This is a genomic window from Membranihabitans maritimus, from assembly GCF_021729145.1.
Taxonomy (GTDB): Bacteria; Bacteroidota; Bacteroidia; order Chitinophagales; family Saprospiraceae; genus Membranihabitans; species Membranihabitans maritimus.
On record NZ_JAJSLW010000005.1, the window covers coordinates 5,946 to 121,288 of the forward strand.

Genomic DNA, 115,343 nt, shown 5'->3' on the forward strand with positions numbered 1-115,343 from the left:
GTTGTGACTACTCATCAAATACAGGACTGTTACAACGATGACAATTCAAGAGATGATTGACAAGCGGTTGTGACTACCCATCAAATACAGGGCAGTTACAACATACGTAAATTGTTAAACCCGGAAGCACATGTTGTGATTACCCATCAAATACAGGGCTGTTACAACAAAGAAAGTTGGCTACACGTATCGGAACCAGTTGCGACTACCCTTCAAATACAGGGCTGTTACAACCGGCTAGAGAAGCCGTTGCTCATTACATTAGTTGCGACTACCCTTCAAATACAGGGCTGTTACAACGCACCGGGAATTTGATATTCCCCAGAATATGTTGCGACTACCCTTCAAATACAGGGCTGTTACAACAAAGAAAGTTGGCTACACGTATCGGAACCAGTTGCGACTACCCTTCAAATACAGGGCTGTTACAACGAATAAAACACTTAAATGATATACTATGATGTTGCGACTACCCTTCAAATACAGGGCTGTTACAACCCCATGAGCCGGAGCCTTTGAGATTCGAAGTTGCGACTACCCTTCAAATACAGGGCTGTTACAACGTGATGAGTGTATTGGACCGGAGGGAATTGGTTGCGACTACCCTTCAAATACAGGGCTGTTACAACGGAGAACGGTATGTTTATAGAGATCGTAGAGTTGCGACTACCCTTCAAATACAGGGCTGTTACAACCAGCGCATTCGGGTGTATAATTCCCGCACCGTTGCGACTACCCTTCAAATACAGGGCTGTTACAACTATCCCCCAATTAATTCCTTGATATATAAAGGAATACTACAAGAGTTAGCATGTAAAAAACCAACCATGATATACCGGATCCTAATTTCAAAGAGCTTTTTTTTGATTCTATTAATTCCATAAATTGCCAAATTACATTTTATTCTGCAGACATTAAATTTTTGAATTCGGAAATAAGGGCCTCCACTACGCGGCTGAGATATCGGCAATACGTTTCTCCCCTTGATTTTTTCAGAAGAATTCTTTTCTGCATAAATTGAAAATATCGGGGATGGGGCAATTGGTTGTGGGCAAATTTATTCCGAAGGAGCACCAGGAGGTATGCTTTATAAACCTGCTCAGTTTTATGACTTAATTCCTCCAAAGGAACTTTTTCAAAATTGCTGTCTCCCAAAGAATGAAACCATTCGATATCACCTTCATCGACTAAATCGTATTTTTCCAAAATGCCATGAACGAGGTATAACTTGAAATTGGGATTTTGCTTTTCCCCTTGTAAAAACTCAGGAGGCTCCTGCTCCCCGTCAAATTCCCAGTCTTTCAGGATATCCGATTCCAGGGATTGGATGCTTTTTAGTACTTCTTCCCGGCGAATGACTTCGTAGGAATCCGGTCCGATTTCAAGTTCCTCTTCCATCTCTCGCTTGGTCCATTTCTGTTCGGTATCATACTGGAAGAGAATGTCCACTTTTTCGTCAGTCAGGAATCTTTTGAATTTTCCGATGTCTTTGAGTTTGACAGCGGGCTCCAGCAGGTTTTTATAGCGGTAAAGTACCGTACGTCCCCATAGGTACTTGTCATTGATGATGTTTTCCGAATCATCCCCGAAAACCCTCTCACTCTGCTCCCTGGCCCTTCGATCTTTTTCCATCCGTTCTTCCTGGGACAGATAAAAGTCCGATAAGAATAATTCAATATCCTGCCCAAAGGTTTTTTTATACAAATCCCTGGTGATCAGATTCAGGAATAGATCTTGAGTTTTGATCTTTTTAATGCCCAGATCTGTTTTCATTCGGAACCAGTCGAGTTGCTGTTTGGGTGATAGTTCCTGACGATTTTCTATCATTCCCGGATGTTCCTCGCGGACTTCTTTATACTTTGCTTTGTACTCGCGTGGTAAATCGTAGAATTGTTGGTACTTATGGTCGTCCCGGTATGCATATTGAAACCAATCGGCAAATAAGCCAGGATCATCTTTCATTTTCTTTCCGGGAATGAATGTAGGCTTATCGTCAAAAATCCCCCGGGGAAAGACCAGCGGCTGAGCGAGTAATTTTATTTTTTGGGATTCCGTATCGTCTCTGAAATAAAGACGCTGATGGAATAGATTCCATATTTGCTCTTGTTCGAAGAATCTTTTTAATGATTCTTTAGCCTCTTGATTTTGCTTGATTCCCTGGAGCAGGGATTTATAATATTTTTTCCTTCCCAGGTGATACAGCCTGTAAAAGGCTGCAAAATTTTTCTTCTGGAATGATTTTCGGATAAAATCGTTCCAGGGATACTCATCCTCTTTCCAATTCCAAAATGCTCCTAATAGATTCTTTGCCTCATCAGGCCGGTGTCTGTAGAAAGCCAGGGACTCCTGAAGTTGACTGTGGTGATGTCCTCTCCATTGTTCCCGTACTTCCTTTGGCATAAACCGTTTCAGGTCATCGGCCAGCCAGGTGGCTTCGCGTCCCATTTCCCATCCCGTATAGGTATATTTGCGTGTGGAACGCTTTGATTCTGCTTCCCTGCGATTTTCTTCCAGTTGTTTCAGTTTTTTCGTGCTGACTTTGATTTCAGATCGTATTGCATTCTTTAATTTTTTTACGCGTAATTTTTTGCCTGAACCGCTTTTTAGCAAATTCCTAGACAGCCGGGAAGGTGATTCTCCCCCGGAATCTGGGTTATAGTTTTCAATACGTTCAAAGTGTTCTTTGAGCTTACGGATTAATTTTTCCTCTATTTCTTCGGGTGTTTTCTTTCGGACCAGGAGTTCATGTATCAGGGCCGGCAGTTCATTCAAGGAAAGTAAAGCAGTGGGAGCGAGGTTGTATACACTATTAAGTTTATTATCATCGATTTCTTCGTGAATTAATTGTACCATCTCTTCCTTGGTGGATTTTCCGGCATTTCGAGATTTATTATCGATTTCACGTCGGTATTTTAGTATGTTCCCATATAGTTGACTGGAGCCGGTCACTGTACTTTTTTTAAGATTAATGAAAACAGGGATATTATTTCCGACAGTATTGTAAGATGGATGGGGAAATTCTTCCCAACCCGTATCGGAAGGAGAGGGGCCATTTTCGGTCCAGTATTTTGCTTTTAGTTTGCTCACGGTGGATAGTTTTCCAAATACATTGACTTTTTCTTTGACCCGGCGGTCTGTCTGGTATGTTGTCCCTTCTATGGATTTGGTTCGCCGGTCATGGATATAATTTCCGATATGGACCTGGAATGTGAGGGTGGGAAAATCGACGAATTCATCGAGATACCGCAATACGAAATAGTGGAACTTATCTTCATAGCGCTTCCGTATGACCGGATGGACCACCAGGGCTCCTTTTTCCGATGCAGATTGGGCCCCTTCTGAGAGATATTCATTAATGTCTTCTACGAAGGTAGCCTGATTTTTTTTCGACAATACTTCATATACCTCGTCAGGTACTTTACTGAGTTCGTCTGCGATTTGAATCAACAGGGTGGTACGGTCGTACCCCGTCTGCAGCCGTGTTTTGATCCCCGTATATCCGAGATGCCCGAATATCCAGTGGGTAGCCATATATTTCAGCCCGTTATTTTCCCGGGTGATAGGTTTATCCGGATCCCGGATGATCCGGGCTTTATAGCCTTTGACCCGGCTGCGCATACCTTCACTTTCCCTCCGGCTGAGGAATAGTCCTGTGAGGAATAATAATCCGCTTTCAGAAATCGTGACTGGCAACTCATATTTATCGGTAGGGATATGATAGGACTTATACCTTGCAGATACTTTTTCACTCTTCCCTTCCTTGTAGATGAGGTGGTGGAAGGCATCATTTAGTATGCCATTCCGGATACTTTCATCATCCAGGGACACTTTCTTTCCCTGGGCTTTCTTTGTTTTTAGTTCATCTTTTTTATGTTGAGACAAAATTTCCAGGTCTTCCTCCAGGTTCTTTTTCAGCAACTCCCTGGTCGAATCATTTTTCATTTTTTGTTTCCGGACATGTTTGGTCACTTTAACAAATAGTTCATCCAATAAATTATATAACTCCGGATTATCCAACGAGATGGGTTTATGGTAATGGTGGGTATAATAATTGCGTAAGGTATTACCTACTCTGAGCAATATTTTGATGTTTTCTACTAGGTATTCCCGCCTTTTGTCTTCTTTGTCGGTCCCGTGGTATGCGGCAAACCGTTCATCATTCGGTGATAGGTCAAGGTATCGGACAACCGGTAAATATTGTCCGAGAAAATCAATCCTTCGTTGATAGTCCGGGACGGATAGGTTTTGACTAAGTATTGTATCGAGCAGTCCGGATAATCCGGATCTTGGAACATTATAATGAAACCGCTCAGCCAAAACCTCTGTGACTGAATCTATATTTTGCTGAGCCAGGTTGAGGTATCCGCCGAAGTAGTGTTTGTCTTCGGTACGGAAATGGCTATACGATATACGTTGAGCGACAATAGGGGTTGCTTCCATTTTGTATCTTTTTTAGGGTTGAAATTAGTTATTGTTATTACCCTAATTTACAAAATAAATTGCAGGAAGTCATAATTGGGACAATTGAATTAATATCACTTAAGAATTTATTTGGTAAGGAATAGATTTTAGAGACCCTCCTATTTTCCTTACTAGAAATGTTGTTTGTGTTCTTATGATTATAAGGCAGATCCGTAATATGTCCAATTCAGTATTAATTTTTCTTTTGTTTCATATTCTTGTATTTTTTTCATAAACGGCTCTCTGTGTTCTGCTCCGCAAATAAATATTGCTCTGTTATAAGGGTATTGTTTACTGAAATTGTAAATATTTCTCAGCATTTCATATTCACGATTATTATTAAGCTTATTTTCTGATTTATACTCAAGAGATAATTTTATATCATTTATTTCTAACAAAACGGTCTCTTCCTCTTCCCGTATTTTATCTAAAAGTTTCATGCAGGCGCTACTATTGAGAAAATCGTAGCCATATTGTTTGATCATTGATATTTGTTCATTCCATAGTTTGGAGTATTTAATACTCCTTTTTTCAATTTCATTTGCCCCATTAAAAAGGTCACTTTTATTTATTGGGTAATTGTCGACGGGGAAATGCTTTATAGGGTAATTTCTTAAATATCTCTTGACTGCTATTGCTTCTATTGTGCTAGGAATATAACCATTAGCATATACATAAGAAAAAGTATCAGGGGATAGTTCTTCAAATATTATTTCTGGTTGTATTTTCTCGATGATCTTGTATAATTCATCGGGATTGCATTTTCCAAGATTTTTATGAAATGATGAAACTAAAGTGATATTGTAAAGCATTTTTTAACGTATACATTTTCTATCCTAAATCTGTAAGCTTATTAGCTAGGATTAAGTTAATTAAATTGTTTAAAATTAGCACCTCACCCAAGAATTAATTCCGATTGTAGACTTCCCTAAGAAGTATGCAGATATAAAGCAGAAGTCCTGTTTTTTATTACTGTGATTTCCATGGTTTCCGAGAATTCAAGCGACATACCTGCCACCTTGCCTGGGAGACGGAAGTTTGGTTTGGTGAATGATTTGGCTCATGATTATAATAAATTAGTATTTAGATACTTTTTGGGGTATCCCATAATGAATTAATATAGTTTAGAAAATGTACCCCACTCTTTGCAAGAAGGGCAAACCATTGGTGATACATCATTATAATCGAATACTTGATGACCACATTTATGACAATGGTGACACTTCAGTTTTTTTTGTTGAGGTCTGTTAGGTCTCTTTGTAGAATTTGACTTTCCACTTAATAATTGGAATATGATTGCTATAACAATTATAGTAAATATGATTTCCATATATTTATATTTTGGTTTTCATTTTTTTGTAGAATTCAGTGCGGGATTTCAAGACACTTTCCTTTTGGCAATACGTTTATTTTGTATAATTTCTATCATTTTAACACTTTAGCTAGCATTAGCTATAGCAGATGTTGTGCCTTCGTACTTTTTATATTTTGTCAAACCATTCTGGATTGATACTTATGTCTTCAATTAATTCGGTTTTTACTCCAAGATTAAATTCTTTCAATTTGTTACAAAGTTGTTCACCATCTATTAAGTCAATTGGTGGTGCACCATCTCTCGAAGCCTCTTTAATAGCTTCTCTCGTAAAGTTGCTCGTTGTAATGAAAAGTCCTTTATCAGCTCGCCCTTGCATTGCACCTCTAAAATCTCTCACGTCTCCGGAAGAAACAGATCCTTTATACCTCTTGCATTGAAAGAAAACGTGAAAACTTAAAAATCCATTTATTCTTACGATTCCTTTTCCGTCAATTCCACCGTCACCTGATTTCCCTGTTACTTCAACTTGTATAAATCCACTTTCTCTTAAAATTCTTTGACATAATCGTTCAAATGCAGAAGGGTCAATTTTTAAGAGAACCGAAATTAAATTTTCTTTCCAATCAATTTGGTCTTCAATTTCATCTTCAACCTCTTCGTTTTGAAGTTTGGGATTTTTTGGTTTGTCCGTTTTGGGTTTTCGAGTTTTCTCTCGCACATATCGAACAATTTCGTCTGAATTGAGTTTCGAAGTATCAATTTCATTGTCAACTAACGCCCAAATTCCACGAGAAGAGTTTTCCAAAAGTCCATATTTTTTAAGATAAGTTCTCGCCCAAGCTAAACGATATTCAACTTTTGTTTGCACTCCATTTTCATCGTGTGGTATTTCCAGAATTTCTTCGTCGTAACCTGTAACTTCATAAACTTTTTCATTGATTTCGTCTATTGAACCTGAACCACCAAGTCGTTTTAATGCTTCCAAAGTTGGAATTAACATTTTGTCGTATGTTGGAACTTTATCGTGAATTTTCTTTCTTCCCATTCAGCTTATAGTTTTGTTCAGTATGAGGCACCAACTTATTTATACATTCACTAAAAGTACACATATACCCCGAATGGTAGGAATATGTATACCTTTTGGTATTTTTTATTCTGTACTCACGTCATCAAAATCAAAGAAAGTCCCCCAAACTGATGATATCAGCCTAGTAATTATCTCATACATCTTAATAAATTTTTCTACAACATTGTATTTTAAAAAAGGGCGACGAGAGTAAATACATTGTCATCACTTCATTAGGGCTTACAAATACACTCTCTAATGTATAAAATTATATTCAAAAACTGACCTTCATTCAGAAATTTTTCATCAGATTTATCTAAATAGAGGTATTGAACATTCGTTATTAGTAGGATTATGCCAAATAGGATAGGGCGATTTTAAAGGTGAGGAATTGACCTGTTATAACCTTCTCCTTAATTCATAGTGACTACTCTATTTCTTTTTTTATATCTCCGGACTATCTGGTTTTTTCGGATAGGAGTGGACCAGGATTTGCTGAACTTTATAGATACTAGGGTGGGGCCAAGAAGCGAGACAGTATTGACAGGGTTTCAGCCACGTAACCTTACAGGATATGAACAATGGGGTCAACGGACCGGATTGTTATTAACATTTCTCCTTTTTTTAGGAGTAATCCTATTATCTTTCTGTATGATAGGGCATCTTTTTTCCGTACGCTTCCTTCAAGTGACCACTCTTTTGGCTTGACAGGCACAAATCAAACCAAAATCCGAATCACCTTTGAGTACCTTTCCCATTATTTGAATCGATCTATTCATTAAGTCGATGGAAATATATCCAAGTCAGATGATGGATCTAAATCTCTTTGATTTGAGACAGACTTATTGAAAAATGATTCCCTATTTTTTAATTTTGTCATAACAGAATTTAAATGATCGTCTACTAAATCAGTAGAAACTAAAAAATTTCTGACCGCTTCTTCACATATTTTATAAAATGAAAGTAATCTTAGCTCAAAGAATATTCCTTCACCTGATTGCCCTTTGACTTTGTCCATAAATGGCTCTTTATCCGAATTGACTAACCGTATATTGTTAGTCAAAACATTATTATGGAGTAAACTGTTTCTCAAGTCCCATAAACGATCAATTTTTTCACGAGAAAGGTTTTGATCAAAAAGAAAGGAATTAAAAATATAAAAATGTGTTTTATTTTTGTTAAGGCTAATGCGAACAAATTCTTGTTCTCCAGTAAATTGAATTTTAAGATCATCATTCTCCTCAAAGAAACTACCTAAAGCGTCTACTAAAGATAACATAAGAATACATGCAGGAAACCCCAGAACCCCATTTGTGTTTTCTGGATTTACTCTTTGCCAAAACAGGTTGTCTTCATTATTGTCTTTACTATAACATAAACAACTTCTTATTGTAAATAATATTTCTATAAAGCTTTCTTCAATCATTTCCAATGGGGTATCTGCTCTCAAGTGTATTTTCATTTCTCTTTAATATTTTAATCGCAACAGTTATTCATTCAGAAATATAGAGCTATAATACATCTTCTCTTAAGAGATAGCCATTTACTGAACCATTTTGAACTAAGAAATCAAGTATTTTAATTATTGGCCCTTTAACTTTTATTTCTTTTTTCACCTTGGATCTATTTAAATAGATATATTTTCTAACAAGTTTCTCAATATAGTAGATTGTATTTTTTTCCAAACTTTTACTTGTATTTTTCTCTACAAGATGAGCAATCCAAAACATACCATCATTTAGAAAGTCACTACCTATTTGATTTAATAATTTAGCTACAGAATCAAGAACTGATGGAAAGTGGCCTATATCTTTAACGATATCTCTGTAGAACTTCTTTTCTCTTTCTCTAAGACTTGGCCAACTACTAATATTTTTACTCCAATAGTTCCATGCTAATAAATAGTTATGAATAACATGGCTAGTAATATAATCATCATATTGTAAATTGTCTATTATCTTGGGATAAAAGCTTTTCCATACGTACCAAAATTGTTCGTATGTCTTCTCTTCGTTTTCAGCTCTAATAATTTCTCCAAAAAACCATGCAGCTTCCTCTGTAAACCTAAATTCTTCAACAAATGGTTTGACAAATTTCTTAACTTCATCCTTTTCTCTGGAAAGGATGAAGTTAGAATATTTTCTAAATATTCTAAGCCGCAGATTGTGTTCAATAGTGTCATCCTTGTAGAAAAGTCGCTTTGAAAATATTAAGATCAATTCTAATGAAAGATTTAACAACTCTTTGTCAGAAGTATCACTAGGAATTAATCTGAAAATAATTTCCAGATCTTCCAGTGGATAGTCTGAAATGACCCAATCTTGTTGATCAGGTGAAGAACTTAGATTATTAATTACAGCTTCATCATAATTTTTAAGAAAATCGGTAATAGTTTCAACCTGTACGTAATTGTATGATCTATTTTCTCTCAAAAATTTCTTTTTGTTTTCATTAAGTAATTGATTGAAATCCAATTTGAACTTGATGAATGTAAATATGATATTTTTTGTTTTATTTTCAGGGAGCTTATTTTGTATAGACTCAATGGAATAATCGCAAATTCGTTTATAATGCCCGATTGGATAATTATCAAATAAAATCAAGTATAACGGTAATACAAATTCAGTATCAAAAGTAGAGAACTGTTCCATTAACAATGGAATAGTATTGATTGCTGACTCCACGCCATCTGATATTTGGTATTGATACCCGTGTCTTAGTGGGGCGTTTGCATAATGGAGAATAACATCTTTACAGAAGATCTGCTCTTCTGCAGGAAGCTCAGAAAAGAAATCACCAATTAATATAGCGCAACTGAAGGCAGGTATCGAATAATTATTTATATAAAAATCAAAATCACAGTCTCCTTTTAACCCTTTCAATATTTCTTTAGTTTCTTTTAAAACCAAAGTGGGATTATCATCATATCTTTTATGATTTATATTTCTTTTTCTTCCTTCAAATTTTGATTTTGCCCAAAGTTCAAGAGATAGGTATTTTTTTCTTTCCTTAAATGCTTTTTGGACCTTTTCACTATGTTTTTTTAATTCAGGATCAACTTGTGGATTAAAATTAATGATGACTCCTTTCTCTCCTTTTTCAATTGTAGGATCCATTTTTCTACTGTCAATTCTAGATAGTAATAATAGGTTGTTTTTATTTTGGGTGGGTTGATTCAATTCTTGTTGATTCTTTTTGTGATAATCAATTATTTCCCAAATTTCCTTCTGTCTATCTTTAACTTCTTTTGCAGTAGTACTTTCATCTCTAAAATATTGATAGTAAACTATTAAACTTTCTAAAGAGTGCTTTCTATGCGGCTGTTTAAAAGTTTCTGCTCTCTCTATCTTAAAATGTTTGTCTCTCTGGAGATCAAACCCTAAGGAATTAATACTCATTGCTTCACCTTCCCCAAAAGTACTTCTATGACCATCAAAATGAATATATTGGATACTGCTAAACAATGTTTTAGCAATATCGAAAAACTTATTAGGATATGCTAGCACGACACTTGTTACAACTGCTGAAATAGAGCTGGATATTGATTTTTCAATCAAGTATAAGAGTTTATCTCTCATGGTTTCAGTATATTCATTTTCAGCTTCCTTTAAAAGGAATTTTTCCAAGGCCATATGAATAGATTGAAGGAGGTAGGGGGTTAAAGGTGATCCTATTCCTCTATACATATTCCATAAACTATGAGAGAGATATTGTTTGATAGATTTACCTGATGGAAAAATCACTTTTACTTCTTCAATACTATCATCGAAACCTGAATCCACATATGCCTGAATTGATCGATTAGTAAAATTAATGATGAAATCAATGGTTTTGGAGTATGAAGAATGGAGAAGATAATATATTGGTGTTTGAAGAGCACTTGGTGGAAAGTAATTTGGTCTTGATGATATATTATAATGAGGTTCCACGCCGCTGACAAATCTATGAGAGTCATGGGGTTGATTATACCAGAATAATTCAGCAATACGTAAAACATAATCAGGTAATTCTCTAACTATAGGTAAAATTTTGAGATCAGAACTAATCAAAGTTTCACATAGATTATAGAACTTATCTTTTCTATCAATATGTCCATTTTTTATAATCCCTTCAAATATTTGAGACAATTCAGTTTTAATCTCACCGGATGAATTTAAGATTATATCTATTAAAGTGTTGGGGTTAGAATTTCTTTGAAATATGTTATTTCCTAATCCTTCTAACTCTGTGAAAAATTTAAGAGCTATAAGTCCGACTTGTTTTGTCGTTTGTCCATTGTCATTATAAGAGCTCGACTCTAATAAAAGAGGTAGAATATAATTTAATGAAGCAGTGTTAAATTTATCTGCATTTTCAAAAATGAAATTAATAGTGCTCTGCCATCCAGGTCCCGTTGGTTTGGTGAAAATGTTATTTAAATTAAATTCTTCAGAATTGTCAAGGAAAGATGTTATGCTAGTATCAACTTCTTTGCACGAGATCCTAAGCTGAAAAATTATTTTACGTAGAATTTGATGATTATTTTCTAGGATAAATTCTTCGAAATTGCTGAAAAAATATTGAGAATAATTAGAAAGCAGAATGGACGTTAATATTTCATCTTTCCAGAAAAGAGCAATATTTTGACTCACTAAACCATCCTCAATAAATGGTTTTATCTCATCAAGGTTATCTGATAACATCTCAGATAACCAATTTCTAAATGCACGTCTAATGGATAAAGAACTACCAATTGCCGTTAAAAAATCAATATACTCGGGTGAGTTTTTAAATGCTCGTTTAATTAATATTTCTTGCCCCCATTCTTCGTAAATATCATGTGTAATAAAATATCCGCCTGATTTACTATCAAAGCCGATTATTTCATCACGCAGTAATAACGCCAGAATCTCATTAGAATAATCCATAGGAGAAATATAGAAGATTCCTTGCTCTGTCTTTCTTTTTACAATACTCAAAAAACAATTTTCTCTTAAAATATTTGTGTTGTTTCGAGTATAAGAAGAATTTTGAATCTTTCTCAACCAAATTCTTTCTTTGAATTGAGAATAGGAAGAAAGATCTCTATCAGTTGTATAGAGACGTAAATATTCGTCCAAATAAAACGGATTACGAATTAGCTTTTTAAGTTTGGTATTAGATGGTAGTTCGAAAGAGTATTGATTTGCAATTGATTCAAGTTCATTTAATGTTAAGATATTAATTTGAATTTCATCAAAATTTATTCTGAGAATACTAAGAAATTGATAGCGAAGATCGTTGAGAAAGCTGAGCCTTGTTGTGAAGATTATTGTCCATGAGTTTTTTAAAAGCTCTGAAAGAAATTCTTTGAAGGGCTCTTGATTATCTAAATCTGATATTTTTTCTGCCGAATCAATAAGCACAATTTTATTTGGTTCCTCAGCATGTGCTTTGATGAAATCATTTAATGAAAAGTTCCCATCACTACCAATTAAGGTATCTATACTTTGAACATTAAACTCTGTCGCCTTAAACCCATAAAACGGTATTTCCTCCTTTATTTGCCTATAGAGTTCTTTAATAATAGCAGTTTTCCCACATCCTCCTTGACCACTTACTATCAGGGCATTTACTTCATTGATTTGATTTTTAAGATTTTCTATCTCTTTAGTACGATCGATTTTTATTGAGTGTTTACCATAAATGATATCAGTATGGATCGAATACAATAAATTTTCAGTGTGTTCTTTTATTTCTATTAAAAAATCTATAATGTTTTTCCTTTGAGAAAAATAGAAATCAGCCAGATATTGATTTTCAGGTAGTGCAAGTTGTCTCGCGATATGGCTGGGCACTCTCCAGTCAATTTTTAGGTTAAGTCCACTTGCTTCTTCTTCAATTGCTATTTTATATTTAGGATCTTTTTTACCATGAATATTACTTTCTGAAAATGAATCGTTTAAATAGAATAGTATTTTAGTTAGATTACTATTTTCCCTTTTGGCCTTCTTGATAGAATCAATTATTTTGCCTTTATTGTCTGATAGTTTTGAGGAAAAAAATTTTGCTTGAAAGCCTACACAGTCCTGATCACACTTGATAGGTTCCGTTTCAATTCCTGTTTGGTTTTTAAATCTAAAGATTCCGATATTATTTCCATGTTCACTGCAAAATAATTGATAGGTAAGATTTTCAAAAGTATTCTGCTCTTTACCTGCAAATTTCGCTTTAAATATGTTCCAATTTATTTCCTGCACTTAGTTAATATTTCCTTTGATTTCATTGTTGATTTACAGCATTTACTCCAGCTCTTTCTGTTGGCGAATATCTTCCCATGTTTTAATATTATAAGATTATTTCATACTCCCTCCTCCCAAACTCATACCTCCCATCCTTATCCAGCTTCGGCACTCCGCTCTTTTTATTCGTATAAAAATTCAATACCCGGACCATATTCCGGGGATGAAAATCCAGACCGAAATGATCCCGGTAAATAAGGAAAACATCCAAAGCCGTGCGCCGATGAGTCGTCAACGGGATTTTCGCGGCAAGAAGCGCACTCCCTTGCTATTTAGTGAAGGAGCCGTCTTCTCGATTGTGCTTTCGTGCTTTTTACTTTTTTCTGTCGCGCAATTTCTGAGACACAATCCTTGCCAAGCTTTGATGCGCATTTCTGGCCTAGGTTACTTGGCAACGTGTGTGGTTTTCAGCTTTCAAATTTACCTTATGTCAAATTAATTTTACCCTTCGGCATATTTTGAAGTGTCGTATTCCATTGGTTTCAATCCAAATTAATTATGACCTCATAATCATCGGCATTATCTCTGATTTCTATTGCCTTTTCTATGTAGTGTTCACTTGAAATTTTAAAATCGCTCCATTTTACAGTCTTTATGTAAGAACATTCACCTTTATGAATTATCGTCCCATTACACTCTCGAGTCAACGACTCCTTACGATTGAACATATTTTTGTTAAGGATTCTGAAGAGGGCCCCAGTGTTGTGAGTTATGGAATTACAAGCAGGGTTTTCTGTATAGTACCAATCATAGGTACTATTTTCATCAGGTAAGACAATCCCTAAAACAGCATTCTTTTGACTTTTTCTATTCTGTACTGTAGTGGTTCGTAAAGAGTACGAAACTTCCCAAGGCACCCATTGCTTTTTTTCAGGTTGATTTGTGTCTCTCATTCCTTTAGAAAGGATCACCAAGGTAATACTGCTTCCCCGAATTTTTTCTTTGAGTTGTGTTCGGATAGTTTCATCCGCAAAATCCTCTAAGCTTTCCCCATCCTTCTCGCCCAGATTGATATGGCTGTCCTTTTTTAGGTGTTCTTGTAGTTCATCAACATAATCGCGTACTCTTGTCTGTCGCTTTACATATTGAAATCGACCACCAATGAATTGCAATTCGGTCTTGTTTAGATCAGGAACCAAGGTATCACCATACTTGTAGGAGATGAAAATATTTCTTGCCATAGCTATTGAAGTAAAAAATCTTTGAATAGTGACGAATAGGCATAATCTGTTTCAAATCGCTTCTCTTTGACATTTACGACCGAATAAACCAATTTTGCTGCGGCCCCTGTGCTTGCTATTGGTAATATTCTCGCCTTTGGATGAAATTCACGGAATAGTTCATATTCCCTTTCCACTCCCTCCATTCCACCTATGAAGATGGCAGCGTAGAAGTGATGTGAGCTAAACATAACCCTTCTCATTTCCAGGAGACTACTCTCTCTATCACCAGTACTCTCTACCAAATGGACGTTCTTAAACTCATTGTTATCTGGAGGAAATCTATGTTCAAAAAATTTAGACTGATAGATTGTAACTCTATCTTGGACTTGCAGACCTCGTCTTTGAATAACATAATTGATGATTGGAGTAATGGATGGATGACCACCCCAAATCAATCTATATTGTGGCAGCACAGTGCTTGCCAATGCAGTCACCGAATCTCTGATAGCTATTACATCTGCCGTCTCAAAATACTTTGGATCCCGCTCTGGCAAAGGAATGCTTGCCGAAAGGAAAATGTTCTTTAGTTCTGCTTTAGCCATAAGTCAAACTCTTGTTTTTTAATAGTCTTTATCTCCAAGTACTGATTGAGCCAGTCTAGGTGTTTTAACCACTTATCTCTAATCCTTAGGTCATCGTAGATAAGGTGGATCTGGTCAACTTCATAGTCTGCAATTTCCTTTTTAATTTCCTCTGATTGGTTACAATCCATGGATTGTGGGACACCCACGCTTGGAACAAACAACCTCCTTCGATTCGAGCCAAGATCTTCAGTGATTATTCTCTCCGGTTGAAGTTGCAGGCTTTTTCCAGCTTTATTTGCTGCTATTAGGAATTCGGTAATAAGACTGTCTTGCCTCGAAGCTAAGTTTCTCGCCCTCAAGGACTCAACACCACTTGAAATTCCCCGTACAATGTATTCTTGCAATCTCGAATGGTCCTTATCTTGAAAAATACCATCCTCAAAATCCGATGCTCTAAGTTGATAAGGTATACACACTTCATTAGTATCCTCCATTTTATGCCCTGGCCAAATCAGTTGTATCACCCCAATTTGCTTAGCATTTGCTTCTGCAATTTCTTCCTTACACCATTCACTATCCAGGAACCCAGGTGTATTCAGAATCACTATTACATCACTGTCAGACATCCGATGCCATAGCTCCTCTTGGAATGGTTCGCCTTGTTTAATTGAATGGGTATCCAGAAATACATCAAAATTACTTTTTTCTAACGCTTCATATAGTTGAATAGCCACAGAAGTGGATTCATTTCGCTTATAGCTTATAAAAACTTTTCGACTGCTTCGCAGTTTGCCATAGGACTCCAACGCGAGGTTCACTATCTTTTGTTTCTGGCTATCATCATACTTCAATCCATTCTGATTTTTCAGAGATTTTGGAATTTCCAACTTGAAGGAGTCATAAAACACGGGAAGTATAATTGCTCCCTCAGAAATCAGGCTATCAATTTCCGATAAATCTTTATGATGGCCTTGCTTGTTTCCAAAATATACAACAAAACCTGGTTGATTGCCGGAATATGCTTGTGAAAAGTCTGAGCGTGTTATCACCTCAAAAGAATCCGGAGGCATCTTCAGGTCCTCAACTGAAGAAAAAAAGAGCTTGGTAATTTCATCAGCAACTGATCCTGGGTCTCCGAGAATAATTAGTTGATATTTATACTTCTGCGACATCACATAGTTTTTGAGTTAGATTTACCAAAGGGTTTCTTCTATAGATTTCTTCCTTTCATTCTTAGTCACTATCGTCATTTTTTATTTGTCCTTATAATTGGTTTCCAAAAATACCACCATTCTTGTCGAGCGTTGGCAATGGCCAGATGCTTTCGGTTTCCTAGTGTTAACTTTATATCTAAGCAAACCAAATAAAGTTGCTTGTACGCTAGCTTTTTTTGCATGAAGCACAACTTGCTTATATATGCACCAAAAGTAAATTATATTTCCGTCTATTGTCGTATATATACACCTTTAGGTATTTTTATATTTTGAACATATATCATAAAAATCAAATAAAATCCCCAAGACTGAAGACATCAGTATGAGGAACATCTCATACCTATTTATAAATTTCCGTATCGTATTGGATTTTACAAAAAATAACGGGTGGCGAACGTAAATACATTTTCATTGCTTCATTTAGGGTTAACAAATACACCCCCTAATGTAAAAAATTAAATTCGAAAACTGACCATCGGTCAGGAAGTTTTCCACCAAAAATTATCAAATGATCAATTTTAAAACTATATAACAATAAATATTGCCAAATAAATTAAATATATTAGATTGCAATTCTGCTGAAAACTTTTGTATCAGTAGTCATTTATAATATAATTTCTCTGCCCTTTTCAGTAATCTGTATCCACTGTTTTTTAGTGGTTTTTCCTTGAACTATTATCAAATTATTGTTAATCAATGGGTTGATGTATTTGGAATGGTTTTGAGCAGTGGATTTGACACCTATTCTATTCATAATTTCAGCTGTTTGAAAGTTGTCTTTATCTGCTATAGAGAGTAATTCGAACATAAAGTACAAATCATCAAACCCTTTAGCATTGACAATGGATTGTAACTTAATATATGAAGGAATATTAGCTGGCTTTTGAATTGAGGGAGCCGTTATTTGAGCTTTCTTATATTGGTAGTGTGATTGATTGTACGGGTCTCTTCGCCGAAGTAATATATCTGCGTAATCTTTCGACGATAGCACGGTAGATAAAGAAGAGCTGCTATAACGGTATCCCAATATATTTTCAATCTTAATAACAATATCTTTTACCTTGACATAATCATTAAGCAATTCTGTTTCCAGGATCTGATTAATAACATATTTAATGGATGGTTGTTGTTCTAAAACAATATAGGCTGAGGAATCTAAAGATTTATGGTAATTAATTAGTAATTCTCTGGAATTAGATGAAAACTTTGTATTCGTACTTACTAACTCAGATAAAGTCATTCCGAAGAAGAACCCACATTTGATTAGATAATCTATTGCATACTTGTTTCGACCAGAGACTATATTAGCAACAGTATTTTTTGAAACCCCATTATTAATAGCATTTACAAATTGTTCTTTATTAATTCCAATTGAAAGGTACAAATACTCAATATGTTGGCCAATTTTGTCTTTTGTTTGCTGAACGGGATCCATCAAACAAATGAAAGCACAAAAACAATGTAAAAAAATACCTAATAGTTTGTTTTTTTAGATTGTATTGCTATATTTGCTTATGAAACAATTGCATAACGAAGCAATTATTTGTAAATAAATGGGATGATTTCCATATGCCTCGTTGACAGAAACTAGCACTTTCAGACCAAACACGAGGAGATCGGGAATGCCCACTTGTTATATATTTGTGTATTTTCACAAAGACTATAGAAGTGGGCTCTTATCGATTGTTGTGTTTGGGGTATGTGCTAGTACCTTGTTAGCGGCAAAAGTTAGGGCCCCTTCTATTGTTTTTCCTTTCTTTTGACTACACACGAGGCTCGACAATGAATAAAAGATGCGAGCGAAGCAACCAACCGATCAGATGAAGTACTACCGAGCCGGAAGCCGGGCGCCGGGTGATTCCAGTGCGACGGGGTGGGAGCGGGGTAGGTCTTCGTTTGGGCAGCTATCGTTGTATGAATTGATATATCGGTTGAAACCCCGCAAGCCTGTATAGCTACTCCCGGCCTTTTCCTACGATATGACCGGCTGCTAAGGACTGTTTTGCAGCCGGCGACTCTATTATTTTTTCGGATTTACTAAACAAACAAAGATGAGTAAATATTTATGGATCCTACTCCTGGCAGGAGTATGGGGAGAGGTGTATGCACAGGAGTATCTTACTGACCATTTTAGCGATACGGGCACGGCAGTGATATATGGGATGATCAATTCGTATGAAGCACCCCATCATGACAGCATCCGGTACCGGTGCTACACCGGGCCACTGTGGTATTATCCGGAGGGGAATGATTACCAGGAAGGCGTATGTGAAGTGCGGGCCGGGAACCTGATGGAAGGGGCGGGACCCGGTCACGAACGGGTATTCGATATTCGTCTATCCGGACTCAGGGGCCCGAGTTATGTAAAACTGAAATTGGGTGTGAAGGATCCGATACTAGACTATTACCTGATACGTCCCGGGGACACGATATGGATGAAGATAGACTATACACGGGGCCATACGCTTTTCGGAGGGGCGAATGGAGACCTGTTCCGCTGTCAGTATGAACTGCAACTGGCAATGTATAACAGCATGTATGCACGAAATTCCATTATGAAAGTGGAAGATTCGGCACAGTTCGTTCATAGCACGGAGAAGATTCTCAGGCTTTATGAAGACAGTCGGATACCGGGGCGGCGTAAGATGTTGCTGGAACCATATGGCCGGGAAGGAATAAAAGCTCTTCAAAACCGGATTGATAGAATCTGGAAGGAGGAATTCCCGCACCGGATGGATATTCTGGCGGATTATGCAGGAAAGATCGATCCGGCAACCTGGGATATCCTTCGGGCGGATATTCTGGGCGATCTATTACTGAGTGCTTATTCCAAATTCATCACAGAATATCGGTATGCGCGGATGAAAGAGGATAGTGAAACGATGGACGAATTGGACCGGTTGTTCGGAGAAAAATTGTCCGGATATGATGAACGGTTTCTACAGGATGAAGTGATTCTTCATTCACGGGAATACCGAAGGAGCCTGGAAAGCCGTGCCCAGTGCCTGGCTTTCAAAGAAGGAGGTAAGAGCATCGACTACTTGAGCAAGTTGCAAGTACCCCGTATCCGGGATGTGCTGACTGCGAAGTACCTAATTGAGAATTTTGCAGGGAGGGAGGGGATGTATGAGTGGACTAAGGAGGTTCTGCTCTCCATTGAAGATCCGTATTGCCGGATGCACCTGGAAGAATGGTTGCACCATTGGGTGGACCAGAAAGTAGAGCCTCTTTCCCTGCCTGATACCGAAGGTCGTACGGTAGATATCCGGGACCTGGAAGGGAAGGTAGTCCTCCTGGATTTCTGGTTCACGGGCTGCAAGCCCTGCGTGTGGTTCCACAAGACCAGTCTCTCGAAAGTGAAAGCTCATTTCGCGGATGAAGAAGATTTTGCCGTGCTCTCCGTATCGGTGGACCGGAGCCGGGATACCTGGCTGAAGAGCGTGGCCTCCGGCCAGTATACTTCGGATGCTGCGATCAATGTGCATATAAAGGGTCGGGACCATCCCTTCCTGAAGGCGTATGGGATCCTTGGGTACCCGACCGTCCTCCTGGTCGACCGGGAAGGACGGATGACGGGTTCGGCTGTGCCGCGGGATGCGGAGGAGATGATTGAAGTGATCAAGAGAAAATTGGATTGAGAGGTTGAGGAAGTTTCGATCTGTGAGCTACGCGTTGCGACGGGCTGTGTGCTTGGATAGAAACCTTGAAGGTCTAGCTTGTAGGGACTATAAGGAGTGATACAATTCAGAGAAAGCTTCGCGGGGTCAAATCAGAGACCCCGAAGGGTATACTTCAAGGTTGGAGTAAAGACCCCGGGGTAAAGAACTCATGCCATGCTTATGACCTGTGTTTGCTGAGTCGCGTTCGGACCGGTGATGGCAGGTCAAAGCGGAGTTCTCCGGTCAAAGGACCGGAGGGAGAGTCCCGGTGGCCGGAGGGCGACCGGACAATGATTGACAGGTTGGACAGCCCCAGGTGCGCGGCGGGTGAATATTTTTTAATTAATTAGATCAAGTTGAGAATGTTTGAAAAGGACCCGATACGTACGACTGGATTTCCGGAGCAGTGTTATTGGATTCCTTCTGTCAGTACATTGCAATTCGCCATAACACTTCCGGAGCCGGTAGGGGCTGCCCCTGTTTTTATCAGGAAAAGAAAGGATTATTTTGAAGGAGCCTGGATTGATAAAGAAAAACTTTTGGTTATGAGAGAGAAAAGACGCTTCGATGATGGAACTGGATTAGAAAGAAATTAAAGAGAAAATGAATGGAAAAATTACAGAACAATTTGAAATAAATGCTCGGCTGCGGGAGAGGTAAGTCAAAATACGGGGGTGACTAAGCGAAATCCGTCCATCGGACGGATCAGAGGTAGTAGATCTACCTCTGGTGAGGGAACCGAGGGCTCCGCCCCGAGGCTACACGAACTGAAACATGAAGAAAAGTCCTTTTTGCTTCCTTTTTTCCGCAAAAAAGGAAGGGAAAAAATACAAACCGAAATATGAAGATGCCAATGAAAAGTAAAGATAATCTGGAAATTAAAAGCAAGGTAAAACCATGACAGAACTGAATTTGGAGAAGCTACACGAAATGTAATGAAAAAAAAATACGGAACCCGGGCTCACCAATCCTCGCTATCACACAGGCTGATGCGCGGCTTAGCGATCCCTCAAAAACAACCTATGAAAACAACACAACGTATCACACTACTACTTATATTGATGAGTGCATCCTGGTTACAAGCCCAACAGGCCGTATACACCCTGCAGGGTACTGTATGGGACTCCTTGACGCAACACGTATTGGAGGGGGCTGCCGTGCAGGTGATGGGGGAAGAAAACATAGGTTCGGTAACGGATGGATCGGGTCGTTTCACCCTATCGCTCACCGAAGGAACCTATACATTGGAAGTTCGGTACCTGGGGTATAGACCAAAGCAACTACTTACGCACATACCAGGTGCCGACTCCATTCATGTGAACCTGGCCCCTTCGGGTATCTCACTCGGGGAAGTGGAGATCGTATCTACGGGCTACCAGGAGCTGCCGCGGGAGCGGGCGACGGGCTCCTTCGCTACGGTGGATGAAGAACTGGTGCAGCGAAGGGTGACGACGAACCTGGAAGCAAGACTGGAAGATGTGGTGCCGGGCCTGATCCGCAATCGGAATGCTTCTTCGCAAGATCCTTTTTCCATTCGCGGCCGGAACACGATTTATGCGAATGCCCGTCCGCTGATCGTAGTGGACGGCTTCCCCTATGAGGGAGACCTGGCATCGATTAATCCCAATGATGTGGAGAACATTACCGTGCTGCGGGATGCGGCTGCCGCCTCCATCTGGGGGGCACGGGCCGGGAATGGGGTGATTGTTATCACCACTAAACAGGGAGAATACAGTGAACCGGTGAAAATATCGTTCAATAGTAATATGCGGATGACGGAGTCACCGGACCAGTTCTATGTCCCGAGGATGAGTACAAGGGATTTTATAGAAGTGGAGCAGATGCTGTATGAAGATGGGTACTACAGAAGCTGGGAAAATTCCTTTGACAATAAACCGCTAACCCCCGTTGTGGAGTCCCTGGTTGCGCACCGGGACGGGATGATTAGCCAGGGGGAACTGGAATCCCGGTTGGCAGAGTGGAGGACCCGGGATGTGCGGGAAGACTATGAAGAATACTTATACCAACCGGCCATAAGTCAACAATATGCACTGTCCCTACGGGGAGGGGGTGAACAGCACCGGTATGCGGTATCGGCAGGGTATGATGCGAATCGTCAGGCCCTGGTAGGAAATCACACCCAACGTCTGACCCTCAACTGGGACCATCAGTGGCAAAGTAGGGACGGCCGGTGGAAAATGGGAATCCGGTCCAATTTTGTGCAACGGAATACGGAGCGGAAAAATGAGGGACCGGGCAGTATCAATTATTACCGAAACTACGGAGCCTATCCCTATGCGCAGTTGTCAGATGGGGCTGGGAATCCGGTGACGATGGTCCGGGACCACAGGGTACCGTTTATCGAAAAAGCGGAAGAAGTGGGATTGTTGGATTGGAGTTATTCTCCTTTGGAAGAGATCGGAAGGACTGTTACCAGGGACCAAAGTCCTGAATGGCGGATCGCTCCTACGGTATCCTATGAGATATTATCCGGGCTCACTGCGCAACTTCAGTATCAGTATTGGAAATCGGACGGTGTGCTTGAACAACTATATTCGAAAGAAAGCTATTTTGTCCGGGATATGGTCAACCGATTCACCCAGGTGGACGGGGATGGACGTTTGATACGACCGATTCCCTATGGGGCGATACTGGACCGGACATCGAATGCATCCCAAAGCCATTACGGTCGGGGACAATTGCAATACAATAATACGTCTTCGGGAAACCACCGGGTATCGGCCCTGGCCGGATATGAGATCCGGGACCTGGGGACGGAGGGCCGTATGAACCGGTATTATGGATATGATCCCGACCGTGCCCTTAGCCAGGCAGTAAACTTCCGGGAAGAATATCCCCAGTACGATAATGAATGGGTACCACAGAGTATCAACGATTTTAGCGGTCACGATTTATTGACCGACCGTTTTATTTCGTATTACGGGAATGCCTCCTATTTCTATAAGGGACGATATGGCTTGACGCTGAGCGGTCGCAAGGATTTGTCGAACCTGTTCGGAGTAGAGGCGAATCAACGGGGGGTACCCCTTTGGTCTGCGGGAATGAGCTGGAATGTGAGCGACGAATCGTTTTACCGTTGGTCCTTCCTCCCGTATCTGAAGTTACGGGCGACCTACGGCTACAATGGAAATATCGATAAGCGGCTGACAGCGGAAACCACAGCCACCATTATTGCAGGGAACACGAGTAATTTGAATTCAAATGAATCGTATGCCCGGATCATCAATCCTCCCAATCCGGAATTACGGTGGGAGAAGATCCAAAATATTAATATCGGTCTTGATTTTGCCACGAAGGGGAACCGTCTACAGGGCCGCTTTGAGTATTATCACAAGAACGGGAAAGACCTGATCGGGGACAGTCCGATACCGCCTTCCGGAGGCCTGACCGTATTCCGGAGTAATTATGCGGATACCAAAGGCAGGGGACTGGATATAGAAGTCGATAGTCGCAATACCGGTGGATCGATTCTATGGAAGACGCATTTCTTTGCCAGCTGGAACCGGACCCGGGTCACGGAATATCTGTTGGATGCAGCCCCGGGGGATTATGTGGCTGCCGTCCGGGATGGCGGCGTAGGGATACTACCGGTAAAAGGCAAGCCCCTCTTCCCGGTGTATAGCTACCGGTGGGGTGGACTGGATCCCCAGACAGGAAATCCGAGAGGATACTTAGATGGAGAATTGAGCACTCATTCTTCGGGGATTATTAATGGGACTACGATCAATGATTTGGTATACCATGGTTCCGGTCGCCCTATGGTATTCGGCGCGGTGCGGAATGAACTTCAGTGGAAGGGGTGGGGATTATCGGCCAATATCAGTTACCGTATGGGATACTATTACCGCAGGGCCTCTGTGTTATACAATTTGGTATTAACCGGAAGAATGAGCCATGGGGATTATGCTGACCGATGGCAGGTTCCGGGTGATGAAGCGCATGCGAATGTTCCTTCTTTACCTTCCGGTGTGAATTCGAACCGGGACAATCTCTACCGCTATTCCGAGATCCTGGTGGAGAAAGGCGACCACATCCGGTTGCAGGATGTGCGGTTGAGCTATGCGCTGGACCGGAGGAAGGTGCCGCGATTACCGATGCAACACGCCGAGTTCTATTGCTATGTGAACAATATCGGTATCCTGTGGAAGGCGAGCGATGATCCCCTGGACCCGGACTTCCGGAGCAGCCGGCCGAGGCGAAGTGTAGCGGTGGGGGTGCGGGTGGAGTTTTGAAAAGTACGGAAAGGATTACTAAGCCGTGGGTATGGATAGAGCATAAGCCGGGATTGGTAAGCCTGAAGTATTAATAAAAATCAAAATATATTCAAATAATCCCGGTCTGCCTGGCTACTATTAAAAGGTAATTCGATCTGGCAGATGGGCCTGCCTGGCTGCGATTGAAGTTAATAGGCCCGGCAGACAGGCTCCCCAAACCTGCCTCTGCTCCATGCATGTGCGCGGCTTGGCCACAAAGTGATCCCTTGGGGACGATCCCTTGAAATCATGACCATGAAAAACATGAAATACCGACTTACCGGAAGAAATGTAAAGAAAGAAGAAGGGAATAACCTGTCGGCGTCGGTAGACCTGACAGCGTTGATTCCCGAAAGAAATAATAAATATCGGGCTTACCAATCCCTGATCTTCGCAAGAGTACCTGCGCCGACGGGCTTCTGCCATAGTTTTACCAACTGAGGATGGATTCCCGTTGGGGCCGATTCCTCAAAAAAGGACAATAGTATATACAAAACGTAACGGAATATCATCACATAATTGAATTCTAAAATCACTCCGTCCTCCCCATTTTAAGGGGGAGCTAGAGGGGGTCAAAACCATAACCATGAAAAAATACATACTACACACACTCACCCTCATTCTTCTCTCCGCCTGTAACGGAGACATCGATTTCCTGGACGAACGGCCGGATAAATCCATCGTCGTGCCGGAATCGATCGAGGATTTACAAGCATTATTTGAGAATTCATCAACAATGAATAGGACTCCGGCCTATGGATTATTTTCCTCAGATGATATTTTTGTAACTGATGATGAATACGCCCGGTATTACAATGCAAAATTACGGAATGCTTATATTTGGGCGAAGGAGATTTATGAAGGGGAATCATTTTTAGATTGGAACAATACCTATGAGCAGATTTTCTACAGCGGAATAGTTTTGGATGAATTATCGGGAAAGGAAGATACCGGGGAAGTAGAAAGTCTACGCGGAAGCGCTTATTTTTATCGTGCCCATGCCAATTTTCAATTATTGCAATTGTTTGCTCCACCGTATGAACAAGGACAGAATGAAGGGAAACTAGGGATACCTCTTAAGCGTACAGTACGGGTCGATGAGCGTCCTTCCCGGGCACCCCTGGAAGAATGTTATGAATTCATTATTGAAGATTTGAAAAGATCCATTGAAAAGTTGCCGGAAACTTCCAAGTACAAAAGCCGGCCGTCGAAATATTCGGCTCATGCGTTACTGTCGAGAGTGTATTTGTATATGGAAGAATATTCCTCTGCACTGGAGTGGGGGCAAAAAGCGTTGGAAGGTCCTTTTGAGTTACTGGATTATCATGAATTGGACTCTGCAAGTAAATACCCATTCCCCAGGTATAATACAGAAGTATTGCTTCATACGGAATTTAATAGCTACACTTTTGTCAACAGTGATCGGACATTGATCGATACGAATTTACTTGCATTGTATGGTGATGGAGATTTGCGATATTCGTTATATTTTCGGGATGCTGGGTACGGACCGATATTCAGAGGGCAATACACGGGTAAAGCCCAGAAGTTTACAGGGTTGGCCCTGGATGAAGTAATGCTGAACGTGGCTGAATGCGAGATCCGAACCGGTAACATTGATAAAGGACTGCGAGTATTAAATGAACTATTGGTTAGCCGCTGGGTAGAAGGAGCATTTATACCTTATGAAGTAGATAAAGAAGATGTAGCCCTACGTATCGTATTGGAGGAACGACGTAAAAGCTTAGTATATCGTGGGATCAACTGGATGGACCTGCGGCGGCTGAACACCGATCCGCGCTTTGCCCGTACACTTTTCAGAACCGTCAATGACCAAACTTATGAACTATTACCCAATGACCCAAGGTATGTCTTTCCCATACCGAATAATGAAATACATAATAATGAATTGATACAGAACGAGCGATAAAAAAAACCGGTGCTATTTCTACAGCACCGGCCTGTTGCTAATTAAATAATTCATATAAAATATGGAATTATTATTTCCAGCGGAAGGTTCCTTCATCAAGAACTTCGGATGTCGTATCAGGTAATTCATATTTACAATTACCTTCATCTACGCACTCATAATCCTCCCCAATGGTGTAAGGAGCTAGAGGAATCCAATCTCCAGTATCCGGATCTTGTGCAAATCCATCATCCACCGTCCTCGGCGTAAACGCCAGTGCGAGTGTAACGGCCACAGCGGCGGCCAATGCGGGCAGGTGTTTGACTGTCCATTTCGAATTACTAATTTTCAAATGTTTCATGACATTTAAATTTACGTAGTCGCACCCGGTACGGTATATGGGCCCATACCGGTAACCGCTGTGGATGCGACCACAGGTTATAAAAAATAATTACGTACAAAAATCATCCGTCGACGGATGGCCGGTTTTCGGGAATCACGTGCTCTTTTCGGGTTTTGGGACGTCAGCGAAATCGGTTTTTTCTCTAAAAAAATGGGCGGCACCCCAGTGCTACATCAGCCTTTTATGTTATGGGGTGCCGCCCCTACTTACCGGGTCTTTCGACCCAGATACTACTATATGGCTGATGTATATCTTCGGACCGTACCCACAAGGTAAGGCCGATCAGTATTGTGATGGCGGCATTGACGGCTGTATGAGCTTCCCATCCCATGCGGGAAAAAATGCCTCCGCATGAGCAGGGTATGCGATCAAAAGCGCCTATCCATACCAGCCCCGTATATGTGGTAAATGCAGTCATCAGTACCAGTCCCAGTACCAGGCCCGCCATCCGGGTAATCCGGAAAAGAAGGAAAAACACTGTTATAAGCTCGGTAGCCGGTACCGCTATCGAAAGGTATTTCCCCCATTCATTGGGAAATGGTTGATTGAGAAAAGCATCCAGAGAGGATTCGTATCCCCAGGTCTTGGCCACCCCGGTATACCCGAATACGGCAATCAGGATACATACTGTACCTACGTCTATTCCTTTTTTCCAGTTCATATCTACTCTGGTTTTACCCTGGTCTCAAACCTGCTTTCGTACAAAAGTTGAAAAGCAAAGACCAATAAATTACTTGTAAAAAAAAATTTAATTCTTTTTACTAATTGAATTGATTAAAACACGCAGCCCACCCATCGAAGGTATCCGGGTTTGTAATTTAATCTAATTTTAGTAGCATCTGAATAGAAAAAATCAGGTAGTAATTATCTGATACGTCTAATGTACGTAATAATTATTATTTTAACAAATATTTTTTTATTTGAATACTTACTTTTCTGTATTTTCATGGAAATTACCAAATTAAACGGTAGGAATTAACCTATTTTGATTTTTGGTGAGTATTCGTGCCTTATCTACTAAATTCATCCTGCAAGTATGCAGGACCAGGTCATGATCTGTATGTTCATTTTCCCGTCCCGCGGATATGTGCATACGGGATTGGGGTTCAGTAATCCCGATAAAAACCGGGACCAGTTATCTTCCCGGGACACCGCATTGATTTATATAAAAATATCTGCGACCTCTACCATAACATCTTAGTGTTTTGCCCACCAGGCAATAAATACAGACATTGTATAGTATTCTGGAACGAAAAACATAGAAGATATTTTTCAGCTAACATTCGATACCCTTACAGGGGGATGAAATCCAAATGTAGGCTCACACATTCTCCTCCTGCCGGGAGCATTTGTAGCAAACGATTATGGAATTGAATAATCGCTTATTCCGGAAAGATATTCAACCCCTTCAGGGTTGTTTACAACTTTATGCGATAGCCCCGCATTTCATACGGGGCTATGCAGATTCAATCCCTTCAGGATTGGGGACGTTTTTTTACCCATAGGGCGTACCTACGGCACGCGGATTATTCTCGTTGACCCCTTTTTTACCCATAGGGCGTACCTCTGGCACGCGGATTATTCTCGTTTGACATTCTTCTACCCACAGGGCGTACCTACGGCACGCGGATTATTCTCGTTTTACATTCTTCTACCCACAGGGCGTACCTACGGCACGCGGATTGTTTTTGTGGAACATTCTTCTACCTATGGGGCGTACCTACGGCACGCATATCTATCCATGGCCACCTTTTCTGCCTGGCTGGATTTCCCATATATGGTTTTTTATGTGCACAGGATAGGGAGGGCGCACCTGAGAGAAATTAGACGATATGAAATCTGTCCCGTGAGGGACAATGCGTGGGTAAAATGGCTATCCCTTTTCTCCTTACGCATTTCCAAAGACCCCGGTGGGGTCTGAATATATTAGAATCGTAGATCAGCTCTATCCCTGACCCTGGAGGGGTCACAGTATGATCGAAAGGTCTAAGGCCCTTCCCCGCCTCTCGGCTCCGGGGCATGGTTCTTCCTCTGAAGATTACAACCTCTTTTTACGTTGCCTGCTCAATACAAATTATATATGCGTAAATCGGAATCATCTGCGGGAAATCATCCTTTGATTTTCATTCTTGAATACAACATATCTAATGCTGCGATAGGGTATTGAAAAGATCTACCTTTATATGTTTCCTCTGGCATATAGATTGTTTCGTTGACCTCTTTTTTATTCCGGAAAGATATTCAACCCCTTCAGGGTTGTTTACAACTTTATGCGATAGCCCCGCATTTCATACGGGGCTATGCAGATTCAATCCCTTCAGGATTGGGGACGTTTTTTTACCCACGCGGTGTACCTACGGCACACGATCATTCTCGTTTGACATTCATCTACCCATAGGGCGTACCTACGGCACGCGGATTATTCTCGTTTGACATTCTTCTACCCATAGGGCGTACCTACGGCACGCGGATTATTCTCGTTTGACATTCATCTACCCATAGGGCGTACCTACGGCACGCGGATTATTCTCGTTTGACATTCTTCTACCCATAGGGCGTACCTACGGCACGCGGATTATTCTCGTTTTACATTCTTCTACCCACAGGGCGTACCTACGTCATACGGATTATTCTCGTTTTACATTCTTCTACCCACAGGGCGTACCTGCGGCACGCTTATTTATCCTTGGCCACCTTTTCTGCCTGGCTGGATTTCACATATATGGTTTTTTATGTGCACAGGATAGGGAGTGCGCACCTGAGAGAAATTGGACCATATGAAATCTGTCCCGTGAGGGACAAGGCGTGGGTAAAACAAAGGTAACAATTGGGTGGCGTGCCGTAGGTACGCATCGTGAAAAAAACAATTGTAATTTCTACGAAAGGGTTTTGAAAACATACCGGTCATCATATTCTATTTCCCATTCATCAAGCAATTCGAGATATTCTTCTTGAAATGATTTCTTCCTATGATGTTCTTTTTGCAATTTAATGTAACGAATAACCTGAGGTAATTGAATTTTGGAATATGAAAAGGCACCGTATCCTTCTTGCCATGAGAATTTTCCTCTTGTCAAACCATCATTATTTATCCATGCGGAAGAACGTTGTTTTACGTACTTTATCAAATCGGAAATCGATTGATTGGGGCGCATTCCGAATAATATATGAACGTGGTCTGGCATGCCATTGATTTGAAGCATTTTGTGCCCATGTTTTTGTAGAATGGTAGTTATAACTTTATATAAATTCTCTTCCCACTTGTCTTTAATTAAACTTTGTCGATTTTGCACTGCAAAAACTGCTTGAATATGTATTTGGGTATATGTGTTTGCCATGAAATTGTGCATTGGTAAAAAAATAAAATACAAATTTTATATTGGATAGCCAAACCAGCTCCCACGCGGTGTACCTACGGCACACGATCATTCTCGTTGACCCCTTTTCTACCCACAAGGCGTACCTACGGCACGCGGATTATTCTCGTTTGACATTCTTCTACCCACAGGGCGTACCTACGGCACGCGGATTGTTTTTGTAGACCTTTATGCGATAGCCCCGCATTTCATACGGGGTGATGCAGATTCAATCCCTTCAGGATTGGGGACGTTTTTTTACCTAAAGAATTTATTTTATCTTTTGATCCCATTCACCATGGTGGTTAATGGAATACAATACAGGAATAGAACATGATGGAAAAATCATTTAAGCGGAATGTATCGCTCACCGGGCGGCTCAAGTTTACCGGACTTCGGCTGGGGAACCCCATGGAAACGGCCGCCGGGGTATGGGGGGTAAAGGAAGCATTGAAACACACCTTCAGGGAGATGGGGGTGGTAAGGTCCTCACGGGCCTTGTTCAGGATCAACCAGGAGGATGGATTCCGTTGTCCGAGCTGCGCCTGGCCGGTACCCGAAAACCCCTCGAAGATCGGGGAATATTGTGAAAACGGCGCCAAAGCATTGGCGGACGAAGCCACCCGGAAACGGATCGACGCCGATTTTTTTCAACAATACTCCGTGGAAGAACTCTCCCAGTATACCGATTACGAATTAAATGCCTTCGGAAGGATCACCGAACCTATGATCTTACGACCCGGGAAAGTCCACTACGAACCCATATCCTGGTCGGATGCCTTTGATACCATGGCCCGTGAATTGCATCAACTCGATAATCCCGATGAAGCCGTTTTCTATACGTCGGGACGTTCCAGTAATGAAGCGGCATTTTTATACGGTATGTTTGCCCGGGCCCTGGGGACCAATAATATGCCCGACTGCTCGAATATGTGTCACGAGTCTTCCGGGGTGGCCCTGCAGCATACCCTGGGTATCGGGAAAGGATCAACGACCCTGGAAGATCTTCACGGTGCGGAAGTGGTCATTATTGCCGGCCAGAATCCGGGTACCAACCATCCCAGGATGCTTTCGGCCCTGGAAAAATGCAAACGCAATGGAGGGAAGGTAATCAGTATCAACCCACTGGCGGAAACAGGCCTGGTGCGCTTTAAAAATCCCCAGAAAGTGGGGGATATGATCGGAAAGGGACATGCCATCGCGGATATCCATTTGCCGGTACGGATTAACGGGGATATAGCCCTGGCCAAACTGATCCTGAAAAAGATGGCTGCATTGGATACAGGAGATACCCCGGTGTTTGATCATGAATTTATTCGTCAGAAAGTGCAGGGCTTTGCCGCCTTGATGGAAGATCTGGATCGGTACGATGAATCATCATTGTTGGAAGCCTGTGGGGTCCGGGAAGCGCTCATTGATGAAACCGTAGCATTACTGGCCGGGAAGGATAAGATCGTTATTTGTTGGGCGATGGGCCTGACCCAGCACCGCAATGCCGTAGCTACTATCCAGGAATACGTCAATATTTTATTGGTAAAGGGAGCCGTGGGCAGGCCCCATGCCGGTACGTTCCCGGTACGGGGGCATAGCAACGTGCAGGGAGACCGGAGCGTAGGGATAATGCATTTTGTCAATGAAGGATTCAACCGACGGATTGAAGAACATATGGGGTTTAGGCCACCGTCCAGGCCGGGATTCGATGTAGTAGGTGCGATTCAGGCGATGCACCGGGGCGATGCCAAAGCTTTTATCTGCTTGGGGGGTAATTTTTTGATGGCAGCTTCGGATACGGAATATACCGCCCGGGCGATTAGCCGTTGTTCCCTTTCGGTCCAAATAAGCACGAAATTGAACCGGAGCCATCTGGTCACAGGACAAACGGCCCTGCTATTACCCACCTACGGCCGGTCTGAAAAAGATGAGAAAAACGGTAAGAACCGATTTCTTACCATGGAAAGCAGTACGGGTAAGGTCCGGCAAAGCCGCGGATTATTGAAACCGGCTTCCGGGGCTATCATGAGTGAGCCCGAGATCATCGCTTCTATGGCAGACGCTTATTTTTCCGGTGACCACCCGGTGAATTGGAAAGCGCTGGGACAGGACTATGACCGGATCCGTGCGTGTATAGATAAAACCGTCAAAGGATTCGAAAATACAGGGGTGCGTTCCAAAGGTTTTGGGTACTACCTGCCGAATAATGCCCGGGCAGGGGATTTCAGTATGCTTCCGGGGGGGAAGGCGTCATTGACAGTGAACCCCGTAGAAACCATATCCCTGGAAAAAGGGGAGCTTCTTCTGATGACAATCCGGTCCCATGACCAGTTTAATACGACCATTTATGGATTAGATGACCGGTATCGCGGCATCTACAATGAGCGAAGGGTATTGTTTATGAATCGGGCCGATATGGCCGAACGGGGGCTTCGGAACAGAGATGTGGTCAACCTGTACAGCCAGTACGGGGGCGTGAAACGGACGGCAGAGCGGTTTATAGTCGTAGAGTATGCCATTCCATCGGGGAATGCGGCGGCATATTTTCCCGAGACCAATGTATTGATTCCTATTGATCAGTTCGCCGATGGGAGCCGTACGCCGATTAGTAAGTCGATCCGGGTGCGGCTGGAAAAGGTAGAATAGGAGAATTTTTATAACTTGGCCACCGATATGAAATCGGTAACTGAAGCACTTAGCCTGGTAGAAGAATTTTCCCGGCCCTTGTCCATAGAAAACAGGGCTCTGCAGGAGGCGGCTTTCTATTATGTGGCAACAGACCTGGTAGCGCCAGTTGATTTGCCGCCTTTTCATCAGTCGGCAATGGATGGCTATGCATTGAACAGGTATGCAGGTAAGTCGTACGATATCGTAGGAGAGGTCAAGGCCGGTGACCGACCGGAAGTGCACCTGCATCCCGGTGAAGCGGCAAGGATATTTACCGGTGCCGCCCTTCCGCCTTCGGCTGATACCGTCGTAAGGCAGGAAGATGTAGCTGTTGACCGTGCGCGAATGGTGTTGGAAAAGAACCCGGAAAGAGGGACCAACATCCGCAGGCAAGGGGAACAGGTCAAGGCCGGTGAGGTAGCACTGGAGCAGGGAAGTTATCTGAATCCGGCGGCTATAGGGTTTCTTGCCTCCCTGGGGATAGACAGGGTAGAGGTATATCAAAAACCTTCGATTGCCATCGTAAGCACTGGAAATGAATTGATCAAAGGGGGACAGGCGTTGTCCCCCGGGAAATGTTATGAAAGTAATAGCGTCATGTTGAGGTCCGCACTGGACAGTTTGCACTTCCATCAGGTGGAGGTCTTCCACTGGAAGGATCATTATGAGGAGACGGTTGCGAACCTGGAGGAATTACTTTCGGGGTTTGACATGGTATTGATCAGCGGGGGAATATCAGTGGGGGATTATGACTATGTAGCCAGGGCCCTGGAAGCAGTCGGAGTTGATAATATAGTGGACCGCGTCCGTCAAAAGCCCGGAAAACCTTTTTATTTTGGTATTAAAGGGGAGACCCCCGTATTTGGATTGCCCGGCAACCCCGGAGCGGCGTTAACCTGTTTTTATATTTACATCAGAACCTATCTGGAGCGAATGATAGGGAATAGTGATTACCAGTTGCATACTTCAGAAGCGAGATCGATACGTGAATTTTCAAAAAGAAAAGGGAAAGTCCAGTTTTGCCGGGCTTATTATTCCGGCGATACGGTGGAAATATTGGAAGGTCAGGGTTCCTCCGGGTTGCAGTCTTTTGCGCGTTCCAATTCGTTCGTTTATCTTCCGGAGGATATAGAATGGGTAGCTGCAGGAGATCGATTAAAGATTATTGTATTGCCTGTCTTATAACCAATTCCCCTTTCTTATTTAATTCAGCAATTAACGGATGGTGTCAGGGATATGGTGGGCGCCCCATGAATGTGGCCGGAGCTTCAAATCCCTGTATATTCCCTTCCGGCTCCTGCAGAATCTAAACCTATTTGCCGGGCGCTGATTATTTTAACATTCCCGGGGGCATTTATTTTTATAATGTATATACTATTGCCATTTTTACTATCGTTTTAATTATGTTACTTGCAAAAAGTCGGCGGGTAAAGTTTTTGTTATTATATAAATAATGGATTGCCTTTATTAAAATAAACAACGAATAGGTGTGTGTTCGCACATTTAGTATGAAAATAGAATCAGTTTCCAAAAAAACAACTTGAAAGCAAGTGTTAGGGTATTAAAATTTTGAAATGTTAAAATTGTTAAAGAAGTGATGGTAATTAAACTGTTTAAGTAAAATAAAATACATTATTTCTATAATAAGATAGTAATATTTTGTTTTTTCAATATAAAAAATTATAATTGCACTGCTCTTTTAAAAATGCATAGAGTTTAAGTATGAGGTAAAACTAAATATCGATGTATTAAGAGCTAATTCCATTCTTTATTTATTTAGGGTTACAAATAAGAATTGGATGGCCCGGGGTTCCAAGCCCCGGGCTTTTTTATTTTCAGTCCTTCCTTTTATTTTTCAATTTCCACAAATAATTTTTTCATTTTGTCTTCAATTTATATCTTGCCTTTTTATTCTGAATTAGGAAAGAATGGAACCGGTTTGATATGGGGATTTTCCCGATTGGAAATTTGGAATTCTTTTTTTAAATACATTAAATGGAAACAAGCGCAAAGATCCCTGTGGTATCGAGGAAGATACTATTCCCTTTTATCATGATTACCTCCTTATTTTTTTTGTGGGGCATCGCCAATGATTTGACGAATCCTATGGTATCGGCCTTCAAAAAGGTCATGCCTGAATTGTCTAATTTCGAGGCGGCCCTGGTCCAGTTGGCTTTTTACGGGGGCTACGGGACTATGGCTATTCCGGCCGCATTGTTTATCAGGAAGTACAGTTACAAGTCCGGAATTATGCTCGGTCTCGTATTGTATGCGATAGGTGCATTGCTATTTTATCCGGCTGCCTCGTATCAGGAATACACTTTTTTTCTTTTGTCGCTTTATATTTTAACCTTTGGACTGGCTTTTCTGGAGACGACCTCCAACCCGTATATTTTGTCCATGGGACATAAGAAAACGGCCACACAAAGATTGAATTTATCCCAGGCATTCAATCCAATGGGGTCCCTGCTGGGCATGTTGGTAGCGCAGGTTTTTGTTATTGAAGCATTGCGTTCCGACGATTATTCGCTTGAGGCGTACAATGCTTTACCCGCTGCGGAAGCGGCCCAGATCCGCTTGAATGACCTGGAGGTGATCAGTGGCCCCTATATCGGGCTGGGGATCCTGGTCCTGGTCATACTCCTTATTATTTCATTTACCAAAATGCCTTCCAGTGGAAGTGATGAACCCATGTCCGTCAAAAGTTCTTTCCAAAAGCTAATGCAAAATAAAAGGTATTATGAAGGGGTTATTGCGCAGGCATTTTATGTCGGGGCCCAAATAATGTGTTGGACTTTTATATATCAGTATGTAGATCATATCAATGAAAGCCTCCCGGAATCACAACAATTAACGGCGACCTGGTATAATATGGCTGCGATGGTATCCTTCCTGACCGGACGCTGGATATGTACCTTCCTGATGAAGTTTATAAATGCAGCCAGGTTGATGCTGATTTTTGCCTTATTTGCCATCCTGTTTAGCGCCGGGGCCATCCTGTTACCCGGTGTTTTGGGTTTGTATTCCCTGGTGTGTATCTCGATCACCATGTCCCTGATGTTCCCTACGATTTACGGTATTGCACTCAAGGACATGGGCGACGAAGCAAAGTTGGGCTCGGCGGGATTGGTCATGGCTATTGTAGGCGGCGCGCTCATGCCTCCCATCCAGGCCAGTATATTGGATTGGGGGGGACCCGGATTTTCTGATGTTTCCGTATTGGGTTTTATCCCTGAAGTTAAATTTTCTTTTATCTTACCGTTAATTTGTTTTGTAGTGGTAGGAGCCTATAGCTTTCGTTCCATACGTAGCGAAGATTAGTATTTTCGGTACGTATCATTGAATGGTCTTCTTCAGGCTCGGGGTTGCCACTGTTTATAAAGGAAATAAGCACTATGCTGTTGAAAATTGCTATGGTATTTATCGGCGGGGGACTGGGCTCGGTTTTGCGCTTCGCCTGTTCGAGTGTTTTGTATCGATGGGCAGGGGGCTGGCCGCTTGGAACCTGGTTTGTAAACCTGGTAGGTTCCTTCCTTATTGGATTGTTTGCCGGTTATTTGATGAGTGGTGATTCGGGGAATTATTGGTACCGGCTATTGCTTATTACCGGGTTTTGTGGTGGATTTACTACGTTTTCTGCCTTTTCTTTTGAAAATATACAGTTGGTACAGGAAGGAATGTTTCTGAAGTTTTTTCTATATGCTGTGTCAAGTGTTTCCCTGGGACTGCTTTTTGTTTTTTTGGGATTGAAAATTTCCCAATAATACCATAATAGAAACCCTGATTTTCCTGCTTCCTTCCGAAATGATACCGGTGGAGATTATAAATATATTCCCTGCATTAAACCTTTTCTTCTTTTAATCGTCCAAGTATTTACAGACAGCAGGTAATGCTGTTGTATGTCCCTGATGATTGTTAAAAAACGTTAATAGATGCTATGTGATCTTATAAAACCAATCGTTGGTAGAATTATTTCTTTCTGAGAAAAACTAAAAAATACTTTTGTAATTGAGATTAATACGGATTTGAAAAAAACACATCTAATGAGAAAATACATAATCGCCATCCTGTCTGTTTTTGTTGTTAACCAATTTTTATGGGCACAATTTCCAGGGGGTGGGAGCCCGGGTTCATCGATAGTTGGAAAAATTACGGGTAAAGTCATTGATTCGGTAACGCAAAGTCCCATTGAATTTGCGACGATTGCCTTGCGTAAATCAGGATTTGAAAAAGATATCGATGGGACGATTTCCAATGCGGATGGATCTTTCGAGATCAGAAACCTGAAACCCGGTAAATACGATGTAAATATTTCGTTTATAGGGTATACTTCCAAAATCATTTCCGATATAGAACTTACCCTGAAAGAACCCGACTCAGAACTGGGTACAATAATTTTGATGAGTGACCAGGTATTGCTAGAGACGGTAAAGGTAGAGGGACAAAAAGCATTGGTAGAGAATAAAGTGGACCGGTTGGTCTACAATGCGGAAGAAGATGCTTCCGTCAGGGGAGGGGATGCTGCTGATGTCCTTCGTAAAGTACCTATGCTCAATGTCGATATGAACGGGAATGTATCACTCAGGGGATCGCAGAATTTGCGTATCCTGGTCAATGGGAAGCCTTCCGGGATTTTTTCCGGCTCCATAGCAGATGCCCTCAAGATGATCCCGGCGGATGAAATATCCAAAGTAGAAGTAATTACCACCCCGAGTGCCAAATACGATGGGGAAGGATCCGGGGGGATCATTAATATTATCACCAAGAAAAGTAAAGTTCAGGGCGTAAGTGGAAACGTTAACGCCTCGGTAGGAAACCGGCAAAACCGTGCTGCTTTTAATATTTCCGGCGTTAAGCAACGATTTGGTATCAATGGTGGTGGCGGACTCTTTTACAGTTGGCCGCAGGAAGGAACGAATAGTTTTATCCGGGAGGACCAGATCGGGGACCAGACCAGGATATTTGACCAGTCGGGTACGAATAATACTTCCCGAATCGGATTCCGTGGAAAATTTGGCGCATATTACGATTTTAATGCCTTTAATTCCATAAATTCCAATATCTCATTCCGGGGATTTAGTTTCAATAATGAAAGTGAGCTCAATTCATTATTTATGGATCCCGTCCAGAATTTGACGGAACAATACCAACGGTTCAATGATGGATACAATCTCCGTTCGGGTTTTGACTGGACAACGGACTATACACACAAATTTTCGACGGAAGGGCACGAATTGGTATTTGCTTACCAATTGAATGCCGATATCAGCAGGGACAATAAAACCATAGAACGTATAGGCAATGATCCGTTACTGGATTATACTGAAAAGAATAAAAATATAGGTGACAATTTCGAATCTACCTTTCAGGTGGATTACACTAATCCTATTACAGAAAATGTAAAACTGGAAACGGGATTGAAAGGTGTGATCCGAAATATAGATAGTGACTACGACTTTAAAGTATTGTCTGATGAGGGGCAGTTTCAAATCGATCCATCCCGGACCAATGATTTTATTTATGGCCAGGATGTATTTGCCGGATATGCCTCTATGAATTTTACAATTGCTGAGACCTGGTCCATGGTGGCCGGGGCACGATATGAACATACTACTATTGATGGGGTATTCGGAGATGGAACCGGTGCATTTGACCAGGAGTACGGCAATGTATTACCCAGTATTATCCTTTCCAAAAAGGTAGGAATGAATACATTCAAAGGGTCTTTTACCCAGCGGATCCAACGCCCGAGTTTGCATTATATCAACCCGTACAGGAATCAGGAAGAGCGAAAGATCATTACAGAGGGGAATCCTGAACTGGAGCCGGAACTTTCCAACCAATATGAACTAGGGTATTCTACTTTCCTGGGAGGTACGGTTATCAATTTTAGTACCTATTATCGAAGAACCAAAGATATCATATCCAGTTACCTGAACATTAATGACGAAGGTGTTTCTGTAAATACTTTTGAGAATGTAGGGAAAACCGATGTATACGGAGCTAACCTGTTTACCTCTTTCACGATCAAAAATAACCTGACACTCCGGGGGAATATCGATGTTAACCAATATAAGGTGATCGAAGCAGCAGAAGAATTTAATGTAGAAGATGCTACCAGTAATCTGATTTACCGGTTGTTTGTAAGTTCGTCTTATAACTTTGGCAAAGGCTGGAAGGCTGAACTTTTTGCATTTTATAACTCCCATCGATGGTCTATCCAGGGGAAATTACCTTCTTTTTCTATGATGAACTTTGGAATACAAAAAGAGATTTTTGGAGAAAGGGGAACAGTTGGATTGACCGTTATAGATCCGTTTAATGCGACCAAATCCTTTACCAGTGAATTGGAAGGGGCTAATTTTTCGCAACAGTCTGATTTCTCTATTCCTTTCCGATCTTTTGGCGTGAATTTTAGTTACCGCTTTGGTAAATTGGATTTTAAACAACAAAATCGCCAGAGTGTAATTAAAAATGATGATTTGAAAGGTGGCGATGGCGGCGGGCAGCAAGGCGGTGGTGGCCAGGGGCAGTTCTAGTGAAAAATGCTTAGTAGTTGGATAGTAGGTTAGTCTGTTAGTCGGGTAGTCTGGGTAGTCTGGTTAGTCGGGTAGTTGGATAGTAGGTTAGTCTGTTAGTCTGTTAGTCGGGTAGTCTGGTTAGTCGGATAGTAGGATAGTAGATTAGTTGGGTAGTCTGTTAGTTGGGTAGTCTGTTAGTTGGTTAGTCTGTTAGTAGGTTAGTCTGTTAGTTGGTTAGTCTGTTAGTTGGTTAGTCTGTTAGTAGGTTAGTCTGTTAGTTGGTTAGTCGGGGAGTAGGTTAGTCTGTTAGTTGGGTAGTCGGATAGTAGGATAGTCGGATAGTCGGGGAGTCGGGAATAGACACTGTACGGCATATTTATATTTGTGGGCTCATTTGTGATCAAAAACGACTAAAGCGGCTTCATCGGCTTGTCGGGTGAGAGGGGTAAAGATGGCCTTTTGGTCTCTGGCAAATTCTTTTTTATTCGTCCAAACAACTAATTAGAGGCAATGAATATTTGATGGATGACATCGATGTGGGATTGGGGGAACACGTTGTGAATGATATCATCGGTAAAACCATGGAGATTGTCGGTAGCCGTAATGAGGATATCATTTCGATGAATTTTTAGGATTCAGGGCACTGGAGAATAGGAATTTGGCAACTGTATACAAAAATGATAACTCCATACTTCAAATTCTTACACTTGGATCGATAAGAGGAATCTTCAGTATACCTTCCCTTTGCTTTATCCAGATAGCCTGCAATCGGAGTTATAGCCAGTCATCTTCGACCTACGGGTCAAAAATACAGACTGGAACGACTGAGCGCAAAATCCACAGAATTTTTCTATCAGATAAAATCACGCTGCGGTTCTCGTCATCCCGCAGCTAATGCCCCACAAGGGATCACTGGGTGACCGGACACTGACCCGACGATCTTTCCTTACATTGCCGGGAGAACGGGACTCTTCCAGGGAGTCCTTAGCGACCTGACAAGGATCTTTGTTTTATTAGTCCTGTAAGCCATAATTCATTCTAATGGATTCCCTGGGAAGGGCAACCCAGGAGGGTAGTTATATTTATGGTACTTGCCGGGGTAATACCATCGGGCAATTGATGAGTCTATCAATCTTCTATCCTTGAATTACCAATTTAACGTCAGTTCGACAGAGTAAATAAGAGCCCTGAAGGGGCGAAATATTACTAACCCTGGGGGCCAACCCAGGGTGGAAAACAAGTTGAATCGCCGATTCTGGCATTAATTTTTTGCTTTTTTCGCAAAAATAATGACAGAATCAATTATTCGTCAAGCTCACGTTGAATTATCCATTTAAATGGTATGGTATGGCAAAATCTTAGGCGACTTTGCATAAGAATAAATAAACGGTAACCCCAATCGAATGTATATACTGGAAGCGGGTTACCGTTTTCTTTTGTTAGACAATTACTCGGCTGTTACCTGTTCCACGGGAAGGTTGACCTCCACCTGGTTGACGAGTAAATCTGTAAAGTTTTGTCGTTTTCTGATCAAATAATCCTTACCGTCCCTGATCATTACTTCAGCGGGAAGCAATCTCGAGTTATAATTAGAAGCCATCATATAGCAATAGGCTCCTGCGTTTTTGAACACCAGAATATCTCCGGGCGTAAGCGTATTAATTTTCCGGTTGTACCCAAAAGTATCTGTTTCACAGATATAACCAACCACTGTATATAGTTTAGGAACCCCTTCAGGATTTGAAACATTAATAATCTCGTGATACGCGTTGTAGAACATGGGGCGGATCATGTGGTTGAAGCCTGAATTTATACCCGCAAATACAGTGCTGGTTGTTTGCTTGATAGTATTGGTCCGGGCCAGGAAATAACCGCTTTCACTTACCAGGTATTTACCCGGTTCGAAGGCCAGGGTAAGGTCTTTACCGGTTTCTTTACAGAAGGCGTTAAATTTTTTGGACATTTGTTTTCCAAATTGCACGATATCTGTTTCGATATCATCGCTTTTGTATTTTACTTTAAAGCCGGAACCAAAATCTATATATTCCAGGTCCGGGAAATTTCGAGCCTGGTTAAAAAGAATATCTGCGGCATAAAGGAAAACATCAACGTCCAAAATATCAGACCCGGTATGCATATGAATTCCTTCGACCTGGATTTCAAGGCTTTCTACTATACGCAGGACCAATGGCATTTGATGTATGGAAATACCGAATTTGGAATCAATATGGCCTACGGATATTTTGCGGTTGCCCCCGGCCATAACGTGGGGATTGATCCGGATACAAATTTTTAAATCAGGGTAGTGGTGCCCAAAATATTCCAATAATTCTATATTGTCAATATTGATTTTGACACCCAGTTTGATCGCTTCTTCTATTTCATCGGTTCCCACAGAATTGGGCGTGAAAACAATCTCTTCCGGTTCAAACCCGGCGTGCAAACTCAATTTTATTTCTTCCGGGGAGACGGCATCAATACCGGCACCCAGTTCTTTCATTAATTTTAATACATTGATATTGGTCAATGCTTTGCAGGCATAATTTATCTTCAATTTGGGAACATCAAATGCGTTGACCATTTTCTTGTACTGTTCTTCAATCTTATTGGCATCATATACAAATAATGGTGTCTCGTATTTTTTGGCTAACTCTATCACAGGAATGTCCTGTATGCAATACTGTCCGTTGATTAATTCCATGAATTGAAATTTAAAAATTAATGTTATTAGTTAGCAAAATTAGGAATTATAAATCTAATTCCCGGCTAAATAGTTGATATTTCCCTCCTTTGGGCCGGAAAGGGGTTCTTACCTTTTGTCAAATTACCGTATTTATCCAAATAATACCCCCATATAAAAAGAGAATACCGTCCAGAAACAGCAGATAGAAAAGTTCGGAGTGATTCTTTTTGCTTTGAATAATCAAAAATCCCAGGATCATATACACCAGTATTAAAGACTCAGCTATCGCTCCGGGAATCGCTAATTTATCCGAAGCCGATTTCAAACACGCCGCTGCACCGAACAAACAGAATAATCCCAGGTATTGGCTGTTGTTGATCCCTATAATCGTGGGGATGGTTTTTATGTCCATTTCACTATCTATTATTTCATCCCTGATATCAAAGGGAATAGCCATGGCAAATAAAAAAAGAATATGTTCTGCTACCAGGAACCAGTTTCCGGATTCTTCCCACCATCCCGGACTCGCACTCATCGGACCGACCAATGTAATACACGTCCAGGATAGGGCAATGGCAAAGATTTTAACCAATGGAAAGTCTTTTAACCTTTTATTATTGAAAAGGGGAATGACGTATACTATGGAAATGAGAATAGGCCCAATGAGTATCCATTGTGTGTTTGCATGCAAAGTAAAGAATGAAATAGAAGCTATTAATCCATTGATTATTAATAATATAAGTAGTGTTGATTTAACCTTATTGTAGGCAATGCCGGTCTTTTTTATAAAGGAGTTTCCTTCCCTTTGCAATTGAAAATTATAAAACCGATGTATGGTATATATACATACGGTTCCGGTAATAGTGAATAGTATATAGGTCACATCCGGAGTTGATTGAATCAACAGGAAACTACCGAGGGTAAATATACCGGCACATAATCCCAACCATAGGTGGGAGAATAATAAAAAATAGCCAACTTTATTAATTACCTTTTTCAAGGCATGCAACATAGATTCGTTTAAAAATAACGGAAATTATGGTTCGATTCAATTTTTCGCAGGGAATGGTATATCAAGTGAATCACATGCTCAATATCATCTTTATGCGCAGTTTCGACGGTTGTATGCATATACCGCAATGGAAGGGATATTAGAGCAGAAGGAACCCCCTCATTGCTGTAAGCAAAGGCATCGGTATCCGTTCCTGTGCTGCGGGAAGCTGCTTCCCGTTGAATCGGGATATTATTTTCTTCGGCCGTATCAATGATCAGGTCGAGTAATTTATAATGAACGGCCGGTCCATAGGTGAGAGAAGGACCTTTTCCGCATTGTACATCCCCGTATTTCTTGGAATCTATCATGGGGGTAGTGGTATCGTGAGTTACATCCGTGATGATGGCAGCATGAGGTTTGATCTTTTCCGCTATCATCTGGGCCCCCCTCAGTCCAATTTCTTCCTGTACGGCATTAACGATATACAGGGAGTAAGGCAATTGAATGTTATTTTTCTGTAATAACCGGGCTACCTGGGCGATGCAAAAACCACCCATCCTGTTATCAAGGGCCCTGCCTACGTAGTATTTTTCATTCATAAGCTCTAACGTATCAGGATACGTAATGATACATCCTACGTGAATACCCATAGAAAGTACTTCCTCTTTATCTTTGGCCCCTACATCGATAAAAAGCTTTTCAATTTCCGGTTTGGAGTTATTTTTCCCCTTGCGGGTGTGTATGGCCGGCCATCCGAATAACCCTCGTACGATGCCATTTTTAGTGTGGATATTTACGCGTTTCCCCGGTGCTATTTCATGGTCGGAACCACCATTTCTCACCACGTAGATAAATCCGTCTTTGGAAATATAATTGACGAACCAGGAGATTTCATCCGCGTGTGCTTCTATTACTATTCGCTGTTCCTGTCCCGGGTTGATAATGCCAAATGTGGTCCCGTAATTGTCCAAATCAATTTGATCGACATATTCACTGATATAGTCTCTCCATAGCTTCTGGCCCGATTCTTCCCGGCCGGTCGGAGAGGAATTGTTGATGTATTTTTCTAAAAAACTTGTTGACTTTTCATCCCAAATCATAGCGTGTTATTTTTCCAGTTTTCGGGGTCTTGATTCCATTCCTGTAAAGATTCCCATTCAGATTCATTAATATATTTCATTTCGCGGGCTTTCTCCAACATAGCTTTGTAGTTGCTCAAAGAAAGATATTTTATTCCGGATTTGTCAAAATTTTCTTGAGCAGATTTCAATTCATAGGAAAATATGGAGGCAATACCCGCTACGATCAAACCTTCGTCCTGGAGGTTTTGGGCGGCACTTATCGAGCTACCCCCTGTGGAAATAAGGTCTTCAATCACGATTACCGTCGATCCCGGCTTGTAATCTCCTTCGATTAAATTTTTCCGGCCGTGCCCCTTGGCTTTTGACCGGACGTAAATAAGGGGTTTTTCAATGATGTGTGCGACCAATGCAGCATAAGGTATCCCTGCTGTGGCTACCCCGGCAATAATATCAGCTTCTCCCCATTGTCCAATCATATCCACCAGGGATTTGGCAATGAAACTTCTTTCTTCGGGGTGGGATAATGTCATTCGATTATCGCAATAAATGGGCGATTGAATACCACTGGCCCAGGTAAAGGGATTATTAACATTGAGTTTTATCGCTTCCAATTCAAGCAAAATTTCCGCAATTTCCTTATGTTTAGCCTTCATATTATCGTATCTTAAAACTTATAAATGAAGTCAAATGTACAAAATCTATATTAATGAAAATCCAATATTACTATGTAGTTCTTCTCATTTGGATCGATTGGAAAGTAAAGATAAGTGGGAGATTTTTCCGTATATGGGAAATGCTAAGGTATTGTTGAATTATGTAGATCTTTTGGAAAAAGCGAATCAGAAGCGGAATATCGTTTTACATTCCTCTGATTATTTGGGACTTAAGGTAGACTTCAAACGCTTATTCAACAAAATCAGTGCTTCCGGGGGGATCGTGGAAGATAATAACGGGAAGATTTTATTTATTTACAGAAGGGGTTTTTGGGACCTGCCAAAAGGGAAACGTGAAAAAGGGGAAAAAAAAAGAACCTGTGCTTTGCGTGAAGTGGAAGAAGAAACGGGGTTGATGGGAATCGAAGTAGGAAAAAAAATCGGAAAAAGCAGACATACTTACAGGGATCCGGAAAGTGGAGAAAGGGTTTTAAAAATTACGCATTGGTACAGAATGAAAGCAGGGCCGGATAAAACGCTTCAATTACAGGCAGAAGAAGATATTGAGGATGCAAAATGGTTGTATGCCGATGAATTTATTGAGGAAAAATATCCTACTTTTGCAAGTATAGAATCTCTTTTAGGGACATATTTGGAAAAAGTATCTCAGTTAAAATAGGTGGAAATGAAAATTATAGATGGTCGGTCACTGGCTAAAGAAATCAAATCGGAAATAAAACACGAAGTCAAAAAATTTGTCAAAGAGGGTGGAAAAGTACCTCATTTAGCGGCAGTATTGATAGGAGACAACCCTGCCAGCCAGGCGTATGTACGAAATAAAATCCGAAGTTGTGAAAGGGTAGGTTTTGAATCCACTCTCATAAAAAAGTCAGAAAAGATCACACAGGAGGAATTGATGAATATTATACATGACCTCAATGAGAATGAAGATGTTGACGGGTTTATCGTACAATTGCCCCTTCCCGGCCATATCGATGAATCTAAAGTAACATTGGCGATTGACCCGAGAAAAGATGTTGACGGGTTTCACCCGGTGAATATAGGGAGAATGGCGATCGGCCTTCCCTGCTACATACCCGCTACACCTAATGGTATTTTGACAATATTGGAACGCTATAATATCAAAACAGAAGGAAAAAATGTGGTCGTAATTGGCCGGAGTAATATCGTAGGTACCCCGATGAGTATTCTTTTGTCCCGAAAATCAAAATTTGGCAATGCCACGGTTACATTGACGCATAGCCGTACAGCTGATCTCGTCAGTGAAGTACAACGGGCAGATATAATTGTTGCGGCTATTGGGATTCCTCAATTTATTACTTCCGATATGGTAAAAGAGGGCGCTGTAATCATTGATGTGGGAATGAACAGGATCGATGATCCCGATTCCAAGAAAGGATATAAACTGGTAGGTGATGTTGATTTTGATGATGTAGCTGCTAAGTCCAGTTATATTACTCCTGTTCCAGGAGGAGTAGGGCAAATGACAGTTACAAGTTTGTTGATGAATACCTTAAAAGCAGCCCGCAAAGAAGTATATGGATAGCTCGGTAAAAGTCCATTTTTCGGGGAGGTCAGGTGCGGAGCTCGAAGTATTGGTTGGTTTACTTTCCTCTTTTCCGGTGGATGGTTTGGAAGAAGTTGAGAATGGAATCATTGCTTATTTTCCAGAAAGGGTATGGGACCACATTATTGAAGCCCGTGTAGAGGAACTGGCGGCCTCCACCGGAAGTACTGTGGAAATTGGAGTCGTTCCGTTTGAAAATTGGAATCAAACCTGGGAAACGGATTATGCGGAAGTAGAGATCGATACAATTTGCCGGATTTATGCCCCATTTCACGAACCAGCCCGTAAGAAGTTTGAAAATGAAATTAAGATAATGCCCCAAATGGCATTTGGGACCGGGCATCATGAAACTACTGAAATGATGATTCGCATACTGCACGGTATTCGCGAAAAAATAGTTCGTCATTCGGTATTGGACTTTGGTTCGGGTTCCGGTGTATTAGCTATATACGCATACTTATTGGGGGCTTCACCTGTTGTCGCCAATGAAATTGACCGGTACGCCTTTGAAAATCTCAAAGACAATATCGAAATTAACCATGCGGGAACGATAGAGGTATTTTGTGGTGGTCAAGAAAGCCTTCCCAAAGGAATACAGTACGATGTGATTGCAGCCAATATTACGCGCAATGTGATTTTGGACCATTTGCCATATTTTGTCAGGAGCCTGGCAACCGGTGGTAGTATTGTAATTTCTGGAATATTATCGACCGATTTTGAATTTGTAAAAAGCGAATTCGAAAAAGTAGGCTTACGCCCCGGCACCTATCTTACCAAAGGGAAATGGCTAGCGGCTCATTTTATAAAAGAATTACCGTAAATTTTCCCTGAAAAAATCAATGGTTCTTTCCCAGGCCAGATGTGCTGCTTCTTTATCGTATCTCGGTGTTGTATTATTGTGGAATCCATGGTTGACACCCGGGTAAATGTGCGCGGTGTATTCTATATTGTTTTCTATTAAAACTTCTTCGTAATCTGGCCATCCTGCGTTAACCCGGTCATCCAGCTCCGCGTATTGCAACAGAAGGGGAGATTGTATTTTTGCAGCCTCTTCACCGGAGGGTTGTCCCCCGTAAAAAGGCACCGCTCCGGCAAGGTCGGGTAAGCGGACAGCCATCATATTGGCAATCCATCCTCCAAAACAGAAACCTACTACACCGATATATCCATTGCATTTTTCATGGGTTGCCAAATGGTCGAAAGCGGAAATAAAATCTTCCAACATTTTATCCCTGTCCCTTTGTCTTTGCATAGTCCGTCCTTCGTCGTCATTCCCCGGGTATCCCCCGAGTGGAGATAATGCATCCGGGGCGATCGTGATAAAACCTTCCAACGCAGCGATCCTGGCCGTATCTTCTATATATGGGTTTAACCCCCTGTTCTCATGGACCACGACGATACCCGGTAAACTTCCCTTAACTTTGCGGGGATAGGATAAAAGAGCCCTGATATCTCCACCTCCTTCTGGGGAAGGGTAGGTAATAAATTCCGAAACCAATCGCTTGTCATTAGCCTGTACCTGCCGGGTATCACTATAGTTGGGAAGTATAAACTGTAAGAGAGCCCCTACCGTGATGCCGCCCACAGCGTATGTTGACAAACTCTCGACAAATTGCCGCCGATCGATTTTATTGTGGGCATAATCGTCATACAGGTCAAATACTTCCTGGCTGATGTCTTCCTTTCTTAGTGGTTTCATAGGTATAGTTTTATGCATAGTAAAATACAAAAAAAAGATAGGGAAGGGAGAATTTTCATGAACTTGTTTCTTCTGTCGTAATTCATGACTATATAGCAAAGTGACGGGGCCTTTATTTGATTTCTTGAATGGCGGTACAAAGATTACCCTGAATCTAGATGACAGGAGCCGTTCTTCGCAATTATCCGTGCCTTCATCGCATATCTCCATCCAGCGTGTGTCTAAAGCTGGGATTTTCCGTTTACAGAATAAATGAATTAAAAAAAGTATTATGAAACGAAATGAATTCTTAAAAACACTAGGCGTGGGAACCATTATTTTTCCGGTTATTTCATCGTGCATGAAAGACAATAGTATACTATCCGAACCGGGAACGGATAATGGAAGTAACGGTGATTGTGAAATCACTAATGCTGAAACCGCAGGCCCCTTTCCGACGAAGGACCCCTCTTCGCTGGAGCGGCTGGACATCCGAGGAGATCGAACCGGTATCCTGTTGGATGTGGAAATGATTATCCTGAATAAAGGGAACGACTGTTTACCACTGGAAGGGGCGATTGTGGATATATGGCATTGTGACAAAGATGGGTACTATTCCGAATACGGAGGCACAAACATGCAACGGAACGATTATTCTGCCGTACACTTCCTCAGGGGACGACAGGTGTCGGATGAAAATGGTGTTGTAAAGTACAAGACTATCTTCCCGGGGTGGTATCAGGGACGCGCTACCCATATTCATGTTCATATTTACAATAGTAGTGGAAAATCCCTGTTAGTGACCCAGGTGGCATTCCCGGAAGGGGATAACAGTGCTGTAGCCCTGGTCAATGCTTCTTCTGAAAATGGATATACCAAAGGTCTTAACGGATATACTTATAATTCCAAGGACAATGTGTTCTCGGACGGGGTGGCAAACGAACTGGCGGTGTTATCGGGAAGTATCAATGAAGGTTACGGGCTCACACATTCTATTGTAGTAAACGGATAGTGCTATGGGAGTGAATCAAGAAGCGACCATTTTTCTATCCCAGTTGAAAAGGGTAGATCAATGTGATGGCCTGATAAAAATGCAGGGATTTGCAATAGATGCAGGTGGTACCTCTCTACAGGAATTTAATGATTGTGTGTTGGAACCGAATGCTTATTTTTGTAATCCATTCGATGGTGAATATGACCGGGCATTTATGCCATTGATTGGAGGGTTGGAAATGTCAGGTCCGGACGGAAAGACCCTGGAGATTAATCCCGGAAAAATTTTTGCCGGTAGTGTCCGGGCTCCCATTTCTAAAATTCATAATCCGCAGGGGGAGAGGGTAAATTTCCTGGAGTTTGTATTCACACCAGGAACCGGATGGATCCGGGATGGCTGTGAATTAGAATTTGAGATGGAAATCAACAAGTTGGTACCCCTGGCGATTACAGGGGAGAAATGTAAGGCCTGGTTGGGACAGTATAAAGGGCGTGAACAAGATTATTTGTTTGTAGATGGATGTCATAAGCGTATCTTGGTGTATGTAATTGACGGCGTTTTCGAAGTCCAGGACCGCTTATTGCACGCCCGGGACGGGCTGGAACTTTGTGGTTTTACTACGATCGAATTTGAGGCCCTGTCGGAAAATTCCATTATTTTATTTCAGGGCGTATAGTAAACCATTTAAATGTGAGAGGTAAAGTCTTATTTTGGCATATTATGGGAGTATTTGTTTTTTTATTGCTTCCCGTTTTTCTTTCTCCCAGACCACCTGGTACGGACTTCGATCTTTCCCGACCCGATATCCGGGATTTGATAGCCAATTTTTTTATGGTTGTGTTTTTTTATCTCAACTACTATGTATTTATTCCACGGGTATATTTTAGAAAGAATTTTTTTCTGTATGGACTCATTATCCTGTTCGCATTGGGGGTGATTTGTTTGCTTCCCTCTTTGATGACTGGATTTGTCCCCTGGCGATTTCAGAATCACGGGCCGGTTGAAGGGCCGGGTTTCCACGGACATCCTGAGCATGGCAATTTTTTAATGGTCATCAATCATCATATCTTTTTATTTACCTGTGTAGTGCTTTTTTCTGTTTTACTGAGACTTAGGGACCGAATCCTTATATTGGAAAAGTCCAAGCACGAAATGGAAATTGAATCTTTGCGGAGACAAATTAACCCGCATTTTTTATTTAATACCCTCAATGGGTTGTATTCAACGGCACTGAAGGAAGGTTCGAAATCGGCTGCAAAAGGAATATTTACATTATCCCACATGATGCGATATGTTTTTAAAAACACTGGCCAATACGAGGTTGATTTATCAGATGAAATTTCGTATATCAATGCTTATGTAGATTTGCAGAGAATGCGATTGGATCAGGGAGTCAAACTGAAGTATGAGGTGCGTGGAGATTATTCGGGTAAAAAAATAGCTCCGTTGATTTTAATTCCTATTATCGAGAATGCATTCAAACACGGTGTTAATCCCGACGAAGAATCATCGATCCGGATTTCAATTGAATGTACGGGTTCTTTCTTATATTTGAAAGTGACAAACAAAAAGGTCAAAGTAGAACTGGCAGAACACGAGTCAAGCGGGAAAGGCTTGCTTAATATAAAGACCAGATTGGATTTTCAGTATCCCCAAAAGCACCGGCTTGAATGGTATGATTCAGAGGACGAATATTCGATTGAGCTCAACCTGGATTTATCGCAATGAAACCTGATTTGATAGATACAAAGAATATGATTCGGGCGGTTGCCCTGGATGACGAACCATTACCCCTGGAAGTAATTGATCGGTTTTGCAAAGAATTTGATTTTTTGAGGTTGGAAGGGACTTTTACCCAGACCCGGGCTGCCCGGAGATACCTGGAGGACCATTCCATAGATTTACTTTTTCTCGATATTCAGATGCCTTCCATGTCGGGGATTCATTTTTACAAAAGTCTAAAATATGCCCCCATGGTAATTTTTACGACGGCCTATTCCGAATATGCTGTCGATGGCTTTGATCTGAATGCAGTAGATTACCTACTGAAGCCCTACGATTTCGAAAGGTTTTCCAAAGCCGTGGAAAAGGCCAGGGACTATGGCCGGATTGCTAGCCTTTCTTCCAGTTCGGAAAAGAGTGAAAAATTTTTAGTAGTCAGATCTGAGTATAGCCTGGTGAAAATCAACATTGAGAACATTGTGTTTGTAGAAGGGTTGGCTGATTATTTACGACTCCACCTCAAAGTGGGAAAATCTGTGGTTACCCGGATGACTTTGAAGGATATGGAAAGTGAGTTGCCGGATGATTTTATGCGTGTACACCGCTCCTTTATCGTTAGTGTAAAGGGAATAATCTCGGTTCGACATCATATGGTACGTATCGCTAATCGTGACATTCCTATTGGCAAAACATATAGAAAAATTTTCTATAAAAAATTCAAGGAGGTTTTAAAATTGGGTTGAGGGAAGGGGTATTCTCACCGCTACTGTCGAATTCAAGATACAAACCGTATATCATCCTTGAGGTATTGTATATGTTACCGGGATGGCCTTTATAGGGTGTGAGAGCCTGGAAACAGGGGAGTAATCCTTTGGGGCAATGGCCCGGGCGAAATCGCCGGTTAGTACGTGAATATTCGAGTGGAAAAGAGGGTTTTAAAGGAGTACAATCCTGAAGGGATTGAACATTCATAACCCCGTATGAAATGTGGGGTATGGAATGTGAGCCTTTCCAACCCTGAAAGGGGTTGAACTATCAAATACGTTCATTTGTATTCAAAGTTAAAGTAAATATCTTTCATCAAAGTTTATGCTATGCTCATTGAGTAACATGATCAATTCTTCCTTATAGGTGCATCGTCTGTGATGGTCTTTTTGGTTTTTAACGTATTGGATCAGATTTTCTTTTTCATTAATTGAATAGGTAAATGCTCCATATCCACTTTGCCAACCGGTGAAGTTGGGAAATAGCTGGTATTTTTTTATAAAATGACTACTACCCAATTTAATGGATTTTATCAGGGAAGAAAGAGCAATGCTTGGATGTAAATGCGTAATTATATGAATATGATCTTCTACACCATTAATGCGATATAAGTGACACTTTTTATTATTCAAGATGCCCCAAATATCCTTGAAAAGGATAGCTTGATTTTGTTCATTAAGGGCTGGTACTCTATTTTTGGTACTAAAGACTATGTGATAAAGAATTTGGGTGTTAGTACTCATAATAATATTTGATAAAATTTGTTTAAGCTCTCGATAATATAATAAATTAATTAATGATTTTAGAGGAAGGGTTTATCCCATTCTATATAGACTGAGATTCTTCCGGTACATGAGAATGTTCAACACCTCCCGTGTTGATAGTCATATCGCGATGCAACCGCCGGGTATTCTATACCCAGCGTTATTGGGGTTTAACTCCTTCGGAGTTGATTAAAGGCTATAACTGTATTTTCGGTACTGGCGATAAAATGCGATGAGGTTCTGTATGATTTTAGCATTGCTAAATATGGACGACGAGATAGCAATATAATACATATTGTTTTGTTAGGTTGGTTTCACAGCCTGAATAGGGGCTAAAAATATTTTGCATTATGATATTTCAATGGGAACGCCACTACTGTCGAATCAGAGATACAAACCGTATCCCATCCTTTGAGGTATTGTATATGTTACCGGGATGGCCTTTATAGGGTGTGAGAGCCTGGAAACAGGGGAGTATTCCTTTGGGATAATGGCCCGGGCGAAATCGCCGGGAATACCAAATGAATTATTTATCCACAATCTATTTTAGCAAACCGGCACCGTATAGGACCGTTGTAAACAGTCATTTCTTTCTCGGTCTTAAACCCTGCCTGTCGAAGGGATATTTCGTGAGGACAAATCAACCAGACGTTAAACCCCTTGTAAAATTGTTTGAGTGTGGAGTTTATTCTTTTATAAAAACGAAGATTATCTTTTAGTGGGAGTCTTTTATTATAGGGAGGATTTAGTAGCACCGTTCCCGAATCAACGGTTGGTTTATATTTGAAAAAGTCAAAATTATAAATCTGGCAGGATTTGAAACTTCCGGCCTTCATGGTATTGGCCTTTGTTCCGTTGACAGCTTCCCGGCTATTGTCAAAACCAATAATGGTGGGCGGTCTTCGGTCGATTCTCATTTTGGAACCCTTTAGGATCAACTCCCATCGGTCTTCATCAAAATCCGGTGACTTTTTGAAGCAGAAAAATTTACGATGAATTTGCGGAGGAATGTTTTGTGCAATACGCTGTGCCTCTACAAGAAATGTTCCGGAACCACACATTGGGTTGAGAAATGGGGTGGTGGGATCCCAGCCAGAAAGGAGGATCAGGCCGGCAGCCAAAACTTCACTCAATGGGGCAATTCCCCCATACTTTTTATAAGATCTTTTGTGCAGGGAAGGTCCACTTGTATTGAGAAATAGGGTTACTTCTTCATTTCTTATGAAAACGGTGAATTGGATGTCTGCATTTTTTCGATTGACATTAGGTCTATTACCTCTTTTATCTCGAATTCGGTCGACGATAGCATCCTTTACCAATAATGCTCCGTACATAGTATTGTCGAAATGATCCGAAATAATATCGTTTTCAATGGAGAAGGTGTGTTCATCCGGTATGTAATCCTCCCAGGCAATATCCATGGCCTTCTTGTACAGGTCTTTTGCTTCCGAAATTGTAAAATCGCTGATGGTTTTCAATACCTTGAGCGCAGTCCTGCACTCAAAATTAGCTCGATACATGATTTTAGGTGTCCCTGTAAAGGATACCGCCCTTTTTTCAATATTTATATTATGCGCATGAATATTTTTTAGCTCCTGCGCCAGAATCTTTTCAAGTCCTGTATAAGTTTTTACGACGTATTGGTCCATTTTATTTATTTATAAGGCGGCAAATGTAAGGATTTTGGCTATTACCGGACTAAATGATTAATATTAAAGCTGTAATAATACGTTTGTTTCTCTCCCGGATACCTACCTGCTATTACGATGTCATCTCCAGAATGGGTAAATTTTTCGTAAAAGGATACGGTGTTAAAAACTTCCCTGTCATTAATACGCATTATTATAAATCCTGGTTTGATGTTGAGTGATTCCGCCATACTTTCGCGAAATATACTTTCTATACGAATGCCGTTAATTTGATTTTGCATAATCTCATTTTCCTGAAGATCGCGTATTTCTATACCGAATTTCAGTAATAGAGGGTAATCGGGGTTATCGCTTTCCTGGATGAGATTTACCGTCAATGTGTCTAATGTTGCATTCCTAAGATATACCAGAGAGAGGGGGTGGCCGGGATCAATACTCCACAATATTTCTTTCAAATGATTGATGGATTGCAATTGCTGATCATTGAGTTCGAGGATATAATCTCCATTACGGAGCCCGCCCCAGTCGGCAGGGCTGTTGGGTTCCACATCTTCAATTCTGGCCCCGGATGCATACTTTTTGGACAGGGCAAATTCATCTATTTTAGAAAAGATGGCTTTTATCCCCAGGATCCCCCTGTTTACATAGCCATAATCCTTTAAATCCGTTAATATTTTATACGCCAGATTGGAAGGTATGGCAAATGCATACCCTTCAAAATTCCCGGAGCGGGTAAGTATGGCCGTATTGATGCCTATTAGCTGGCCGTGTTGGTTGATAAGAGCGCCGCCGCTATTTCCCGGATTTATAACAGCGTCGGTCTGGATAAATGATTCCATAAAATTAGGATTGTCACTGAGTCCCAATTGCCTGTGCTTCCCACTAATAATGCCTTCAGTTACGGTAGCATCCATTTTGAATGGATGTCCCAGGGCAAAAATTTTATCACCAATAGACAAATGGTCCGAATTCCCAAATTCAATATGGTGCAGACTATCCATCTCAATCTTCAGGAGCCCCAGGTCTGTTTTAGCGTCAAATCCTATTAATTTTGCAGATACCGATCTTTTGTTCCACATGATGACTTCAATATCATCGCTGTCCTCAATTACGTGGTAATTGGTCGCTATATACCCATCATCTGAAATGATTACGCCGGATCCATTTTGATTTACTTTATTAGAATAAAATTTACCAAACCATTTCTTTTTCCCGGATTTAATCTGGACCAGTGCCTTTAAATTATTATCAAAAATGTCTTTGTTGACGGGAACTTTATACGTGCTTACATTCCTTTTTACAAATTCCGACGCAGAACCACCAAGTTTATTTTGGTCAATAAGGGAAGTGGATGGGATTCTCTCCCGAATAATAATTGTTTCCGGTTTATCAAATATTTTGAATAACCCAATGGTAAAAAGGGAAGCTAATAGAGCGGTAAAAAAATATCGCAAGCTGGATTTCATTTATTTTTGTTCCTTCAGTTCATAATCTATGATAAAAATAAACATCTTTTTGGTGAGAATGGTTATAATCACAATATGAACTTTAAATCCAGAAAATTCAAAAGAATGCCCATACATTTTGACCCTCTTTTTTCCTGTAACCCCGAAAGGTTTCGAGAGAAGAAGGGATATGATTGATTGTACGCACAGGACCTATGATCAATCTCGCTAATACAGGACCGGCAATCGCAATATATTCGTTACCCATATTGGGGTGTGAATGGTGATGGACATATTTTATTTTACATGTTGTTAATTTGCGTTGTAAATATTTGTAATATGCATGTATGTTGGGTGAAAAATTCGGTAGTATTTTCGGGGTGAAAGTGTTTTTAAACGATTTTGTGGTTGGATATACCGAATAAAATATAACTTTGCGAAATCATACAAAATGATAGAATGGAAGAAAACAATAATAATGAAGGAAAGTCGATGTTCTCGAATATTTGGGGGAATAAATTTAGTTTATTTGGATTAATAATTATTGTTCTCTTTTTTCTGGCTATGATCAGTTTGCGATATTGTGATAGCAAACACGTAGTAGTGGAAGATGATAAACGGATTAATATTATTACACAATGAATTTTACCAAGTACCAGGGAACAGGCAACGACTTTGTAATTATTAATGGTAATAAAGAGGACTTTGACAGGTCTGATTATGCTGCTGTACGGGCTATTTGTGACCGGAAATTCGGAATAGGGGCCGATGGTTTTATTGTCGTTTCGGATAGTGAAGAAGCGGACTTTGAAATGTTATACTATAATGCAGATGGTAAACCCGGAAGTATGTGCGGTAATGGGGGGAGATGTGCCGTCACCTTTGCCTATAGTAATGGTTTTTTTACTTCCGGAGAATGTCGTTTTATGGCCTATGATGGTATGCATGAAGCCCGAATTATGCCTGAAACTTCAGTAGTGGAATTAAAAATGTCGAATGTGGAAACCTTTGAACTGGGTAATAGAATGACGATTATGGATACGGGTTCGCCGCACTATGTTACACTGGTAGAAGATATCGATGATATCGACATTGTAGAGGCGGGTAAGGTTATTCGTTATTCTCCGCGATTTACGGAAGAAGGGATTAATGTTAATTTTGTAGAAAATAAATCTGATTTTCTTGAAGTAGCTACGTACGAAAGGGGAGTGGAAGACGAAACTCTTTCTTGTGGAACGGGAGTGACGGCAAGTGCGCTCAGCTTTCATGTGTTGCAAAACGGTCGATCTGCTGCTTCCGGGGAATTGGAAGTAAAGGTCCACACAAAAGGTGGGGACTTAAAAGTGAAATTTGAATACGATGGTTCTGTGTTTAGCAATATTTGGTTGGTAGGAAAAGGAGAAAAAGTATTTGATGGGTGCATAGATTTGGAAAAGATCGAAAATAACAACCCTGCTTAATTATATATCTTCTTCGAAAAACTGAAGGTAGAGTCCGGAAAGTTCATTATATAAATGGTTTTCTTTTTGTGATTTCAATACCTCCAGGCCGGTAGTGATAATGTCTTTTGCAAGATCTGTTTTTTCATTAGTGATTAAAAATTGAGCATAGTGATAATAGGTGCCACTATATGAAGGGAAAGTGGAGATTAATTTTTTGTAGTTGAAAGAAGCTTTTTCCTTTTCTCCAATTTTCTCATATTCCTTTGCAAGGGCAAAATAAGGAAAGGCATCCCTACCGTCTTCAGCAATTAAATCTTCCAGATATTGTATTTTATTTTGACTCACAGTTAATCGTATTTAATTGATAATTAATTTGTTGTAAATAATAATATATAAATTACCTAATTTTAGTTCATGTTATTATCTTTAATGTTGGTAAAGATAATAATGAATAAATAATAAACTTAATAATATGAATATATTAGTTTGTATAGCTAGGGCCGTAGAGACTACAGCCAAAATTTCATTTACAGATAACGATACACGGTTTGATGATACAGGTGTACAGTACATCATGAATCCTTATGACGAGTGGTATTCTCTGGTCAGAGCGCTTGAACTGAAAGAAAAAGAAGGCGGGGAAGTTCACGTTGTTTGCGTGGGTGATTCAAGTTCTGAACAAGTGATTCGAAAGGCATTGGCTATTGGTGCTGATAAAGCATTCAGAATTGATCTTGAACCCAAGACGGCGGACGAAACGGCCTTTCAATTGGCCGAATTTGCTAAATCTGGGAATTATGATATTATTTTTACGGGCAAGGAAACGGTTGATTATAACAGTGGATTGGTTCCGCCAATGTTGAGCGCATTGTTGGATTGGCCGTTTGTCGGTATTGTTTCTGATCTTGAGTACGAAAATGGTGAAGCTACACTGTCCCGCGAGATTGAAGGGGGTGTGGAGATCGTAAAAGCCTCATTACCTTTGGTACTGAGTGCAACCAAAGACCTGGCAGAACAACGAATACCCAATATGCGCGGAATCATGATGGCAAAGCGCAAACCGCTTGAGGTAGTGGAGGCAAAAGAGACCGCTCCGAAGGTGAATTTTGTCGGGTTCTCAAAACCGGAGAAAGATACGGAAATTACGTATGTAGACCCCGAAAATATGGATGAACTGGTTCGTTTGTTAAGCGAAGAAGCCAAAGTGATTTAACCCATTTCATAGTTTTAAAAATATAACCATGTCAATATTAGTTTTTTGCGAAAATATAGAAGGTACATTTAAAAAGAATACACTTGAAGCCATTACCTATGGACGGAAATTAGCCGAACAGACCCAATCTCCACTCGCGGCAGTCGTCAATGGAAGCCCTGATGTGGAAGTGTTAAAAACCTACGGAATCGGGAAAGCCTATCTTCTAGAAGGAAGTAATACCGGTGATAGTGCATCCCTTGCCAAAGGCATAGCCGGGGTCTGTAGCAAAGTGGATGCTTCCACCGTTATTTTAACGTATAATTCAACGGGGAAAAGTATTGCAGGGCAATTGGGAATATTGTGCGGTGCCGGTGTCGTGAATTCAGTGAATGCCCTGCCCAGCTCTTTAGAGCCCTTCCAGGTATCCCAATCGGTTTTTGCCGGAAAAGCGGAGGCCGTTGTAGAAGTTCCCGGGGAAAAGAAAGTGTTGGGACTACAAAGTAATTCCATCAAAATAGAGGAAGCACCTGTGGATACTATTGATACTGAAATTGTCACATCAGATGGAGGTTCCAGGGTGGAGGTTATACGCCAGGATAAAATAAGCGGTGGTGTTCCCCTGCCTGAAGCTGAGTTGGTAGTTTCTGGCGGACGCGGATTCAAAGGTCCTGAAAATTGGAATATACTGGAAGATTTAGCCGGGGTTCTCGGTGCAGCCACAGCTTGTTCCCGCCCGGTTTCTGATTCTGATTGGAGACCGCACCACGAGCACGTAGGGCAGACGGGAATTACCATTAGGCCTAATTTGTATATCGCTATTGGAATTTCAGGGGCCATTCAGCATCTCGGGGGTGTAAATAATTCCAAAACGATTGTGGTCATTAATAAAGATCCGGAGGCTCCATTCTTCAAAGCGGCCGATTATGGGGTAGTTGGGGACTTATTTGATGTAGTACCAAGATTGACGGAAGCTGTCAAGAAATATAAAGGAGCGTAGAATAGGTACGAACAAAGAGACGAAGGCATAACCGGGTTGGGGGACTGGTACCCGAAAGGAATAAAGTGAAGGTAAATACTCCGGAACTTTTAAATTTCCGGTTGCCATATCCATATACATAAATCGGATAAATATCAAGGTATCAACTGGCGTTGATAATCTTATTCAACGGGAAGTGTCGTCCTTCCCTGTAATGGGACATGAAGGGGTAAAGGGATGATAGACCTGGTGTGTAATGGGAATTCTTCTGCGGTAGTGCTTGCTGATTAATACCGCATAGACAACAATTAACGTGAGTACCACAGAGAAAATAAGAGTACTGAAGCGCCTGTCTCTACATGAAATTATTCTGGAAGCGAAATATTAGTAATCCAGTGAGGAACCCCAGGGTGGTAAACAATTGAGATCGTCGATTCAGGCATTGATTTCGACACAGTGATGCCTGGGCCATTGCTTTTTTTCGCAAAAAAAAAAATGACAAAAACAATTATTCATCGAGTTCACGTTAGTTATGTCGCAGCAAAATACTTATATTTGAATTTAAAATAATACGTTATGGCAACTTTTGAAATCCAGGGAAAGTTATATAAGAAGTTTGAAACAGAAGCAAAGACACAATCTTTTAGTGCGCGGGAATTCATCCTCGAAGTAAATGATAATAATTATGTTCAATTATTGAAATTTCAATTGACTCAGGACCGATGTGGTCTGCTCGATACCTTTCAGGAAGGTAGCGATGTAAAAGTTCATTTTGATTTGCGTGGACGGGAATGGAATGGCAAGTTTTTCACCAATTTAAATGCGTGGAAACTTGAATTGCCGCAGCCTGTTAGTCCGGGAGGGGACGGTTTCCCTGAAGAGGAAGACTTTGTTTTTACGGATGAAAGAGAAGACAATAATTTTACCCAGGAAATGCCGGAGGACGATTTGCCGTTCTAGGAATATGAATTTGAGATTTATATTTCTATACCTTTTTATTGGTTTTTATTATGGCTTGCCAGGTCAGACCATAGTTGGATTATCAACTGTTGAGGACCGTCATTTTGGAAAATGGGAGATCATTACAAATGCTCCTGATTTAACAGGGGTGGTGGAAGGAACCTGGGTGGCTATGAATGATTGGTCAGAATGGCAATACGCCCTAGGGGACCATACGGGATGGATTAAACTCAGGAATAAAAATGATCCCAATCTATGGGAAGTGATTGGGAATGATGAAATCATTCATATACGGACGATATTCCCAAATGAATTTAACCGATGGGAAGTAAATAACGGAAGGAGGTCTGTAGATGTGGAAACGATCCGATCCGGGGATGTCGAACAATGGGAAGCAGGCAGGAGAAATAATACTCTCTTTTTTTATACGTATGTAGAAGGGGATAGGCGGGACTGGATTATAGAAAATAATATTCCCGACTTGTCAGTGGCTATGCAGCTGGCCATTACCTTTATACCCATTTTGCATGTTGTACCCAGGCAGTAAATCCCAAAACATGGAAAGTCTATAGGTCAGGGAATTCCCATCCTTTTCTTACCGGTTCCCGGATTAATTTATCTGCATTGTCCAGTCCTATTGCTTTCATAGCTTTTGCATCCCAATAAATTTTTTGTCCACCCAGCCTAAGGGAAAGAACTCCCAGCAAGGTAATTTCCGTCAAGCGGGCCCCATAGGCAAAATTGGCACTTGATTCACTACCGTCCTTTATCGCGTCGATCCAATCCCTGAAGTGACCATTGGACCTTGGGATGGTAGGAGCGGGGCGTTCGGATTCCCTCAGGGATTCGGGGTAGACGATTGGAAATCGATTCCCTCCATCATTGAGGATGAGGCCTTTTTCACCGACAAACATAGTTCCTCTTCGAGGAAGTTCTTCATTATCCGGTAATAATTCAGGCCTGGGTGGTTGTAATCCTCCGGAATACCACGTCAGATCAACTTCTTTTTGATCACCCATTTTATCAAATTTGTAGTATCCTATTTCACCATAAGGTGCTATTTCAGAATTGGAAAGGCCAGCGGGTTTGACTTCTACACTAACCGGGGCCTGTAAATTAAGTGCCCAGGTAGCTGCATCCAGGTCATGACAACCAAAATCCCCTAAAGCACCACATCCAAAAATCCAAAAATCCCGCCATGTTACTGGACTAAAATCAGAATGATAAGGTATCTTTTCGGTAGGACCCAGCCACAGATCCCAATCCATGCCATCTGGTAATGGCGTTGAACCTTTTGGTAACCCTTCTCTGCCCGGCAACCAACGGGTAGCCGGCACCCAGGCGTGAACTTCTTTTATCGGACCAATTATACCTGCCCGAATATACTCTACAGTACTTCTTATACCATCTCTACTGTGGCCGCTGTTGCCCATTTGCGTAGCCAATCCCCTCGCTGTGGCCAATTCCCGGACTTTACGGGCTTCCCAAATGTTGTGAGTAAGGGGTTTTTCGCAATACACATGTTTATCCATCTGCATTGCGAGAATAGAAATATAGGCATGTGTATGGTCCGGTGTGGAACATACTATAGCATCTATATCTTTTTCCGTTTCCAACATTACACGAAAGTCTTTATATGCTTTTACGGAATAGTTGGGAATAGAAGATTGATAATGCTTATTGATCATTTCCTCTACAGGACCACGACCGGCCTCGGATCTGTAGTAAAAGTCTTCGAGGTTCCAATATTCTGCCGGGTCAGCCAATGCTGCCATCGAAACATCTTCCAATTCCAACAATGCTGATGTATTTTGACGGCCTTTTCCACCGGCACCAATTATCCCCAAGACCACCTTGTCACTGGGTGCGACATAATCTTTACCACCCATTACATGCCTTGGTATTATCGTGAAACCCACTGAGGAATACGCCATATCTTTTATGAACCCTCTTCTGGATTTGTACGCCTTTGCCGATACACTTTTCATTTTTGACTATTTTAATAAGAACGCCCTGTAAACTACCCAGGACACTTAATCGATCCCAAAAGTCAGGCCAGAATTTGAGCTGCGTGGTCTTTAGTCTTTACCTTTTCTATAATTTTTTCAATCATTCCATTTTCATCGATCAAAAAAGTTTTTCGGTGAATTCCATCGTATTCCCGTCCCATGAATTTTTTCTTTCCCCAAATGCCATAATCGTTAATAATCTTTTTTTCAGTATCTGCTATAAGTGGAAAAGGCAAATCAAATTTGTCGGAGAATTTTTTGTGAGACTTTTCAGTGTCTGCGCTGACCCCGATAATTTCGTACCCTTCATTTTGTAGTTGGGAGTAATTATCCCTTAAATTACAAACCTCTTTTGTGCAGCCAGGGGTGTTGTCTTTGGGATAAAAAAACAAAGCCAATTTTTTCCCTTGAAAATCCTTAAGGGAAATATTGTTGCCATTTTGATCGATTCCTGAAAAGTCAGGTGCTTTTTCGCCTGTGTTTAATTTTGTCATCATTTATTATTACATTAATAGATATACGTTTGACGCCTGATCCAAAAGGTCGCGGATGAACAGGGCATACAGGGATACGTTCTACCTTTTTTCTGTACAAGATAACCGTTTTTATCATCCGTTAGTAATACCGGGCGGAGTATCAATTTTTTATATTTGTTTTCTACTTCGAAATACACCATTGTTATAGGTACAGCTTCCCGGTCAAACCAAAACGTCTCCGGGATAATAAGAAAATTGTTTCATTTTTGTTCAATAGTATATAGATAAAATTTATACATGTTTCAGCGGATTATTTTAATGATAGGTGTACATATTATTATGAATACCTTGATCGGTTAACCCCGGGTATATAACTGTAATTTTATTTCTGACACGATAGTGATAGATGGAAAGGCAGAGGCTTTATGGGGAAAGGCAGAATGGAGTGAAATGTTTGTGGATATTGAGGGGGTGGATCATGAAAAACCGTATTGGGGGACCCGGTTTAAGATGCTTTGGAGCAAGGCGCATTTATATATTTTTGCTCAGATGGAAGAGCCGCATGTATGGGCTAATTTGACCCGGAGGGATGCGATAGTATACAGGGATAATGATTTTGAGGTTTTTGTCAAGCCGGATGCTGCTGGTGATGAATATTTTGAATTCGAATTAAATGCAAGAAATACGGTATTGGATTTGTTAATGACCAAACCCTACCGTAATGGGGGAAAAGCATTGATCCAATGGGATGCAACGGAAGTAGAGAGTGCCGTAGATATTCAGGGAACAATAAATGAACCGGGTGATGTAGATAGTGGATGGTCTTTGGAAATGAAGATACCATATACAGACCTGGCCTTTTATGGGAAGCCTATTGTCCCGGTGGAAGGAAGGTTTTGGAGGATAAATTTTTCGCGGGTTCAATGGGAACATCAGGTTTTAAATGGGGCCTATTTTCGCAAAAGAAAAAATAATGGATCATTGGTTCCGGAAAATAATTGGGTTTGGTCCCCGCAAGGTATTGTTGATATGCATTACCCTGAACAATGGGGATATTTATTCTTTACAAAAGAAGCAAAGGATTATTCTATAGCAATAAAAGAATGGCAAAAATTTGAAGTTTGGGATTTGTATTACGAATTAATGAAATATTACAACAGGAAGAGAACCTATGAAGGGTTTAATGTAGCTGGTGCGATTGATGATAGTTGGACCTGGGAAGATTATATGGATAGTGACCTGTTTTATGTAAAACTTTATCCTTCGGAAGGAAATTATTATTTTGTACTGGATCACAAAGGGAATTTACAAACTAAATATTATGAATAAAAGGGATTTTATTAAAATAGCCGGTGGAGGGATGTTGTCTTCCGGGGTCTCTAATTGGTTCAAAAGGTCGACAGATGACAATAAAATAGGTGATAATAGTTTCTTTGAGAAAGGTTTTTATATTTGGACCCGTCCAAACGTAAAGGAGAATTCAAAAGAGATCCAGCAGCGATATAGAAAATATGCTGAAAAAGGCATTAGGGGAATTATGTTTGAAAGTGACAGTGAGGAACATTTTTCGATCGCTAAGGAGGCCGGAATGCAAGCACATAGGTGGATGTGGACGATGAACAGGGGTGAACGTTATCTGTTGGATAACCATCCGGATTGGTATGCGGTAAATCGCAAGGGAGTATCTTGTGCGGAGCACCCGCCTTATGTAAATTATTACAGATGGTTGTGTCCCAGTAAACCTGAAGTGAAAGACTATCTTTTGGAGCAGAGCCGGGAAATTTTGGAAAAGGAATATGTCGATGGTATTCACCTTGATTATGTACGATTTTGTGATGTCATTTTGGCGGTTAACCTTTGGGATACATATGACATTGTGCAGCAAAAGGAAACACCCGAATATGATTTTTGTTATTGTAGTGATTGTCGTGAACAGTATGCCAGGTTATACGGGAAAGATCCTCTTACAGACCTGAAATACCCCGGCCAGCAAGATTCCTGGAGGCAATTTCGGTATGACAGCATTACTGAAATAGTCACTGCCATCGCAGGTAAAGCAAAAGACCATAAAAAACCAATCTCTGCAGCTGTTTTCCCCACACCCGAAATTGCCCGGAGATTGGTCCGGCAGGATTGGTCAAACTGGCCATTGGATGCTGTTTTTCCTATGATTTACCACGGGTTTTATCAGGAACCTCCCCATTGGATTGGCAAAGCTGCCATGGATGGTTTACGGGTCTTGAGGGGCGATTTTCCCATGTATGCAGGGATATTTTTGCCTGATTTTCATAATAAGGAAGAGATTGAGACTGGCATTCTTTCAGCTAAGAACGCTGGTGTAAGAGGGGTGTCCATTTTTGGCAATATCGATGATACCATCCTCAATATCATTGATAAACACCGGGAGTTTTAAAGTTTACACCGTATTATTGATGGTGGTAGGTTTTAAGAAACCCGTTTGGTTATAAGTAAAATGCTGTACCCCGCCGAATGGCCTATGGTACAGCAAAGTTTTATTCTAGGAGCAGTTCTCAATCCTGATTAGTAGATAATTGATGAGTATATCCAATAGTGGACAGTATTGAGCTATGGCTATACGGGCTGCTATAGACTTGAATCTTCTGTGCGTACCGGACAAATAGTTTTGACCTTCGCTCTGGAGAGTCTTATTCACCCAGGTTGCCTTCCTAAGGTAACGTGAGTTCGACAGAGAAAAAAGAGCTCTGAAGAGCGTGTCCCGACATGAAATTGTCGGGAAGCGAAATATAATTAACCCTGGGTGCCAACCCAGGGTGGAAATTAAGGTAAGTACTTACAGAAAAGGTATTCCCTATTTATAGAACCTTATGTTTGATTCGGTATTATTCTGCATCCTGTAAAAGCTGAACTTCACACGCTATATTTATCTTTTCAGATACCAGAACGCCACCTGTTTCCAGGGTTTGGTTCCAGTTAAGTCCCCATTCCTTCCTGTTAATACTTCCTTTAATTTCGAATCCAGCTTTACTATTTCCCCAGGGGTCCTTTGCCAGCCCAAGAAATTCTGCTTCCAGTTCTATTGGATTGGATTTCCCCAAAATGGTAAGGTCTCCTTTTAAGCCATATTTGCCCTCATTATCCTTTTTCACTGTGTGGCCGGAGAAAGTGATTTCTTTGTAGTTTTCTACATCGAAAAAATCAGCGCTTTTGAGATGTTCATCCCTTTTTTGGTCCCCGGTATTGATGGAAGATGGGGCCATACTAAATGATACTTCTGCATTTTCGAAATTGGTTCCTGAAGATTCGACGCTTCCGCTGTATTCGCTAAATGAACCTTTTACATTGGTGATCATTAAATGTCTGGCTTTAAATGCAATTTCTGAGTGGGACGGATCTATTGTCCATGTAGTCTTTTTCTGTGTCTCAGTCATAATTTTAAAAGTTTTGTTGATTTATTAAATTTTATTAACTTGTTTAAACGAATAAAGTTTTAAATTTTTTTATTCCCGCATCTTATCTAATAGACAAGATAATTTTTCAGCCTCTTCTTCAGATACCCCGATTTCGTTAATTAATTGACTGATCAATGGATCTATACTTTTTAAAGTATCCAGGCCTTTTTGATTAATTCTGATTAATATTTCTCTTCTGTTTTCGCTGTTTTGTTTTTTTTCAACCATGTTTTTCTTTTCCAATCGATTGGATAACCGGGTTACATCCGGATTTTTGTCCAGCATTACTTCTTTAATTTTTCCCATATTCAGATAATCGGGGTAAGCACCCCTTAAAATTCTCAATACATTGAACTGTTGTGCCGTCAAATCTTTGCATTTAAATATTTTATTTTCCCGGTTGTGGTACCAGTGAAATGTATACAGCAAATTGGTCAGTGCTTTTTCTCGACTGGTTTTAAATTCAGGTTGCTTTATATCTTTTGCTATTCCCATTGTAATATCATAAATGATTGGATTTTATAATTGTTTAAACAAATTATTACAATATAATTATTTAAGGTTATAATCTACATTTATAATGTTTTTGAATTATAATTGTGTATTATAACTATTAAGTTTTATATTTAGAGGATGTATTCGGTAATTACAGGTGATATAGTAGATTCATCTCGGGACCTTGAAAAGGGAGCCGGGGATCCGTATGAAGTGATCCATCAAATATTGTATGATATATTTGATGAATTTCAGGGAAAAGGGTGGCTGGGGACCGGGGATTATGCCATTTATCGCGGGGATAGCTTTCAATGTATTTCCAGGGCGGAGGATGGTTTATTACTGGGTATATTAATAAAGGCGGCGTTGAAAGGGGGGAGAATAAAATCGGTAAGCAGTAGTGAGGAAAGTACTTCATGGGATTGTAGAATGGCCATAGGAATCGGTACTGTAAGTTATAAAGCCGATACTGTGGAAGAATCCAACGGGGAGGCTTTTATCAAATCGGGCAGGTTGCTGGATAAAATTGATAAAAGGTTTTTAGCATTTGCTACACCCTGGAAGTCAATACAGGCGGAGCTGGATTTAATGGCCAAATACCTGGATATTATATTACATAGGTTGTGGACCCCTGCCACTGCAACAACCGTACTTGAATATTTATTACATCACCCGACCCAAACAGAGTTGGCGTCAATTCTCAAGATATCACAACCAGCGGTTAACAGGCGGTTGCATGGGGCAGAAATTGAAGTGTTGGAAATGACGCTGGAAAGATATCGTTCAATCATAAAACTAAAATTACAGTAATCATGTCATCCATTCCCGTATTGGTTTTATTATTATTCGCACACTTTGCCGGTGATTTTGCTTTTCAGCCCTCAGGGTGGGTTGAGGACAAGATGGAAAAGGGATTGAAATCAAAATTTTTGTATTGGCATATTGTTGTCCACTTTTTTTTAAACATAGCGATATTGACAGTGGGAGGTATCACTAATTACGGGTTAATTGCCGCACTGGCCCTGGTGATTTCTATAGGGCATTTTAGTATTGATGTATTAAAAATTTATTACGAGAAGAATACGGTTGATAGTAATAGAATCAGTATGCAAAAGGGCATTACATTTTTGTGGGACCAGCTGTTGCATATTTTCCTGATTATATTGGTTTGGCGATTGGCATCAGAGGTTGCACCGCCGGGAGATAGCATATCCAGTACCCTCTGGATAAAAGGATTGGTCGTGTTACTGGGATTTTATATAATAATTGAACCGGCTTCCGTATTTATTGACCTGTCTACAAGGGATTGGCAGAAGGTATTTGACCCCGTTACCGGGAATGCTGGATTGCCAAATGCCGGAAAAACGATTGGACAACTTGAGAGGATATTGGCTTTGACTTTTTTGTTGATGGGGCAGTACACAGCAATTGGGTTTTTAATTGGGGCCAAGTCTGTATTCCGGTTTGGGGACTTGAGTAAGGGATTGGAGCACAAAAAAACGGAATATATACTTATCGGTACTTTATTGAGTTTTACTACCGTTGTGGCTATTGGTCTGGGAGTAAATGCGCTCTTAAGCTATTTATAAATGTGTTTTTCCATTATGCAATTTCTATCGCCTTTTTAAGGGGTTTTGTAGAAAACATTTTCAGGAAATACAGCAGTTTGTTTTTTTTATTAAAAATTAGAATTTATGAGAATTCTCACTTTACTGGCCTTTATTCTTTGTTCTGTCGGATTGTCATCCCAGGAATTTTGGACACTGGACAAAGCACTGAAGCATGCCGAGGAGAATAGCTTGAGCATAATCCAGGCACAGAACCTTATCCGGCAATCAAACATAGATCTTTCTGCCACGCGACAAAGGCGGTTGCCTTCACTGAATTTTTCCGGAAACCACAGTACCAGCCTGGGACGAACGATAGATCCGACCACCAATACATTTACCACCGAGAGCAATAACAACCAAAGTTTGAGTCTGAGTACGGGAATTCAATTATTCAATGGCGGGTTACTTCACAAACAAGTGGCTGATGCACAACTTTTTCAGGATATTTCAAGGCTTAGTGCAGATGCAACAGAGCAGGACGTAAAACTTCAGGTGGTGCAATTATTTTTTCAGGCATTATTTGCGCAGGAAAATGTAGAGATTGCCGTATCTAATTTGAAGTTACTGGATGAACAAATGATCCGTACAGAAAGAGAAGTAGAGGCGGGATCAAAACCTGAAAATGAACTGTTAGAAATTGAGGCCGAATACGCATCATCGGAGCAACGGTTGATAGAAGCCCAAAATCAACAAGATGTAGGGCTTCTGCGATTCAAACAGGTTTTACAATTGCCGGTAGATAAGGAAATAGAGCTGGGATATCCCGATTTGCTTGATACGGAAATCGAACCCTGGCAGGCATTAAATATGACCCAATTGCGATCAAAAGCTATCAGTGTATCGCCGGAAATTAATGCCGCTCAGCTCCGGATAGAAAGAGCACAGCTAGGGATTGGGATTGCACAGAGTCAATACTATCCGAGCATTTCATTGGGAGGTTCATTTAGTACAAATTTTTCATCCGTGCGTTCACAGGCAATACCTACGGGAGTATCCATTGATGAACAAAACGTTTACTTAAATGGAGATCAGGTGGTTGTAGGGTTTGAAAACCCTACCTACAGGTTTGAGCCCATACCGTATACCAATCAATTGCGCGATAATTGGGGGTTGGGTCTGGGACTTTCGTTATCGTTGCCTATATATTCGCAAGGCCAAATAAGTGCAAACGTGGAAAGGGCTAAGATCAATCATCGAGATGCAGAAATACAAAAAGAATTGCAAGAACAGGGATTTCGAGAAGAGTTTGAAATAACCATTACAGATGTTAAATCTTCTTATAGAAGTTTTGTTGCAGCGCAAAAAACTCTAGATGCATCAACAAAATTCTTTGAAAATGTTAATTTAAGTTTTAAGTTAGGGGCTTCAAATAGTTTTGATCTAATTAATGCTCAAAATAGAAAAGAACAGGCTGAAATAAACTTGATCATAGCTAAATATGATTATTTGGCAAGAAAAAAGAGCCTGGGAATCTATTTACAGGAATAATTTGCGGATGGATAATGCTTTAATTGTTTTTTTGAAGAACTTTGAAAAGGGGCAGGTAAAGACCCGTCTAGCCCGATCTTTGGGTGATGAAAAGGCGTTAGAAATATATAAGTATCTGGTAGATCATACCATTCGACAGGCAATCGAATTGAATTGTACCGTTTTTCTGTACTTCAGTGATTATATTGATACGGATTTCATAAAGGAATTACAGTCGCAATATGATTTATCTAAATTTGAATATAAGGTTCAAAAAGGCCAAAGCCTGGGAGATCGAATGTGGAATGCCTTTGTCGATACACTTTTCTTATATGAGTATGTAATGTTAATTGGTACCGATTGTCCCTATTTTGTGGCTTCGGAAATGGAGCGTGGTTTTCGATATTTATATGAAAAAGATGTCGTTCTGGGACCAACCAATGATGGGGGGTATTACGCCATTGCCATGAAAAAGGATTACAATTTTTTCAAAAATATAAAATGGTCTACGGAATCGGTATTACAAAATACAATTGCAAAAATTATACAAAAAGGGCTCGAAGTACGTATGTTGCATATTTATGATGATATTGATTACCTGGAGGACTGGAAGAATTTCAAAGATTTTAGTGCCTTTATAGATCAGCATATTGCCATTTGACTTTTACCTTTCGTAAGCGCATTTTTGAATCTATCACGTTGGGCGGCTGCTGACAAATTTCATCCCATACTTTGTTGTGCGTCAGTCATGTAGTCCCGGTTATGTTCAATCCCGTGGGGACGTCCAGAACAATATTTTCATTTCATTGGCCCCAAAGCTTATTTTTAAAAACGCTTTTACGAGATTTACCTTCAATTAACTTCCGCTTATATTTAGGTTTAGGAAAAACTTTGATCCATAAATCCTTGTAAACAAATGATAATTAAATCTATTCTCGATAATGATTTTTACAAATTCACCATGCAGAATGCCGTAATTAAGCATTTTCCTGATGCCTTTGCAGAATATTCATTTATTAACAGGGGAGACCACAAATTCCCCCCGGGTTTTGGTGAGCATTTGCAGCAAGAATTGTCAACCCTGGCCTCCCTTTCGCTAACTGATGAGGAGTATACCTTTTTGAGGGAAAATTGTCCGTACCTGGATGCTACTTACCTTGATTTTCTCCGTGGTTACCGATATGATCCTTCCGAAGTATGTATCAACCAGATGGATAGTTCGCTTAAGATAGAAATAAAAGGGCCCTGGTATAGAACCATATTGTGGGAAGTCGTGATCATGTCGTGTATTTGCGAATTATATTACCAATATTCGGATTCCAACAGACTCGGGGATGAAGAAGTGTATAAAATTGCAGAGAATAAAATCAGACACTATAGGGATTTACAGCTTTATATCGCAGAATTCGGAACCAGAAGGAGACATTCACTTGCTGTTCACGAATTGGTAGTTCAAGCCTTGAAAGACCATGGTGGTAAGTATTTCAATGGGACCAGTAACGTACATCTTGCACATAAATATCAATTAAAGCCTATCGGGACCCACGCCCATGAATGGTTTATGTATCACGGTGCCAGGTATGGTTTCAAAATGGCGAATACAATGGCATTGGAACACTGGGTAAATGTATATCGGGGTGACCTGGGAATTGCATTATCGGACACATATACATCCCTTGTGTTTTTTGAAAGTTTTGACAAGAAATTTTCAAAATTATTTGATGGTGTACGACATGATAGTGGTGACCCCATCCAGTTTGCGACTATGACGATTCAGCATTATCGTGATTTGAAAATAGATCCGCTGAGTAAAACCATCATTTTTTCCGATGGATTGAATCCGCAGAAAGTAGATCGAATAGCTCAATTTTGTACGGGTAAAATAGGGTTTAGTTTCGGTATAGGGACTAATTTTACGAACGATGTAGGACTGGAGCCCATGAATATTGTTATTAAAATGACTGCGGCCAAACCTCATAAAAGTGGTTGGATACCGACAATTAAATTATCTGATGAAACGGCAAAGCATTCGGGAGATCCGCAAATGATCCAACTGGCCAGGCAACTCATCGATCTACAATACTAAGGCGATTATAATCTGATTTTTAGATTTAATTAAGTTTTGTGTACCGTAGTAATAAGCGATAATTTAGTATATTCCAACTCGTAGATTCTAATTTAATTTTAATGTAGAGCATCGGGCTATATCAATGAATTTTATGTTAATTTGAATTAGTAAATTCCTGATACTGCGAGGGCTTATAATTAAAAATCGGGTTACAGGTAAATATTTCAGCTTTAATGAAATCTTTTTAGCGGGTCAGGTCGGTAAAAATTGACCATCTAATAAAAATGTGCAGTCCGGGACTTTATTTTTCTATTAAATAAACGTAGGATTATACTTAGTAATAACTTGTATAAAGCGTGAAAAAAAACTTCACAAATAATTTATAATATGGATATTAAGCAAATTTTCAAAAACAATCAAAATTGGGTTCAAGAAAAATTGAATCTTGATTCTTCTTATTTTAAGAACCTGTCGAAAGGGCAAAGTCCGGAAATTCTATACATAGGATGTTCTGATAGTCGAGTAACAGCAGAAGAACTTATGGGGGTTTCTCCAGGAGATGCCTTTGTTCATAGGAATATTGCCAATATGGTTCCAAATACAGATTTAAGTGCTATGTCAGTAATTGATTATGCTGTTGTGCATTTAAAAGTTAATCATATAGTAGTTTGTGGACATTATTATTGTGGTGGTGTAAAAGCTGCTATGCAATCGCAAGATTTAGGAATCCTTAATCCCTGGTTACGGAATATAAGAGATGTTTACAGGATACATAAAGAAGAACTCAACAGCATAGAAGATGAAGAATCAAAGTACAAACGACTTGTTGAACTCAATGTACAAGAGCAATGTATAAACACCATTAAAACAGCAGAGGTTCAACGTGCCTATCGGGATAGAGGTATTACAGTCCACGGTTGGGTATTTGATATTAATTCAGGCGGTCTTATCGATTTGAAAATTAATTACGATAAGATTATGGAAAATGTTATGGAAATTTATCACCTGGATTAAAACAGAATGCATTCCCAATCATTGTGTCTGGTGAAAAGATAATGGCACAGATTATTTTGGAAAGCAAACAATAAAGGGTAGGTATGTGCATATATTTCCGGTGCTATATCCAAAACGATTGAATTCGACCGGTATTTTTGACGAAATTCTCCGTAATTCCAGCATCAAGCCTCGGCTTACCTACAGCAGGTTTACGGTTGCTTCTTCGTCCGGATCAATTTCCTCTATTTAAATATTAACGGACAATCCAAAGCGTATCGGGTATATCGTAGATTTCCTTTAATTCTAAATTAATTAGATTATATTTATAAGGTCAACTTTTCTGTAGAAGTTGGCCTTTTTAATTGGATACCATGGAGATTATTTTGGTTATAGTCGCAATTGTTTTGCTCCTGGGTGGGATCGCCGGAAGTTTTTTGCCTGTTTTACCGGGACCTCCACTTGCCTGGGTAAGTTTGTTGATTTTGCACTTTACGGCGTATGGAAATTTTACCAGTCAGTTTTTGACCCTCTCTTTTTTAGTGATGGTAGGGATTGTACTACTGGATTTTTTTATTCCCATGATAGGGACGAAAAAGTTTGGTGGAAGTAAATCCGGTCAACGCGGGGCTCTGGCCGGAATGATTCTAGGTTTGTTTGGGGGGCCTTTGGGTATCATCATTGGGCCTTTTCTGGGTGCGCTGGTTGGTGAATTATTTTTTGACCCCCGGGATTCTTCCAGAGCTATGAAGGCTGCTTTTGGATCCTTTATTGGTTTTCTTATCGGCTCCGGCCTTAAGCTGGGATTATGCCTGGTTTTTGCCTGGTATTTTTTCTCCGAATTGATTGGGTAATGATATAATACCCTGTATGGGGTACGATGAATAATGGTAACCCGGAAGTAAAATGCCAATTATTGTTCAAGACCAGGGTAGTATTCCGTACCTACAAAATAGCGGTTTACTATAATCTATTTTCAATCTTCTATTTGTCCGAAAGGTGATAAATTTCCTGCTAGTATATGGCTTGTATTAGATTTATTGACTGGATGGATGATTTTGAACAGTGATTTATACCACCAGTCCGTTGTCCTGAAAGCCGGAATTAAAACCTATTTTTTGTGGTACGTTATCATCAAAATCTTCCCATTTAATCATATCGCTCAAAAAGGTATCCATATAGCGGATAAGGAAGGCATCTGTAAGCTCATCCGGCCGAATAATTTCAATAGTTTTGGAGGGTTTGGGCTTTGCTACTTCTTCGATATGTGGATAGGCGATCATAATTATCAACTTACCATTAAATAACTGTTGGAAAATTAACATGCCATTACTTTTGTAAAGGTTTTTCTTAAAATCCTCACCTACGCGCTCATAGATTCCACTGGGTTCTACTCCCAGGGTAAATACCAATGCTTCGAGATTCCCGAGTTGGTCCCTGGTTTCTATAGTAGCCGAAATTCCCGTTTCTTCAATTACCTGGTTTAGAAAATCTGTAATCCGGGGTTTAAGGTTGCCCTCCCATTCGTTTCTGTAGTCTTTGGTGTTTTTTACTACGGATTGATATTCTTTAACTCGTTGTGATAGGTTCCCCAGTTCTTTCATAAAATGATCGTATTATATTTTGATTACAGGATAAATTTTATTTAAATCGTATGGAAAGTCCACCGAGAACATTGATGCCCAATCCCTGATAATTTTGCCAGCGAATATAACGACTGTCTGCCAAATTATTAAATTGAATAAAAGCGCCAAAACTTTCTGTGAATAAATATTCCCCGTTTAAATTAACATCAAATACTGCATTCGGTACTTCAAATTCATTTTCAGGATGGGGCACGGCAGAAAGATAGCTAAATTCCAGGCCGAGATTGAGCCTCCCGTCCAATAACCCGTATTTTCCACCCAACTGTACTTTGGTAGAAGGGATGTACCAGGCTTTTTCAATTTCTTCCATATCGTAATTATCATACCGGATCAAAGAATAGATATTTAATTTGTCCAGTATCGGCATACTGACAGAAAGTTCTGCATAGATATTTTTTGCATTTTCAAAAATAGGTGCGTACAAAGGGTAAGGATCTTCATTAGTGATTTGGAAAATGGCTAAATTTTCGATAGACCGGAATCCACCCCGTAAATTGTAATTAATACCTGTCATGCTTCCTTTTACCCCGGCATAATAGTCATTGATATTGGACAGGGTAAGGCTGTCAAAAACATGGTCGACAAAGGGGTTCTCATGGATTAATGAGCGCATGCTGTTGATTTTATATTTTCCGGTAGCTCCGGCAAATATATTTAAGCGGCTATCCAATAGAGAATATTCAATTTCTACATCCGGTTTGACCCCTGCATCTTCCCCAGAAGAAAGTAGGAGAACACCGCCTTTAATTTTGAAATTCCCGGAGGAGAATTGAATATAGGGATTGAATTCAAAGTAATTTTGTTTGTGCTTTGTGCCGTCATCATAAATATCGTTGAAACTGTTGAGATTTAACGAAGCCAACCACTTGTCGCCAAACTTTTTATGGACGTTTCCGTAAAGATTAAAGGTATTGTCCGATTGTGCAAAATTGGATTTTAGAAATTTCCCTTCGACAGCAACGGAATAATCAATACCAAAATCATTTTCCTCAAAATTATTTATGTTAGCCCCAAGTGTAAAATCATTGTACTTTACTTTATCCACGTTTAGTGAACTATCAATTATCTCGCCCACCGGATTGTAATAGGTGTAATGATCAGTCGCAAAACCGGCATACGTATTAATTTTCAATCCCACATCGGTGTAGAAATTCAAATCTCCCTTGAAATCGATATTCATTGCCTCACGGCCCTCTACTTCATGATCCTGCAATCCCCTGACATCGCCGAATACGTTTGCTTGTACGCTTTGATTTATAAAAAAATTATACCCGCCCTGTACAAGATAATTTAACGGATATCCGGCACCGGCTTTTAAATAGCCACCATAAGTGTCGGGGCCATCACCGGCCCGATACCCCAATGGTTTGATCTCGGGTGCATCGTAGGTTAATTCTTCCGTATGGTCTTCTACGCTGTACCTGAATTCCTTTTCTGATTTAATTTCTTCTTCCGAGACCGGGTCTATGGGAATTCGTTTGGAATCTATTAATCTCGCTTCGAACTGTTTTACAACTTCCACTTCGCTGGTAGGGAGGTCAGATTGGGCCTGCGTGTTAAAGGCGAATAAAACCAAAGCGAAAATGGGAACGATATATTGATATTGTATTTGCATTGCAAAAGGTTTCTTGATATTAATTATTTTCATAATCCAATTGTAGTTCACCCGAGTTGGATGATTCGTCAATCCTACTGTTTTGTTTTTCCAATTGTGTGATTTGCTGCAATATGGCATCGGCTTCGGAAATAATCCCTGGGTCGGATGAGAAGTTTTCCTTAACGGCTTCCACGGCGGCACGGGCGTTAAATAGATCGTCCTGTTTAATCAGGATTTTGGAATTTAATAATAGGCTTTTAGCTACCCAGTAAGGATATGCGCCGTTTTCAGTGTAGGCTTCTTTGGATTTTACTGCTGCCTGTTCATAATTTTCCTGGTCGTATAATATTTTAGCAATAAGGTAACGGGATTCTGCCGTTTGTTCGTTGTCAGAATTTTGAATGACAAATCCGAAGTTTTGTAATCCTTCCATAGGTTGCCCGGCTTCGATAGCTGCTTTCCCGATTGTAAAGTAAGCCAGGCTTTTTTGATCAGAATTCGCTAGTGGATTGTCTTTTACTTTATTGGCAAATTGTAGTATGGCCTCTTGATTTCCAATTTCGAATGCAGAATTTAAGGCATTGACCTGAGCGGTGAATTTTTCGTCATTACCGGTTGCCAGTTCTTCGTACATTGCATAGTATTTCAAGGCTTTTTCAAAATTTTTCTGGTCATTATAAGCGATAATGGCGGCTTTTTTTACCGCATCCCGGTAATAAGAACTATTGCCTTTTGCAATTACTTTTTCATAATCATTAAGCGCTTCACCGAATTTTTTCAGCAATACATTTGATTCCCCCCGGTTGAATAACGCATCTAATACGTACAATCCTTTGGGATACCGGTTTAAATACTCTCCGTAGGCAAGTGCTGCCTTTTCATATTGCCCGTTTTCATAAAAACTGTTGGCCACACTGTATTGGAGGGAATCCTTTTGCTTTTGTCCTACTTTCATACCCGGTACTGTTTCCAAAACATCAAAATAAGCGTCGGTATTTCCCTGGTCGATTACATAAATTTCTTCTATCGCTGCCAGGGCATTCCTGGATTCCTCACTGGTAGGGTTGTTATTGAGAATTTCCTTGTAATAGCCGAGGGCCTGGTCGCTATTCCCCAGGTTGTATTCGATAAGACCGAGTTTGAAATAAGCTTTGTTGATTAAATTACTCCTTCCTTTGTATTTACTCACCAATTGTCTGAGGGGGATAATGGCCTGTTGCATTTCATTCAATTCGATGAAGGTATTAGCTTTTTCAAAGAGTGCAGCATCAGCATACGATGAACTGGGTTGTTCGGAAATCAATCGATCCAGGCTTTGCATTTTGCGGTTGGGCTGGTTTAATAGACCCTGGATTTGTGCATTTTGGTACAAGGCATAGTCATACCCCGACACCTTTCTATTGGCTGCCTCCAGGTAACGCTGAGAGGCTTTATTGTAATCCCGTAATTTGAAATAACAGTCCCCGATGCGTATATATGCATCGCCCATTATGCGGTCTGATAATTTGGATTGATCATTCGATACGTTTTGAGAGCCGGCTTTACTTAAGGAAATACTGCTTTCAAAGCTTCTTATTGCCTGGTCACAGTCATTGGTTTTTACGTGGTTATATCCCTGGATATAATGCGCATAAGATTCAGATACTTCAAAATCTATTTTCCCTGCCTGGGCATTAGCTGCCTTGGCTATGGCCAGGTATTTATTGATTTCTCCTTCACTCTGGGCATATTTCTCCTGTCGGCTGAGAATTTCCCCCTTCCAGAAAAATGATTTTGCCTGAAGGGCGGTAGAAGGGGTGTATTTCAAACTTTTTTCGAGATTGCCCAGGGCAGCACTTAAATCATTATTCTTGATATCGAGAGAAGCCTGGTTCAATGTAATTTTTTGATACGCCTCTTTCAGGGAAGGAGATAATTCATCCAGGCGCTCCATTATTTCTATGGATTTCTTGAAATTTTTGGTATTAATCAATACTTCCGCCATTAATTCCTGTGCTTCATTGTAAAATTGAGAGGTAGGTAAAAACTTGGAAAAGGCATTGATTGCGTCTACATCATATCCCAACTCTGCAGATAGTTTCCCGTAATTCAATAATGAATTCTCGCGCAGGGGCATGTTGTCTTTGTACTGCACTACATTGTAGAATGCATTTCGCGCAGAACCTTTATTCCCGACCTGCATATAGGATTCGGCCAGGTAATACATTGCCGTTTGTCCCAGACTGTTTTCTTCATTGCTCAATTCTTTGAAGTTGGGGATGGCTTTTTCATAATCCCCGTTTTTATACTGTACGTATGCCAGTTGGTAAAAATCTTCAGCACGCATACTACCGGAATTTGCTTCGTATTCTTCCAGGTAGGGTTGGGCTTTTTCATAATCTCCGAGCTCAAAATAACTTTGACCTATAAGTTGATTAATCTCTTTTTGATTCCGGACCCCGCGTTCCTGGGAATAGGGGAGGGCATAGGAAATTAATTCCTGATATTGACCATTTGCGAAGTAGATCTGGGTTAAATAATAGGGGATTAGCCTTCCATATGATTTATCGTTCTCGGCTACTTTCCAGGCACTAATTGCTTCCTGAAAGTCTTCCTGAAAATAAGCGCAGACTCCGTAGTAGTAATTCAAGTCGTAATAATATTCACTTTGTACGTTTTTCGCTTTATGGAATTCGGCTTGTGCTTTTTCAAAATCCTTTTTAACGAAGTAACTATATCCAAGTTTGAAAGCGGTCTCACTGTATTGTTCTACATCTAGTGTGCCTGAAGCAATCATAGAATAGTATTGTATGGCCTGGTCATATTTCCGGGATCTGAAATAGTAATCCGCGAGATTGAATAATGCTTCATTGGCCTGAGGATCCGGTTTATACTTTTCTATAAAATCTACCAGTAGTTCTTCTCCGTCGGGTTGGTCACTATACAGGGCGGATTGGGCTTTTAATAGCTCGGCGTGTATACGGATGTTTTGAAATTCTGATTCATATACCTTTTTGTTGGTGGCCAGAAATTCATCGATCATGGGAATTACCTGTGCAAACGCATTTTTGTTGTAAATTTCCAGCGCTTGCCGGTACTGTTTGAATTCGTCGAGATCCTTATAAGAATATTGCCCGAAAGATGGAAGCGAAATAAGTAACCCTGCCATCAGGGCCAGTCCCTTTAATACGTTTTGTATCATAATACGGTGGTCATTTTTCTTCAATTAAGAAAGCTAAAGTACTTGTTTTTATTGTATCATATCCACAAATAATGTAAAGGTACATTATTATGAAATGGATACAAATTTAAAAAGATACTTATATGTTAAAAATGTAATGGATGGGCTGTTGAGCCGGAAGCCGGGAGTCGGAAGTCCGAAGCTTGCCACGTATGACGTGGAAGGCAGCCTGAAGAAGCCTTTCCAAGGGAGTCCTTTGGACAAGCCACAAACTGTACGCTTCAAGTCAGAAGGAAGAAAAGAATAATGAATTTTACTCAAGATTAGAACCCGGCATTTTGGGACTCGAAGCTCCGATTAAAGGGGGTGAAAAGCCTAAAGTGAGCGCGAATTTGGCAGCTCTCCATGAAAGGGGAAATATGATGTCCTACTGTCTTTTCGTTGAGTTTAGGCGCTGTGTGTGATGATGGCATGGTGTAACTCTATGTTTACTTCTGTGATAGCCTATGATCTGAACTATTTTTGTCATCAATACTATCCTATGAGGGATAAAGTTGAATACCGGGTACTAATTTTAATTCTTTTTGGATTGAATGAAATATAAATATGTTTTGTTTCTATTAATGTGAATTTTGTCGAAATCAATTTGTCGAAATAATTACTTAATTTAATAAAATATTTGTAATGTATTTTGTTATGTTATGAAAATGTATTAAATTGGAATCACTGTTAATTTTTACACACTTAAAAAACCACAGATCATGAGTTTGAAAAAGTACTTTTCGCAAGCCACCTCAATCGCAGGCCACCTCAGTCGCAGGCCACCTCAATCGCAGGCCACCTCAGTCGCAGGCCACCTCAATCGCAGGCCACCTCAATCGCAGGCCACCTCAATCGAAGTAGTCTTATTTTAAAAATTTTGTTCAGGTATAAATTTCTTGTTTTGTTTTGTCTGATTTCAAATTTGGGTTATTCACAATTTGAAGTTTGGACCACCATAGAACCAAGATTAATTTATCAGGGTGAGCATTTTGATGGAAATAAAGGAGTTCAAGGATTAGAATTTAATATAGAGAATAAATCTGTTTCCCCAGGATCTGGAAGAACTGCATCTGCCTATTCGCAATGTAATAGCGGTATTGGAGAAATGGAGATTAAATATCATACAGCTTTGGGTGAAAATGAATTTGATCTTTATCTTGTAGCTAATGATAATGGTATACATGGATTATCAATTATAGATGCCATTTTGGTTGAACAACATGCTTTAGGCCAAGCTCAATTAGATAATTACAATTTTATAGCGGGAGATGCCGATGAGGATGGGGATGTAGATACAACCGATACAAATCTTTGGCAACAGGCAATTATGTCTTCGTCGGGCTATTGGCCTTCTGATGAATATTGGATGGCGATTCAAAATGCAGATAAACATAATTTCGAAAATGCATCTCAGAATAGTTCCCTGTATAGCTATGGGTATGATCCGATGGAGAATATATCGGTTCAGGGAGATCCCAGTAGTAGTGGAACGGTGGATAATTTGTTTTCTTTCCGGATAATAAAAAAAGGCGATTTGAATGCAAGTAATTGCTATTATTGCTGGAGTAGTTGTTCGCCTCCCAGCCTAAAGAAAGTAGAAGAAATTAACCTGGATCTGGCAGAGCAAAGGAAGCATAGAATACGTCTTGGTATTGACCGTTCGAATGGGATAGCCGGACTACAATGGTTCCTTGGCTATAATGAGGATGAATTGAATATCGTAGATGTCCGGTCGGATTTGCCAGGATTTTCTAAGAAAGATTACAGGATAGAGAATGGGGAATTGAGAGTTGTTCATTTGGCCCCGAAATTGGGTAAAGGCTTGGAATCCACTACGGATTCTTATATTGAGATTTTAGTAGAGTCTAGAAGCGATAAGTTCCTAAATCGGATTTCTACATTGCATACTAATTCCATTGAAATAGTGGACAGTGAAGTTAATAAAATTTCCAATGTTTCGTTGGAAGTGTCGGGTGTTGACCAGTCTGGCTATTCATTAACTCAACCATCTCATCAGTTTTATCCCAATCCTGTAAATAATCGATTGAATACAAATATAGTATCCGGTCAAAGACAGAATGTTGAAATCCAATTATTGGATGTACAGGGCAAAATTCTATATTCCGACACCTGGTTGATGGAAAAGGGGAAGAATACTAATATTATTGACTTTGCGAATTATGCTTCAGGTGTTTATTTCCTTCGGGGCCTGGGGGAGAAGGGATTATCCTTTCACCAGAAGATCATTAAGTAGTTAATATAGAATTGAATGGCCAGGATATTTTTGTGGATGATGGTATTTTCCCCATTGTGTGTGCATACACAGGATATTTATCTGGGAACCTTGAATGAGTTATATAGAATGGATATAGAGACTTGTGTGACTAATATATTGCCATACACACCGACTAATGCACAGCGAAGAGACTTGTTACATGATTTAGCCTTTCATCCCAATGGAAAATTATATGGAGCGACTACGCAAGATTTAATTGAAATCGATTTGGTTAGTAATAAGGTTATATTGTTACAATCCTGGAATGAATCTGACGCGAAATACGCAGGTATAGCGATTAATGAAAATGGAGATTTTTTGGTAAGTGAATTTGGCAATAGTATTCTCAAATATGATGTGAGAGGTAATGTCTTTTTTGAAGAGATAGAATTAAATGAAGGCATTTATCTCTTTTGGGATTTTTACACTAATGACGATATTATCAGCAGGGATGGAAATTTAGATAATAATAGACGATTTGTAACAACAGTCAATTTGTATAATAATGGTATAGATACGTTAATGGAGTTTAATGAGTCGATTGGTTATCAAGTTGGACCTATTTCAAAGTTTTATAATTTATGCGGCAATCCTTTTTATATTGGTCAAGCACTTGGGTTAAAAGATCCTCAAGCAATTCACCCTGGATTTATGTTGCGCATAAATTTTGAAAATGATTCATTTGAGGAGTTATGTACAAATAATGAAATGGAAACTATATTGGGGACAGCGAGCACAGACGACTTCCGCCAAAACGGCTACTTAGTCGACCTGGACGGGGACAATTCTTCCGGGCATATGACCGGGGGAAACTATGATACCCTTACCCGGTGCAATCCCGCCGGACGGATTGCTGATGATGATATATCCTACCGGCTGTGCGGAGAAGACATAGATTATATTTCTTTCCGTATCAAATATGCGGATGAGTTCGCTGTGCCCTTCGAGGAAATTACCGGTTCCGAATCCCTGGAGCGTACCGGTCCCCACCGGTGGGAGTGGCGTAATCCTTACGGTAATGATACCGAAAAGATATCCGAATTCCTGCGCAGTGTGCGGTACCGGGCGGATTGGCCTGAGGAAAACGGATACGAACGTACCATAGTGACTACCACCCATATCGGGGACGATTCCACTTCTTCGTGGAGTGTATTGCAACTTTCCGGGGAAGTGAGCCGGGCGGGCAGGGATACTACTGTTTCTTATTGCAGTACGAAAGGATTTATCAATTTACGGCAATATTTGTCTCCCATGGCCAATAAAACGGACGGGTATTTCGAACCGGAATTATCGGCAGGGGGACTTTTTGAACCCGGCAAAGACCCGGACGGGGAATACCTTTATATAGTAGATAAAGAAGGATGCCGTGACACGGCTGTGTTGACGGTTTCGCGCAAGAGTGAATACGACCTGGACTTGAGGAGGTATAAAGTGTGCAGAGGGAAAGGCGCATCCGGGCCGGTAAAACTACCTGGTAAAAACTATGATTCCATCCTGTGGTGGAACGGTGAGACGGGGTATTCTACGGTAATCCGACCGGATGATCACGGTGTTTTGTGGGTGGAAGCAGTAAAAGATGGGTGTACCTACCGGGATACGCTTTCGGTATATTCCGTATTGGGCGGAGGGGTAGCATTCGATGAAAAGTTTGCGGATACTGTGTTTATATGTAGTAGTGAAGAAACAGAAATACAGGTTCGTAGCCTGGATTCCATTTATGTGAACGGCCAAGTATATTATGGCGGTGAATATATACCTTTTTTGTCTCCCGGGGTTTATGAATTGACGGGCCATAAATTTGACTGCGTAGTATCCAAAGAAATCACGGTATTGCGTCTGGAAGAGGAATCAGACCTGTATTCAAATAGTTATCCCTGGTGCGAAGGTTCTTCACTGAAGCTGGAACTTCCGGACAAGGAAGGGGTGGAATTTAACTGGTTAGATGGGTATGCTGACTCCGTCCGAGAGATTGGTGCGTATGGTGAGTATCCATTTATGATACAAAAAGGGAATTGCCAGGCGGAAGCCAAATATACAGTGGTTCCTGATGACGACTGCGGTGGCGGCTGTCGCATAGTCATACCCAATGCTGTATCGCCGAACGGGGATGGAATGAATGATGATTTGGACCTTATTGTCAAAGAGTGTGGGGATTTTGGTTCCTTGACATTGTTTGATAAATGGGGTAGTGAAATGTACCATTCAAACGAGTCTCGAGTACCCGCTGCAGTATGGGACCGTCTGCCCGTTGGGGTTTATTTGGTGAGAGTATCCTATCAAGATAATGCGGGGAATGTGAAAGTAGAGGCAGGATCCGTGTTTTTGTTACGGTAACTTTTTGGTCGGAAAGCAGTAAAAATATTTAGTTAACCTGAGTTCTACGAATGATTATAGCTTCAGGGGGAACGGAAGGAGTATATACAAGGCTTGCCCCGAAACTCTGGGCTAGCGCCGTTTATTGGCTAACGTTGGTACACATCGTAAAAAGAAGATATGATATAGACTTGATCCACCCCCTTGCCCCCGCCAGCGGGGGATAATACCCCGACACCGAAATAAAATTTTTCTTTTGATCACTCAAGTCGCTTCTGATTTTATTATTGTTCCATATTTGTTCGAAAATTTCCCCCGCCAGCGGGGGTGCCCAACGGGCGGGGGTGGATTCTGCCTATTTAATAGAGCTCATATAGTTGATTTTAGATGTGTCCCAACGACAGCGTTTATCGGAGGTCTGCCCCGTTCTTCGGTGGCTTGTCCCGTTTATTGGTGGCAGCTTCCTGGAAAAGTAAAGTATAATAGTGAATTGTTTTAGTTAGATAGAGAAATACGGGTTAAACAGCCTCAAAATTGATTGAATGGATGGGAGGGTAAAGTCGGAAGACCGAAGCTTACCAAGTATTACGTGAGCCTGCCCCGTATGACGTGTGCTTGCCACGTATGACGTGGACGGCAGCCTGAAGAAGCCTTTCCAAGGGAGTCCTTTGGACAAGCTTCAAGCTGTATGGTTCAAGCCAGAAGAAAAGAATAATGAATTTTACTCAAGAATAGAACCCGGCATTTTGGGACTCAAAGCTCCGATTGAAAGGGTTAGAAGCCTAAAGTGAGCTCGAATTTGGCAGCTCTCCAAGAAAGGGGAAATATGATGTCTTCCTCAATTACCCGTCTGTTCCTGAACCCACTTAAAATAAGATGCATTGGTTTCTACTTCGGAGAATAGCAGACAAGGCACATCATAAGGATGTTGCCGGTCGATCTCTTTTTTAAACCTATCTTTGACCTGTAAAGAAGTTTTGCAATAAATGATATACTCCTCTTCATTATCTACCTTGCCTTTCCATTCAAAAAAGCTTGTTGCCGGCCAAGTAACGCCACAGGCTATAAGTTTGCTATTCAGTAATTTATTGATTAATTCATGGGCTTCCTTTTCCGAACCGATCGTAGTGTAACAGGTTAAAATTTGGCTATCAGACATATCTTTAATTTTTATATGTGTAGCCAATAAAGATAGGGAATATGGGGACCAAAGTAAAACTGCATTTTGACATTGATCTGCAGTTTCCATTGCTTATTACTGCTATCCAGACACTTTCCCAGGGATTTTCAAAAGTCAACAGGGATATAATATTAACCTGCGTTTGATAAATCCATAATAAAAATTCGTGAGCCCGGATCAAGAGGGCGTATTTTATGTGCTATAAACCTTCTATTTTTTCCCGATAAAGCCAGGGACGGTTGCCGCCGCATAACGGCGCAAGTCTTGTTAAATGCGCTTCCGGTCCCTAAGGACCCATACTGAATCGTAGCGCTCAGGTATAATCAATACGGGAGGAATTGAAAAGCAAATAAGGCGGAAAACCCCTTTGTGGAAATATCCACTGTTTAGGCTTTACATAGAAAGGATTTCTGCCATGCGTATCATTTCCTGTTTGGGTTCTTTTACTTCGGAAATAGCATCTTCAAAATCCGAATATACCACTTCGTCATTGATGAGTCCTACGGATTTGTTGTAAATTCCTTTTAAAAGTCCATCTACAGCCCCGGCTCCTAACCTGGAGGCTAGCACACGGTCATGGCAAGAAGGGGCACCACCTCTTTGCAAATGTCCTATAATGGACACTTTAGCTTCAATGTCTTTATATTTTTCTGAAACAGCTTTGGCAATTTCCGAAGCACCTCCATTTTTATTTCCCTCCGCTACCACAACGAGGCTAAATAACTTTCCTCTTTTATGTCCTTTTTTAATTTGATGCACCATTTCATCAATGGTTTTATCATTTTCGGGAATCAGGATCCCGGTAGCCCCACTTCCGATCCCGGCGTGAAGGGCAATATATCCCGAATGTCTGCCCATCACTTCAATAAAGAATACCCGGTTGTGGCTATCCGCCGTATCCCTGATCTTATCCACTGCATCTACTGCTGTATTAAGTGCCGTATCAAAACCTATAGTGAAATCCGTTCCAAAAATATCATTGTCAATAGTACCGGGAATTCCAATCATCGGGAAATCAAATTCTTCTGAGAAGATCTTGGCGCCCGTATAGGTGCCATTTCCCCCTATGACTACACAGGCGTCTATATCATGAGCCTGCAAACTCTCATAGCCTTTTTGTCTTCCTTCGGGAGTATAGAACTCTCTGCTTCGGGCTGTTTTGAGCATTGTTCCGCCTCTGTGTATAATATTTCCTACATCATTGGTTTCGATTCTTTTGATGTTACCATTGATCATTCCTTCGTATCCACGGTAAATGCCGTAAACGTGTTTGTTGTGGTATGCTGCAGTTCTCACTACTCCCCTGATGGCAGCATTCATTCCCGGAGCATCTCCTCCTGAGGTCAAAACTGCTATTCTATCAATATTTCTTGCTTCCATAATTACAAGTCCTTAGTGTGAAAAATTTCTAATTGATGAATCGGTTTGAGTACTATAGTCCCCATGGTAAGTCCTTTCTCTGATAATACCTCTTCCAGAATTTCTTTAAAATGAATAGAAATAGAGCCGACAAAATTAATTGGAAGCTCTTGAACTTTGGGGTATTTTGATAAATAATTCCTTATCAAATGTTGAAAGGCATCACGAATTTCTTCCCTTACAACCATTTCATCTTTGAACGTACCTGCAAATTTAGCAAAAGTTGCCAGATACCTGTTTGGTTTCGGGTGATTATACAATTTCTTAACAAAGGCAGAGCGGTTACCCAGTTCAGGTTCAAGTTCTTTTTTGATGTGTGGCGGAAGGGATTCACTGTAGAAAAGTTTAATAATTCTTGTTCCCAGATCCACTCCACTTCCTTCATCCCCGATCATATGCCCCAGTCCATTGTAATTGGCAGCAATGCATTGGCCGTCAAAATAACACGAATTAGAACCGGTGCCGAGGATACAAACGATCCCTTCCTTATTTCCCAATGTCGATCTTACCGCAGCCACGACATCATTGTTGACTTCTATAGCTGAATGCGGGAAATAGTGGGTATATATTTCTGACAAAATCTCTTCTTGTTCTTTACCGGATACTCCTGCGCCATAATGATAGATTTTCTTTATATCTTCCGGTTTCTCAATGGATGCAACCCCGTCTTTTATATGTTCGCGAAGTAAGTTGTACTCGATAGTAGAAGGATTTATTCCGTCACCTGAAAATCTATTCTCGACTCCTTCTTTCGATATGACACTCCAATCGCTTTTTGTAGAACCACATTCTAGAATTAATATCATTAAGATTACTTTAATGGATGAATTAATTCAATCTCCTAAAAAACGGACAATATTAAAAGAAAATTCGCAATTTTCAGATGATTTGAAAGGAATATTCCATGATCCGGTGTAATTAATTTGTCCGGGATAGTATTTATTTTCGTATTTGATGGTTTCTATATTCATTTCTACATCAAATGAATAGATAAGGGTTTTATAGGCAAGTTGGATCCTGCGTCCGAGGATTTGGAAATTATCTTTTTTAAAATAAGTCTTTAAGGATTTTACAGCGGTTGCTTTTTCAGGGCTATCCGGTTTGACTGTTACTTCAAAAATGTAAGCTGGGGAGGGAAAAGTTATGGTATCTGTTTTTAGGTAAAAGTTATAGTGCTTTTTCAAATCTGAATCAAATACAGAAAATTTATGTCCAATAAAGGGAATATCTATCTCCCGGCCCGGTTGGAAAACCAATTTTTTCAATTCATTAATATACGATTCCATTTTTGAATCCGGATCTGAATATTCCAATTTACTGATAGCGGTATCTACTTTTACTTTCCCATTGGTGAAAAATAAACGGTCGTACATCGCTGCGGTAAAATACCGGTAATCGCCATTGCCTTTATAAAATTTTTTATCAAATTGTTCCGAGATTATTTTATTGCTTCTGTAATTATGGTCAAAATATTGTACGCGCTCGGACCGCAAATATGTTTTCGGATTAAAATTTTTATCATAAAAATACAACTCAGACCGAAATTGATATGAACTGCTTCTCAGATTTCGAAACGCTTTGTAAAAAGTGGTATCATGTACCGTCTGGTCAATAAAGTATTTGATATCTAATTCTGCAGGTGGGGCCTGAATGGTAAGCGAATCAATTACCAGCACCGAATAGATATCATCAATCAGGGCGGAATCTGGCTGGCTGTATAAGTGATTACTGGAAAAGATAACCAATAACAACAACCCCCTTAGAGGATTCATAGGTCTTCTATATCTTTGAATCCTTCTATTTCCCGGCGATCTTTTTTGGTGGGGCGCCCAAGACCTTTTTCTCGAAATTCACCCTTTGATTTACCCACATACCATTTATTGAATTTATTGAGTTCCTCCTCCGGTGTATTATCGGTATAACACGTGATAGCAATTGGTGCCCCGACTCGCTTATCGATAATTTTATCTACAGTGAATTCATAGATAAACCCATTTTTTTTCACCGTCAGGTTATCGCCTACCGTAACGGTGGATGAAGGTTTGACTTTTTCTCCATTAATGGAAATATGACCTTTTTTAGTTGCATTGTTGGCCTGTGTTCTTGACTTAAATATCCTTACAGCCCACAGCCATTTATCAATTCTCGTCTCCTCCATGTATAATTACTTTAGTTCCATTGTAGATTCATCTAGCACGGGTCTTTTCATATTCAGCGATTTTAGTGTATCAACAATGGTAGAAGTTACCAAATAATTCCTGTACCAACTTTGGTCAGCAGGGATAATATGCCAGGGGATGGTACTATTATTGATAGCGTATTCGTAGGCTTCCATGTATTGATCCCATAGTTTGGCTTCTTCCCAGTCATTGGGGTTATGTTTCCAATTTTTTTCAGGTTCATCGATTCGTTCCTGAAGTTCTTTTTTCTGATCTTCCGCTGAAATGTGAAGGTAAAATTTTAATACAGTAGTGTGGTTGTCGTATTGCAAAAGTTCTTCAAAACTATTGATAGATGCCATTCTTCGGTGTACCCGTTCTTCATTTATCCAATTATGAACCCTTTGAATTAATATATCTTCGTAATGGGACCTGTTGAAAATATGGATCATTCGTTTTGCCGGTACTTTCTGATGCACTCTCCAGAGAAAGTCGTGACTCAATTCCTCCTCTGTCGGGGCTTTAAATGAAAAGCAACGGATTCCTGCCGGACTGCATTTTTCAAATGCGGCCTGGGTCGAACTATTTTTTCCGCTGGAATCCATTCCTTGCAGCACTACTAAAAGGGAATGTTTGTTTTCTGCAAAAAGGGTAGTTTGTAACTCCCCGAGTTCTTTGGCGAGTTCCTCTGTAGTGTCTTCTGTGTCGGATTTATCAATTGATTCAGGTGCTCTGGTCGAAATTTCATTTAGTCTTACCATTTAAATACTTTTATTTCTTCGAATTAAAAAAGCTCTTAGAACGTCATTGAAATCCCTGTTGATATCGGCTAATTGGAAGTCAATTCCAAATTGCATGCACTTTAGTTTCAAATGATTGAGGTATGAATCCATTCTTTCTCTATATACAGATTGCAGATCTTGAGGCCTTACTTTAAGTGTCTCACCGGTTTCATAGTCAATAAACTTCATTGGTTTGTTACTATATTTGAACTCCACTTCTTTCTGAAGGTCAATTACATTGAAAACAATAACTTCATTTTTATTATATTTCAGGTGCTGTAGCGCTGAAAAAACCGGGTCGAGATTATCCATTTGGTCAAAGAAGTCGCTGAAGATCACTACTAAAGATCTTTTTTTGATCCTTTCTGCTACTTCGTGCAGGGCCTCTGCAATGTTTGTGGTTTTACTATGGTCCGGTGGATTGTGATAGATATCATCAAGGTAAGACATTAGTAGTCTCATTTGCTTCAAACTACCGGAAGCTCTTCTGTGAAGGTGAATGGATTCATCAAAAAGGGTTAGCCCAAAGGCATCTCTTTGTTTTTTCAAAAGATACATAAAAGAAGCTGATGCCAGTGCGGACCACTGAATTTTTGACAATTGATTAATGCCTTTTCCCCGGTTACTCAATGTCATGGAAGAGGATGAATCGATCACGATCTGGCAGCGGAGGTTTGTTTCGTCGTCGTACCTTTTGTTGAATAATTTATCTGTTCGCGCAAATACTTTCCAGTCGATATTTTTAGTCGATTCCCCCGGATTATAGAGTTTATGTTCTGCAAACTCAGCAGAAAAACCGTGATATGGGCTCTGGTGCAAACCGATGATAAACCCTTCAACCACTTGCTTGGCAAGTAATTCAAAGTTTTCAACCTCGTGAAGGGAATACGTTTCATTGAGTGATGCCATAGATCCAAATATATAAAAAAGCCTCTACATACAATTATGATAGAGGCTTAATATCTTGTTAGCTAATTTATAAAAATTAGGACAAGTGTTCTTCAACTTTTCCTGCAAGCGTCTGCTTTGTAGTAGCGCCTACCAATTTATCCACGATTTCTCCATTTTTGACAAAAAGGATAGTGGGAATGCTTCGAATTCCATACTTTATTGATAAGTCAGGATTGTGGTCTACATTTACTTTTCCAATCAGGGCTTTGCCGTCGTAATCCTCTGCCAATTCCTCAATAAGAGGGCTTATCATTTTACAGGGACCGCACCATTCAGCCCAAAAATCTATAACAGTAAGGCCTTCTTTATCCAATACTTCTTCCTGGAAATTCGTGTCTGTTAATTCAAAAGCCATTTCGCATTAATGTTTTAATTTCTAATAAATAAGGCAAATATCGATGAATAAACGCAAAAAATGATACGATGGTTTTAAAAAAATAAATAAATAATAAATTTATCTTTTTATTGGTTAGAACTTATAATTATTCTGTGTTTTTGAATTAAACAAATAATGAAAATTACCTCAAAAAGGATCATCGCTTTTTTTAAAGATCATTCCGGATTTACTTTTGCTTTATTTGTCGGTTTTCTTACCATGTGTTTTGGAATATGGGTGAATGCAAGCCAGGACCATGCAGATTGGTTCTATAAAACTATTTTTGTCCCGCTAAATAAAAATTTGCAATCGGTAGGTAAATTTTCGGAAGTGCCCGTCTATCAGGTTTTACTGGCCATTACATTTGTCATTATTGTAGCCGGTATTATAGGTCTTCGATCCGACTCGTGGCGCCATATTTTATTGAATTCCCTTTTGGGCGTCACCACTTTTGTGATTTTCGTCGCTTGTTTATTTTATTGGATGTGGGGATTTAATTACGCCCAGGAATCCATTTCCAGGACTTATTTTAACAATGAGTTTGTCGAGGTCGATACCAATCAGTTTAAAGACAGGTGGAAAAGACAGACCCAACGATTAAATTATTTAAGGAGAAATGCGCCGCTTCCTGATACGACAAAGGACTGGACAGGAACATATTACCATCATTTGCTGGATAAGGTCAAATCTACCGTCCATGATTTTGGAAAAGATTCCAGTCTCAATCCGGCATGTAAGAATTTTGTACCACCAGGTACGCTACTGCGTTTAAATACAGCGGGGTTTTATTTTCCCTTTGGATCCGAATCTTATATTGACAAAGCCCTTTTTACCGGCCAAAAACCTTATGTAATAGCCCATGAATTGGCACATGGTTTCGGTGTGACCGATGAAGGGGATGCCAATTTTGTTGGATATCTTTCGTGTCTCAAAAGCGAAGATTGGTTCGTGAAGTATTCAGCAGAATTTACCCTTTGGTTGTATATGGCATCTGATGGGCGGAAACTCAATCGTACATTTCAAAATGAAATGTGGGAGTCACTTAGTACCGAAGTTAAATCTGATTTCGCTGCACGCAGAAAATTGGATGAAAGATATCCTGAATTTATGCCTAAAGTCCGAAATAAAATATACGGTTCCTATTTGTCATTTAACAAAGTAGAGGGCGGCCTCCAAAGTTACAACAGGCTGGTAAGAATGGTATTGACCTATGAAAAATCAAACTAAGGATCTCAATGCGTATATTTTTTATGTAAATACAATAAATATTATTACTTTTGATAATATGTTAATGCAAAACATCTAAATATGGACACCATTGTAGAACCGCAAATTCAAGATTCAGTGAAAAAAGAATATGTTGACCATTATGTCCTTCAGTTGAAAAACGCTGATATATATCAGAAGGATTATATGGTGTTGAATAAAGTTAATTTGCAAATTGTACCGGGTGAATTTATTTTTTTAATTGGTAAAACAGGATCCGGTAAGTCTTCCTTACTGAAGACTATTTACGGAGCTCTTCCACTCCATGCAGGGGAAGCCACGGTAAGTGGGTTTGATATGAAATCAATTAAACGGGGAAAACTCCCTTTTTTACGTAGAAAACTTGGAATGATTTTCCAGGATTTCTTATTACTTGATGATCGAACGGTATATGACAATTTAAAGTTTGTCTTGAAAGCCACCGGTTGGAAAGTTATTAATGAAATAGATCAAAAAATAGATAATGCACTTAAGGAAGTGGGCCTGAGATACCAGGCGCATAAATACCCTCATCAATTGTCTGGGGGCGAGAAGCAAAGGGTGGCTATTTCCAGGGCTTTATTGAATTCACCGGAATTGATTATAGCAGATGAGGCAACAGGTAATCTAGACCCTGATACCTCCCAGGAAATTCTGAATTTGATATTGAATCTTCAAAAAAATCACAATACAGCGGTTTTATTTGCGACCCATGACTATACATTAATTGAAAAGAAACCCGATGCACGGGTGCTTAAATGTGAAAAGGGGCAGATTATTGAGTTGTAAGCCTGAAAGATGGAAGCCGGGGAGTCGGAAAGTGAGATCCGGAGCCTATGTGCCGTAAACGGTAGAATTTGATTTAAATTTCGGCAGTAAATGAATTATTCGATTTCTATAGGATCCCTTTGATATATGCGGGCTAACTTAAGTTTCACAAGTCTCGGTTAATACGTATTACTTTCCAGGTCCGAACTTAGAGAATTTTATCTGTAATTGAAGCTAATAGAATTAGCAGTTTTTATTTCACTTTAACGTCCTGTTCAGGCAGTTTAATTGTTTTTCAAAGAAATTCACATGGTAAATAGGGTAATCTTCATACCCGGTCGACCATACAACCCTTACTTTATCGATAGGAACTTTTCCAAGGATTTTTTCCTGGCTGGCATCAATTGGGTAGATCCCCGTGAGAGAGTATCCTTCTCCTTTTTTATCCAATTTGGGATTAGATTCACTTGAATTATACAATGTGACTGTTTTCCCATCCATCATAAACAGCCTTAACAGGCTGCCTTGTTTCAATTTCCCAAATACAGTAGGGGCACTTTTACTAAGGATGTAGAAAGATAAAGTCAAATATTTATAGCCACCGTTAATGGATGTTAGCTTGCCATTTGCAACCAATAATTTTCTTTGCTGCAAATAGGGTTTTAGTTTACCCGGGGAGTAAGAAAAGAATTCTTCAAAGCCCAATTCCCGTTTATTTTTCCCCATTAATGGGTCGTAGGTATTGATCGTATATTCACAATTGTAATCAAAAGATATGGTGGATAAATCGGGTGTGATGTTTGAGTACGAATGGTAAGGATTTATGCCATTATTCTTTTCTCGTTTTAAGAATTCAAATAATTTGGGGAATATGGTATCACCTGGAGACAGGGGACCTGAAAACCTCATTGTTGACTGAAAACCCGGCGACTGTTGTTGATGTTCAATTGCCGGCAGGTTATCGGGTAAACAAAGCACAATCAATAAAAACAGCGTTAATATTTTATAAGAATTTGCCATAATTTCCATATAATGCAGCGTTACAAAAATACAATAAAAATAAGAGATGCTATGGAAGAATTAAAAAAGTATCTGGAATCACAAAAGGACAGATCGCTGGAAGAACTAATTCGTTTTTTGAAAATCCCTTCCATTTCTGCTGATTCTAATTACAAGGAAAGCGTAAGAGAAGCCTGTAATTGGCTGTCAGGAAGATTGGAAGAAATAGGGATACAAACGGTAAAAATATATGAAACGGATGGTCATCCTATTGTGTACGGTGAACTTATAATCGATAAAAGTTATCCCACAGTGTTGTTTTATGGACATTATGATGTACAACCACCGGATCCTATGGATTTGTGGGATTCTGAACCTTTTGCCCCGGTCGTGAAAAAAACTAAATTACACCCGGAAGGGGCTGTTTTTGCCAGGGGAGCTTGTGATGACAAAGGCCAATTATATATGCATGTAAAGGCAGTGGAGGCATTGATTGAAAATAATTCTCTGCAATGTAATGTGAAGTTTTTGTATGAAGGTGAAGAGGAAGTTGGTTCGGAAAATCTGGATCAATTCTGCATGGAATATAAGGATATGTTGTCCTCGGATGTTATTTTGATAAGCGATACTTCTATCTTGTCAAATGACACGCCTACCATAACAACCGGCCTTCGGGGACTGAGTTATGTTGAAGTGGAGGTTACCGGGCCCAATAAGGATTTACATAGCGGTGTTTACGGAGGGGCCGTTGCCAATCCTATAAATATTTTGTCATCAATGATAGCCTCGCTACAGGATGAAAATGGAAAAGTAACCATTCCTGGATTTTATGATGATGTAGAGATCGTTTCGGATAAGGAACGGGAGCTTATGAACGAAGCACCATTTGACCTTGAACAGTATAAGGCTGATCTTGGTATAAAAGAAGTGAAAGGTGAAAAGGGGTTTACTACTTTCGAAAGGACATCCATACGACCTACACTGGATGTCAATGGAATTTGGGGTGGGTATACCGGAGAAGGGGCGAAGACGGTCTTGCCATCAAAAGCATTTGCAAAAATTTCTATGCGGCTGGTCCCTTTTCAGGATCCCGATAAAATAACCGCTTTGTTCAAAAATCACTTTGAAAAAATAGCTCCCGAATATGTATCAGTTAAAGTAAAACCCCATCATGGAGGTCGACCTGCAGTGACCCCCATTGACTCTGAAGAATATGCGGCAGCTGAAGCTGCTATGGAAGCATCTTTTGGTAAAAAACCGATTCCAATGCGAAGTGGTGGGAGTATCCCAATTGTAGCCATGTTCAAAGAAGTACTGGAAACCGATAGCATCCTTATGGGCTTTGGCCTTGATTCGGATTCTATCCATTCCCCCAATGAGCATTATGGTTTATTTAATTTCTTTACCGGGATAGAAACCATCGCCGGGTTTTTGAATAATTTGAGTAAGCAATAATAGCCTATGAGAATAGATATCATTGCTACGATTCCGGAATTGTTAGATTCTCCTTTTCAACACAGTATTTTGAAAAGGGCTTCATCCAAGGGAGTTATTGATGTCAATGTGCACGATTTGCGTAAATACGGCTTGGGGAATTACAATCAAATAGATGATTATCAATATGGTGGTGGAGCCGGGATGGTTTTGCGGATTGAACCGATTTTTAATTGTATTGAAAAACTAAAAGGACAGAGAGCATATGATGAAGTGATATATATGACACCAGATGGTCATACTTTTAACCAAAAATGGGCTAATTCCTTTTCATTGAAAAAGAATCTCATTATTTTATGCGGGCACTACAAAGGAATTGATCAGCGCATAAGGGATCATTTGGTTACCACTGAAATATCTATTGGTGATTATGTCCTGAGTGGCGGAGAATTGGCAGCTGCTGTATTGGTTGATGCCATTTGCCGGTTGGTTCCCGGAACCATGAACGATGAATCAAGTGCCCTTGAAGATTCGTTCCAGGATGGCTTGCTAGCGCCACCGATCTACACCCGACCGGCTGAATTTAATGGTTGGAAGGTACCTGAAATTCTCTTATCCGGACATAATGCCAACATTGAAGAATGGCGTGAGGAAATGGCATACCAAAGGACAAAAGCTCTGAGACCTGATTTGTTGGAAGATGAATGAAATACAATGATTAGGAGTGGCCGGATACCCCTGTCGGGGAAAATGAACCAAAACGGGTGTTAATGGACAATTTTAATTAATTCTTCTTTGGACTTTCAAAATTGGTAGCATTGATCTTGTTCTATAGTATTGGTAATATTACAATGTTCCCATTTCCCACATAAATATACGTATTAAAGTACTTGAATAGGGACTGTATGATCGCAACATAGATAGAATAAATGGAAGTAGAAAATTATACTATTACCAGGTACAAATAATTATTTCCAATAATAAGTAGTTTATTTATAATGGATTATATTCAAAAGGAAGAACCCTTACATTGGATTAATCGGCATAATTTTTGTTAATACTATACATATTAGATGTAGAGATAATATGTTTTATTAAATTTGTTTGTTACTTTTGACCAACTTTGAATATTAAAATGTTCTTCATGAAACGAGGATTAGTTTTACTTCTTTTATTACTAGGATTTTTATCATATAGCCATTACGGTAATGCTCAAAATCCTTTGCAAAAAGACGCCATAAATTTCAAGGTATTATTCCTTGATTATGCGGGTCCTATTGAAGGGGATTACGGGGATTTTAAAAATTATACCAACGGCGTAGAAATTGGTTATTCTAGAAATTTGTACTCATTTTTAAATTTGAATGTACCGATGCGTTTTGCATTAGCCAATTTCAATAATCCTCAGCAAAATGATGTTACCGGTGATATCGGAGCGCTTTTACAGGCCCAGCTATGGGAACGGGGTAAATTATTTGTTCCGTATGTAACGGCTGGTGTGAATGGTGTATATGAATTCAAAGGGCAGCAATTTGGGCTTCAGGTACCTGCCGGTATAGGAATTGACGTCCAAATCGGAACCAGCGCCTATTTAAATGGTCAGGTGGAATATAGGTACGGTTTGGCTGAAGACCGGTCAAATATTCATGTTGGAATTGGTTTGAAATACTTGATTGGTAAAGAAGAAGAAGAGCAAAAGGTACTGTTGAAGCCGGTCGATTTTGATAAAGATGGTATACCCGACGATGAAGATGATTGTCCTCAAATCCCGGGTTTGCCTGAATACAATGGTTGTCCCGATACTGACGGAGATGGTATTCCGGATAATGAAGACCTTTGTCCGGATATTGCCGGTTCAGCTACCGGTAATGGTTGCCCGGATAGTGATAATGATGGAATTATTGATCCTGAAGATGAGTGTCCGAATTTGCCGGGCAGTGCAGAAAATAATGGTTGTCCGAATTTCGATAAAGACGATGATGGTATTCCTGATAATAGAGATGCCTGTCCTGATCAGGCGGGTCCTGCTGCTACAAATGGATGTCCTGACAGAGATGGAGACGGAATAGCGGATCGCGAAGATCGATGTCCGGATAGCCCTGGAACTATGGCCAATGAAGGGTGCCCGGATACTGATGGAGATGGTGTACACGATGGAATTGACAGATGTCCTGGAACTCCGGGGGATGTCAATAATGCCGGTTGTCCGTATGTAAAAGAAGAAGTGAAAGAGATTCTCGATTTTGCGAAAAGGGCCGTTCAATTTGAAGTGGGTAGTGCTACCCTTCAATCCCAATCCTATGTGGTACTGGACCAGATAGTGGAATTGATGAAGGACAATCCTACTTACGGATTACAGATTTCCGGTCATACGGATTCGACTGGAGATGCCAATAGTAATGTTGACCTTTCTGCCCAAAGGGCCAAGGCGTGTTATGATTACTTAGTGCGGAAAGGAATAGCAGAAGACCGGTTGGATTTTGTAGGATATGGAGAAGCAAGACCCATTGCTACGAACGATACTGCAAATGGACGATCATTGAACCGAAGGGTTGAATTTGAAGTGAAATTCAAATAGTTAGTTAGAATCTAATTGTAAGAAATATTTTAAAAAAGCTGTCTTCACATGAGGACGGCTTTTTTAAAATGATTCAGCAGGATTAAGGTTTTGGTTAATTTTCAATTTCAATTCGGGTAAAACATTTTCTTTAAACCAAGGATTTTTTGCCTGCCAGATATTATTTCTTGGAGAGGGGTGGGGCAGGACAAAATATTCCGGTAAGTATTGAGCATAATTTTTGACCGTTTCGGTAAGCGTTCTTTTTTTATGTTGACCCAGGTAATAATCCTGAGCGTATTTGCCAATTAGCAAAATTAGTCTTACTTCTTTCATTTGGGTTAGTATTTGCGAGTGCCATAGTGGAGCACATTCTTTTCGAGGAGGAAGATCTCCCGACTTTCCTTTGCCCGGATAACAAAACCCCATGGGTAGTAATGCTATTTTTTCTTCGTTGTAGAAGTCTTTTTTTTCAATTCCCATCCAACTTCTTAAATTTTCACCACTTTTATCGTCCCAGGGTATACCCGTCCGGTGAACGATGGATCCTGGGGCCTGGCCGATAATGATAATTTTACTTTTGGGGTTGGCTGTTAATACAGGATTGGGTTTATGATTAAAGTGTTGAGCACATTCTGTACACTCTGAAATTGTATCTAATAACCTTTTCACTATCATTTATGCTTTTCCCTGGACTTGACGAATAGGTATAGTTGGAATTAGACAGGGAAGTGAATATGAAATGATTATCCAGTCCAGTTGCTTGGGCCGGCGCTGCTATCATAGAAATTTATTCGCTGGAGCGGTTCTTGGCTTTAATGGTATAAAGGCAGCGAAAAGTTCCACTATACATTTCCTAATTCCTTTCCCAACTCTTTTATCATTACAAATATAGGTATTATTTACCTTTTCAAAACAACGACTATTTGGTACAAAGGGTGCCCATCTTAATCTATGGATTGTCTCAATCAGGTCAAACCTGACTATTTCATCCCGATGTGAATCTTGGATATAATCAGCAATTTCTACTGAAAATTTTTCTTCGTTATAACACCATTTGGCCTATTGGTGTTATTATTTTGTTTGTTGCGACAGGATCCCGAAAGAGCCTGTCCCGACCCCCGAGGGGTCGGATTCTATTAGCGATTCGTCAAAACGATTGTTTCGACCTCAGAGAGGTCGGATAAACTCCGATTCTTCTACAATCATCCCTTCCAATTCTTGGGTTGGATTGAACGTCAAATAGTAAAAACAGGTAATCCGACACCCTCTGGGGTCGTCTATCCTGTTTTGCGCGTCCTTCTAACATAATCAGACCCCAAAGGGGCCTTTTATCATAGCTTGGATGCGTTAAAACCAGGTGCATCCTGGTGAACAAAAACGATATAAAACGGGCGCTTATCAGTATTTACTTTTTTAGTAGAAATTGCTGGGATATAATTGAATGAAGTCAGATAAACCTGAATTCCGAGAATCTTTAGGATTAAAATTACTTGTGAATGGGGATATTGGACTAAAACAGGCGAATTCATTGTGGACAATTTAACGCTTTTTTTAGTAAGGAAATCCTTATTTCCAAGGGGAATTCCGTAATCCCAATTTTCAAGGTTGGATCGTGAAAGTGAATCTTCTTCGTTCCTTTACTTTTTCCCTATAAAGCAAAGGAAGCTACCTCTTGTATTTCCCTTCCTCTCCCTCTGAACCTGTAACTATTCGTGGAGCTTAGGTTCCCTAAATATTCAGATCTTTCCCCAAAATTCAAATTTAGGAAACTTTAGTGCTCCTGTGCTTTCCCGGCACCTTTCGGATACCGTATCAATCCTACCATTTCCTGAACATCCTGAGGGGGAGCTGGGGTAAGTCTGGATACGATTAATGTCACTACGAGGTTTACCACCATACCAAGTGTTCCGATTCCTTTCGGAGAAATTCCGAACCAATAGTTTTCAGGTGACCCTGACTTAAATACTGCAAAATATAAAATATAACTCGCTGTAAATATGATACCACAGATCATGCCTGCTATTGCGCCCTCTTTATTCACTCTTTTGGAAAATATACCCAATACAATGGCTGGGAAAAAAGATGCTGCTGCCAGCCCAAATGCAAAGGCTACTACTTCTGCAACAAATCCCGGAGGATTCATTCCGGCAATACCTCCTACAATCACAGCTACCATTATAGCAATTCTGGCCGCCCACAATTCATTTTTCTCTGATATTTCGGGCTTAAGCCATTTTTTTAATAAATCATGGGATACTGATGTGGAAATAACTAATAATAATCCGGCTGCGGTAGATAATGCAGCTGCTAAACCTCCGGCTACCACCAGTGCAATTACCCAGGCCGGTAATTGGGAGATCTCCGGGTTGGCCAGAACGATAATATCCTGGTCTATTGTCAATTCATTGCCCGACCAACCATTGCTCTCAGCCTTTGCGGACATATCGGGATTTTGGTCATTGTAATATTGGATTTTACCATCACCATTTTTGTCATCGAAAGATAACAGACCCGTATGTTCCCATTTTGAGAACCAACCCGGAACATTTTCATATTCTTTTCCCTGAAGTGAAGTGATAAGGTTGGTTTTGGCGAAAACGGATATAGCCGGAGCCGTAGTATATAAAAGGGCTATAAAAACCAGAGCATAACCCGCTGATACCCGGGCATCTTTTACCCTTGGAACGGTGAAAAATCTTACAATGACGTGGGGTAATCCCGCTGTTCCCAACATCAATGCAGCCGTAACAAAAAACATATCAACCCTGTTGACATCTGCGGAAGTATAGGCTTTGAAACCCAGATCTGTATGAATCTGATCGAGTCGTTCAAGCAGCCAGGTCCCGTCGGTTAATTTCCCGCCCAAGCCCAATTGCGGGATGGGATTGCCTGTAGCATATAAAGACAGAAAAATAGCGGGTACCAAATAGGCGAAGATTAAAACACAGTATTGGGCCACCTGGGTATATGTAATGCCTTTCATTCCTCCTAAGACGGTATAGAACAATACGATAACGATACCTATACCAATCCCAACTTCAAATTTTACCTCGAGAAAGCGGGCAAATGCAACACCTACACCTTTCATCTGACCGACAACATATGTAAAGGAAACAAAAAGGGCACAAACAACTGCGACGATCCGTGCCGTTTGACTATAGTATCGTTCCCCGATAAAATCAGGGACGGTAAATTTTCCGAATTTACGGAGATATGGTGCTAATAAAAGGGCCAATAAAACATAGCCGCCAGTCCATCCCATCAAATACTGAGATCCTATGTATCCTGAAAAAGAAATTAAACCGGCCATGGATAAAAAGGAAGCTGCTGACATCCAATCTGCAGCTGTAGCCATTCCATTGGCAAGTGGAGAAACACCACCTCCGGCCACATAAAAATCTTTAGTAGATCCGGCTCTTGACCATATTGCAATCCCAATATAAATGGCAAAGGTAACACCTACCATTAAGTACGTCCATAAACTTTCTGTCATTTTTCGGCTTTTTAAGAAGTGAATTAATCTTCGTTTAGCTTAAATTTTTTGTCCAACCGGTTCATCAGATAGACATAAACAAAAATTAATAGTACAAAGACATAAATGGATCCTTGCTGAGCAAACCAGAATCCAAGTTTAAACCCTCCGAGTTTAATGGTATTTAGCGATTCTGCAAAAATAATTCCACACCCAAAGGAGACTATAAACCAGATTGATAACAAGATAGTGAGATATGATAAATTTTTCTTCCAGTATAAGTCTAAGCTTGACTCTTCCATTTGATTATTCGGTTTGAAGTATTTTTTCGAATATATATCGAGGCCGAAATGTAAGAATTTAGAATGGAAAACGGGTAATTTAATTAAGAAAAAAATCTTTCAACCCCAATTCTATTAAGGTTTAGTATTCGGACCGATTTAAAAACAGGATCTTCGAATAAAGAATTGTAAATACATGATGAATTCTTTAGCGCCCTTTCCTGGAAAAGGATCACTGTTTTCTATCCCAGACCTAATTCCCTTAATAAAATTTCTTCTAGGTGTGAAGACCGTAGGTAATTCTATACCGACTACAACCTTATTTTGTCTGATAATGGTATAGTTACCCTACTAAGGAATGATCTTAGAGTGTAGTAAGGGATAGCCTTTTCTTTGATTCCAACGTAAAAAACATCCTATCTGTGGGAGTTCATCAATTTGGTGCCAGGGGAAAAATTGGCCTTATCAGTGCTGGCATTTGCAAATCTTTGTCTTCGTTCAAAAGTTCCTTAACCCGGAATTGAATACAACTATCAGTATTAGTAAGGCTAAAAGCTAACAACACTAAGGTTCTTGTCAGGTCGCGAAGGACTCCCTGGGAGAGTCCCCTCCTGACAAGTTAAGGAAAGATCGAAAGGTCAGTCCCGTCATATATTGATGCCTTTTTGGGACATTAACTGCGGGATGACGAGAACCATGGTGTGGTTTTGTTAGATAGAAAAATTCACCAAATTTTCCATGCATGCGCTTTATCTAGTTTTAGGGACACAATCCTTTCATCCTGTATCTTTGAACCATTGAACGAACCAAGGGTAAAGTATTGATTTTAGATGATGAATACTTTCAACCTTTGTTTTCCGCTATTATATATTTTCCCAATTGTAGGCTATACGAATTTTACCATTTTCAGTGGAATTTTGGTATTTATCGAAAAGGTTTATCGGTCTTTCATGGATAAGTTCCTTTGTCCCTATTTTAACGATCTCATACTTATACAGGTAAGAATCCATTTCTATCGGAATAAAATTGACTGGACCAATACATCAGGTATTCCCCTTTTTAGGATGTAAGCGATCCAGAGCACTTTCCATATCTTCAACAGGGGGATAACAAGTTTTACCTTCACATACATAAATATGGGTGCCGGATGTCTTTTGTTTGTTTTGCAGTAGCGGAAGGTTTTCTTCGTTTGTGCTACCCATAAAGGTTGTAAAAGGAAGATATAATTTTTGCATTTGTCTGGCGTATACCACGGCCTCTTGTCCTACTATCGCAATTTGAGTATTGGGGTGGGTAAATTTACCTAATAAACACAACCAATTGCCATAATGAGGTCCGCCTACTTTCAAATCTGGTGTTAAATACTCCAGCATGTTTTTAGCTATGGAATAAAAAGACTTCTGGTCAAAAATAATGGATAGATCATATAATACATGTGCCATGGCAGAATTGCTCGAAGGTATTACATTGTCTTCTATCTCTTTTGATCGTGAGAAAAGAGTTTCTGATTTACTTGAGTTGTAAAAGAAAAATTTCTGTTCGGCATCATAAAAATGTTCAATGGCATACTCCGTTATTTTTTGTGCAATATTGAGGTATGGTTTTTCAAATGTTACCCCGTATAATTGAATCATGGCCAGGGCCAGGAATGAATAGTCATCGAGGAATCCGGTTATACGGGTGTTATTACTGAATTGGCCGGGTTTGTAGTTGCGCCAAACACTGCCATTATCATTTATCATTTCTCTGATCAGAAAATCAGCGTTTTTCCTGGCTATTTTTAGGTAGCGGTTATTTCCCAATGCTTTATAGGCATCCAGATACCCGACCAGCATTAATGCATTCCAGGAAGTTAGTATTTTGTCATCAGTAGAAGGTCTTTCCCTCTGATTCCTGATTGCAAGTAACTTTTTATTCAGTTGTTCTGATTTTGCGAACCATTCATCGGAATCAATATTATTCTCTTCGGCATAATCTTCCGGTGAATATTTCCGATAGGGTATGTTGACACCATTTTCCCAATTACCGGTTTTCTCAATGTTGTAATAGGAAGTATATTTCTTAACAAATTCCGGTTCAATATTTTCGACTACTTCATCGTAGGTCCAGACATAAAATTTACCTTCTTCTCCTTCACTGTCGGCATTCAAAGATGAATAAAACCCTCCAGAACCATCAAGCATTTCCCTTTCTATGAATTCCAGCGTTTTTTCAATTATCCTTTTGTAAGTACGGCTTTTATTTAACTGGTAGCCTTTTGAATAAAGACTTACTAATTGACCATTGTCGTAAAGCATTTTTTCAAAGTGGGGAGCAAACCAATATTCATCAACCGAATACCGGGCAAACCCACCTCCTAAATGGTCATAGATGCCTCCCATTCCCATAGATGTGAGGGTTCGATGGAATATCGATCGGGCTTCATGGTCTTCCGTTAGGGCTAAATATTGTGCTACATATTCCCACGATATGGGCATGGGGAACTTTGGAGCGCCCCGAAATCCTCCGTTTATTAAATCAAATTGACTTTTCCAATTTTCAAATGCCCGTAAGTAGATTTTTTTATCCAGGTGATTTTCTTCAGAGGCAGGTATTTTTATTTGATTTTGGTCATGGATCCCCCTGGTCAGGTGCTGGGCCTGGTATAGCAGTTTTTGTTTTTCATTTTTGAAAAGATCATTTATTCTATGGAGTAATGATTTCCAATTTTGTTTTGGAAAATATGTTCCGGCAAAAAAAGGCCGGCCATCCGGGAGTGCAAATGCATTTAAGGGCCATCCACCCCGTCCACTTAATAATTGTGCTGCCAGCATGTAAATTTGATCGATATCAGGTCTTTCTTCCCGGTCAACTTTTATAGAAATAAAATGCTCATTCATTAATTTAGCCACTTCAACGTCCATAAAAGATTCATCCTCCATTACATGACACCAATGGCAAGCTGCATATCCTATGCTGATAATCATAGGTTTATTCTCTACCCGGGCCTTTTCCAATGCTTCTTCTCCCCATTCATACCAATCAACGGGATTGTTGGCGTGTTGCTGTAGGTAAGGACTACTGGAATTGACTAATCTATTGGAATGTTTGGGAGATGTATTCATATTCAATTAATGAAAATGTAGTAAGGGTTGTTCAAAGATTCCAGAAGAAGTTATTTCCAATTATTAATATGTGTGTTTAATTTGGCCTTATAATCCGGGTCACTTTTGTAGTAAATAATATTTTCTATTTTTTGTATACGTTCCGGATCCGTATTATTATACCTTATCGGTGGATTGTCGGCCGTACAAAAAAGTATGTTTTCTTTTACCAGATTTTCCTGGGCTCTGTGAAATCGCAGGGGAGATTTTGCAATATTATAAATAAGGTTGTTGGATACTATTACATCAGTAGTTCCTTCATCCATGAAAATGCCGTTGCTTTCTGCTCTGCCGGCATTTATCTGGACATCGTGTATATGATTATTAATTAATTTACTTCCCGGCTGGAGGCCCAGTGAGTAAATTCCTCCACCATCGCTGAGAATTTTCATGATGTCATAAATGTGGTTTCCATCAATTATATTATCTCTGCAAGGGGTTTTTCGAGGGCTCCACATCCATCCGATCGATATCCCGGTGTACGGTAGATCGTAAACATTGTTGTTTTTTATGGTGGTTTCAGCGGTAAGCCCGGCCCATATTCCTACAGCACCGAAAAACTGTTGTCCGCATTTTTTTACAGTAGAACCTACGATGGAATTACCAGTGGCGACATCGCCCGGAGCATATGTATACCAGGGATTACCATTTATTTTTCTGTCCCTGCCTTCGCCGATCATAATGCCATTTCCTGATATATCTTCTATGTCACAATTGGTGACTGAGCAATACCTGGAGCCTGGCCCAATATGAATTCCGGATCCGCCGAATTGAGAAAATTTACAATTTGTGAATGTACAGTTTTCTGCCCAATTTAGTTCAATGGCAGCAGGTATAGTAGCCCAGGAACTATCGGAAGGACGGGGGTCGAAGTGACATGCCTGTACACCGCAATACCCCAGTCTGGGAATTTCCCAGTACGTATGCTGAAATGAAATGCCCTGGAAGTGAATATTTTTTATGGGTTTACTTTTTGTTCCGTTTAATTGCAAGAGGGCAGGAGATATGGGGGAGATAATTTCCAAATTATTCGGATTCATGCCTACCGGCAACTTAACTACTATTCTTTTCAACTCTTTGTCAAAACACCATTCATAGTCCCTATTAATAAACTCCTGGGCATTTTCCAGAAAATATCTTGGATGTTCCTCCCAGTGGTCAAGGTTGAAAAAATCCGGTTTGCGCGCTCCGATCGAATCAACAGCTGTGATTTGATTTTGGTCGGTATTGATTTCTTGTATTGGAATTCTCGAAATTGACCAATCATGGAGAAGCACTAATTCTGTATTTTCAGTATTTTCTGGAATAGGAAAATCACCTTGTGTAAAGAAAAAGTTGGTCCTTCGGTCTGCACCCACTTTTTCTACCCGCAAGTATCCCTGGTCCGGAAACCTTGACCTGGAAGCCCTTTTATTTTCTATAAATAATTCCCGGGGTTGCATATTCTGGGACAGGGTAGATGCCCAAAGGCCCTGACTGATTTGTTGCCAGTCCGTGATTTTTATTCCCCCGGAAATAATGGGATTTGTATTTGGTAAGGCGCGGAATTGGATGGAAATACCATCAAAATTGATTTCGTTTGTATTGAAAAATATGGGCTCGGTGATGGGATACATACCTCCAGATAACCAAACAACCAGTGTTTTACTTTTTCCTTCCTGACTATAAGAGATAATTTTTTCTTTTGCTTTTTGAATAGATTGTAAGGGATCTCCAAGTGTTCCTTTTCCCGTATCATTTCCGTTGGGAGTGATAAAAATTTCTTGACTTAACAGGGAAACTGATAGTAGAATGAAAATTAATTCTAGGATCGATATTCTCAGTACTTTCATAGTGAGGATTAATTATTTAGTAAAGGTAAAATAGTGAAAATAGAACCAATTAATTATTTTCTTGTTATTACATTTAATACAGTGGCCAAAAGCGGCCAGTGTTTTGGCCAAAAACATTGTCCGGTGGGGAAGTATTGAAGTAGAAAAGATAAATATAGGTTCTCATCAGTCGAGCGGTATCTGGAGGTCTGATATATTTGCAATCATAGCCGGCTCAATCCCTCATACCCGGGAGATGACTGGAACCAAAAGTAGACAAGTGGAGATTTTTATAATGTTTATGGTGCCATAGTAGCAGATGTAAAATCCAATAACGGGTCGTCCTGAGGATTGGGAACAAATTTAATCTGACTCTAATTGAAATTTTACTTGAATTTTATATCTTTAAAAAGTGCATAAAACTATATCCAAAATATTTTTTCTTGCTGTAACTTTTCTATTGTTGTCTTTTACAGGTTACGCTACCCACAATAGGGCTGGGGAAATCACCTATGAGCAAATAGGAGATTTAACAATTCGTATCACTATTGTAACCTATACCAAAACAAGCAGTCATGTAGATCGGGATAGTTTAATCGTTTTTTGGGGTGATGGGACTACTCAAACCATTGCCAGGACCAATGGTAACGGAGAAATGTTGGAAAATGATATACAAAAGAATTTTTATGTAGAAGAACATACCTACCCAGGGAGGGGAACGTATACAGTAGGAATGACAGATCCAAACAGAATTGGAGGGATTCTCAATGTTAATTATCCTAATTCAATCCGAATCAGATTTCATATCGCTACAACTTTTACCCTTTTGAGTCGCCAATTCCAGGGGGATAACAACTCTGCAGTGCTTTTGCAACCACCTATCGATATGGGTTGTGTGGGCAAACCTTTTGTCCATAATCCCAATGCATTTGATCCGGATGGAGACAGCCTGGCATATGAATGGGCTGTTCCTTTGCAGGATGTGGGGGCAGAAGTACCCAATTACTTATTTCCGGACCAGATAGAACCAGGGCCTCAAAATAATATTTCTCTGGATCCGGTCACCGGAGAGGTCGTTTGGGATTCTCCCCAACGTCAGGGTCAATATAATATAGCGATCCGGATCAAAGAGTATAGGCAAGGCGTATTGATTAATTCTATTATTCGGGATATGCAAATACAAATCCTGGATTGCGATAATAATCCCCCGGAAATAAATGTACAGGAGTATATGTGTGTAGAAGCAGGTGAACTCCTGGAATTACCCGTGGGAGTTGATGATCCCGAATCTGGCAGTCAATTGGTGCGTCTGACGGCTCTTGGAGGACCGTTGAGTCTTGACTTTTCACCCGCTGTATTTGCTACCAGTAATTTTTATGAGGAAGTACCCAGGGAAATCGACTTTATTTGGGAGACAAAGTGCGAACATATACAGAAAGAAAATTATACGGTCGTTTTTAAAGCGGCTGATAATTTTTTTGATGATACCAGTGGCCTGGTGAACCTAAAAACGCTGAATATTCAGGTTGTGGGTCCTGCGCCCCCGACACCTAACATTGATCGCAGTGGTAATCAAAATACCATTACCTGGGAGCCGGGGTATTCCTGTTCTACAAGTGAAAATTTTTTGGGATATACTGTCTGGCGAAGGATTGGCAGTCGAAATATTCCTGATGATCAATGTTTACCCAATCTTGGTAATTACGGTTTCGAGGTGGTCGGATTTTCAGGAAAAGGTAGTTTAAATGAATTTGTAGATGAAAATGTGCAAAACGGTGTTACGTATTGTTATAGAATTACTGCCCGGTTTGCAAAAACCAGTGCAGGTGGAAATCCTTATAATATAGTCGAAAGTAAACCCAGTCCCGAAGCATGTATTAAAATCCAAAGAGACCTTCCGCTACTGACCAGGGTAAGTGTCTCAAGTACAGGCACGACTGACGGGGTGATTGATGTAGAATGGATTAAGCCGGAAATAAACATTGACTCAATGAACCCTGATGGTCCATATTCTATAACTTTGTTCAGGTCCACTGGATTAGATCAGTCTTTTGTTGAAGTATCCGGATCGACCGTCTCAGCTGAAAGTATTGATTTATTTGACGAAGAGTATACATTTACGGACAATAATCTTAATACTGTTGACAATCAGTATTTTTATAAAGTCCAACTTACTTCCAATAGCAGGGAAATTGGATTTTCTTCTATTGCTTCATCAATTTTTCTGCGTTCCAACGAAGGCAATAATTTGGTAAGTTTAAATTGGAATTCTGTGACTCCCTGGATTAATTTTAATTATATCATTTATCGTCGGGATAACGGGGCGTTTGTAGAAATTGGTGAATCTTCAGTGCCTAGATTTTCTGATCGTGATGTGATAAATAATGAGGAATACTGTTATCGAATTGAGGGAGAAGGTGAGTTTCTTGGTATTTCCCATTCGGATACAACATTTAATTTTTCCCAGGAAATTTGTGTTATTCCCGATGATACAACCCCTCCCTGTGCCCCTAATCTAACGGTTAGAAATAATTGTGAAGATGATCCGGAAGCGTTTCTTTTTACAAATATCCTGGAGTATGATTTATCAGATTCATGTCTGGACAATATTGAAGACCTGGAAGCCCGATTGTATTACCGTGAATTTGGAGATGATGATTTCACGGAAATTACTGATGATGCGAACTTGTCAGTAATTAACAGCACCACTGCTAATCACAGTAGTTCTCGAGGTTTTGCCGGGTGTTATGTAGTTCGGATGGAAGATCAATTTGGGAATCTTGGACCTGCAAGTGATACCGTTTGTGTGGAAGCTTGTCCGGTGTATATTTTGCCAAATGTATTTACTCCGAATAGTGATGGAAATAATGATTTATTTTACCCGTTGCGAAGAGCCTTTGTCCAACGTGTAAATTTTGAAGCCTATAATAGATGGGGTAATTTAGTGTATCAAACCAATGATCCTGAAATTAATTGGCAAGGTTTTGATACCAATGGAGAAAAAGTTGAATCCGGGACGTATACATACAAATGCGAAATCTTTCTCAATGATCAAGGAGGGCCATTTTTGTTTAATACGATCAGCGGAACCATTGATCTAATCCGCTAAATAATTTTATTTACATGTTTACAGGAATTATAGAAAGCGTCGGAACCGTACAATCTATACATAAAGAGGGTAAAAATTTTGTTTTCCGGATTTTATCGGAACTTACTCCTGAATTATCTATTGACCAGAGTGTCTCCCATAATGGTGTGTGCCTTACGGTAGAGGATATTGATATTGAAAATAACATTTACAGGGTTACCGCTATTGATGAAACCCTGGAAAAGACAAATTTGGGAAAATTAAAAGATGGGCAAAAGGTAAATATTGAAAGGTCAGTCACATTGGATAAGAGAATGGATGGGCATATGGTTCAGGGGCATGTTGACGAGATAGTGGAATGCACAGCAGTAAAGGATGTAGAAGGTAGTACCTTGTTTACATTTTTACTAAATCCCCATAAAAGGCATCTGCTTGTACCCCAGGGATCTGTGACTCTTGACGGGGTGAGTTTGACGGTGGCCCGGTTAAATGAAATGGAATTTAGCGTGGCCATTATACCCTACACACTGGATAATACTATTATTCATTTTTGGAAGCAAGGGACAAAAGTCAATATTGAATACGATATTTTCGGCAAATACCTCGAAAGATATCTGGAGGTGTATGGTAAGGGATGGAACTCGAAATAAAAATTGAGAATAATAGATAAGTCTTTGCAGGGATAAACGCGACTTTTACCTTTTAGAGAATTTGCGTAGTTTCGTTCCTAACTTTATTAAAGTAACATTGGATAAGTATGAAATATTTATTATTGACCCTGGCTTGTTTTCCCGTTTTTTTACTTGGACAGGATCGACCTGGATTATTTTTTAGAGAGGATTTCAAAGAAACACCCGCAGAAATCCCTATTGATCAACAGCATATTTCAAATCCTGATATTTCCCTGCATTTATACGGACCGGGGGCTGATGTAATTAAAAAAAGTCATCACGATACCCCGGCAGATGATCCGTATTATGTGTGGTCCGGATTGTGTGAAGGCAATTGGGCCGTAACATTGAGCCATAAATCTTCTAATGTTGATTTGTCGAAACAAGCAAAAATTCGGTGGAGATCAAAGCAATCTGGATATAGAAGTCTTCATGTAATTCTTAAAGATTATAATGGTAATTGGCTGGTTAGTAATCCATTAGATGGCAAATCAAAAGATTGGCGAATTAGAGAAATAAATATTGCTGATTTGACCTGGATGGAACTGGATATTGAAAACATAATTGAATTACAACCGGTTGCGCAACCTGACCTATCCAAAATAGTGGAAATTGGTTGGACAGACCTGATGAGAGGAGGAGGGTCGAATGCCTGCTCGCGGGTAGATTGGATAGAAGTTGATGGATTTCCGGTATACAAATGATATCAAATCTAAAGCATACATCGAGTTATTGAATTTATTCCGCTTAGTGTAATCTGGAAATTAAATTTTTATGTAAGATTGTGGTAATTTAAATGACTACATGTTACATCTTTATAACATCCTGATTCGACTTTCACTATTCATCTTGAAAATAGCGGGAGTTTTTGTTGAAAAGCTAGGTAAAAGGAACGAAGGCTTAAGAAATCAGGAAGTTCCATTTCTTGAAACGTGTATTTGGGTTCATGCAGCTTCTCTGGGTGAATTTGAACAAGGGAAAACGGTCATTGAATCCCTCAAACGTACCTATAGTGATATACCAATGGTGTTAACTTTTTTCTCATCCAGTGGATTTGAAAAGATGAAGAATTATGATGGCGCTGATTACGTTTTTTATATGCCATACGATAGTAATATCTTAATGTCAAAATTTATATTAAGAATTAAACCTCAGGTAGTTGTGTTTATCAAGTATGAGTTTTGGTTTAATACACTTTATTTACTTAAAAAGAATACAATTCCTTATTATTTCATCTCATCTGTTTTTAGAAGAAGTCAATTCTTTATGAAAGGTTTATTTTCTTCCTTTTTTACTTTAATCAGGGGAGCTTCCTGGATATTCGTCCAGGACCAACGTTCGCAGGAAATTCTACATTCGAAGAGCGTTTATAATATGAGTATTTCAGGGGATAGCAGAATTGACCGGGTAATTGAATTGGCAAACAACAGTTATGAGAATAAACTAATAAGTGATTTTTCTGGTGATTTCTTTACCATTATTGTGGGAAGTTCATGGCCACCCGATGAAGAAATCATAGTCAAAGCCATTCAGGCGTTCCCAGAATGGAAATGGATAATTGCCCCTCACGAAGTACATAAAGACCATATTATTTCAATTCAGGATAGAATAGGTAGAGATAACGTAATATTGTATTCAGAAATTGATACTCATGTGTCTCCGTCGCCAAAGATATTACTAGTTGACCGGATAGGGTTGTTGTCCAGGATTTACAGGTATGGGAATTTGGCTTATATCGGCGGTGGTTTCGGAACCGGCATACATAATACGCTTGAGCCTGTAGCTTATGGTCTCCCGGTAATTTTTGGACCGAAATATCATAAATTTAATGAGGCCGTAAACTTTATTGAAAGTGGTATTGGAAAATCCGTTGCTAATGCGGATCAATTAATCGAAGCTTTACAATATTTTGCTAAAGAGGATATCAACGGACAGGTTAAAAACAAAATTAAGATATATTTGGAATCGAATTCCGGGGCAACGGACAGTATTGTTAGTAAGATAAAAAGAGATTTAGAGTATAGTAATGGGAAAAGATAGGGAAAAACGCTTAATTGATAGTAAAAATTCTATTGTAGTAATCGGTGATGTTATGCTCGATAGATACTTGTACGGTAAGGTATCACGTATTTCACCCGAGGCACCGGTTCCTGTGTTGGATTATGAATTTACAGACAATAGGCCCGGGGGTGCTGCCAATGTCGCCCTGAACATAAAAGCATTAGGCTCTGACGCATCTTTGATTGCGGTAAAAGGGGATGATGAAGAGGGGGAGGAATTAACAAAATTATTAAATGAAAGTGATATTTGTACGGACAACCTTATTACATACCCAGGTGTGAATACCACTTTGAAGACAAGGGTAATGGCCCGAAATCAACAGCTGTTGAGGGTAGACCGGGAAACACGGCAACACAATAATGCCGAACTTGAAAATACTTTGATAAATGTTATTGAATCCGTGTTGGTAAAAGAACCGCCGGATGGAATTATACTACAGGATTATAATAAAGGTGTATTATCTCCTGGGGTCATTCAGCATACTATTTCGATAGCTAGTAAATATGGTATTCCCATGTTTGTGGACCCTAAAATTGAGAATATAAAGTATTATGGTGGTTGCACATTGTTTAAGCCCAATTTGAAAGAGGCTGAAGAAATTCTGGGTCATAAAATTGAAGTTAATGAGACTGAGCTTGATCGGATCTCCCAACGGATACAGGAAATCATTCAGTGCGAGATCGTCTTAATCACATTATCGGATAAAGGATTATTTTTGAAGCGGGTAGGTGAAAGCGGAGTTTATATTCCGGCCTTGCAGCGAGCAATTTCTGATGTTTGTGGAGCTGGGGATACCGTAATCAGTACCGTGGCGGTAAGTTACTTGAATGGGTTTGATGATGAACAAATCGCTCGGATATCCAACCTGGCGGGACATATTGTTTGTCGGTTTCCCGGGGTAGTACCCATAGATATAAAGATGTTAAAGTCAGAAATGAATCTTTAATTAAGGTCGATTACCCAAATACAAATATTAATTTTATATTTATTGTGAATGATACGGAGAATTCATTGATGGTTTTGACGAGAGCACACCTCCTGATTGAGTTCACATTTTACAAAATGAAATAGGCAAACCAATTTCCTTTAAATGAAGAGGGAATATTTGAGGTATTGAGATTATTAATTTTTCAATAGGTTAAAAAAAGTACTTTTAATCACAAACGTAATTTAAACGAGTTCTAATAATATATTTTAAACGCAAATTTTATACAATGAAGAAACTTTACTATTATTTGTTAATTCTTTTTGCAATCCCATTGATTTCTCATGCGCAGGATCCATTATACAATTTTGACTTTGCCGATGGCATGCAGGATTGGACACCTAATAGTGTGGAATGTGCTGGGGCAGCAAGTGATAATGCCCTTTGGATGTGGGTAGAAGATGGAAGTACTGAGCAGGGGATTTATTCAGCTGGTTTCGGCACGTTGGATAGTAGGACTCCGGATAGCGGTATCGTTATACTAAATTCTGAATTTCTTGATAACAACGGGGAAGATAATAACGAAGGAAACGGGACCTGCCCGGCACCTCAAATTGCTGAATTGGTTTCACCTTCGCTGGATTTTTCAGCTGAAGATACGGTTATCCTCTCTTTTAACCAGTTGTACTACAGATTTAGTGGATATACCAATGAAGGCGAGGGAATAGATAATTTCAATGAAACAGCTACTTATTTGGAAATTACAGCTAATGGTGAAGATTGGAACCGGATTGCTTTGAACGATACGGTAAACACTTTCCGTTGGAATACTCTTGATAATAACGAATTGACTTTTGATATTTCCGAATATGCAGCGGGAGAATCCGATGTTCAGGTCAAGTTTGTCTGGGAAGGTAATTATTATTTCTGGGGAGTAGATGATGTTCGGTTTTATGGAAGTCGAAGGGATGATATTGCGATTACAGCATTTAAATATGTACCGTCCAATTTTGAAACTCCCGCCTCGCAAATTGTCAATGATACTTTTAATTTTGTTGCTGACATCGTAAATCTTGGAACTGCTACCGTAGATAGTGCTTATTTAAAGGTTTATGTACGGGCTAATGACGGAAGTGGAGTTGAGTACTTCAGGGATAGTGTTCTTGTTGAAAATATGGCCCCCAATGATACCATGGAGATGGAAGTTCCTAATTTTTATGTGCCAAATGATTTAGCGGCCGGTTCGTATGTAATGGTGTATCGATTGACGACACCAGGGGGTATCACCGAAGTCAATTTTGCAAATAACTTCAGAGGAGAAATTTTTATTGTTTCCGAGGAAAATAAGTTCCGGAAAACGGATAGAAGTGATGGTTCCGGAATTCGATATCAAGCTGAGGAATACCTTATTGGTAATTACTATGAAATGGCGGATGAATTCGATGATGAAATCCGGGTCAAAAGTATAAACTTTTCCAACTTTGCCAGTGGTGAATCCCTCCAAGGAAAGAGTATTATCGTATACTTATTGAAAATTAGTGATGATATTGCTCCTGACTTTTCCAATTTTGATTTTACTGAAAGTGTTACCGATGAAGATTTAAGTTCGTTTTCGATTGAAGGGATAGGTTCGTATTCTTATACTGCCGAGGATGATAATGCCAGTGTCTTCAGCCGATTCAGTGCTGATATTTTCAACTTTGAAAATACGGATGATCCTGTAGTATTGGATCCGGGTGGAAGGTATATCGCAGCTGTTTCTTATGATAATACCAATAATACTTTATTTCACGAAGTCAGTGAGCGGATAACCTATTATTCTGCATTGTCACCGCAACAAATTAGTACCGTGGTGTATGTAAACGGATGGGCATTTAACAATCCTATGGGTTCTGATGTTGCTGTAGTGGGTATGGATCTGGAGGTCATAATGACTTCTAATGAACAGGAGTTGGCAGAGACAGAAGTTTCTATTTTCCCTAATCCGGCACAAGATTACGTGAATATTGATGTGTCCCTTGAGAATCCGCAAAAAATTCAAACATATTTAACGGATGCAACTGGTAAAATCCTTGATATGAAAGTAAATGATAACTTTTATCAGGGAAGAATCCGTTATGATGTGAGTACCTATCCAACCGGTACCTATTTCTTGAAAGTGAATTCAAGCGAAGGAACAAAGGTTAAAAAGATATCAGTCTTGCATTAAATAATTGAGATTAATAAATAGAAAATAACCAATTAAAAGTCCCTGCGGAGTGAATTTGCAGGGACTTTTTTGTTATGTAAGGTAGTATAGCCCAGTTATTTACACCTCAATAACTATACGAGGGTGAATGGATATAAGTCAGTATCGATTTAGTCAAAGCAAGTTCCTGGCATGGAAAGGGCTAAAGTGAAAATAAGATAATATTTCTCCTTACCATATAATTATTCGAGCCCAAAAGAACTCATTGAAAAATTTAAAGCAAAAATTTTGTATGCTTTCCAATGACCATATAATTACCTGAAGAAATTACAAACCTTATTCGAAGGATAATGGATGTGAAGTAACGGGTCCAAATGTGTATACAAGGACCTGCGAGGTTAAGCATTTAGTACTATCCTGGTATAGATGGTTTGGATATGGTTTAGATGTTATTCCATGTATTTATCTTTGAAATAAAAGTTTTTTGAAACCGCTGGTGTAGGTAGTAAGTTGTTTATATTATTTCTATTTGGAGGTAGGGGAGAAATTAAAAAACTTAGTTGCTGAAAGCTGTTGTATATTCATATTTCCAATTAAAAAGGCATACTAATCGCCAAATTAAGGTTGGATTGTGTAAGGTAATCACTGAACTTAGAGAACGCCCAATAACTGCCATTTTCGCGGCGATACGGAAGTTTGAGTTTGATTCCCAGGTCCAGGCGTAAAATAAAGAAAGTGAGGTCTATGCGGAGTCCTGTCCCGGTGCCTATAGCCATCTCCTTCCAAAAGTCGGCACCGAATTGCGCTTCAGGCTT

General features: G+C 40.1%; 92 protein-coding genes and 1 CRISPR repeat array (1 of these 93 only partly in view). Of the genes, 49 read left to right on the forward strand and 43 right to left on the reverse strand.

Translation table 11 applies throughout. The annotated features are described in order from the left end of the window. Positions 1-761: direct repeats of the CRISPR family, unit length 36 nt; unit sequence GTTGCGACTACCCTTCAAATACAGGGCTGTTACAAC. A 139-nt stretch (positions 762-900) separates the two neighbouring features. From cas13b to LVD47_RS06960, 9 genes are all read right to left on the reverse strand, one after another. Continuing rightward, positions 901-4,440: a type VI-B CRISPR-associated RNA-guided ribonuclease Cas13b gene (cas13b, locus tag LVD47_RS06920; protein WP_236974835.1), complete on the reverse strand. Its 3,540-nt coding sequence runs from the start codon at positions 4,438-4,440 to the stop codon at positions 901-903. Positions 4,441-4,619: 179 nt separating this feature from the next. Further along, a complete protein-coding gene (locus LVD47_RS06925) occupies positions 4,620-5,273 on the reverse strand; it encodes a hypothetical protein (protein ID WP_236974836.1) in 654 nt (217 codons plus the stop codon). 669 nt (positions 5,274-5,942) lie between these two features. Further along, entirely contained in the window at positions 5,943-6,821 is an 879-nt protein-coding gene (locus tag LVD47_RS06930; RefSeq protein ID WP_236974837.1) for a restriction endonuclease, read from the reverse strand. 799 nt (positions 6,822-7,620) lie between these two features. Continuing rightward, positions 7,621-8,304 carry a hypothetical protein gene (locus tag LVD47_RS06935; protein WP_236974838.1) on the reverse strand — a complete coding sequence of 228 codons (684 nt, stop codon included), beginning with the start codon at positions 8,302-8,304 and terminating at the stop codon, positions 7,621-7,623. Between the two features lie 49 nt (positions 8,305-8,353). Beyond that, entirely contained in the window at positions 8,354-13,060 is a 4,707-nt protein-coding gene (gene avs4 / locus LVD47_RS06940; protein WP_236974839.1) for an AVAST type 4 anti-phage nuclease Avs4, read from the reverse strand. A gap of 524 nt (positions 13,061-13,584) precedes the next feature. Beyond that, a complete protein-coding gene (locus LVD47_RS06945) occupies positions 13,585-14,283 on the reverse strand; it encodes a TIR domain-containing protein (protein WP_236974840.1) in 699 nt (232 codons plus the stop codon). A gap of 2 nt (positions 14,284-14,285) precedes the next feature. Beyond that, complete coding sequence (gene thcA, locus LVD47_RS06950) at positions 14,286-14,867, reverse strand: Thoeris type III anti-phage system protein ThcA (protein WP_236974841.1); 582 nt, start codon at positions 14,865-14,867, stop codon at positions 14,286-14,288. Then, on the reverse strand, positions 14,849-16,021 hold the full coding sequence (gene thcB4, locus LVD47_RS06955) for a Thoeris type III anti-phage system protein ThcB4 (RefSeq protein WP_236974842.1): 1,173 nt from the start codon (positions 16,019-16,021) through the stop codon (positions 14,849-14,851). Before thcB4 ends, thcA begins: the two co-directional genes overlap by 19 nt. Before the next feature lie 646 nt (positions 16,022-16,667). After that, on the reverse strand, positions 16,668-17,498 hold the full coding sequence (locus tag LVD47_RS06960; RefSeq protein ID WP_236974843.1) for a hypothetical protein: 831 nt from the start codon (positions 17,496-17,498) through the stop codon (positions 16,668-16,670). A gap of 358 nt (positions 17,499-17,856) precedes the next feature. Here LVD47_RS06960 and LVD47_RS06965 point away from each other — a divergent pair, with 358 nt between their 5' ends. The 6 genes from LVD47_RS06965 to LVD47_RS06990 all read left to right on the forward strand — a co-directional run bounded on the left by LVD47_RS06965 (position 17,857) and on the right by LVD47_RS06990 (position 25,926). Beyond that, positions 17,857-18,018: a hypothetical protein gene (locus LVD47_RS06965; protein WP_236974844.1), complete on the forward strand. Its 162-nt coding sequence runs from the start codon at positions 17,857-17,859 to the stop codon at positions 18,016-18,018. Between the two features lie 96 nt (positions 18,019-18,114). After that, on the forward strand, positions 18,115-19,701 hold the full coding sequence (locus tag LVD47_RS06970) for a TlpA family protein disulfide reductase (protein WP_236974845.1): 1,587 nt from the start codon (positions 18,115-18,117) through the stop codon (positions 19,699-19,701). Positions 19,702-20,084: 383 nt separating this feature from the next. Then, a complete protein-coding gene (locus LVD47_RS06975) occupies positions 20,085-20,318 on the forward strand; it encodes a hypothetical protein (protein WP_236974846.1) in 234 nt (77 codons plus the stop codon). 426 nt (positions 20,319-20,744) lie between these two features. Then, entirely contained in the window at positions 20,745-23,975 is a 3,231-nt protein-coding gene (locus LVD47_RS06980) for a SusC/RagA family TonB-linked outer membrane protein (RefSeq protein ID WP_236974847.1), read from the forward strand. A 276-nt stretch (positions 23,976-24,251) separates the two neighbouring features. Further along, positions 24,252-24,437 (forward strand): hypothetical protein, encoded by a 186-nt coding sequence (locus LVD47_RS06985; protein WP_236974848.1) that lies wholly within the window; start codon positions 24,252-24,254, stop codon positions 24,435-24,437. A 145-nt stretch (positions 24,438-24,582) separates the two neighbouring features. Beyond that, the gene (locus tag LVD47_RS06990; RefSeq protein ID WP_236974849.1) at positions 24,583-25,926 is read left to right on the forward strand and encodes a RagB/SusD family nutrient uptake outer membrane protein; all 1,344 of its coding nucleotides are present in this window, start codon (positions 24,583-24,585) and stop codon (positions 25,924-25,926) included. 70 nt (positions 25,927-25,996) lie between these two features. On the opposite strand, the gene LVD47_RS06995 is transcribed toward LVD47_RS06990, so the two are convergent. Both LVD47_RS06995 and LVD47_RS07000 read right to left on the reverse strand, forming a co-directional pair. Next, on the reverse strand, positions 25,997-26,266 hold the full coding sequence (locus tag LVD47_RS06995; RefSeq protein WP_236974850.1) for a hypothetical protein: 270 nt from the start codon (positions 26,264-26,266) through the stop codon (positions 25,997-25,999). A 244-nt stretch (positions 26,267-26,510) separates the two neighbouring features. Then, positions 26,511-26,969: a MauE/DoxX family redox-associated membrane protein gene (locus LVD47_RS07000; protein WP_236974851.1), complete on the reverse strand. Its 459-nt coding sequence runs from the start codon at positions 26,967-26,969 to the stop codon at positions 26,511-26,513. A gap of 753 nt (positions 26,970-27,722) precedes the next feature. Between LVD47_RS07000 and LVD47_RS07005 the strand changes: the two genes are divergently transcribed. Beyond that, positions 27,723-28,229, forward strand: coding sequence for a hypothetical protein (locus LVD47_RS07005; RefSeq protein WP_236974852.1), 507 nt, complete (start codon positions 27,723-27,725; stop codon positions 28,227-28,229). 955 nt (positions 28,230-29,184) lie between these two features. Here LVD47_RS07005 and tnpA (LVD47_RS07010) read toward each other — a convergent pair. After that, positions 29,185-29,646, reverse strand: a complete 462-nt coding sequence (gene tnpA / locus LVD47_RS07010) for an IS200/IS605 family transposase (protein ID WP_236974853.1) — start codon at positions 29,644-29,646, stop codon at positions 29,185-29,187. Between the two features lie 354 nt (positions 29,647-30,000). On the opposite strand from tnpA (LVD47_RS07010), the gene LVD47_RS07015 reads away from it, so the two are divergent. From LVD47_RS07015 to LVD47_RS07035, 5 genes are all read left to right on the forward strand, one after another. Continuing rightward, complete coding sequence (locus LVD47_RS07015) at positions 30,001-32,301, forward strand: FdhF/YdeP family oxidoreductase (RefSeq protein WP_369427755.1); 2,301 nt, start codon at positions 30,001-30,003, stop codon at positions 32,299-32,301. 27 nt (positions 32,302-32,328) lie between these two features. Beyond that, positions 32,329-33,507, forward strand: coding sequence for a molybdopterin molybdotransferase MoeA (locus LVD47_RS07020; RefSeq protein WP_236974855.1), 1,179 nt, complete (start codon positions 32,329-32,331; stop codon positions 33,505-33,507). Between the two features lie 810 nt (positions 33,508-34,317). After that, a complete protein-coding gene (gene fucP / locus LVD47_RS07025; RefSeq protein ID WP_236974856.1) occupies positions 34,318-35,643 on the forward strand; it encodes an L-fucose:H+ symporter permease in 1,326 nt (441 codons plus the stop codon). A gap of 74 nt (positions 35,644-35,717) precedes the next feature. Then, positions 35,718-36,086, forward strand: a complete 369-nt coding sequence (crcB, locus tag LVD47_RS07030) for a fluoride efflux transporter CrcB (RefSeq protein ID WP_236974857.1) — start codon at positions 35,718-35,720, stop codon at positions 36,084-36,086. A gap of 279 nt (positions 36,087-36,365) precedes the next feature. Further along, complete coding sequence (locus LVD47_RS07035) at positions 36,366-38,861, forward strand: TonB-dependent receptor (RefSeq protein ID WP_236974858.1); 2,496 nt, start codon at positions 36,366-36,368, stop codon at positions 38,859-38,861. Positions 38,862-40,290: 1,429 nt separating this feature from the next. Here LVD47_RS07035 and lysA read toward each other — a convergent pair. From lysA to pyrE, 4 genes are all read right to left on the reverse strand, one after another. Then, complete coding sequence (gene lysA / locus LVD47_RS07040; protein ID WP_236974859.1) at positions 40,291-41,544, reverse strand: diaminopimelate decarboxylase; 1,254 nt, start codon at positions 41,542-41,544, stop codon at positions 40,291-40,293. Between the two features lie 118 nt (positions 41,545-41,662). Then, positions 41,663-42,538, reverse strand: coding sequence for a UbiA family prenyltransferase (locus LVD47_RS07045; RefSeq protein WP_236974860.1), 876 nt, complete (start codon positions 42,536-42,538; stop codon positions 41,663-41,665). 8 nt (positions 42,539-42,546) lie between these two features. Further along, positions 42,547-43,620: a M42 family metallopeptidase gene (locus tag LVD47_RS07050; RefSeq protein WP_236974861.1), complete on the reverse strand. Its 1,074-nt coding sequence runs from the start codon at positions 43,618-43,620 to the stop codon at positions 42,547-42,549. Next, positions 43,617-44,255, reverse strand: coding sequence for an orotate phosphoribosyltransferase (pyrE, locus tag LVD47_RS07055; RefSeq protein WP_236974862.1), 639 nt, complete (start codon positions 44,253-44,255; stop codon positions 43,617-43,619). Before pyrE ends, LVD47_RS07050 begins: the two co-directional genes overlap by 4 nt. Positions 44,256-44,289: 34 nt before the next feature. On the opposite strand from pyrE, the gene LVD47_RS07060 reads away from it, so the two are divergent. From LVD47_RS07060 to prmA, 3 genes are read left to right on the forward strand one after another with little or no spacing between them, the layout of a single operon-like run. Then, entirely contained in the window at positions 44,290-44,934 is a 645-nt protein-coding gene (locus LVD47_RS07060) for an NUDIX domain-containing protein (protein WP_236974863.1), read from the forward strand. A gap of 6 nt (positions 44,935-44,940) precedes the next feature. Next, positions 44,941-45,822 carry a bifunctional methylenetetrahydrofolate dehydrogenase/methenyltetrahydrofolate cyclohydrolase FolD gene (gene folD, locus LVD47_RS07065; RefSeq protein WP_236974864.1) on the forward strand — a complete coding sequence of 294 codons (882 nt, stop codon included), beginning with the start codon at positions 44,941-44,943 and terminating at the stop codon, positions 45,820-45,822. Beyond that, positions 45,815-46,663: a 50S ribosomal protein L11 methyltransferase gene (gene prmA / locus LVD47_RS07070; protein ID WP_236974865.1), complete on the forward strand. Its 849-nt coding sequence runs from the start codon at positions 45,815-45,817 to the stop codon at positions 46,661-46,663. The genes folD and prmA overlap by 8 nt, the downstream gene beginning before the upstream one ends. On the opposite strand, the gene LVD47_RS07075 is transcribed toward prmA, so the two are convergent. Next, positions 46,655-47,542, reverse strand: coding sequence for a dienelactone hydrolase family protein (locus LVD47_RS07075; protein WP_236974866.1), 888 nt, complete (start codon positions 47,540-47,542; stop codon positions 46,655-46,657). The two genes, prmA and LVD47_RS07075, sit on opposite strands and share 9 nt — an antisense overlap. Before the next feature lie 271 nt (positions 47,543-47,813). Between LVD47_RS07075 and LVD47_RS07080 the strand changes: the two genes are divergently transcribed. The 4 genes from LVD47_RS07080 to LVD47_RS07095 are packed head-to-tail and all read left to right on the forward strand — an operon-like array spanning position 47,814 to position 50,980. After that, positions 47,814-48,533, forward strand: a complete 720-nt coding sequence (locus LVD47_RS07080) for a dioxygenase family protein (protein WP_236974867.1) — start codon at positions 47,814-47,816, stop codon at positions 48,531-48,533. A gap of 4 nt (positions 48,534-48,537) precedes the next feature. Continuing rightward, complete coding sequence (locus tag LVD47_RS07085) at positions 48,538-49,191, forward strand: pirin family protein (RefSeq protein ID WP_236974868.1); 654 nt, start codon at positions 48,538-48,540, stop codon at positions 49,189-49,191. A 14-nt stretch (positions 49,192-49,205) separates the two neighbouring features. Continuing rightward, positions 49,206-50,243 carry a sensor histidine kinase gene (locus LVD47_RS24040; RefSeq protein WP_236974869.1) on the forward strand — a complete coding sequence of 346 codons (1,038 nt, stop codon included), beginning with the start codon at positions 49,206-49,208 and terminating at the stop codon, positions 50,241-50,243. After that, positions 50,240-50,980, forward strand: coding sequence for a LytR/AlgR family response regulator transcription factor (locus LVD47_RS07095; protein WP_236974870.1), 741 nt, complete (start codon positions 50,240-50,242; stop codon positions 50,978-50,980). Before LVD47_RS24040 ends, LVD47_RS07095 begins: the two co-directional genes overlap by 4 nt. A gap of 318 nt (positions 50,981-51,298) precedes the next feature. On the opposite strand, the gene tnpA (LVD47_RS07100) is transcribed toward LVD47_RS07095, so the two are convergent. The 3 genes from tnpA (LVD47_RS07100) to LVD47_RS07110 all read right to left on the reverse strand — a co-directional run bounded on the left by tnpA (LVD47_RS07100) (position 51,299) and on the right by LVD47_RS07110 (position 54,881). Further along, entirely contained in the window at positions 51,299-51,745 is a 447-nt protein-coding gene (gene tnpA / locus LVD47_RS07100) for an IS200/IS605 family transposase (protein WP_236974871.1), read from the reverse strand. 551 nt (positions 51,746-52,296) lie between these two features. After that, the gene (locus tag LVD47_RS07105) at positions 52,297-53,415 is read right to left on the reverse strand and encodes a THUMP domain-containing class I SAM-dependent RNA methyltransferase (protein WP_236974872.1); all 1,119 of its coding nucleotides are present in this window, start codon (positions 53,413-53,415) and stop codon (positions 52,297-52,299) included. Positions 53,416-53,456: 41 nt separating this feature from the next. After that, a complete protein-coding gene (locus LVD47_RS07110) occupies positions 53,457-54,881 on the reverse strand; it encodes a S1C family serine protease (RefSeq protein WP_236974873.1) in 1,425 nt (474 codons plus the stop codon). A gap of 438 nt (positions 54,882-55,319) precedes the next feature. On the opposite strand from LVD47_RS07110, the gene LVD47_RS07115 reads away from it, so the two are divergent. Together LVD47_RS07115 and dapF are read left to right on the forward strand one after the other, a co-directional pair. Continuing rightward, on the forward strand, positions 55,320-55,502 hold the full coding sequence (locus tag LVD47_RS07115) for a hypothetical protein (protein ID WP_236974874.1): 183 nt from the start codon (positions 55,320-55,322) through the stop codon (positions 55,500-55,502). Further along, positions 55,499-56,320: a diaminopimelate epimerase gene (gene dapF, locus LVD47_RS07120; protein ID WP_236974875.1), complete on the forward strand. Its 822-nt coding sequence runs from the start codon at positions 55,499-55,501 to the stop codon at positions 56,318-56,320. Before LVD47_RS07115 ends, dapF begins: the two co-directional genes overlap by 4 nt. On the opposite strand, the gene LVD47_RS07125 is transcribed toward dapF, so the two are convergent. Then, positions 56,321-56,647, reverse strand: coding sequence for a hypothetical protein (locus tag LVD47_RS07125; protein WP_236974876.1), 327 nt, complete (start codon positions 56,645-56,647; stop codon positions 56,321-56,323). Positions 56,648-56,774: 127 nt separating this feature from the next. Here LVD47_RS07125 and LVD47_RS07130 point away from each other — a divergent pair, with 127 nt between their 5' ends. The 4 genes from LVD47_RS07130 (at position 56,775) to LVD47_RS07145 (ending at position 59,980) form a co-directional block, all read left to right on the forward strand. Continuing rightward, positions 56,775-57,515: an electron transfer flavoprotein subunit beta/FixA family protein gene (locus LVD47_RS07130; protein WP_236974877.1), complete on the forward strand. Its 741-nt coding sequence runs from the start codon at positions 56,775-56,777 to the stop codon at positions 57,513-57,515. 28 nt (positions 57,516-57,543) lie between these two features. After that, the gene (locus tag LVD47_RS07135; RefSeq protein ID WP_236974878.1) at positions 57,544-58,494 is read left to right on the forward strand and encodes an electron transfer flavoprotein subunit alpha/FixB family protein; all 951 of its coding nucleotides are present in this window, start codon (positions 57,544-57,546) and stop codon (positions 58,492-58,494) included. A 555-nt stretch (positions 58,495-59,049) separates the two neighbouring features. Beyond that, positions 59,050-59,433 carry a DUF3127 domain-containing protein gene (locus tag LVD47_RS07140; RefSeq protein WP_236974879.1) on the forward strand — a complete coding sequence of 128 codons (384 nt, stop codon included), beginning with the start codon at positions 59,050-59,052 and terminating at the stop codon, positions 59,431-59,433. Between the two features lie 4 nt (positions 59,434-59,437). Beyond that, positions 59,438-59,980: a hypothetical protein gene (locus LVD47_RS07145; RefSeq protein ID WP_236974880.1), complete on the forward strand. Its 543-nt coding sequence runs from the start codon at positions 59,438-59,440 to the stop codon at positions 59,978-59,980. Between the two features lie 19 nt (positions 59,981-59,999). Here the strand turns inward: LVD47_RS07145 and LVD47_RS07150 are convergent, their stop codons facing one another. Together LVD47_RS07150 and bcp are read right to left on the reverse strand one after the other, a co-directional pair. Then, complete coding sequence (locus LVD47_RS07150) at positions 60,000-61,421, reverse strand: Gfo/Idh/MocA family protein (RefSeq protein WP_236974881.1); 1,422 nt, start codon at positions 61,419-61,421, stop codon at positions 60,000-60,002. Between the two features lie 62 nt (positions 61,422-61,483). Continuing rightward, the gene (bcp, locus tag LVD47_RS07155; protein WP_369427756.1) at positions 61,484-61,936 is read right to left on the reverse strand and encodes a thioredoxin-dependent thiol peroxidase; all 453 of its coding nucleotides are present in this window, start codon (positions 61,934-61,936) and stop codon (positions 61,484-61,486) included. 381 nt (positions 61,937-62,317) lie between these two features. Between bcp and LVD47_RS07160 the strand changes: the two genes are divergently transcribed. Together LVD47_RS07160 and LVD47_RS07165 are read left to right on the forward strand one after the other, a co-directional pair. Then, complete coding sequence (locus tag LVD47_RS07160; RefSeq protein ID WP_236974883.1) at positions 62,318-63,247, forward strand: carbohydrate-binding family 9-like protein; 930 nt, start codon at positions 62,318-62,320, stop codon at positions 63,245-63,247. Beyond that, entirely contained in the window at positions 63,240-64,331 is a 1,092-nt protein-coding gene (locus LVD47_RS07165) for a family 10 glycosylhydrolase (protein WP_236974884.1), read from the forward strand. Before LVD47_RS07160 ends, LVD47_RS07165 begins: the two co-directional genes overlap by 8 nt. 448 nt (positions 64,332-64,779) lie before the next feature. Here LVD47_RS07165 and LVD47_RS07170 read toward each other — a convergent pair whose 3' ends face one another. Further along, positions 64,780-65,328 carry a YceI family protein gene (locus tag LVD47_RS07170; protein ID WP_236974885.1) on the reverse strand — a complete coding sequence of 183 codons (549 nt, stop codon included), beginning with the start codon at positions 65,326-65,328 and terminating at the stop codon, positions 64,780-64,782. 69 nt (positions 65,329-65,397) lie between these two features. Beyond that, on the reverse strand, positions 65,398-65,844 hold the full coding sequence (locus tag LVD47_RS07175; RefSeq protein ID WP_236974886.1) for a MarR family winged helix-turn-helix transcriptional regulator: 447 nt from the start codon (positions 65,842-65,844) through the stop codon (positions 65,398-65,400). Positions 65,845-65,982: 138 nt separating this feature from the next. Here LVD47_RS07175 and LVD47_RS07180 point away from each other — a divergent pair, with 138 nt between their 5' ends. The 7 genes from LVD47_RS07180 to LVD47_RS07210 all read left to right on the forward strand — a co-directional run bounded on the left by LVD47_RS07180 (position 65,983) and on the right by LVD47_RS07210 (position 72,836). Continuing rightward, positions 65,983-66,654: a hypothetical protein gene (locus LVD47_RS07180; protein WP_236974887.1), complete on the forward strand. Its 672-nt coding sequence runs from the start codon at positions 65,983-65,985 to the stop codon at positions 66,652-66,654. A 2-nt stretch (positions 66,655-66,656) separates the two neighbouring features. Continuing rightward, entirely contained in the window at positions 66,657-67,433 is a 777-nt protein-coding gene (locus tag LVD47_RS07185; protein WP_236974888.1) for a DUF3307 domain-containing protein, read from the forward strand. 105 nt (positions 67,434-67,538) lie between these two features. Further along, entirely contained in the window at positions 67,539-68,942 is a 1,404-nt protein-coding gene (locus tag LVD47_RS07190; protein ID WP_236974889.1) for a TolC family protein, read from the forward strand. After that, on the forward strand, positions 68,893-69,582 hold the full coding sequence (locus LVD47_RS07195) for a TIGR04282 family arsenosugar biosynthesis glycosyltransferase (RefSeq protein WP_236974890.1): 690 nt from the start codon (positions 68,893-68,895) through the stop codon (positions 69,580-69,582). The genes LVD47_RS07190 and LVD47_RS07195 overlap by 50 nt, the downstream gene beginning before the upstream one ends. Before the next feature lie 255 nt (positions 69,583-69,837). Further along, on the forward strand, positions 69,838-71,007 hold the full coding sequence (pncB, locus tag LVD47_RS07200) for a nicotinate phosphoribosyltransferase (protein ID WP_236974891.1): 1,170 nt from the start codon (positions 69,838-69,840) through the stop codon (positions 71,005-71,007). Between the two features lie 369 nt (positions 71,008-71,376). Then, positions 71,377-72,003: a carbonic anhydrase gene (locus LVD47_RS07205; RefSeq protein ID WP_236974892.1), complete on the forward strand. Its 627-nt coding sequence runs from the start codon at positions 71,377-71,379 to the stop codon at positions 72,001-72,003. A 353-nt stretch (positions 72,004-72,356) separates the two neighbouring features. After that, positions 72,357-72,836 (forward strand): DUF456 domain-containing protein, encoded by a 480-nt coding sequence (locus LVD47_RS07210; RefSeq protein ID WP_236974893.1) that lies wholly within the window; start codon positions 72,357-72,359, stop codon positions 72,834-72,836. A 216-nt stretch (positions 72,837-73,052) separates the two neighbouring features. Here the strand turns inward: LVD47_RS07210 and LVD47_RS07215 are convergent, their stop codons facing one another. From LVD47_RS07215 to LVD47_RS07225, 3 genes are read right to left on the reverse strand one after another with little or no spacing between them, the layout of a single operon-like run. Next, a complete protein-coding gene (locus tag LVD47_RS07215; protein WP_236974894.1) occupies positions 73,053-73,586 on the reverse strand; it encodes a hypothetical protein in 534 nt (177 codons plus the stop codon). Between the two features lie 37 nt (positions 73,587-73,623). Continuing rightward, entirely contained in the window at positions 73,624-75,276 is a 1,653-nt protein-coding gene (locus LVD47_RS07220; RefSeq protein ID WP_236974895.1) for a TonB-dependent receptor, read from the reverse strand. Then, positions 75,263-78,406: a tetratricopeptide repeat protein gene (locus LVD47_RS07225; RefSeq protein WP_236974896.1), complete on the reverse strand. Its 3,144-nt coding sequence runs from the start codon at positions 78,404-78,406 to the stop codon at positions 75,263-75,265. Before LVD47_RS07225 ends, LVD47_RS07220 begins: the two co-directional genes overlap by 14 nt. 94 nt (positions 78,407-78,500) lie before the next feature. Here LVD47_RS07225 and LVD47_RS07230 point away from each other — a divergent pair, with 94 nt between their 5' ends. From LVD47_RS07230 to LVD47_RS07240, 3 genes are all read left to right on the forward strand, one after another. Beyond that, on the forward strand, positions 78,501-78,692 hold the full coding sequence (locus LVD47_RS07230) for a hypothetical protein (RefSeq protein WP_236974897.1): 192 nt from the start codon (positions 78,501-78,503) through the stop codon (positions 78,690-78,692). A 657-nt stretch (positions 78,693-79,349) separates the two neighbouring features. Then, positions 79,350-80,681 carry a T9SS type A sorting domain-containing protein gene (locus tag LVD47_RS07235; RefSeq protein ID WP_236974898.1) on the forward strand — a complete coding sequence of 444 codons (1,332 nt, stop codon included), beginning with the start codon at positions 79,350-79,352 and terminating at the stop codon, positions 80,679-80,681. A gap of 15 nt (positions 80,682-80,696) precedes the next feature. After that, entirely contained in the window at positions 80,697-83,036 is a 2,340-nt protein-coding gene (locus tag LVD47_RS07240) for a T9SS type B sorting domain-containing protein (RefSeq protein ID WP_236974899.1), read from the forward strand. An 817-nt stretch (positions 83,037-83,853) separates the two neighbouring features. Here LVD47_RS07240 and cutA read toward each other — a convergent pair. The 8 genes from cutA to trxA form a co-directional block, all read right to left on the reverse strand. Then, positions 83,854-84,174 carry a divalent-cation tolerance protein CutA gene (gene cutA, locus LVD47_RS07245; RefSeq protein WP_236974900.1) on the reverse strand — a complete coding sequence of 107 codons (321 nt, stop codon included), beginning with the start codon at positions 84,172-84,174 and terminating at the stop codon, positions 83,854-83,856. Positions 84,175-84,588: 414 nt separating this feature from the next. Beyond that, a complete protein-coding gene (gene pfkA, locus LVD47_RS07250) occupies positions 84,589-85,575 on the reverse strand; it encodes a 6-phosphofructokinase (RefSeq protein WP_236974901.1) in 987 nt (328 codons plus the stop codon). 2 nt (positions 85,576-85,577) lie between these two features. Further along, entirely contained in the window at positions 85,578-86,420 is an 843-nt protein-coding gene (locus LVD47_RS07255; RefSeq protein ID WP_236974902.1) for a BadF/BadG/BcrA/BcrD ATPase family protein, read from the reverse strand. Positions 86,421-86,447: 27 nt separating this feature from the next. Next, entirely contained in the window at positions 86,448-87,386 is a 939-nt protein-coding gene (locus tag LVD47_RS07260) for a hypothetical protein (RefSeq protein ID WP_236974903.1), read from the reverse strand. Further along, positions 87,383-87,772, reverse strand: coding sequence for an RNA-binding S4 domain-containing protein (locus LVD47_RS07265; RefSeq protein ID WP_236974904.1), 390 nt, complete (start codon positions 87,770-87,772; stop codon positions 87,383-87,385). Before LVD47_RS07265 ends, LVD47_RS07260 begins: the two co-directional genes overlap by 4 nt. A 6-nt stretch (positions 87,773-87,778) precedes the next feature. Continuing rightward, positions 87,779-88,534, reverse strand: a complete 756-nt coding sequence (locus tag LVD47_RS07270; protein ID WP_236974905.1) for a PPK2 family polyphosphate kinase — start codon at positions 88,532-88,534, stop codon at positions 87,779-87,781. Next, positions 88,535-89,464: a DUF58 domain-containing protein gene (locus LVD47_RS07275; protein ID WP_236974906.1), complete on the reverse strand. Its 930-nt coding sequence runs from the start codon at positions 89,462-89,464 to the stop codon at positions 88,535-88,537. Positions 89,465-89,540: 76 nt separating this feature from the next. Next, positions 89,541-89,861 carry a thioredoxin gene (gene trxA, locus LVD47_RS07280; protein WP_236974907.1) on the reverse strand — a complete coding sequence of 107 codons (321 nt, stop codon included), beginning with the start codon at positions 89,859-89,861 and terminating at the stop codon, positions 89,541-89,543. Positions 89,862-90,017: 156 nt separating this feature from the next. Here trxA and LVD47_RS07285 point away from each other — a divergent pair, with 156 nt between their 5' ends. Both LVD47_RS07285 and LVD47_RS07290 read left to right on the forward strand, forming a co-directional pair. Then, positions 90,018-91,109: a DUF3810 family protein gene (locus LVD47_RS07285; protein ID WP_236974909.1), complete on the forward strand. Its 1,092-nt coding sequence runs from the start codon at positions 90,018-90,020 to the stop codon at positions 91,107-91,109. A gap of 81 nt (positions 91,110-91,190) precedes the next feature. Next, complete coding sequence (locus LVD47_RS07290; RefSeq protein WP_236974911.1) at positions 91,191-91,916, forward strand: cell division ATP-binding protein FtsE; 726 nt, start codon at positions 91,191-91,193, stop codon at positions 91,914-91,916. Between the two features lie 237 nt (positions 91,917-92,153). Here the strand turns inward: LVD47_RS07290 and LVD47_RS07295 are convergent, their stop codons facing one another. Then, entirely contained in the window at positions 92,154-92,915 is a 762-nt protein-coding gene (locus tag LVD47_RS07295) for a hypothetical protein (RefSeq protein WP_236974913.1), read from the reverse strand. 51 nt (positions 92,916-92,966) lie between these two features. On the opposite strand from LVD47_RS07295, the gene LVD47_RS07300 reads away from it, so the two are divergent. The 3 genes from LVD47_RS07300 to LVD47_RS07310 all read left to right on the forward strand — a co-directional run bounded on the left by LVD47_RS07300 (position 92,967) and on the right by LVD47_RS07310 (position 96,906). Beyond that, positions 92,967-94,349, forward strand: a complete 1,383-nt coding sequence (locus LVD47_RS07300; RefSeq protein WP_369427757.1) for a dipeptidase — start codon at positions 92,967-92,969, stop codon at positions 94,347-94,349. Positions 94,350-94,355: 6 nt separating this feature from the next. Continuing rightward, positions 94,356-95,036, forward strand: a complete 681-nt coding sequence (gene trmD / locus LVD47_RS07305) for a tRNA (guanosine(37)-N1)-methyltransferase TrmD (RefSeq protein ID WP_236974917.1) — start codon at positions 94,356-94,358, stop codon at positions 95,034-95,036. A 436-nt stretch (positions 95,037-95,472) separates the two neighbouring features. After that, entirely contained in the window at positions 95,473-96,906 is a 1,434-nt protein-coding gene (locus tag LVD47_RS07310) for an OmpA family protein (RefSeq protein ID WP_236974918.1), read from the forward strand. Positions 96,907-96,969: 63 nt separating this feature from the next. On the opposite strand, the gene LVD47_RS07315 is transcribed toward LVD47_RS07310, so the two are convergent. The 5 genes from LVD47_RS07315 to LVD47_RS07335 all read right to left on the reverse strand — a co-directional run bounded on the left by LVD47_RS07315 (position 96,970) and on the right by LVD47_RS07335 (position 105,616). Further along, positions 96,970-97,557, reverse strand: coding sequence for a uracil-DNA glycosylase family protein (locus LVD47_RS07315; RefSeq protein ID WP_236974919.1), 588 nt, complete (start codon positions 97,555-97,557; stop codon positions 96,970-96,972). 1,102 nt (positions 97,558-98,659) lie between these two features. Continuing rightward, positions 98,660-100,381, reverse strand: coding sequence for a sodium:solute symporter family protein (locus tag LVD47_RS07320; protein WP_236974920.1), 1,722 nt, complete (start codon positions 100,379-100,381; stop codon positions 98,660-98,662). A 23-nt stretch (positions 100,382-100,404) separates the two neighbouring features. Continuing rightward, positions 100,405-100,662, reverse strand: a complete 258-nt coding sequence (locus LVD47_RS07325) for a DUF4212 domain-containing protein (protein ID WP_236974921.1) — start codon at positions 100,660-100,662, stop codon at positions 100,405-100,407. A 1,022-nt stretch (positions 100,663-101,684) separates the two neighbouring features. After that, entirely contained in the window at positions 101,685-103,745 is a 2,061-nt protein-coding gene (locus tag LVD47_RS07330) for a thioredoxin domain-containing protein (protein WP_236974922.1), read from the reverse strand. 50 nt (positions 103,746-103,795) lie between these two features. After that, positions 103,796-105,616, reverse strand: a complete 1,821-nt coding sequence (locus LVD47_RS07335) for a right-handed parallel beta-helix repeat-containing protein (RefSeq protein ID WP_236974923.1) — start codon at positions 105,614-105,616, stop codon at positions 103,796-103,798. Positions 105,617-105,677: 61 nt separating this feature from the next. Here LVD47_RS07335 and LVD47_RS07340 point away from each other — a divergent pair, with 61 nt between their 5' ends. The 7 genes from LVD47_RS07340 to LVD47_RS07370 all read left to right on the forward strand — a co-directional run bounded on the left by LVD47_RS07340 (position 105,678) and on the right by LVD47_RS07370 (position 114,549). Then, entirely contained in the window at positions 105,678-105,908 is a 231-nt protein-coding gene (locus LVD47_RS07340; RefSeq protein WP_236974925.1) for a hypothetical protein, read from the forward strand. 99 nt (positions 105,909-106,007) lie between these two features. Next, complete coding sequence (locus tag LVD47_RS24045) at positions 106,008-108,704, forward strand: T9SS type B sorting domain-containing protein (RefSeq protein WP_236974927.1); 2,697 nt, start codon at positions 106,008-106,010, stop codon at positions 108,702-108,704. A gap of 14 nt (positions 108,705-108,718) precedes the next feature. Beyond that, the gene (locus LVD47_RS07350; protein ID WP_236974929.1) at positions 108,719-109,333 is read left to right on the forward strand and encodes a riboflavin synthase; all 615 of its coding nucleotides are present in this window, start codon (positions 108,719-108,721) and stop codon (positions 109,331-109,333) included. 107 nt (positions 109,334-109,440) lie between these two features. Next, on the forward strand, positions 109,441-110,058 hold the full coding sequence (locus LVD47_RS07355; RefSeq protein WP_236974931.1) for a hypothetical protein: 618 nt from the start codon (positions 109,441-109,443) through the stop codon (positions 110,056-110,058). Positions 110,059-110,158: 100 nt separating this feature from the next. Beyond that, positions 110,159-111,394: a 3-deoxy-D-manno-octulosonic acid transferase gene (locus tag LVD47_RS07360; RefSeq protein WP_236974933.1), complete on the forward strand. Its 1,236-nt coding sequence runs from the start codon at positions 110,159-110,161 to the stop codon at positions 111,392-111,394. Beyond that, positions 111,381-112,361 carry a bifunctional heptose 7-phosphate kinase/heptose 1-phosphate adenyltransferase gene (locus LVD47_RS07365; protein WP_236974934.1) on the forward strand — a complete coding sequence of 327 codons (981 nt, stop codon included), beginning with the start codon at positions 111,381-111,383 and terminating at the stop codon, positions 112,359-112,361. The genes LVD47_RS07360 and LVD47_RS07365 overlap by 14 nt, the downstream gene beginning before the upstream one ends. Positions 112,362-112,629: 268 nt before the next feature. Then, positions 112,630-114,549 carry a T9SS type A sorting domain-containing protein gene (locus tag LVD47_RS07370; RefSeq protein ID WP_236974935.1) on the forward strand — a complete coding sequence of 640 codons (1,920 nt, stop codon included), beginning with the start codon at positions 112,630-112,632 and terminating at the stop codon, positions 114,547-114,549. A gap of 572 nt (positions 114,550-115,121) precedes the next feature. Here the strand turns inward: LVD47_RS07370 and tamL are convergent. Beyond that, on the reverse strand, positions 115,122-115,343 hold the final stretch of the coding sequence (tamL, locus tag LVD47_RS07375) for a translocation and assembly module lipoprotein TamL (RefSeq protein ID WP_236974936.1). It continues 2,097 nt past the right edge of the window; only the last 222 of its 2,319 coding nucleotides appear in the window; its start codon lies beyond the right edge, outside the window; the stop codon is at positions 115,122-115,124.

Bases quoted from the DNA above. Each gene is read 5' to 3' on its own strand.
- LVD47_RS07150 (WP_236974881.1), bottom strand. From the start codon at position 61,421: ATGAAAAGTGTATCGGCAAAGGCGTACAAATCCAGAAGAGGGTTCATA.
- LVD47_RS07255 (WP_236974902.1), bottom strand. From the start codon at position 86,420: ATGATATTAATTCTAGAATGTGGTTCTACAAAAAGCGATTGGAGTGTC.
- LVD47_RS07050 (WP_236974861.1), bottom strand. From the start codon at position 43,620: ATGATTTGGGATGAAAAGTCAACAAGTTTTTTAGAAAAATACATCAAC.
- LVD47_RS07230 (WP_236974897.1), top strand. From the start codon at position 78,501: ATGGATACAAATTTAAAAAGATACTTATATGTTAAAAATGTAATGGAT.
- LVD47_RS07325 (WP_236974921.1), bottom strand. From the start codon at position 100,662: ATGGAAGAGTCAAGCTTAGACTTATACTGGAAGAAAAATTTATCATAT.
- folD (WP_236974864.1), top strand. From the start codon at position 44,941: ATGAAAATTATAGATGGTCGGTCACTGGCTAAAGAAATCAAATCGGAA.
- LVD47_RS07195 (WP_236974890.1), top strand. From the start codon at position 68,893: ATGATTATTTGGCAAGAAAAAAGAGCCTGGGAATCTATTTACAGGAAT.
- prmA (WP_236974865.1), top strand. From the start codon at position 45,815: ATGGATAGCTCGGTAAAAGTCCATTTTTCGGGGAGGTCAGGTGCGGAG.
- LVD47_RS07080 (WP_236974867.1), top strand. From the start codon at position 47,814: ATGAAACGAAATGAATTCTTAAAAACACTAGGCGTGGGAACCATTATT.
- LVD47_RS07130 (WP_236974877.1), top strand. From the start codon at position 56,775: ATGAATATATTAGTTTGTATAGCTAGGGCCGTAGAGACTACAGCCAAA.
- LVD47_RS07035 (WP_236974858.1), top strand. From the start codon at position 36,366: ATGAGAAAATACATAATCGCCATCCTGTCTGTTTTTGTTGTTAACCAA.
- LVD47_RS06970 (WP_236974845.1), top strand. From the start codon at position 18,115: ATGAGTAAATATTTATGGATCCTACTCCTGGCAGGAGTATGGGGAGAG.
- LVD47_RS07310 (WP_236974918.1), top strand. From the start codon at position 95,473: ATGAAACGAGGATTAGTTTTACTTCTTTTATTACTAGGATTTTTATCA.
- cutA (WP_236974900.1), bottom strand. From the start codon at position 84,174: ATGTCTGATAGCCAAATTTTAACCTGTTACACTACGATCGGTTCGGAA.
- thcB4 (WP_236974842.1), bottom strand. From the start codon at position 16,021: ATGTCGCAGAAGTATAAATATCAACTAATTATTCTCGGAGACCCAGGA.
- cas13b (WP_236974835.1), bottom strand. From the start codon at position 4,440: ATGGAAGCAACCCCTATTGTCGCTCAACGTATATCGTATAGCCATTTC.
- LVD47_RS07275 (WP_236974906.1), bottom strand. From the start codon at position 89,464: ATGGCATCACTCAATGAAACGTATTCCCTTCACGAGGTTGAAAACTTT.
- LVD47_RS07000 (WP_236974851.1), bottom strand. From the start codon at position 26,969: ATGAACTGGAAAAAAGGAATAGACGTAGGTACAGTATGTATCCTGATT.
- LVD47_RS07350 (WP_236974929.1), top strand. From the start codon at position 108,719: ATGTTTACAGGAATTATAGAAAGCGTCGGAACCGTACAATCTATACAT.
- LVD47_RS06975 (WP_236974846.1), top strand. From the start codon at position 20,085: ATGTTTGAAAAGGACCCGATACGTACGACTGGATTTCCGGAGCAGTGT.
- LVD47_RS07355 (WP_236974931.1), top strand. From the start codon at position 109,441: ATGAAATATTTATTATTGACCCTGGCTTGTTTTCCCGTTTTTTTACTT.
- pncB (WP_236974891.1), top strand. From the start codon at position 69,838: ATGATAATTAAATCTATTCTCGATAATGATTTTTACAAATTCACCATG.
- LVD47_RS07320 (WP_236974920.1), bottom strand. From the start codon at position 100,381: ATGACAGAAAGTTTATGGACGTACTTAATGGTAGGTGTTACCTTTGCC.
- LVD47_RS07175 (WP_236974886.1), bottom strand. From the start codon at position 65,844: ATGGGAATAGCAAAAGATATAAAGCAACCTGAATTTAAAACCAGTCGA.
- LVD47_RS07020 (WP_236974855.1), top strand. From the start codon at position 32,329: ATGAAATCGGTAACTGAAGCACTTAGCCTGGTAGAAGAATTTTCCCGG.
- LVD47_RS07145 (WP_236974880.1), top strand. From the start codon at position 59,438: ATGAATTTGAGATTTATATTTCTATACCTTTTTATTGGTTTTTATTAT.
- LVD47_RS07060 (WP_236974863.1), top strand. From the start codon at position 44,290: ATGTACAAAATCTATATTAATGAAAATCCAATATTACTATGTAGTTCT.
- LVD47_RS07335 (WP_236974923.1), bottom strand. From the start codon at position 105,616: ATGAAAGTACTGAGAATATCGATCCTAGAATTAATTTTCATTCTACTA.
- LVD47_RS07085 (WP_236974868.1), top strand. From the start codon at position 48,538: ATGGGAGTGAATCAAGAAGCGACCATTTTTCTATCCCAGTTGAAAAGG.
- LVD47_RS07115 (WP_236974874.1), top strand. From the start codon at position 55,320: ATGGAAGAAAACAATAATAATGAAGGAAAGTCGATGTTCTCGAATATT.
- LVD47_RS07135 (WP_236974878.1), top strand. From the start codon at position 57,544: ATGTCAATATTAGTTTTTTGCGAAAATATAGAAGGTACATTTAAAAAG.
- trmD (WP_236974917.1), top strand. From the start codon at position 94,356: ATGAGAATAGATATCATTGCTACGATTCCGGAATTGTTAGATTCTCCT.
- LVD47_RS07190 (WP_236974889.1), top strand. From the start codon at position 67,539: ATGAGAATTCTCACTTTACTGGCCTTTATTCTTTGTTCTGTCGGATTG.
- crcB (WP_236974857.1), top strand. From the start codon at position 35,718: ATGCTGTTGAAAATTGCTATGGTATTTATCGGCGGGGGACTGGGCTCG.
- LVD47_RS07260 (WP_236974903.1), bottom strand. From the start codon at position 87,386: ATGAATCCTCTAAGGGGGTTGTTGTTATTGGTTATCTTTTCCAGTAAT.
- LVD47_RS07110 (WP_236974873.1), bottom strand. From the start codon at position 54,881: ATGAAATCCAGCTTGCGATATTTTTTTACCGCTCTATTAGCTTCCCTT.
- LVD47_RS07295 (WP_236974913.1), bottom strand. From the start codon at position 92,915: ATGGCAAATTCTTATAAAATATTAACGCTGTTTTTATTGATTGTGCTT.
- LVD47_RS07300 (WP_369427757.1), top strand. From the start codon at position 92,967: ATGGAAGAATTAAAAAAGTATCTGGAATCACAAAAGGACAGATCGCTG.
- thcA (WP_236974841.1), bottom strand. From the start codon at position 14,867: ATGGCTAAAGCAGAACTAAAGAACATTTTCCTTTCGGCAAGCATTCCT.
- LVD47_RS07240 (WP_236974899.1), top strand. From the start codon at position 80,697: ATGGCCAGGATATTTTTGTGGATGATGGTATTTTCCCCATTGTGTGTG.
- LVD47_RS07015 (WP_369427755.1), top strand. From the start codon at position 30,001: ATGGAAAAATCATTTAAGCGGAATGTATCGCTCACCGGGCGGCTCAAG.
- LVD47_RS06960 (WP_236974843.1), bottom strand. From the start codon at position 17,498: ATGGATCCCGTTCAGCAAACAAAAGACAAAATTGGCCAACATATTGAG.
- dapF (WP_236974875.1), top strand. From the start codon at position 55,499: ATGAATTTTACCAAGTACCAGGGAACAGGCAACGACTTTGTAATTATT.
- LVD47_RS07205 (WP_236974892.1), top strand. From the start codon at position 71,377: ATGGATATTAAGCAAATTTTCAAAAACAATCAAAATTGGGTTCAAGAA.
- LVD47_RS07075 (WP_236974866.1), bottom strand. From the start codon at position 47,542: ATGAAACCACTAAGAAAGGAAGACATCAGCCAGGAAGTATTTGACCTG.
- LVD47_RS06985 (WP_236974848.1), top strand. From the start codon at position 24,252: ATGAAAAACATGAAATACCGACTTACCGGAAGAAATGTAAAGAAAGAA.
- LVD47_RS06980 (WP_236974847.1), top strand. From the start codon at position 20,745: ATGAAAACAACACAACGTATCACACTACTACTTATATTGATGAGTGCA.
- LVD47_RS07105 (WP_236974872.1), bottom strand. From the start codon at position 53,415: ATGGACCAATACGTCGTAAAAACTTATACAGGACTTGAAAAGATTCTG.
- LVD47_RS06930 (WP_236974837.1), bottom strand. From the start codon at position 6,821: ATGGGAAGAAAGAAAATTCACGATAAAGTTCCAACATACGACAAAATG.
- LVD47_RS07270 (WP_236974905.1), bottom strand. From the start codon at position 88,534: ATGGTAAGACTAAATGAAATTTCGACCAGAGCACCTGAATCAATTGAT.
- LVD47_RS07225 (WP_236974896.1), bottom strand. From the start codon at position 78,406: ATGATACAAAACGTATTAAAGGGACTGGCCCTGATGGCAGGGTTACTT.
- LVD47_RS07360 (WP_236974933.1), top strand. From the start codon at position 110,159: ATGTTACATCTTTATAACATCCTGATTCGACTTTCACTATTCATCTTG.
- LVD47_RS06925 (WP_236974836.1), bottom strand. From the start codon at position 5,273: ATGCTTTACAATATCACTTTAGTTTCATCATTTCATAAAAATCTTGGA.
- LVD47_RS07265 (WP_236974904.1), bottom strand. From the start codon at position 87,772: ATGGAGGAGACGAGAATTGATAAATGGCTGTGGGCTGTAAGGATATTT.
- LVD47_RS06935 (WP_236974838.1), bottom strand. From the start codon at position 8,304: ATGAAAATACACTTGAGAGCAGATACCCCATTGGAAATGATTGAAGAA.
- LVD47_RS06965 (WP_236974844.1), top strand. From the start codon at position 17,857: ATGCGAGCGAAGCAACCAACCGATCAGATGAAGTACTACCGAGCCGGA.
- LVD47_RS06995 (WP_236974850.1), bottom strand. From the start codon at position 26,266: ATGAAACATTTGAAAATTAGTAATTCGAAATGGACAGTCAAACACCTG.
- LVD47_RS07140 (WP_236974879.1), top strand. From the start codon at position 59,050: ATGGCAACTTTTGAAATCCAGGGAAAGTTATATAAGAAGTTTGAAACA.
- pyrE (WP_236974862.1), bottom strand. From the start codon at position 44,255: ATGAAGGCTAAACATAAGGAAATTGCGGAAATTTTGCTTGAATTGGAA.
- tnpA (WP_236974871.1), bottom strand. From the start codon at position 51,745: ATGAGTACTAACACCCAAATTCTTTATCACATAGTCTTTAGTACCAAA.
- LVD47_RS07290 (WP_236974911.1), top strand. From the start codon at position 91,191: ATGGACACCATTGTAGAACCGCAAATTCAAGATTCAGTGAAAAAAGAA.
- LVD47_RS07220 (WP_236974895.1), bottom strand. From the start codon at position 75,276: ATGAAAATAATTAATATCAAGAAACCTTTTGCAATGCAAATACAATAT.
- LVD47_RS06945 (WP_236974840.1), bottom strand. From the start codon at position 14,283: ATGGCAAGAAATATTTTCATCTCCTACAAGTATGGTGATACCTTGGTT.
- LVD47_RS07095 (WP_236974870.1), top strand. From the start codon at position 50,240: ATGAAACCTGATTTGATAGATACAAAGAATATGATTCGGGCGGTTGCC.
- trxA (WP_236974907.1), bottom strand. From the start codon at position 89,861: ATGGCTTTTGAATTAACAGACACGAATTTCCAGGAAGAAGTATTGGAT.
- tnpA (WP_236974853.1), bottom strand. From the start codon at position 29,646: ATGGCAAACACATATACCCAAATACATATTCAAGCAGTTTTTGCAGTG.
- lysA (WP_236974859.1), bottom strand. From the start codon at position 41,544: ATGGAATTAATCAACGGACAGTATTGCATACAGGACATTCCTGTGATA.
- LVD47_RS07045 (WP_236974860.1), bottom strand. From the start codon at position 42,538: ATGTTGCATGCCTTGAAAAAGGTAATTAATAAAGTTGGCTATTTTTTA.
- LVD47_RS07215 (WP_236974894.1), bottom strand. From the start codon at position 73,586: ATGAAAGAACTGGGGAACCTATCACAACGAGTTAAAGAATATCAATCC.
- LVD47_RS07365 (WP_236974934.1), top strand. From the start codon at position 111,381: ATGGGAAAAGATAGGGAAAAACGCTTAATTGATAGTAAAAATTCTATT.
- bcp (WP_369427756.1), bottom strand. From the start codon at position 61,936: ATGACAAAATTAAACACAGGCGAAAAAGCACCTGACTTTTCAGGAATC.
- pfkA (WP_236974901.1), bottom strand. From the start codon at position 85,575: ATGGAAGCAAGAAATATTGATAGAATAGCAGTTTTGACCTCAGGAGGA.
- LVD47_RS07370 (WP_236974935.1), top strand. From the start codon at position 112,630: ATGAAGAAACTTTACTATTATTTGTTAATTCTTTTTGCAATCCCATTG.
- LVD47_RS07165 (WP_236974884.1), top strand. From the start codon at position 63,240: ATGAATAAAAGGGATTTTATTAAAATAGCCGGTGGAGGGATGTTGTCT.
- LVD47_RS07285 (WP_236974909.1), top strand. From the start codon at position 90,018: ATGAAAATTACCTCAAAAAGGATCATCGCTTTTTTTAAAGATCATTCC.
- fucP (WP_236974856.1), top strand. From the start codon at position 34,318: ATGGAAACAAGCGCAAAGATCCCTGTGGTATCGAGGAAGATACTATTC.
- LVD47_RS06990 (WP_236974849.1), top strand. From the start codon at position 24,583: ATGAAAAAATACATACTACACACACTCACCCTCATTCTTCTCTCCGCC.
- LVD47_RS07170 (WP_236974885.1), bottom strand. From the start codon at position 65,328: ATGACTGAGACACAGAAAAAGACTACATGGACAATAGATCCGTCCCAC.
- LVD47_RS07185 (WP_236974888.1), top strand. From the start codon at position 66,657: ATGTCATCCATTCCCGTATTGGTTTTATTATTATTCGCACACTTTGCC.
- LVD47_RS07180 (WP_236974887.1), top strand. From the start codon at position 65,983: ATGTATTCGGTAATTACAGGTGATATAGTAGATTCATCTCGGGACCTT.
- LVD47_RS07330 (WP_236974922.1), bottom strand. From the start codon at position 103,745: ATGAATACATCTCCCAAACATTCCAATAGATTAGTCAATTCCAGTAGT.
- LVD47_RS07210 (WP_236974893.1), top strand. From the start codon at position 72,357: ATGGAGATTATTTTGGTTATAGTCGCAATTGTTTTGCTCCTGGGTGGG.